The 111,737-nt window shown below is 73.7% G+C and carries 104 protein-coding genes and 1 pseudogene (2 of these 105 only partly in view); 52 read left to right on the top strand and 53 right to left on the bottom strand.

The features are described 5' to 3' along the window. Both DDJ31_RS02125 and DDJ31_RS02130 read right to left on the bottom strand, forming a co-directional pair. On the bottom strand, positions 1-27 hold the 5' portion of the coding sequence (locus DDJ31_RS02125) for a cobalamin B12-binding domain-containing protein (protein ID WP_127182009.1). It extends 1,110 nt beyond the left edge of the window; only the first 27 of its 1,137 coding nucleotides appear in the window; it begins with the start codon at positions 25-27; its stop codon lies off the left edge, out of view. Then, positions 24-1,685: a PP2C family protein-serine/threonine phosphatase gene (locus tag DDJ31_RS02130; RefSeq protein ID WP_276319324.1), complete on the bottom strand. Its 1,662-nt coding sequence runs from the start codon at positions 1,683-1,685 to the stop codon at positions 24-26. The genes DDJ31_RS02125 and DDJ31_RS02130 overlap by 4 nt, the downstream gene beginning before the upstream one ends. Before the next feature lie 315 nt (positions 1,686-2,000). Between DDJ31_RS02130 and DDJ31_RS02135 the strand changes: the two genes are divergently transcribed. Further along, positions 2,001-2,372: an STAS domain-containing protein gene (locus DDJ31_RS02135; protein WP_127182008.1), complete on the top strand. Its 372-nt coding sequence runs from the start codon at positions 2,001-2,003 to the stop codon at positions 2,370-2,372. 121 nt (positions 2,373-2,493) lie between these two features. Here DDJ31_RS02135 and DDJ31_RS02140 read toward each other — a convergent pair whose 3' ends face one another. Next, positions 2,494-2,979, bottom strand: coding sequence for a MarR family winged helix-turn-helix transcriptional regulator (locus DDJ31_RS02140; protein WP_171480759.1), 486 nt, complete (start codon positions 2,977-2,979; stop codon positions 2,494-2,496). Between the two features lie 150 nt (positions 2,980-3,129). Here DDJ31_RS02140 and DDJ31_RS02145 point away from each other — a divergent pair, with 150 nt between their 5' ends. The 8 genes from DDJ31_RS02145 (at position 3,130) to DDJ31_RS02180 (ending at position 12,003) form a co-directional block, all read left to right on the top strand. Further along, positions 3,130-4,293 carry a PP2C family protein-serine/threonine phosphatase gene (locus DDJ31_RS02145; protein WP_127182007.1) on the top strand — a complete coding sequence of 388 codons (1,164 nt, stop codon included), beginning with the start codon at positions 3,130-3,132 and terminating at the stop codon, positions 4,291-4,293. A 219-nt stretch (positions 4,294-4,512) separates the two neighbouring features. Then, the gene (locus tag DDJ31_RS02150) at positions 4,513-5,412 is read left to right on the top strand and encodes an STAS domain-containing protein (RefSeq protein ID WP_127182006.1); all 900 of its coding nucleotides are present in this window, start codon (positions 4,513-4,515) and stop codon (positions 5,410-5,412) included. Then, entirely contained in the window at positions 5,409-5,813 is a 405-nt protein-coding gene (locus DDJ31_RS02155; protein WP_127182005.1) for an STAS domain-containing protein, read from the top strand. The genes DDJ31_RS02150 and DDJ31_RS02155 overlap by 4 nt, the downstream gene beginning before the upstream one ends. 47 nt (positions 5,814-5,860) lie before the next feature. Next, positions 5,861-6,253, top strand: coding sequence for an anti-sigma regulatory factor (locus DDJ31_RS02160; RefSeq protein WP_127182997.1), 393 nt, complete (start codon positions 5,861-5,863; stop codon positions 6,251-6,253). Next, the gene (locus DDJ31_RS02165) at positions 6,253-6,456 is read left to right on the top strand and encodes a hypothetical protein (protein WP_127182004.1); all 204 of its coding nucleotides are present in this window, start codon (positions 6,253-6,255) and stop codon (positions 6,454-6,456) included. The genes DDJ31_RS02160 and DDJ31_RS02165 overlap by 1 nt, the downstream gene beginning before the upstream one ends. After that, positions 6,453-8,159, top strand: a complete 1,707-nt coding sequence (locus DDJ31_RS02170) for a PP2C family protein-serine/threonine phosphatase (protein ID WP_127182003.1) — start codon at positions 6,453-6,455, stop codon at positions 8,157-8,159. The genes DDJ31_RS02165 and DDJ31_RS02170 overlap by 4 nt, the downstream gene beginning before the upstream one ends. A gap of 157 nt (positions 8,160-8,316) precedes the next feature. Beyond that, positions 8,317-9,681 (top strand): NAD(P)/FAD-dependent oxidoreductase, encoded by a 1,365-nt coding sequence (locus tag DDJ31_RS02175; RefSeq protein ID WP_240678314.1) that lies wholly within the window; start codon positions 8,317-8,319, stop codon positions 9,679-9,681. A gap of 78 nt (positions 9,682-9,759) precedes the next feature. Further along, positions 9,760-12,003 (top strand): FUSC family protein, encoded by a 2,244-nt coding sequence (locus tag DDJ31_RS02180; protein ID WP_127182001.1) that lies wholly within the window; start codon positions 9,760-9,762, stop codon positions 12,001-12,003. Here DDJ31_RS02180 and DDJ31_RS02185 read toward each other — a convergent pair. Further along, complete coding sequence (locus DDJ31_RS02185) at positions 11,972-12,502, bottom strand: GNAT family N-acetyltransferase (RefSeq protein ID WP_127182000.1); 531 nt, start codon at positions 12,500-12,502, stop codon at positions 11,972-11,974. The genes DDJ31_RS02180 and DDJ31_RS02185 overlap by 32 nt on opposite strands. A 43-nt stretch (positions 12,503-12,545) precedes the next feature. Further along, complete coding sequence (locus DDJ31_RS02190) at positions 12,546-12,980, bottom strand: ATP-binding protein (RefSeq protein WP_127181999.1); 435 nt, start codon at positions 12,978-12,980, stop codon at positions 12,546-12,548. Positions 12,981-13,416: 436 nt separating this feature from the next. On the opposite strand from DDJ31_RS02190, the gene DDJ31_RS02195 reads away from it, so the two are divergent. Further along, positions 13,417-13,866, top strand: a complete 450-nt coding sequence (locus DDJ31_RS02195; protein WP_127181998.1) for a Crp/Fnr family transcriptional regulator — start codon at positions 13,417-13,419, stop codon at positions 13,864-13,866. A gap of 4 nt (positions 13,867-13,870) precedes the next feature. Here DDJ31_RS02195 and DDJ31_RS02200 read toward each other — a convergent pair whose 3' ends face one another. Together DDJ31_RS02200 and DDJ31_RS02205 are read right to left on the bottom strand one after the other, a co-directional pair. Further along, on the bottom strand, positions 13,871-15,268 hold the full coding sequence (locus DDJ31_RS02200) for an MFS transporter (protein WP_431028939.1): 1,398 nt from the start codon (positions 15,266-15,268) through the stop codon (positions 13,871-13,873). 94 nt (positions 15,269-15,362) lie between these two features. Beyond that, entirely contained in the window at positions 15,363-15,977 is a 615-nt protein-coding gene (locus DDJ31_RS02205; protein WP_127181996.1) for a LysE/ArgO family amino acid transporter, read from the bottom strand. 66 nt (positions 15,978-16,043) lie between these two features. Here DDJ31_RS02205 and DDJ31_RS02210 point away from each other — a divergent pair, with 66 nt between their 5' ends. Next, entirely contained in the window at positions 16,044-16,955 is a 912-nt protein-coding gene (locus DDJ31_RS02210) for a LysR family transcriptional regulator ArgP (RefSeq protein ID WP_240678313.1), read from the top strand. Positions 16,956-16,959: 4 nt separating this feature from the next. Here the strand turns inward: DDJ31_RS02210 and DDJ31_RS02215 are convergent, their stop codons facing one another. Continuing rightward, positions 16,960-17,664, bottom strand: a complete 705-nt coding sequence (locus tag DDJ31_RS02215) for a TetR/AcrR family transcriptional regulator (protein ID WP_127181995.1) — start codon at positions 17,662-17,664, stop codon at positions 16,960-16,962. Between the two features lie 128 nt (positions 17,665-17,792). Here DDJ31_RS02215 and DDJ31_RS02220 point away from each other — a divergent pair, with 128 nt between their 5' ends. After that, positions 17,793-19,013, top strand: coding sequence for a saccharopine dehydrogenase family protein (locus tag DDJ31_RS02220; RefSeq protein ID WP_127181994.1), 1,221 nt, complete (start codon positions 17,793-17,795; stop codon positions 19,011-19,013). A 110-nt stretch (positions 19,014-19,123) separates the two neighbouring features. Further along, the gene (locus DDJ31_RS02225) at positions 19,124-19,384 is read left to right on the top strand and encodes a WhiB family transcriptional regulator (RefSeq protein WP_127181993.1); all 261 of its coding nucleotides are present in this window, start codon (positions 19,124-19,126) and stop codon (positions 19,382-19,384) included. On the opposite strand, the gene DDJ31_RS02230 is transcribed toward DDJ31_RS02225, so the two are convergent. Beyond that, positions 19,381-21,198, bottom strand: coding sequence for a sensor histidine kinase (locus DDJ31_RS02230; protein ID WP_127181992.1), 1,818 nt, complete (start codon positions 21,196-21,198; stop codon positions 19,381-19,383). The two genes, DDJ31_RS02225 and DDJ31_RS02230, sit on opposite strands and share 4 nt — an antisense overlap. Continuing rightward, on the bottom strand, positions 21,195-21,893 hold the full coding sequence (locus DDJ31_RS02235) for a response regulator transcription factor (RefSeq protein ID WP_127181991.1): 699 nt from the start codon (positions 21,891-21,893) through the stop codon (positions 21,195-21,197). Before DDJ31_RS02235 ends, DDJ31_RS02230 begins: the two co-directional genes overlap by 4 nt. A 177-nt stretch (positions 21,894-22,070) precedes the next feature. Here DDJ31_RS02235 and DDJ31_RS02240 point away from each other — a divergent pair, with 177 nt between their 5' ends. Beyond that, entirely contained in the window at positions 22,071-22,475 is a 405-nt protein-coding gene (locus tag DDJ31_RS02240) for a thiol-disulfide oxidoreductase DCC family protein (RefSeq protein WP_127181990.1), read from the top strand. On the opposite strand, the gene DDJ31_RS02245 is transcribed toward DDJ31_RS02240, so the two are convergent. The 7 genes from DDJ31_RS02245 to DDJ31_RS02275 form a co-directional block, all read right to left on the bottom strand. Next, on the bottom strand, positions 22,444-23,580 hold the full coding sequence (locus DDJ31_RS02245; RefSeq protein ID WP_127181989.1) for an HTTM domain-containing protein: 1,137 nt from the start codon (positions 23,578-23,580) through the stop codon (positions 22,444-22,446). The two genes, DDJ31_RS02240 and DDJ31_RS02245, sit on opposite strands and share 32 nt — an antisense overlap. After that, a complete protein-coding gene (locus tag DDJ31_RS02250) occupies positions 23,570-24,172 on the bottom strand; it encodes a DUF5819 family protein (RefSeq protein ID WP_240678312.1) in 603 nt (200 codons plus the stop codon). Before DDJ31_RS02250 ends, DDJ31_RS02245 begins: the two co-directional genes overlap by 11 nt. Before the next feature lie 242 nt (positions 24,173-24,414). Beyond that, positions 24,415-25,812 carry an ice-binding family protein gene (locus DDJ31_RS02255; RefSeq protein WP_431028933.1) on the bottom strand — a complete coding sequence of 466 codons (1,398 nt, stop codon included), beginning with the start codon at positions 25,810-25,812 and terminating at the stop codon, positions 24,415-24,417. A gap of 457 nt (positions 25,813-26,269) precedes the next feature. After that, the gene (locus DDJ31_RS02260) at positions 26,270-27,013 is read right to left on the bottom strand and encodes a L,D-transpeptidase family protein (RefSeq protein ID WP_127181987.1); all 744 of its coding nucleotides are present in this window, start codon (positions 27,011-27,013) and stop codon (positions 26,270-26,272) included. A gap of 41 nt (positions 27,014-27,054) precedes the next feature. After that, a complete protein-coding gene (locus tag DDJ31_RS02265) occupies positions 27,055-28,500 on the bottom strand; it encodes a M1 family metallopeptidase (protein ID WP_127181986.1) in 1,446 nt (481 codons plus the stop codon). A 130-nt stretch (positions 28,501-28,630) separates the two neighbouring features. After that, positions 28,631-30,304 (bottom strand): FAD-binding dehydrogenase, encoded by a 1,674-nt coding sequence (locus DDJ31_RS02270; protein WP_127181985.1) that lies wholly within the window; start codon positions 30,302-30,304, stop codon positions 28,631-28,633. A 16-nt stretch (positions 30,305-30,320) separates the two neighbouring features. Continuing rightward, positions 30,321-30,950 carry a TetR/AcrR family transcriptional regulator gene (locus tag DDJ31_RS02275; protein WP_127181984.1) on the bottom strand — a complete coding sequence of 210 codons (630 nt, stop codon included), beginning with the start codon at positions 30,948-30,950 and terminating at the stop codon, positions 30,321-30,323. 140 nt (positions 30,951-31,090) lie between these two features. Between DDJ31_RS02275 and DDJ31_RS02280 the strand changes: the two genes are divergently transcribed. Continuing rightward, positions 31,091-31,717 (top strand): alpha-ketoglutarate-dependent dioxygenase AlkB, encoded by a 627-nt coding sequence (locus DDJ31_RS02280; protein WP_127181983.1) that lies wholly within the window; start codon positions 31,091-31,093, stop codon positions 31,715-31,717. Positions 31,718-31,864: 147 nt separating this feature from the next. Next, the gene (locus DDJ31_RS02285; RefSeq protein WP_127181982.1) at positions 31,865-33,100 is read left to right on the top strand and encodes a DUF4032 domain-containing protein; all 1,236 of its coding nucleotides are present in this window, start codon (positions 31,865-31,867) and stop codon (positions 33,098-33,100) included. 1 nt (position 33,101) lies between these two features. Here the strand turns inward: DDJ31_RS02285 and DDJ31_RS02290 are convergent, their stop codons facing one another. After that, positions 33,102-33,974: a universal stress protein gene (locus DDJ31_RS02290; protein ID WP_127181981.1), complete on the bottom strand. Its 873-nt coding sequence runs from the start codon at positions 33,972-33,974 to the stop codon at positions 33,102-33,104. A 295-nt stretch (positions 33,975-34,269) separates the two neighbouring features. Here DDJ31_RS02290 and DDJ31_RS02295 point away from each other — a divergent pair, with 295 nt between their 5' ends. From DDJ31_RS02295 to DDJ31_RS02315, 5 genes are all read left to right on the top strand, one after another. After that, positions 34,270-35,946 (top strand): FAD-dependent oxidoreductase, encoded by a 1,677-nt coding sequence (locus DDJ31_RS02295; RefSeq protein WP_127181980.1) that lies wholly within the window; start codon positions 34,270-34,272, stop codon positions 35,944-35,946. Next, positions 35,943-37,397, top strand: coding sequence for an ATP-binding protein (locus tag DDJ31_RS02300; protein WP_127181979.1), 1,455 nt, complete (start codon positions 35,943-35,945; stop codon positions 37,395-37,397). The genes DDJ31_RS02295 and DDJ31_RS02300 overlap by 4 nt, the downstream gene beginning before the upstream one ends. Continuing rightward, the gene (locus tag DDJ31_RS02305; protein ID WP_127181978.1) at positions 37,394-37,789 is read left to right on the top strand and encodes a UBP-type zinc finger domain-containing protein; all 396 of its coding nucleotides are present in this window, start codon (positions 37,394-37,396) and stop codon (positions 37,787-37,789) included. Before DDJ31_RS02300 ends, DDJ31_RS02305 begins: the two co-directional genes overlap by 4 nt. A gap of 141 nt (positions 37,790-37,930) precedes the next feature. Further along, complete coding sequence (locus DDJ31_RS02310; RefSeq protein ID WP_127181977.1) at positions 37,931-40,855, top strand: helix-turn-helix transcriptional regulator; 2,925 nt, start codon at positions 37,931-37,933, stop codon at positions 40,853-40,855. Positions 40,856-40,935: 80 nt separating this feature from the next. Then, positions 40,936-41,676, top strand: a complete 741-nt coding sequence (locus DDJ31_RS02315) for a hypothetical protein (protein WP_127181976.1) — start codon at positions 40,936-40,938, stop codon at positions 41,674-41,676. Positions 41,677-41,769: 93 nt separating this feature from the next. On the opposite strand, the gene DDJ31_RS02320 is transcribed toward DDJ31_RS02315, so the two are convergent. Further along, positions 41,770-43,563: a M4 family metallopeptidase gene (locus DDJ31_RS02320; protein WP_127181975.1), complete on the bottom strand. Its 1,794-nt coding sequence runs from the start codon at positions 43,561-43,563 to the stop codon at positions 41,770-41,772. Positions 43,564-43,829: 266 nt separating this feature from the next. Between DDJ31_RS02320 and DDJ31_RS02325 the strand changes: the two genes are divergently transcribed. From DDJ31_RS02325 to DDJ31_RS02345, 5 genes are all read left to right on the top strand, one after another. Further along, positions 43,830-45,254 (top strand): serine hydrolase domain-containing protein, encoded by a 1,425-nt coding sequence (locus tag DDJ31_RS02325; RefSeq protein WP_127181974.1) that lies wholly within the window; start codon positions 43,830-43,832, stop codon positions 45,252-45,254. Positions 45,255-45,300: 46 nt separating this feature from the next. Beyond that, positions 45,301-46,650 (top strand): CAP domain-containing protein, encoded by a 1,350-nt coding sequence (locus DDJ31_RS02330; RefSeq protein ID WP_127181973.1) that lies wholly within the window; start codon positions 45,301-45,303, stop codon positions 46,648-46,650. A gap of 92 nt (positions 46,651-46,742) precedes the next feature. Further along, a complete protein-coding gene (locus DDJ31_RS02335; RefSeq protein WP_127181972.1) occupies positions 46,743-47,420 on the top strand; it encodes an AIM24 family protein in 678 nt (225 codons plus the stop codon). Between the two features lie 124 nt (positions 47,421-47,544). Then, on the top strand, positions 47,545-48,495 hold the full coding sequence (locus DDJ31_RS02340; RefSeq protein WP_431028925.1) for a threonine/serine dehydratase: 951 nt from the start codon (positions 47,545-47,547) through the stop codon (positions 48,493-48,495). Between the two features lie 90 nt (positions 48,496-48,585). Further along, positions 48,586-50,241, top strand: coding sequence for a serine/threonine-protein kinase (locus DDJ31_RS02345; protein WP_127181970.1), 1,656 nt, complete (start codon positions 48,586-48,588; stop codon positions 50,239-50,241). Here the strand turns inward: DDJ31_RS02345 and DDJ31_RS02350 are convergent. Next, a complete protein-coding gene (locus DDJ31_RS02350; protein ID WP_127181969.1) occupies positions 50,233-51,678 on the bottom strand; it encodes a serine hydrolase domain-containing protein in 1,446 nt (481 codons plus the stop codon). The two genes, DDJ31_RS02345 and DDJ31_RS02350, sit on opposite strands and share 9 nt — an antisense overlap. A 109-nt stretch (positions 51,679-51,787) precedes the next feature. Here DDJ31_RS02350 and DDJ31_RS02355 point away from each other — a divergent pair, with 109 nt between their 5' ends. Together DDJ31_RS02355 and DDJ31_RS02360 are read left to right on the top strand one after the other, a co-directional pair. Further along, a complete protein-coding gene (locus DDJ31_RS02355) occupies positions 51,788-52,819 on the top strand; it encodes a hypothetical protein (protein ID WP_171480760.1) in 1,032 nt (343 codons plus the stop codon). Between the two features lie 90 nt (positions 52,820-52,909). Then, a complete protein-coding gene (locus DDJ31_RS02360; RefSeq protein ID WP_127181968.1) occupies positions 52,910-53,566 on the top strand; it encodes a DUF2238 domain-containing protein in 657 nt (218 codons plus the stop codon). 97 nt (positions 53,567-53,663) lie between these two features. On the opposite strand, the gene DDJ31_RS02365 is transcribed toward DDJ31_RS02360, so the two are convergent. The 6 genes from DDJ31_RS02365 to DDJ31_RS02390 all read right to left on the bottom strand — a co-directional run bounded on the left by DDJ31_RS02365 (position 53,664) and on the right by DDJ31_RS02390 (position 59,752). Next, positions 53,664-54,647: an aldo/keto reductase gene (locus DDJ31_RS02365; protein ID WP_127181967.1), complete on the bottom strand. Its 984-nt coding sequence runs from the start codon at positions 54,645-54,647 to the stop codon at positions 53,664-53,666. A 78-nt stretch (positions 54,648-54,725) separates the two neighbouring features. Continuing rightward, entirely contained in the window at positions 54,726-55,316 is a 591-nt protein-coding gene (locus DDJ31_RS02370) for a TetR/AcrR family transcriptional regulator (RefSeq protein ID WP_127181966.1), read from the bottom strand. Continuing rightward, positions 55,313-56,794 (bottom strand): MFS transporter, encoded by a 1,482-nt coding sequence (locus DDJ31_RS02375; protein WP_127181965.1) that lies wholly within the window; start codon positions 56,792-56,794, stop codon positions 55,313-55,315. Before DDJ31_RS02375 ends, DDJ31_RS02370 begins: the two co-directional genes overlap by 4 nt. Before the next feature lie 91 nt (positions 56,795-56,885). Beyond that, positions 56,886-58,097, bottom strand: a complete 1,212-nt coding sequence (locus DDJ31_RS02380) for an FAD-dependent monooxygenase (protein WP_171480761.1) — start codon at positions 58,095-58,097, stop codon at positions 56,886-56,888. A gap of 136 nt (positions 58,098-58,233) precedes the next feature. Further along, positions 58,234-58,935 carry a ribonuclease H family protein gene (locus DDJ31_RS02385; protein WP_127181963.1) on the bottom strand — a complete coding sequence of 234 codons (702 nt, stop codon included), beginning with the start codon at positions 58,933-58,935 and terminating at the stop codon, positions 58,234-58,236. 19 nt (positions 58,936-58,954) lie between these two features. Beyond that, positions 58,955-59,752 (bottom strand): VOC family protein, encoded by a 798-nt coding sequence (locus DDJ31_RS02390; RefSeq protein ID WP_127181962.1) that lies wholly within the window; start codon positions 59,750-59,752, stop codon positions 58,955-58,957. Between the two features lie 129 nt (positions 59,753-59,881). Between DDJ31_RS02390 and DDJ31_RS02395 the strand changes: the two genes are divergently transcribed. Then, positions 59,882-60,889, top strand: coding sequence for a zinc-binding alcohol dehydrogenase family protein (locus DDJ31_RS02395; RefSeq protein WP_127182993.1), 1,008 nt, complete (start codon positions 59,882-59,884; stop codon positions 60,887-60,889). 32 nt (positions 60,890-60,921) lie between these two features. Here DDJ31_RS02395 and DDJ31_RS02400 read toward each other — a convergent pair whose 3' ends face one another. Next, positions 60,922-61,503 carry a TetR/AcrR family transcriptional regulator gene (locus tag DDJ31_RS02400; protein ID WP_127181961.1) on the bottom strand — a complete coding sequence of 194 codons (582 nt, stop codon included), beginning with the start codon at positions 61,501-61,503 and terminating at the stop codon, positions 60,922-60,924. A gap of 70 nt (positions 61,504-61,573) precedes the next feature. Between DDJ31_RS02400 and DDJ31_RS02405 the strand changes: the two genes are divergently transcribed. Next, positions 61,574-62,467: an NADP-dependent oxidoreductase gene (locus DDJ31_RS02405; protein ID WP_127181960.1), complete on the top strand. Its 894-nt coding sequence runs from the start codon at positions 61,574-61,576 to the stop codon at positions 62,465-62,467. Positions 62,468-62,708: 241 nt separating this feature from the next. Here DDJ31_RS02405 and DDJ31_RS02410 read toward each other — a convergent pair whose 3' ends face one another. Then, on the bottom strand, positions 62,709-63,191 hold the full coding sequence (locus tag DDJ31_RS02410) for a VOC family protein (protein WP_127181959.1): 483 nt from the start codon (positions 63,189-63,191) through the stop codon (positions 62,709-62,711). A gap of 294 nt (positions 63,192-63,485) precedes the next feature. Here DDJ31_RS02410 and DDJ31_RS02415 point away from each other — a divergent pair, with 294 nt between their 5' ends. After that, positions 63,486-64,139, top strand: a complete 654-nt coding sequence (locus tag DDJ31_RS02415; protein ID WP_127181958.1) for an ATP-dependent Clp protease proteolytic subunit — start codon at positions 63,486-63,488, stop codon at positions 64,137-64,139. 2 nt (positions 64,140-64,141) lie between these two features. After that, positions 64,142-64,744 carry a ClpP family protease gene (locus tag DDJ31_RS02420; protein ID WP_127181957.1) on the top strand — a complete coding sequence of 201 codons (603 nt, stop codon included), beginning with the start codon at positions 64,142-64,144 and terminating at the stop codon, positions 64,742-64,744. Positions 64,745-64,765: 21 nt separating this feature from the next. On the opposite strand, the gene DDJ31_RS02425 is transcribed toward DDJ31_RS02420, so the two are convergent. Continuing rightward, on the bottom strand, positions 64,766-65,239 hold the full coding sequence (locus DDJ31_RS02425) for a helix-turn-helix domain-containing protein (RefSeq protein WP_127181956.1): 474 nt from the start codon (positions 65,237-65,239) through the stop codon (positions 64,766-64,768). Between the two features lie 163 nt (positions 65,240-65,402). On the opposite strand from DDJ31_RS02425, the gene DDJ31_RS02430 reads away from it, so the two are divergent. Beyond that, a complete protein-coding gene (locus tag DDJ31_RS02430) occupies positions 65,403-66,188 on the top strand; it encodes a class I SAM-dependent methyltransferase (protein ID WP_127181955.1) in 786 nt (261 codons plus the stop codon). 133 nt (positions 66,189-66,321) lie between these two features. Further along, entirely contained in the window at positions 66,322-67,209 is an 888-nt protein-coding gene (locus DDJ31_RS02435; RefSeq protein ID WP_127181954.1) for an RNA polymerase sigma factor SigF, read from the top strand. Positions 67,210-67,475: 266 nt separating this feature from the next. Here DDJ31_RS02435 and DDJ31_RS02440 read toward each other — a convergent pair whose 3' ends face one another. Further along, entirely contained in the window at positions 67,476-67,931 is a 456-nt protein-coding gene (locus DDJ31_RS02440; protein WP_127181953.1) for an ATP-binding protein, read from the bottom strand. Positions 67,932-68,229: 298 nt separating this feature from the next. Between DDJ31_RS02440 and DDJ31_RS02445 the strand changes: the two genes are divergently transcribed. Then, positions 68,230-69,501, top strand: a complete 1,272-nt coding sequence (locus DDJ31_RS02445) for a streptophobe family protein (protein ID WP_127181952.1) — start codon at positions 68,230-68,232, stop codon at positions 69,499-69,501. A gap of 11 nt (positions 69,502-69,512) precedes the next feature. On the opposite strand, the gene DDJ31_RS02450 is transcribed toward DDJ31_RS02445, so the two are convergent. Continuing rightward, positions 69,513-69,923 (bottom strand): hypothetical protein, encoded by a 411-nt coding sequence (locus tag DDJ31_RS02450; RefSeq protein WP_127181951.1) that lies wholly within the window; start codon positions 69,921-69,923, stop codon positions 69,513-69,515. Between the two features lie 289 nt (positions 69,924-70,212). Further along, positions 70,213-71,205, bottom strand: coding sequence for an L-glyceraldehyde 3-phosphate reductase (mgrA, locus tag DDJ31_RS02455; protein ID WP_127181950.1), 993 nt, complete (start codon positions 71,203-71,205; stop codon positions 70,213-70,215). A 152-nt stretch (positions 71,206-71,357) separates the two neighbouring features. On the opposite strand from mgrA, the gene DDJ31_RS02460 reads away from it, so the two are divergent. Genes DDJ31_RS02460 through DDJ31_RS02470 form a run of 3 tightly spaced genes read left to right on the top strand, consistent with a single transcriptional unit; the run spans position 71,358 to position 73,285 of the window. Beyond that, a complete protein-coding gene (locus DDJ31_RS02460) occupies positions 71,358-72,278 on the top strand; it encodes a LysR substrate-binding domain-containing protein (RefSeq protein ID WP_127181949.1) in 921 nt (306 codons plus the stop codon). A 43-nt stretch (positions 72,279-72,321) separates the two neighbouring features. After that, on the top strand, positions 72,322-72,741 hold the full coding sequence (locus DDJ31_RS02465) for a carotenoid oxygenase family protein (protein ID WP_346656298.1): 420 nt from the start codon (positions 72,322-72,324) through the stop codon (positions 72,739-72,741). Positions 72,742-72,769: 28 nt separating this feature from the next. Further along, a complete protein-coding gene (locus DDJ31_RS02470; RefSeq protein ID WP_127181948.1) occupies positions 72,770-73,285 on the top strand; it encodes a mycothiol transferase in 516 nt (171 codons plus the stop codon). On the opposite strand, the gene DDJ31_RS02475 is transcribed toward DDJ31_RS02470, so the two are convergent. The 4 genes from DDJ31_RS02475 to DDJ31_RS02490 all read right to left on the bottom strand — a co-directional run bounded on the left by DDJ31_RS02475 (position 73,267) and on the right by DDJ31_RS02490 (position 77,298). Next, complete coding sequence (locus tag DDJ31_RS02475; RefSeq protein ID WP_127181947.1) at positions 73,267-74,334, bottom strand: adenosine deaminase; 1,068 nt, start codon at positions 74,332-74,334, stop codon at positions 73,267-73,269. The two genes, DDJ31_RS02470 and DDJ31_RS02475, sit on opposite strands and share 19 nt — an antisense overlap. A gap of 37 nt (positions 74,335-74,371) precedes the next feature. Beyond that, positions 74,372-74,767: a VOC family protein gene (locus tag DDJ31_RS02480; RefSeq protein ID WP_127181946.1), complete on the bottom strand. Its 396-nt coding sequence runs from the start codon at positions 74,765-74,767 to the stop codon at positions 74,372-74,374. A gap of 171 nt (positions 74,768-74,938) precedes the next feature. Further along, positions 74,939-75,877, bottom strand: coding sequence for an aldo/keto reductase (locus DDJ31_RS02485; RefSeq protein ID WP_164785061.1), 939 nt, complete (start codon positions 75,875-75,877; stop codon positions 74,939-74,941). A 41-nt stretch (positions 75,878-75,918) separates the two neighbouring features. Next, the gene (locus tag DDJ31_RS02490; protein ID WP_127181944.1) at positions 75,919-77,298 is read right to left on the bottom strand and encodes a PI-PLC domain-containing protein; all 1,380 of its coding nucleotides are present in this window, start codon (positions 77,296-77,298) and stop codon (positions 75,919-75,921) included. Positions 77,299-78,197: 899 nt separating this feature from the next. Between DDJ31_RS02490 and DDJ31_RS02495 the strand changes: the two genes are divergently transcribed. Further along, on the top strand, positions 78,198-79,250 hold the full coding sequence (locus tag DDJ31_RS02495) for an SGNH/GDSL hydrolase family protein (protein WP_127181943.1): 1,053 nt from the start codon (positions 78,198-78,200) through the stop codon (positions 79,248-79,250). 290 nt (positions 79,251-79,540) lie between these two features. On the opposite strand, the gene DDJ31_RS02500 is transcribed toward DDJ31_RS02495, so the two are convergent. From DDJ31_RS02500 to DDJ31_RS02510, 3 genes are all read right to left on the bottom strand, one after another. Then, entirely contained in the window at positions 79,541-80,899 is a 1,359-nt protein-coding gene (locus DDJ31_RS02500) for an aldehyde dehydrogenase family protein (RefSeq protein WP_127181942.1), read from the bottom strand. A gap of 173 nt (positions 80,900-81,072) precedes the next feature. Beyond that, positions 81,073-82,284 carry an RNA polymerase sigma factor gene (locus tag DDJ31_RS02505; RefSeq protein ID WP_127181941.1) on the bottom strand — a complete coding sequence of 404 codons (1,212 nt, stop codon included), beginning with the start codon at positions 82,282-82,284 and terminating at the stop codon, positions 81,073-81,075. A gap of 2 nt (positions 82,285-82,286) precedes the next feature. Continuing rightward, positions 82,287-82,637 (bottom strand): YciI family protein, encoded by a 351-nt coding sequence (locus DDJ31_RS02510; protein ID WP_127181940.1) that lies wholly within the window; start codon positions 82,635-82,637, stop codon positions 82,287-82,289. A 98-nt stretch (positions 82,638-82,735) separates the two neighbouring features. On the opposite strand from DDJ31_RS02510, the gene DDJ31_RS02515 reads away from it, so the two are divergent. Then, complete coding sequence (locus DDJ31_RS02515) at positions 82,736-83,794, top strand: acyl-CoA dehydrogenase family protein (protein WP_127181939.1); 1,059 nt, start codon at positions 82,736-82,738, stop codon at positions 83,792-83,794. A gap of 68 nt (positions 83,795-83,862) precedes the next feature. Here DDJ31_RS02515 and DDJ31_RS02520 read toward each other — a convergent pair whose 3' ends face one another. From DDJ31_RS02520 to DDJ31_RS39815, 4 genes are all read right to left on the bottom strand, one after another. Then, positions 83,863-85,005: an LLM class flavin-dependent oxidoreductase gene (locus tag DDJ31_RS02520; protein WP_127181938.1), complete on the bottom strand. Its 1,143-nt coding sequence runs from the start codon at positions 85,003-85,005 to the stop codon at positions 83,863-83,865. Between the two features lie 55 nt (positions 85,006-85,060). After that, a complete protein-coding gene (locus DDJ31_RS02525; RefSeq protein ID WP_127181937.1) occupies positions 85,061-86,245 on the bottom strand; it encodes an SfnB family sulfur acquisition oxidoreductase in 1,185 nt (394 codons plus the stop codon). A 5-nt stretch (positions 86,246-86,250) separates the two neighbouring features. Continuing rightward, the gene (gene ssuE / locus DDJ31_RS02530) at positions 86,251-86,805 is read right to left on the bottom strand and encodes an NADPH-dependent FMN reductase (RefSeq protein ID WP_127181936.1); all 555 of its coding nucleotides are present in this window, start codon (positions 86,803-86,805) and stop codon (positions 86,251-86,253) included. A 334-nt stretch (positions 86,806-87,139) separates the two neighbouring features. Next, complete coding sequence (locus DDJ31_RS39815; protein WP_350284076.1) at positions 87,140-87,223, bottom strand: putative leader peptide; 84 nt, start codon at positions 87,221-87,223, stop codon at positions 87,140-87,142. 137 nt (positions 87,224-87,360) lie between these two features. Here DDJ31_RS39815 and DDJ31_RS02535 point away from each other — a divergent pair, with 137 nt between their 5' ends. Together DDJ31_RS02535 and DDJ31_RS02540 are read left to right on the top strand one after the other, a co-directional pair. After that, the gene (locus tag DDJ31_RS02535) at positions 87,361-88,308 is read left to right on the top strand and encodes a LysR family transcriptional regulator (protein WP_171480762.1); all 948 of its coding nucleotides are present in this window, start codon (positions 87,361-87,363) and stop codon (positions 88,306-88,308) included. 74 nt (positions 88,309-88,382) lie between these two features. Continuing rightward, positions 88,383-90,401 (top strand): hypothetical protein, encoded by a 2,019-nt coding sequence (locus DDJ31_RS02540; protein WP_127181934.1) that lies wholly within the window; start codon positions 88,383-88,385, stop codon positions 90,399-90,401. Between the two features lie 247 nt (positions 90,402-90,648). On the opposite strand, the gene DDJ31_RS02545 is transcribed toward DDJ31_RS02540, so the two are convergent. The 4 genes from DDJ31_RS02545 to DDJ31_RS02560 form a co-directional block, all read right to left on the bottom strand. Continuing rightward, positions 90,649-90,807, bottom strand: coding sequence for a hypothetical protein (locus tag DDJ31_RS02545; RefSeq protein ID WP_164785059.1), 159 nt, complete (start codon positions 90,805-90,807; stop codon positions 90,649-90,651). Positions 90,808-90,911: 104 nt separating this feature from the next. Then, on the bottom strand, positions 90,912-91,700 hold the full coding sequence (locus DDJ31_RS02550) for a SigB/SigF/SigG family RNA polymerase sigma factor (protein ID WP_127181933.1): 789 nt from the start codon (positions 91,698-91,700) through the stop codon (positions 90,912-90,914). A 3-nt stretch (positions 91,701-91,703) separates the two neighbouring features. Further along, on the bottom strand, positions 91,704-93,866 hold the full coding sequence (locus tag DDJ31_RS02555; protein ID WP_127181932.1) for an MMPL family transporter: 2,163 nt from the start codon (positions 93,864-93,866) through the stop codon (positions 91,704-91,706). Between the two features lie 156 nt (positions 93,867-94,022). Further along, complete coding sequence (locus tag DDJ31_RS02560; protein WP_127181931.1) at positions 94,023-94,553, bottom strand: MarR family winged helix-turn-helix transcriptional regulator; 531 nt, start codon at positions 94,551-94,553, stop codon at positions 94,023-94,025. A gap of 92 nt (positions 94,554-94,645) precedes the next feature. Here DDJ31_RS02560 and DDJ31_RS02565 point away from each other — a divergent pair, with 92 nt between their 5' ends. After that, on the top strand, positions 94,646-96,175 hold the full coding sequence (locus tag DDJ31_RS02565; protein ID WP_127181930.1) for an SDR family oxidoreductase: 1,530 nt from the start codon (positions 94,646-94,648) through the stop codon (positions 96,173-96,175). Positions 96,176-96,293: 118 nt separating this feature from the next. Further along, positions 96,294-97,667, top strand: a complete 1,374-nt coding sequence (locus DDJ31_RS02570; RefSeq protein ID WP_127181929.1) for a cryptochrome/photolyase family protein — start codon at positions 96,294-96,296, stop codon at positions 97,665-97,667. 21 nt (positions 97,668-97,688) lie between these two features. On the opposite strand, the gene DDJ31_RS02575 is transcribed toward DDJ31_RS02570, so the two are convergent. Then, positions 97,689-98,927, bottom strand: a complete 1,239-nt coding sequence (locus tag DDJ31_RS02575) for an NAD(P)/FAD-dependent oxidoreductase (protein ID WP_127181928.1) — start codon at positions 98,925-98,927, stop codon at positions 97,689-97,691. Between the two features lie 174 nt (positions 98,928-99,101). Then, positions 99,102-100,130 (bottom strand): MerR family transcriptional regulator, encoded by a 1,029-nt coding sequence (locus DDJ31_RS02580; protein WP_127181927.1) that lies wholly within the window; start codon positions 100,128-100,130, stop codon positions 99,102-99,104. Positions 100,131-100,254: 124 nt separating this feature from the next. Between DDJ31_RS02580 and DDJ31_RS02585 the strand changes: the two are divergent. The 3 genes and pseudogenes from DDJ31_RS02585 to DDJ31_RS02595 all read left to right on the top strand — a co-directional run. Beyond that, positions 100,255-100,830: pseudogene (locus DDJ31_RS02585) on the top strand (sigma-70 family RNA polymerase sigma factor); the annotation flags it as partial. Positions 100,831-101,101: 271 nt separating this feature from the next. Next, complete coding sequence (sigK, locus tag DDJ31_RS02590; protein ID WP_240678474.1) at positions 101,102-101,662, top strand: ECF RNA polymerase sigma factor SigK; 561 nt, start codon at positions 101,102-101,104, stop codon at positions 101,660-101,662. A gap of 142 nt (positions 101,663-101,804) precedes the next feature. Next, positions 101,805-102,248: an SPW repeat protein gene (locus tag DDJ31_RS02595; protein WP_127181925.1), complete on the top strand. Its 444-nt coding sequence runs from the start codon at positions 101,805-101,807 to the stop codon at positions 102,246-102,248. A gap of 74 nt (positions 102,249-102,322) precedes the next feature. On the opposite strand, the gene DDJ31_RS02600 is transcribed toward DDJ31_RS02595, so the two are convergent. Beyond that, complete coding sequence (locus tag DDJ31_RS02600) at positions 102,323-103,765, bottom strand: hydrolase (protein WP_127181924.1); 1,443 nt, start codon at positions 103,763-103,765, stop codon at positions 102,323-102,325. A gap of 329 nt (positions 103,766-104,094) precedes the next feature. Here DDJ31_RS02600 and DDJ31_RS02605 point away from each other — a divergent pair, with 329 nt between their 5' ends. Next, entirely contained in the window at positions 104,095-104,358 is a 264-nt protein-coding gene (locus DDJ31_RS02605) for a GlsB/YeaQ/YmgE family stress response membrane protein (protein WP_127181923.1), read from the top strand. A 581-nt stretch (positions 104,359-104,939) separates the two neighbouring features. Here DDJ31_RS02605 and DDJ31_RS02610 read toward each other — a convergent pair. Continuing rightward, positions 104,940-105,716 carry a GNAT family N-acetyltransferase gene (locus DDJ31_RS02610; protein ID WP_127181922.1) on the bottom strand — a complete coding sequence of 259 codons (777 nt, stop codon included), beginning with the start codon at positions 105,714-105,716 and terminating at the stop codon, positions 104,940-104,942. Between the two features lie 185 nt (positions 105,717-105,901). Between DDJ31_RS02610 and DDJ31_RS02615 the strand changes: the two genes are divergently transcribed. Continuing rightward, positions 105,902-106,387, top strand: a complete 486-nt coding sequence (locus DDJ31_RS02615; protein ID WP_127181921.1) for a nucleoside deaminase — start codon at positions 105,902-105,904, stop codon at positions 106,385-106,387. A 4-nt stretch (positions 106,388-106,391) separates the two neighbouring features. Here DDJ31_RS02615 and DDJ31_RS02620 read toward each other — a convergent pair whose 3' ends face one another. Both DDJ31_RS02620 and DDJ31_RS02625 read right to left on the bottom strand, forming a co-directional pair. Beyond that, complete coding sequence (locus DDJ31_RS02620; protein WP_127181920.1) at positions 106,392-107,255, bottom strand: GNAT family N-acetyltransferase; 864 nt, start codon at positions 107,253-107,255, stop codon at positions 106,392-106,394. A 394-nt stretch (positions 107,256-107,649) separates the two neighbouring features. Further along, positions 107,650-108,363, bottom strand: a complete 714-nt coding sequence (locus tag DDJ31_RS02625) for a chaplin (RefSeq protein WP_127181918.1) — start codon at positions 108,361-108,363, stop codon at positions 107,650-107,652. A 299-nt stretch (positions 108,364-108,662) separates the two neighbouring features. Here DDJ31_RS02625 and DDJ31_RS02630 point away from each other — a divergent pair, with 299 nt between their 5' ends. The 3 genes from DDJ31_RS02630 to DDJ31_RS02640 form a co-directional block, all read left to right on the top strand. Further along, the gene (locus DDJ31_RS02630; RefSeq protein WP_127181917.1) at positions 108,663-110,246 is read left to right on the top strand and encodes an alpha/beta hydrolase; all 1,584 of its coding nucleotides are present in this window, start codon (positions 108,663-108,665) and stop codon (positions 110,244-110,246) included. A gap of 53 nt (positions 110,247-110,299) precedes the next feature. Further along, positions 110,300-111,397: a baeRF3 domain-containing protein gene (locus DDJ31_RS02635; protein ID WP_127181916.1), complete on the top strand. Its 1,098-nt coding sequence runs from the start codon at positions 110,300-110,302 to the stop codon at positions 111,395-111,397. Between the two features lie 113 nt (positions 111,398-111,510). After that, a protein-coding gene (locus DDJ31_RS02640) for a Gfo/Idh/MocA family protein (RefSeq protein ID WP_127181915.1) crosses the window boundary here: on the top strand, positions 111,511-111,737 show its start. It continues 787 nt past the right edge of the window; the window shows 227 of its 1,014 coding nt (coding positions 1-227); it begins with the start codon at positions 111,511-111,513; its stop codon lies off the right edge, out of view.

Genomic DNA, 111,737 nt, shown 5'->3' on the forward strand with positions numbered 1-111,737 from the left:
GGTGGGGGTGCTGCTGGCGGCCGTCACGCCGTGTACCTGCCGCGGGTGTGGCCGTCGACGGCGCTGAGGTGGGCGTGGCGCGGCGCGGTGACGGCCACCAGCGCCATGTCGTCGTGGCGGTTGCGGCCGACCCACTGCTCGGCGAGCATCCGCACGTGCGCGACGACGGCCTCGGCGGGCATGCCCGCGCAGTGTGCCAGGGCCTCCTCGACGCGCTGCTGGCCGAACATCTCGTCGCCGAGGGGTCCGCCGCGGGCCTCGGTGATGCCGTCGGTGAAGAGCAGGCAGGTCTCGCCCGGAAAGAGTTCGACGTGGGCGGTGGTGGAGGAGATGTTGCGGAAGACGCCGACCAGTGTGCCGCGGGTGGGGGTGGCCTCGACCCGGCCGTCGGCCCGCACGATGAGCGGGGGCGGGTGTCCGGCGCTGGTGACCCTGAGCTTCACGGTGCGGCCGCGGCGGGCCACCGAGGTGAGCAGGAGCGTGGCGAACCGGGTGTGGTGGGAGCCGATCAGGGCGCTGTTCAGTAAGCCGAGGAGGCGTTGGTGGTCGCCTGCGAGCGGCAGCAGCGCGTGCAGCGTGTTGCGGATCTTGCCGGTCATGACGGCGGCTTCCAGGCCCTTGCCGCAGACGTCGCCGAGGACCACCAGGGTCTCCTGGCCCGCGTCGGTGCCGGGGTGGACGTCGTAGAAGTCGCCGCCGACGTGTTCGCCCTCGCCGGAGGGCCGGTAGGCGCCCGCGAACTCCACGCCGTGCACCTCGTGCAGGGTCGGCGGGAGCAGCTCGCGCATCAGGGTGGAGGTGATGGCGGCCTGTTCGGCGTACATGCGGGCCGCGGAGAGGGCGGCTCCGGCGCGGGCGGCGAAGAGCCGGGCGAAGATCTCGTCGCTCTCCGAGAACGCCTGCCGGGTGCCGGGGCGCAGCAGCACCAGGGCGCCTGCCGGGACGCCCTGTCCCGGCAGCGGGGTGACGACGGCGGAGCCGACGGGTCCCTCGAAGTTGTCGGGGACGAGCCAGTCGGGGATGCCGGCCGGGTCGATCCAGCGCGAGGGCACCGGCGGGAAGCCGCTCAGGGCCTCGCTGAGGCCGGGGACGGTCGTCGGGTCGGCGCGGACCGTGCGGTGGACGGGGCTGCCTCCGGCGAGGCAGGAGGTGACGGGGAAGCGCCGGCCCCGGGGCGGGGCGACGACCACGGCGGCCTCGGCGAGCTGTCCCGCGGCGAGGGTGGCGGTGACGTCCATGCAGCGTTCGAGGTTGAGGGAGGCGAGCAGGGCGCTGGAGGCACGCGCGAGGAAGGCGGTGCGCCGGCGTTCGCCGTCGAGGGCGGCCTCGGCGAGGCGCCGCTCGGTGTCGTCGACCAGCCACCACATGACGTCTCCGTCGGGGGTGCGGCTGGAGTGGGCTTCGAAGGTGCGGTCGCCGAGGCTGCCGTGTTCGGCGTGGCCGGCGTTCTGCCGGGGGACGGCCGGCACCAGCCGGTCGTGCGCGTCGGCGATCCAGGCGGGGGCGACGTCGCGGAGCCGGGTGCCGCTCACCGCGTCGGGGAGCAGGGCGGCCGCGGCCGGGTTCAGATCGATCACGTCGCCCTGGGGATCCGCGAGCAGCACCGGGTAGGGCGCGGTGTTCCAGGCCGCGCCCGAGGGCGCGCCGCCACGCGGATCGGGAGGGGAGTGCTGGTGTGTCGTCACTGTGAGGCACGCTGCCGCGCGCCCACCACCTTTCGGTCGACTGCGAATGTTTCCGTACGGCAACTCTCTCTCGCGGACCGGAACGGAGCAAGGGCCCTCAGGAGCCCCGGGGGCCCTCGGGGACGGGCACACCCCTCGCGAACTGGGGCGCAGCAGCTGAATGTTCACCCGAACGGGCGTTTTGGGAGAGTCGGGTTCTCGCCGGGCCACACCCCCTCCGAGCAGGGCGTACGGAGGCATGGTGTGCATGGCGTGTGGGTTCGGGGGTAATCGCGTTGGCGCCCTGCAAGACAGCCGTCAACGAATGAGGTACCCGTGTCCATCGCCCAGAACCCCCTGTCCGTCGAGGTCACCCTGCCGCGTGAGGATGTCGCCCTGATCGTGGTGGAGGGGTACCTGGACATCGACACCGCGACGGAGTTCAGGCACCACCTGGCCAACCAGCTGCACCACGGCCGCAAGCACTTCGTGATCGACCTGTCCGGCGTGCCGTTCATGGACTCGTCCGGGATGAACATCGTGCTGCGGATCTATCAGGAGGTCCGGGAGATCTCCGGCAGCGTGCAGATCGTGTCGCCGACGCCCGCGGTGCGCAGGGTGCTGGATCTGACCGGGGTCAGCATCACGGTTCCGGTGTCGGAGAGCCTCGACGCGGCGCTCGAACGCGTGGACGCCTCCCCGCAATAGTTGTCGTTTGACAACTGTGCGGGCGAGGCCACAAAGTAACCTCGCACAGCGCGCGGGAGGGGCCGAGGATGCACCGGTGGGAGTCCACCGCCGAGCACGCCGGACCTCCCGCGTCCGCCGCTCAGGCGGTGCGCGCGGACGGCGCCTTCTCGTCGGCCTCGCCGTGGATCTGTGCCGCGGCGGCCAGGCAGAACGCCTCGAGCCCGCTCAGCAGCGCGGACCGCTGGGCGGCCGGCATCTGTTCGAGGACCGACGTGAGAGCGGTCTCCCTGCGGGCCCGCAGATCGGCCAGGAAGGACCGGCCGTGGCGGCTCAGATACAGCCGCAGCTCGCGCCTGCTGGTGCTGCCCGCCCTGCGTTCCATGAACCCGACGGCCTGCAGCCGGTCGCAGAGCCGGCTGGTCGAGGGCGGGGTGGAACCCAGCGCGTCGGCGAGCGTGCGCAGGTTGATTCCTTCGTTGTGTTCCAGGATGAAGAGGACACGCAGCTGGGAGGCGGAGACCGGCGCCGTCGAGGCGCGACCCCACAAGACTTCGAGAAGTTCCGCCGCCTCCGAGGTCACACGCGCCACCTCCTCGGGCTGCGGGCGCTGGTACGAGGACGTCACGCTGCCACTTTGGCAGGCTTCCGGACCGATGTCAGGTCGCCGGCCCCGCGTCCCGTCCCGGCGGGCGCCTCACACAACGGACGGGCAGGGCCGCCGCGAGCCGATCCACGCGGCGCTTCTGCCCCCGAACGGAATGGTGTAACCGAGAACGTGAACAGATTCGTGGCCGTCGAAAGAGCTCTGCGAGCTGCGGCTCCGCACCTGCTGCCGGCGGCCGTACGAGAGGCCCTGCGCGCCGGGTACGGCGTGCGGGACGCCGAGCTGCTGATGGCCGACTACGGCCTCGCCGTGCTCCAGTCGGTACCGGGCGCGCCGGGCCCCGTCGACCCGGTGTCGCTGCACGGCAGTACCGAGGGCCGCGCCTTCGGCTCGCAGGAACCCGTCCTGGAGCAGTCGCCCGACGGGCGGGTGCGCGCCCACCTCCCGGTCACCGTGCGCGGCGACCGGCTCGGTGTGCTCACCGTCACCCTGGCCTCCGCCGAGGAGGCCCAGGAGGGTCTCGACGAACTCGCCGAGCTGGCCCGGGTCCTCGGGCACGAGATGACCGTCGCCCAGCGCGACACCGACGTCTACCACCAGGCGCGGCGCAGGGACCGGCTCACGCTCGCCGCCGAGATGCAGTGGCAGCTGCTGCCCGCCCGCTCCTGCACCCGCCCCGAGTACGCGCTCGGCGCCCAGCTGGAGCCCGCGTACGCCATCTTCGGCGACAACTTCGACTGGTCCACCTCGGCCGACCGGCTGCTGCTGTACATCACCAACGGCATGGGCGAGGGCATCGACGCCTCGCTCCTGACCAACCTGGGCATCAACGCGCTGCGCAACGCCCGGCGCGCGGGCATCCCGATCGCCGACCAGGCCGCCCTCGCCGACCAGGCGATCTACGCCCATTACCGGGGCCGGGAGTACCTGTCGGTCCTGATGATCGACCTGGAGCTGTCCACCGGTCTGATGCGGGTGGTGGACGCGGGGTCGCCGCAGATGCTGCGGCTGCGCGACCGGACGGTGACGGCCGTCGACTTCGAGGCGCAGCTTCCGCTGGGCATGTTCGAGGAGACCGACTACACCGCGCAGGAGTTCCAGCTGGAGCCGGGCGACCGGCTGGTGTTCGTCAGCGACGGCGTGCACGGGGTGCCGGCGCCCGGTGGCGAGCGGTACGGGGAGCGGGCGCTGGCCCGCGCCATCACCTCGACGCGGCTGCTGCCCGCGGCGGACATGCCGGGCGCGGTGCTGCGCGAGCTGTCAGGGCACCGGGGCAGCCGCGAGCCTGACGACGACGCGCTGGTGGCGTGCCTCGACTGGTTCGGCACCTCGTAGGCCCAGAGGTCCCTCGTCGCGACGACTCGAACACCGTTTCCCCGCCCGGACGCGCGTCGACCCGCGGGGCCGCTCGATGGGATCACCTCGGCGGACCTGGTGCCGCCCGACGGCCGGTCATGGCTACAGTTGTCGCCCGGCAAAGGCCGCGTGCACCGCTCCTGACCGGCGGCGGGACCGGCGCGATGGCACACGGACGACCCGAGTGAGGAGTGAGCAGTGCCGGAGCAGGAAACGGCGAAGCGGTACGGGGCACCGGCCCGGGAGGTCGGGGAGTTCCTGCGGCGGCGGCGTGAGCGGATCGCCCAGCGGTGGGCCGACGAGCCCCTGTTCCGCACGGTGTTCACCGTCTCCCGCGACGAGGCCGTGGAGGCGGGGCGGGCCGTGGTGGAGGCGCTGGCCGCGGTGGCCGACGGCGGCCGGGTCCAGAACGCGGACGCGCCGGGCTTCGACGCGGTGCGCGACCGGCTCGCCCGGATGGGCGCCGCCAGGTCCCGTGCGGGCCTGTCCGCCGCGGATGTCTCGACGGAGGTGGACGCGCTGCGCCCGCCCGCCGCGAGCCTGCTGACCGCCGACCTCGCCGACGCCCCCGCGGAGTCCGTGCTCGCCTGCGTCACGTCGCTGACCGTGCTGATGGGCACCCTGCGGCTGGTCGTCCTCGAAACGGTGCTCTCGGAGGGCGGGGAGCTGATCGAGCGGCAGCGGCCGCACACCCCCGACGTGGCCACGCCGGTCGTCGAGCTGTGGGACGGCGTGGTGGCCGTGCCGCTGATCGGGACGCTGGACAGCGCCCGCAGCCAGGTCGTGATGGAGTCGCTGCTCGATGCGATCGTCGAGCGGCGGGCCCGGTTCGCGATCCTCGACATCACCGGGGTGCCGACGGTGGACACGCAGGTGGCCCAGCATCTGATGAGGACGGTCGCCGCGGCCCGGCTGATGGGCGCGGAGTGCGTCGTCTCCGGGATCCGTCCCGCGATCGCCCGGACCATCGTGCACCTCGGTCTCGACCTCGGCACCGTGGTCACCCGGGCCGGCCTCGCCGACGCGCTGGCCTACGCGCTGCGGGAGTCGGGCACCGAGATCGTGAGCGCGGTGCCCGGCGGTTCGGGGCCCCGGTGAACGACGGCCCGTACCCGCACTCGGCGGGCCAGGTCCCGGTGCTGCGGCTGGGCGCCGTCCTGCTCGTCACCGTGCAGGGCGATCTCTACGACAGCACGGCGCGGCGGCTCCAGGAGGACATCGGCGCGGGTGTCGCGGCCGGCGGGGTGACCGGGGTGGTGATCGACATCTCCGGGGTGGAGGTCGTCGACTCCTACCTCGGCCGGGTCCTCGCCGAGATCGCCGCGGGCACGGCGCTGCTGGCCGCGCGGACCGTGGTGTGCGGCATGCGGCCCGCGGTCGCCATCACCCTCGTCGAACTGGGTCTGACGCTGCCGGGTCTGCACACCGCGCTCGACACCGAGGCGGCCATGGCGGTGCTGGCGCGCGAGGCCGCCGGGACCCTCGGGGAGCCGTGGTGACGGGGACATCGACAGGCGTCGAGGCCTCCCTGCCGATCCGCTCCGACATGGATCTGATGTGGGTGCGCCAGCACGTCAGGCAGGCCGCCGCGCAGCTCGGATTCGGTCTGGTCGCGCAGACGAAGCTGGTCACCGCGGCGAGCGAACTGGCCCGCAACACGCTGGTGCACGGCGGCGGCGGCCGGATGGAGTCCGCGCCGGCCGGACAGGGCAGGGCCCAGGGGCTCAGGCTCTCCTTCCACGACGAAGGACCCGGCATCCCCGACCTGGAGCGGGCGTTGACCGACGGCTACACCTCGGGGGACGGTCTCGGCATGGGCCTGGGCGGCGCCAGGCGGCTGGTGCACGAGTTCGACATCGACAGCGCGCCGGGCCGCGGCACCACCGTCACGGTGGTCTGCTGGGCGGCCGCTCCGCCGCGCCCGCGTGAGGAGATCTGATGCCCCGTCTGCGGGAGGTACCGGTGCACGACTCGACCCGGGTACGGGACACCGGGAAGGCCACCGACCGGGCCGCCACAGCGACCGGCCGCGACCCGGCGCGCACCGCGGACGCCGCGCCGCGCGGCACCCGGGGCGGCGCGTCCCGACCGGTACGCGACGACGACGCCGTCGCGGGCCTGGCACCCCGGGACCGCCGATGAAGCGCGTCCTGCACATCGCCTCGCCCACCGACGCGGCCCTGGCCCGGGTCACCACCGCGCGGCTGGCCGCCGCACACGGTGTGCCGGCCCTCGAACGCACCCGGCTCGCCACCGAGTTGAGCGCCCAGTTGCGCGAGTGCCTCACCAAGGGCGGCAGTTGGCGGCTGACGCTGGAGACGGACGGCACGGAGGAACGGGCGCTGCACGCCGTCGTCGTCCCGTCGGACCCGGAGCGTTCGGCGGTGAGGGCGTCCTGGCGCACGACCGTCACCTCCACGGAGGCGGCCGTCGCGGCGGACGGCGCGGACGGTCCCACCGGTCTCGCCGAGGCGCTGCTCGGCGCCGACGAGGACACCGCGCTGGTGCTGGAGAAGCTGCGCCAGCAGGAGGAGTTGACGGAGTTCCACCGGGAGGAGCTGCACCAGACCAACCAGGGCGTCCTGGCGCTGCACGCCGAACTGGACGCGGCGGGGCGGGCGCAGCGGGAGGCGTTCGCGGCGGAGCGGCACGCCCGGGAGGAGGCCGAGAGCGCGCGCAGGCGGCTGCGGTTCCTCGCCGACGCCAGCGCCGTCCTCACCTCCTCGCTCAACCTCGACGCGATCGTGCGCCGGCTGCCGGGACTGCTGGTGCCCGAGTACGCCCGCACCGTCGACGTCTGGCTGTCCGACGGGGAGGACCGGCGGCCGTCCGAGGCCCCGACGCCCGCCGCGGCCATCGCGGCCCGCACTGGCCGCCCGCAGTACTCGGGCGCCACCCCGGGCGGGCTGCCCGGGGTGGTGGACCAGCCGCCGTCGGGTTCCGGCCACGGGCGGCCGCTGCTGTGCATCCCGCTGCCCACCCCGCGGGCGCCGCTCGGCGTGCTGACCCTCACCCCGCCGGGCGACCGCTGGGACCCGGACGACGCCGTGATGCTGATCGAGCTGGCCCGCAGGGCGAGCACCGCGATCGACCACGCCCGCCGCTACGAGGTCAACCGGGACATCGCCGAGACCCTCCAGCGGGCGCTGATGACCGACCTGCCGACCACCCCGGGGCTGCGGATCGCGGCCCGCTATCTGCCCGCGACGCACGGCCTCAACGTCGGCGGCGACTGGTACGACGCGTTCCGGCAGCCCGACGGCAGTCTCATCGCGGTCATCGGGGACGTCACCGGGCACGGGCTGCGGGCCGCCGTCATGATGGGCCAGCTCCGCACCGCGCTGCGCGCCTACGCGGTGGACGGCGGCAGCCCCGGCCAGCTGCTGACCCGGCTGCACACGTTCCTGCACCACCTCCAGCCCGACCTGTACGCCACCGCCGTCATCGCCCGCTTCCGGCCCGGCGACCCCGAGCTGACCTGGGCGGCGGCCGGGCATCCGCCGCCCGTGCTGCGCACCCCCGACGGCCGGGTGCACACGCTGGCCGCGAAGCCGGGCGCCATGCTGGGCATCCCGCTCAAGCAGGACATCGGCGACCACACCGTGCGGATGCCGCCCGGCTCCACGCTGGCGCTCTACACGGACGGCCTGGTGGAGCGCAGGGCGCAGGGCATAGACCCCGGCATCGCGCGCCTCGGGGACGTCCTGGGCGGCCTGGACGCGGACCGGCTCGCCACCGACCTGGACGGCTGCGCCGAGGGGCTGCTGCATCCGCTGCTCAGCGACTCCGAGCGGGACGACGACGTCTGCCTGCTGCTCTGCCACATCGCCGCCGACGGCGACTGAGCGACCCGTCCCGGGGACGCGCGTTCGGCTGGCTGCCGCATCCGGCTGGCGCCCCGGCCGTCGGCGCGGTGGGATCGATGTGGTGCGAAGCGGTGATCCAGGGGCATCCGAGAGGTGTCCGATACAGACCGCCCGGAGCCGCAGAGAAGGAGACACCGTGACACGACCCAGGATCCTGGTGGTCGGCGCAGGCTTCGCCGGCGTGGAGTGCGTGCGCCGCCTGGAGCGCAAGCTCGCCGTCGACGAGGCCGACGTCACCCTGGTGACGCCGTTCGCCTACCAGCTCTACCTGCCGCTGCTCCCGCAGGTCGCCTCCGGGGTGCTGACCCCCCAGTCGATCGCCGTCTCCCTGCGCCGCAGCAGGAGGTACCGCACCCGCATCCTGCCGGGCGGCGCGATCGGTGTGGACCTCAAGGCCAAGGTCTGTGTGGTGCGCACCATCACCGACCAGCTCGTCAACGAGCCGTACGACTACATCGTGCTGGCCCCCGGCAGCGTCACCCGCACCTTCGACATCCCCGGTCTGACCGACCACGCCTACGGGATGAAGACGCTCGCCGAGGCCGCCTACATCCGCGACCACGTCATCGCGCAGCTCGACCTGGCCGACGCCAGCGACGACCCGGCGGAGCGCGCCTCCCGGCTTCAGTTCGTGGTGGTCGGCGGCGGCTACGCGGGCACCGAGACCGCCGCCTGCCTCCAGCGCCTCACTCACGCGGCCGTCAAGCGCTACCCGCGCATCGACCCGTCGCTGATCAAGTGGCATCTGATCGACATCGCCCCGAAGCTGATGCCCGAGCTGGGCGACAAGCTCGGCAGCAGCGCCCAGGAGATCCTGCGCAAGCGCGGGATCGACATCTCGCTGGGCGTGTCGATCGCGAAGGCGGGCCCGGAGGAGGTCACCTTCACCGACGGCCGGGTGGTGCCCACCCGCACCCTGATCTGGACCGCGGGTGTGGTGGCCAGCCCGCTGATCGCGACGCTCGGCGCGGAGACGGTCCGCGGCCGGCTCGCGGTGAACGCGGAGATGACGCTGCCCGGCAGCGACGGCGTCTTCGCGCTCGGCGACGCGGCGGCGGTGCCCGACGAGATCAAGGGCGGCGAGGGCGCCGTCTGCCCGCCGACCGCGCAGCACGCCATGCGCCAGGGCAGGCACGTCGCGGACAACGTCATCGCGGCGCTGCGCGGCGGGCCGATGTACCCGTACGCGCACCGGGACCTCGGTCTGGTCGTCGACCTCGGCGGCAGGGACGCCGTCTCCAAGCCGCTCGGCATCGAGCTGCGCGGGGTGCCCGCCCAGGCCGTCGCCCGCGGCTACCACTGGTCGGCGCTGCGCACCAACGTCGCCAAGACCCGGGTGATGACGAACTGGGTGCTCAACGCGCTCGCGGGGGACGATTTCGTGCGCACCGGCTTCCAGGCCCGCAAGGAGGCCAAGCTCAAGGACTTCGAGTTCACCGACGCGTACCTCTCGCCCGAGCAGGTGCGGGCGCGCGTCGAGGGGTCGGGGCGCGTCGACTGACGCGGTGGCGGGGCTCCGGGTCCGGCATGCGATGCTGGGAACCTGATCATGACGTGAACCGGGAGTGAGTACGGCACCGTGAGCACAGCGGGTGGGTCGGTCCGGGCCAGGCTGCGGGATCTCGTCGCGGCGTCCGATCCCGGACTGCTGCGGCTGGCCGCGGGGTTGCGGACGGTGGGCGCGATCGCCCTCACCCTCGCCGTGCTCGCCCTGCTCGGCTCCGACGTCAGGCATCTGGTCGGCGGCGCCATCGCGGCGATGGTCGCGACCTTCGCCATCCGGGAGAAGCAGCGCGGCAAGCAGGCCGTCACGCTCGCGCTCGGCCTGCCGGTGGCGTGCGTGTCGCTGACCCTCGCGGCGACCCTGCACTCGCTGGTGGTGACCGGTGACGTCTTCTTCGTGGTGCTCATCTTCTGCGCGGTGTACGGCCGCCGCTTCGGCGACCGGGGCACCGCGCTCGGTCTGATCGCCTTCCAGGTCTACTTCCTCTCGCTGTTCGTGGGCGCGACGGTCGCGACGCTGCCGCCGCTGTACGGGGTCGTCGCCGTCGCGTTCGGGTCGAGCGCGCTGATGCGTTTCGCGCTGGTTCCCGAGACGCCCGCCGGGATCCTCAAGCGGCTGCGGGACGCCTTCAGGGCCCGGCTCGCGCAGTTGGTGTCCGCCCAGCTCGACCTGTTGGACGCGGGCCCCGACGACATCGACAAGGCGGTGGCCGACGCGCGGGCCGGCACCGCCCGGCTGCACGAGACGGCCATGATGATCCAGGGCCGCCTGGAGGAGGGCACCGCCGACGAGTCGACGGCCCGGCTGGTGCAGCGGCGGATCGCGGACGCCGAGATCACCGCCGAGCGGCTCGGGCTGCTGCTGCTCACTGCGCGCAGCGCCGAACGCGCGGACACCCTGACGCTGCATCTGCCGGGCGCGTCCGTGCCCGCGGGCGGCCAGCACCCGCTCCAGGACGACGCGATCTGGACGCTGCGCCGGGATCTGGAGTCGCTGCGGCTGCTGGTGCTGCGGCCCGTCTCGGCGGGCACGGGGGCGGGGCTCGCGCAGCTCCGCAACCGGCTCCTCGGCTACCGCGACGAGGAGAACCTGCCGAAGGCGTCCCCGGCGATCCAGGACGTCTTCCGCGGCATCGGTGAGGCGGCGCGCGCGGTCCTTGGGCTGCGGATCGCCCTCGACGGACCGCAGGACGAGTCCGACGACTCCCCCTCGACGGCCCGTTCCCGTGAGGAGCTGGACGCCGAGGACGTCGCGATCGACGCGGGCGAGGAGCCGGTCGAGGAGGAGCTGACGGGGCTGCGGCGGCCCACCACCCGGGCGGCCGTGCAGGTCGCGGTGGGGTCGTCGCTCGCGATCGTCGGCGGTGAGTTCCTCTCCAGCCAGCGCTGGTACTGGGCGGTGCTGACCTGCTGGATCGTCTTCATCAACACGGCGTCCACGGGCGAGATCCTGGTGAAGGGCTACCGGCGGCTGCTGGGCACGGTGCTCGGTGTGGTCGCGGGTCTGCTGCTGGCGGGTCTGGTCGGCCACCACACCTGGACGGCGTTCGGGCTGGTCCTGCTGTTCGTGTTCGCGATGTTCTACACGGCGCCGCTGTCGTACACGCTGATGTCGTTCTTCGTGACCGCGGCCCTCGGGCTGCTGTACACGCTGCTGCACACCTACAGCCTGTCGGTGCTGGTGCTGCGGGTGGAGGAGACGGCGCTCGGCGCGGCCTGCGGGATCATCGCGGCGGCGTTCGTGCTGCCCGTGCACACCGCGCGGCGCACCGACGAGCTGCTGGTGACGGCCCTCGACCGGCTCGCCGACGTCACGGAAGCCGCGATCGACCAGCTCAGTGGCGGAGAGCCGACCGAACTCCTCGACAAGGCACGCGAGTTGGACCAGGCGCTGGCGGATCTGCGGGCGGGCGTGCAGCCGCTCACCCACCCGGTCACCCCGATGCGGACCCGGCGCAACACGGCCCGCTACGTGGTGGCGCTGCTGGAGACCTGCGCCTACCACGCGCGTTCCCTCGCGGCCACCGCCGAGCTGCTGCCCACCCATCCGTCGATCGCCGCCGACCCGCGGCTGCGGCGGGCCTGCCGGCGCATCCTGCGCAACATCGGGACCGTCGCCGCCCGGGTCGCCGACGCGGACGCGGACGTCGAGGTGGAGATCGGCCCGAGCATCGCCGCGCTCCTCGAACCGGAGATGTCGGGCCTGGCGCGCTACGGGCGGATCACCGACCGGGTGCTGCGCCATCTCCAGCGTCTCGACGAGGCCGTGGTGGGTCTGGCCCGGCCGCTCAAGGTCCCGGTGGAGGAGCCGAGGCGCTGACCCCGCCCGCGCGGCCCGGCCGCAGGTCGGGTCGCGGGGGCCCCGGCGGGCGGAGCATGTAGACGTCGACGGGGTCCTGCTGCGTCACCGTGAAGCCGTGGCGTTCGTAGAGGCGTCGGGCGGCGCTGCCGCGCAGCACGTTCAGCCGGACGGGCACGCCCTCGGTGTCGGTCCCGCGCAGCAGGGTGCGCAGCACGGCCGAGCCGAGTCCCCGGCCCTGGAGGCGCGGCGCGAGATAGAAGTGCTCGAGCCACCGCCCGTCCGGGGCCGGACGCAGGGCGACGCAGCCCGCGAAGGTGTGGTCGTGCTCGACGACCAGGGTGTGGCCGGGGACGAAGGCGTCCCGCAGCCGCTGTCTGACGCGCCGCTCGTCGAACCGTCCGAGCCGTTCCAGATCGGCGCGCAGCACGGTGGCGCGGAGCTCGGCGATCGGCTCGACGTCCTCGGGAGCGGCCGGACGCAGCGCCCACTCCCCCGCCGTCGCCGTACGCGTGTCCATGGCGGAAGTATGCCAAGGGCCCGGGTGAGCGGGTGCGCGGCGGTCAGGAGAGGGTCATCACGGCGGTGATGCACTTGCCGCCGGTCGGCAGTTCGCGCACCCGCACCTCGTGGGCGAGCCGGCAGACGATGGGCCAGCCTCGGCCGCCGACCTCGCCGCGGCGCTGCGGGTCGGCGGCGGGCGCCGTGGTGGCGGGCAGCCGGTCGCTGCGGTCGGACACGGAGACCCGGATGCCGGGTTCGACGACGTCGACCCGGAAGTCGGTGATGCCGCCGCCGTGCAGGATGGCGTTGGTGGTCAGTTCCGTGGCGACGAGCAGCGCGTCGGAGACGGCGATCGTGTCGGCGGTGCGGCTGCGTGCCGCCACCGCGCGCTCGACCTGCCGGCGCGCTTCGGACGGCAGACAGGCCGAACCCTGTCCGAACCGCCGCGCCGCCGGCTGGGCGGCGCGGGTCTTGACGGTGTCTTCCTTGTACATCGTTCGTCTCCCCGATCGGTGACGAACCGGCCCCCTGGTCGATGAGGGAAAGGGGCCGGACCCTGCCATGCCCACGTCCGCCGGGCGAACTCGGTGGGCTCTGCTGTTCGGCTGACCGCCGGACGGCCGGACAAACCTGCCGTGCGGGGATTATCGGGCAGACGGACGGCGCCGGAGTGAAACAGGTCACGTGACCGGCTTTTCTCTACACGAGACCCTCGCATCGGGTCTACGGTTCATCCATCACTGGTGACGGGCGCGGATCGCGGCCCCTGTCAGGTCCCCCGCTCACCACCCCGAACCGCCCTGGCTGGCTACCCCCGTCCAGCCAGGGCTTTTTTCTGCCCTCCGCCGAGGTGCCCGGCGCGGCGGCAGCGGCTCCAATGGGCTTGAGGGAACACACCGGATCGACCTCGTCGGCGAGGAGCCCCGTGCCATGACCGAAGCGACGAAACTGCTGACCGCCCTGCCCCCGGCCCAGCGCGCCCGTCTGATGACGCTCGCGCGGGAGGTCTCCTTCCCCGAGGACGTCGTGATCTTCGAGGCGGGCGGTCTGGCCGACCGGTTCTGGGTGATCCGCTCGGGGGCCGTCTCACTGACCCAGCGGGTCAACCAGTTGCAGCGCGTCACCGTGGCCGGCCTCGGCGCCGGGGATCTGCTCGGCTGGTCCTGGCTGTTCCCGCCGCACGCGTGGGACTTCGGCGCGGAGGCGTTCAGCCGGGTCAGGGCCTACGAGTTCGACGCGGCCGAGGTGCTGCGGCTCTGCGAGGAGGACCCGCGCCTCGGGCTGACGCTGGTGCGCGGGGTCGCGGAGATCCTCGCCCACCGGCTGGAGCTGACCCGGGGCAGGCTGATGGAGATCACCTCCCGCCACCGGGCCCTGTGAGCCCTCAGATCCGGTAACGGCGCAGCGCGGGCACCGCGGCGGCGAGGGCGAGCATCACGACGACGACCAGGATGCCGCCGCCCGCGACCGCCGCGCGTGGCCCGAAGGCCGAGCCCGCGGTGCCGTGCAGCACGTCGGCCAGGCGCGGCCCGCCCGCGACGACGACCGTGAAGACGCCCTGCATCCTCCCGCGCATCTCGTCGGTGGCCGCCGAGAGCAGGATCGCCCCGCGGAACACCATGGAGACCATGTCGGCGACCCCCGCGACGGCCAGGAAGACCACCGCCATCCAGAGGTTGCCGCTGAGCCCGAACCCGGCGATCGCGGCGCCCCAGGCGACGACCGCGCCGATCACCATCAGGCCGTGTCTGCGGGCCCGCGAGAAGGTCCCGGAGAACAGCCCGCCGAGCACCGCGCCGATGGGTATCGCGGCGAACAGCAGGCCGAGCGCGAAGCCCCCGCCCCAGGGGCTGTAGGTGGTGTCGGCGAGCTGCGGGAACAGGGCGCGGGGCATGCCGAGGACCATCGCGACGATGTCGGCGAGGAAGGAGAGCAGCAGCACCTTGTGGGCGGAGATGTAGCGGAACCCGGCGGCGATCTCCCTGACCCCGGCCCGCCGGGTCGCGGCGCCCGCGAGCGGCGGCAGCGAGGGCAGCCGGTAGACCGCCCAGACGGTGACGCAGAGCGCGAGGGCGTCCAGGAGGTACAGCTCGGGCAGCCCGATCACCGGGATCAGGACCCCGGCCAGGAGCGGCCCGACGACCTGCCCGGTCTGCATCACGGTGGAGCCGAGCGCGTTGGCGGCGGCCAGCTGCCCTGCGGGCACCAGGCGGGCGATGGAGGCGTTGCGGGCCGGGGCGTTCAGACCCCAGAACGCCTGCTGCACGGCGAGCAGCACCATCAGGACGGCCACCGAGCCGAGCCCGGTGGCGGCCTGGACCCAGAACAGCACCGAGGTGACGGCTATCCCGCTGTTGGTGATCAGCAGCAGCTTGCGCCGGTCCATGGTGTCGGCGACGGCGCCGCCCCACAGGGCGAACACGATCAGCGGCAGCAGTCCGGCGAGGCTGGCGGCGCCGACCCAGGCCGAGGAGCCGGTGATGTCGTAGATCTGCTTGGGCACGGCGACGGCGGTGAGCTGGCTGCCGACCGCCGTGACGATCGTCGACGTCCACAGCCGCCGGTAGGCCGGGACGCGCAGCGGCCTGGTGTCCATCGCCCAGCGGCGCCAGCCGGCCCGGTGCGGCGGGTCGGCGGGGCCGCTCGGATCGGCGGGGTCGGTCGGGTCGCACGCGGCAGCCGGGCCCGTGCGGTCCCCGGGGCCGGTCCGGTCGGCGGGCTCTGTCCGGTGGCTCGCCCCGGGTGTGCCGGGTTCGCTGCCGCTGGTCTCGCTGGTGTCCACGGGCTTCCTGGTTGCTCGATACATCTTTCTGGGCCGGGGTTCACTATCGCAGCCCCGCCCGGGAGTTCGGAGGGTGCGGTCCACGGCAGCGGACTCAGGCGTCGACGACGAGCAGCAGCCCCAGCCCGATCATGGTCATGGCGACCAGGCCGTCGAGCAGCCGCCAGGCCCGGGGCGTCGCCAGGAACCGGCCGAGCCTGCGGGCGCCGAACCCGAGCGCGGCGAACCAGCAGAGGCTGGCCAGCGTCGCGCCGAGCCCGAAGGTCCAGCGCAGCGGGCCACGGTCGGCGGCGAGCGAGCCGAGCAGGAACACCGTGTCGAGGTAGACGTGCGGGTTGAGCCAGGTCAGCGCGAGACAGGTGAGCACCGCCCGCCGCGTCGAGCCCGCCCTCCCGCCGTCCGCGCGCAGCGTCCCGCCCGGCCGCAGCACCCGGCGGACGGCGAGCGCGCCGTAGCAGAGCAGGAAGGCGCCGCCGATCCAGCCGACCGCCGTCAGCGCCCACGGCCAGGCCACCACCACCGCGCCGACCCCGCCGACGCCGAGCGCGATCAGCGCGGCGTCGGAGAGGGCGCAGATGCCGACGACGGCGAGGACCGCCTCCCGGCGGACGCCCTGGCGCAGGACGAAGGCGTTCTGGGCGCCGATGGCGACGATGAGCGAGAGGCCGGTGCCGAACCCCGCCGCGGCGGCGGACAGTGCGTGGGACATGGCCCCGACGCTACGAAACCGCCTGCCGCAAGTACAGCTAAAGATTCTTACGTATCCTTAGCGCTCGTGAAGACGGAGCTGACCGAACTCCCCGCCGACCAGGTGCGGACGCTGCTCGCGGTGGTCGACCAGGGGACGTTCGACGCCGCCGCCGCGGCCCTGCACGTGACGCCGTCGGCGGTGAGCCAGCGGGTGAAGGCCCTCGAACAGCGCACCGGGCGGGTGCTGCTCCAGCGCACCAAGCCGGTCAGGCCCACCGAGTCCGGCGAGGTCGTGGTGCGGTTCGCCCGGCAACTGGCCCGCCTCGAACGGGACGCGCGCGCCGAGCTGGGCATGACCGCGGCCGGTGAGCCGACCCGGGTGTCGATCGCCGTGAACGCGGACTCGCTGGCCACCTGGTTCCTGCCCGCGCTCGGCCGGGTCGGCGGGGCGTCCCCCCTCTCCTTCGAGCTGCGCCGCGAGGACGAGACCAGGACCGCGTCGCTGCTGCGCGAGGGGCTGGTGATGGCGGCGGTGACCTCGTCGCCCGAGCCCGTGGCGGGCTGCTCGGTGCGCCCGCTCGGCCGGATGCGGTACCTGGCGACGGCCAGCCCCGGCTTCGCCCGCGAGCATCTCGCGGGGCCGCTGCGGGATGCGCTCACCGTCGCGCCCACCCTGACCTTCGACCGGGACGACGACCTCCAGGACGCCTTCGTGCGCCGGCTGCGGCGCGGCCCGCGCGGGGCGAGCCTGCACCGGCACCACGTGCCGACCTCGGAGGGGTTCACGCAGTCCGTGGTGATGGGCCTCGGCTGGGGGCTGCTGCCGCTGATGCAGGCCGAACCGCTGCTGCGGGAAGGGCTGCTGGTGTCGCTCGCGCCCGAACGGCCCTTCGACGTGCCGCTGTACTGGCAGCAGTGGCGGCTCGACTCCCCCGCCCTCGCCGCCGTCGCGCGGGCGGTGGCCGCCGCTGCCGAGGAGGCCCTCGAAACCGGGTGACGCGTCAGCGCGACGCGTCGAGGCAGGCCGCCGCGCTGTCCAACAGCATCTCGAGGGCCGTCGGATAGGCGCTGGTGACCATGCGTCCGGCCAGCAGCCCGGCGGCCTCGGCGATCCGCGGATGGGTGTCCCGGGGCAGCCGGGCGTACGTCGAGCGCCACATCTCCTCGTCGGCGCGCAGGGCCGCGCTCGGCAGCGCGAGGGAGGCCGCGTCCAGGGCGGCGAAGGCCAGCGTCTGGTCGATGAACGCGTGGTAGATCCGCACGGTGTCGGCCAGCGGGAACCCGGCGGTGCGCAGCACGTCGAGGACCGCCTCGTCGGCGGCGAGTTCGTTGGCGCGTCCGGTGACCCGGCTCGTGGTCAGCAGGGCCGCCTGCGGGTGGGCGACGTAGGCGGCGTGGATGCGCAGTCCGACGGCGCGCAGGTCGGCCCGCCACCGACCGGTCGGCCGCCAGCCGTCGAGGGCCTGCCCGACGAGCGCGTCGCCGATGGCCAGCGTCAGGTCGTCCATCCCGCGGAAGTAGCGGTAGAGGGTGCTGGGGTCGGCGTCCAGGGCGAGCCCGAGGCGGCGGGCGGTCAGGCCCGCGCTGCCGTGCTCGCGCAGCATCCGCAGCGCCGTCTCCACGATCAGCCGCTCCGACAGGACCGTGCCGCTCCGGGTGGGCCGGCGCCTGCGGCGCCGCTCCTCGGGCACGACGGGCTTGGCCACGACGCGCCCTCCTCCCTGTGCTGTGCGCACCCGCGTTCTTATGCCAACGCCATTGACCTTAACTCCGGCGCGGGCGTTTGATCCGGTCGGGGCCCGCGCCCCGCACCGTCAGCGGAGGGAGACCAGTCATGCGTGTACTGCTCGTGGGGGCCGGCGGCGTCGGCACCGCCGTCACCCGGATCGCGGCCAGGCGGCCGTTCTTCGAGGCGATGGTGGTCGCCGACCACGACCCGGCCCGCGCCGAGGCCGCCGTCGCGGCCCTCGGCGACGGTGAGCGGCGCTTCTCGGCCGCCCGCGTCGACGCGAACGACGAGGCGGCGGTGGCCGCGCTGCTGCGCGCGCACTCCTGCGACGTCCTCCTCAACGCCACCGACCCGCGTTTCGTGATGCCGCTGTTCCGCGCGGCCCGCGCCGCGGGCGCCGACTACCTCGACATGGCGATGTCCCTGTCCCACCCGCATCCCGAACGCCCCTACGAGGAGTGCGGCGAGAAGCTGGGCGACGCGCAGTTCGCGGCGTCCGACGAGTGGGCCGGGGCGGGCGCGCTCGCCCTGGTGGGCATGGGCGTCGAGCCGGGACTCTCGGACGTCTTCGCCCGCCACGCCGCCGACGAACTCTTCGACGACATCGACGAGATCGGCGTCCGCGACGGCGCGAACCTCACCGTCGACGGCTACGACTTCGCGCCGTCCTTCAGCATCTGGACCACCATCGAGGAGTGCCTCAACCCGCCGGTGGTCTACGAGGCCGGGCGCGGCTGGTTCACCACCGAGCCGTTCAGCGAGCCCGAGGTGTTCGACTTCCCCGACGGCATCGGCCCGGTGGAGTGCGTGAACGTCGAGCACGAGGAGGTGCTGCTGATGCCGCGCTGGGTGGACGCCCGCCGGGTGACCTTCAAGTACGGCCTGGGCAGCGAGTTCATCGACACCCTCAGGACGCTGCACCTGCTCGGGCTCGACCGCACCGAGCCGGTGACCGTGCCGGGCCCGGCGGGAGCGGTGTCCGTCTCGCCCCGGGACGTCGTCGCGGCCTGTCTGCCCGACCCGGCGACGCTCGGCGACCGGATGCGCGGCAAGACCTGCGCGGGCACCTGGGTGCGCGGCACCAAGGACGGGGCGCCGCGCGAGGTGTACCTCTACCACGTCGTCGACAACGAGTGGTCGATGGCCGAGTACGGCAGCCAGGCCGTGGTCTGGCAGACGGCGATCAACCCGGTGATCGCCCTCGAACTCCTCGCCACCGGCGCCTGGTCGGGCGCGGGCGTCCTCGGCCCCGAGGCGTTCCCGGCCCGCCCGTTCCTCGATCTGCTGACCGCGTACGGCTCTCCGTGGGGGCTGCGCGAGCAGTGATCCGGGACTTCGGCCGGACTCGTTTGTTTCACCTGCGCCCTGACCGGTGACCCGTACTCCGACAGGCCGTTGTACGAGGCACGGACGACTTCGAGCACAGGTGACTTTTCATGGAGAACTGGCGAGACCACGCCGCGTGCCGCACCGAGGACCCCGAGCTCTTCTTCCCGATCGGCACGTCGGGACCCGCCGTGATGCAGGCCGAGCAGGCGAAGCGGGTGTGCGCGGGGTGCCCGGTGCGGGAGCAGTGTCTGCGCTGGGCCCTGGACGCCGGGGACTGCCTGGGCGTCTGGGGCGGCACGGACGAGAACGAACGACGGGCCCTACGCGCCCGCAAGCGCCGCCAGGCGGCCCGCGCCGCGCAAGGTTAGGGCTCCGTCCCGGACGGCAGGCTCAGTGTGAAACGCGCGCCCTCGCCCGGGGTGCTGTCGGCGTGGACCGTGCCGTCGTGGGCGGCGAGCAGATGGCGGACGATCGACAGGCCGAGGCCGCTGCCGCCGGTGCGGCGGCTGCGGGATTTCTCGGCCCGCCAGAACCGGTCGAAGACGTGCGGCAGATCGTCCGGGTCGATGCCGCTGCCGGTGTCGGCGACCGTGAGAGCGATCCGGTCGCCGTCCCGGCGGGCGGTCAGGGTGACCGTGCCGCCGGCCGGCGTGTGCCGCAGCGCGTTGGTGACGAGGTTGCCCAGCGCCTGCCGCATCCGCACCGGGTCGGCGTCCAGCCAGAGGGTGCCGTCGGTCGCGGTGCGCAGGGCGACCCCGGCCGTGTCGGCGGCCACCCCGTGGGCGGCGGCGACCTGACCGAGGAGTTCGTCGACCCGCACCGGCTCCCGGTGCAGACGCAGGGTGCCGGCGTCGGCCGCGGCCAGGTCCTGGAGGTCGTCGATGATCCGCTGGAGCACCAGCGCCTCGTCGTGCAGGGACGACAGCAGCGCGGGATCGGGGTCGACGACGCCGTCCCTCGCGACCTCCAGCCAGCCGCGGATGTTGGTGAGCGGGCTGCGCAGTTCGTGGGCGATGTCGCTGACCATCGCCTTGCGTTGGGCCTCAAGGCGCTCCCTGCGCTCGGTGAGGTCGTTGAAGGCCATGGCGAGGATGCCGGTCTCGTCGCGGGTCGTCACCGGCACCCGGACATGCAGGTCGGGTGGCTGCTGGGCGGCGGCGGTCAGCGCCCGCAGCGGGCGCACCAGCCGGGTGGCGACGACGGCGGTGACGGCGACCGTGAAGGCGAGGACGAGTCCGGCCGCGCCCGCCACCTTCGCCTTGTTGACCGGCGACATGTCGAACCGGGGCACGCTCTGGTCGCCGATGCCGAGGAAGAGTTCGGCCACCGGGGCGACAAAAGGGACGAGTTGGGCCCGGCGGGCGTCGGTGACGCAGCCCAGGACGGTGTCCACCGTGTCGGCGTCGGCCTCCTTCGGGTATCTGACCAGCAGGAAGGGATCGATGCCGGCCATGCCGCCCGGGTCCATCGACAGTTGGAGAGGGGCGCCGAGATCCACGCCCTCGCGGTCCAGGCAGGACGCGGCCGGGCCGCTCAGCGCCTTCAGCGCCCTGCTCTCCGTGGGGGTCGGTCTGGCCAGCAGGTAGCCGCACTTGGGCAGCAGGTAGTCCACCGCGTCGGAGCCGTCGGTGGCGGTGACGACGGGCCGCCCGCTCGGGGTCTGTGCGATCCGGCTGTGCACGCCGAACACTTCGAGGCACTTCTGCTGGTTCTCCGCCCCCGCGGCCAGCAGCGCGCGTTCCTTCTCGGGCAGCCGGTAGGGCCCCACCGCGCGCGGGTCGATGCCGCTGAGCTGCGCGCCGGACTCCGTGTAGGTGTCGGTGTGCAGCGGGTCGACGGCGGCCGCGGGGCTCGGCGGCAGGGAGGTGCCCCGGGGCGCGGAGTCGGCGACGAGGGTGCGGTCGGCGGTGGTCAGGGCGATGCGCCGGCCGGTCCGCGCGGCCAGCTCCCGTACCGTGCGCTGGACACCCGTCCAGTCGCGGTGGGTCGCCGCGTACCCGCTGAGGTCGGCGAGGATGCGGTTGTCGGCGGCGAGATCGCGGCCCTGCTCCTCCTTGAGGGCGCGGGTCGTCGTGGCGACCGCGATCCAGGCCGTCGCCGCGACCGAGCAGAGCGCGATCAGCGCGGAGGCGAGCAGCAGCCGCGCCGACAGCCGCTTGCGGACCGGTATCCGGGGGGTCATTCCCGTCTGCCGCTGAGCTTGTAGCCGACACCGAACACGGTCAGCAGCCGCACCGGGTGGCGCGGGTCGGCCTCGATCTTCTTGCGCAGGTTCATGATGTGGACGTCCACCGCCCGCTCGGTCGACGACCGGTCGAGGCCGCGGGTGCACTCCAGCAACTGCCGTCGGGAGAAGACCCGTTCGGGCTCCCCCGCCATCGCCAGCAGGATCTGGAACTCGGCCGGTGTGCACTCCACGGGCCGGTCGTCCAAGCGCACCTCGTGGCGCACCGGGTCGACCGTGATGCCGCCCGCCCGCGCGACGAGTTCCTCGCGCGGGCCCGCGGCGCGTCCGCTGCGCCGCAGCACGGTGCGGATGCGGGCCATCAGTTCGCGGGGGCTGTACGGCTTGGTCATGTAGTCGTCGGCGCCCAGTTCGAGGCCGCGCAGGACGTCGTCCTCGTCGGAGCGGGCGGTGAGCATCAGGACCGGGATGTCGGTGCCGCCGCCGCGCAGCGTCCGGCAGACGGCGAAGCCGTCGATGACCGGCAGCATCAGATCGAGGACGACGAGGTCGGGACGGAGTCCGCGGGCGGCGTCGAGCGCCGCGCGGCCGTCGTGGACGACGGTGGCGGTGTGTCCTTCGGCGAGCAGGGAGCGGCGGATCAACTCGGCCTGCATCGTGTCGTCCTCGGCGACCAGCACATGTGCGCACACGGTGGGGATCCTAGGCCCTGTCGCTCCGCGGCCGCCTGGTGAGGGGAGGCTGTGCGGGCGGGCGGCACCGAGCGAAAACGCACCGCGGTGGCGCGGAGGGAGGACGGGCCGGCGACACACCGGCAAGAAGGACGCCGGGACGTCGAGGCGAGGGGCGTGCGGGCGGATGATGAGCCCATGCTGACCCGACCCGTCCTCGTCTACGACGGCGACTGCGCCTTCTGCACCACAGCGGTGCACTTCCTGGAGCGGCGGCTGCGCCCTCGATGTTCTTTCACACCTTGGCAGTTCGCGGATCTGGAGGCACTCGGGACCACCCGGAGCCGCGCGGAGCACGAGGTGCTGTGGGTCACGCCGGCCGGCGCCGTGCAGGGCGGGGTGCAGGCGTTCGCCAGGCTGTTGCTGCGCGCGGGCAGGGGATGGGCGGTCCTCGGCGCCCTGCTCACCCTGCCGCCCTTCCGCTGGATCGCCCACGGTGTCTACCGTGTGGTCGCCCGCAACCGCGACCGGATGCCCGGCGGCACTCCGTCCTGCGCGCTGCCTGCGGACCTCAGACGGCCCGCCTCCCGCGAGGTTCCTTGACGAGCCGCTCGCCGCCCGGCCGTTCTGCCGCGCCGACCGCGCCGGGCCTGCCCTGCGGCGGCACGGTACCCGTCGTCCGCCGGGAGTCCTGCCGCTCCGTGCCGGTACGTCGCGTCGCACGCCGGCCCAGCCTCCCTAGCGCGGTGTAGAAGCGGTCGGGGAGGAAGACGGCGTCGGCGACGATCATCGCGCCGGAGAAGAGGGGGAGCCCCATGAGCAGGGCGATCCCGAGGTGCATGCCGAGGAGCATGGTCAGGACCGGGTACTTGAGCCGGCCGAACAGGACGAACGGGAAGGCGACCTGGAGGAGCACGGTCAGATAGCCCGCGATGGCGATCAGGACCGTGTGCTGGTCCGCGATGTGGGAGAGCGCGGGCCAGGGGCGGAAGAGTTCGAGGTTCAGCACGTAGTGGAGGGCCGTCCCGGCACCCCAGGTTCCGCCCTGCACCTTGTACAGGCCGGCCGAGCCGTAGAGGAAGCAGACCTGGGCCGCGATGACGACGAGGGCGCAGTTGTGCAGGACGGTGGTCAAGGCGCGGCGCGCGTCGCGGAGTTGGCCTGCGCTCCTGGGCACGTGTTCCGCAGCCCGGCCCTGTTCTGTCACGGGTGCCGGTGCCGCCGTCCCGCGGCGTGCCCGGCGCGCGTCCAGGGACCAGCGTCGGCCGCACGCGGTGAAGGCGAGGTAGACCGCCATCAGCAGGATGAGGTTGTCGCCGCCGTCCGTCATGAAGATCGCTCGGGCGTGGAACGACGCGACCACGACGGCGAAGAGGATCGAGACGACGCGGGTCCGCCAGCCCAGCAGGAACAGCGTGGCCGTGACGAGCGCCGACGCGTAGCAGAGTTCGAAGTAGACACGGCCGTCGGACAGGGTGAGGATGCTGGCCCAGCCCGTCTGGTCGAAGAGTTCCCTGGCCAGCGCGGGAGTCCACGGGGAACCGGGGCCCCAGATCTCGTCGCGGTGCGGGAACTCCCTGAGCAGGAAGCCCAGATAGAGCAGCCCGTAGCCGATCCGCAGCACCGACACGGCGTAGAGCGAGGCGGGCCGTTCCGTCAGAAGCGCGCGCAGCGCCCTGGCCCGGTCGACGATGTGCTCAGTTCCCATGGGGGGTCACCTTCCACCAGGGCAGCAGCCGGGTCTCGGCGGTCGCGGGCGAGGCCGGAGGGGACGGCCGGTCACCGTCCGCGGCGTCGGGGGCGGCCACCGGCCGTGTGATCACACGGAGTTGGATGGCCTCGAACGGGCCGCCGCGGTGGGCGGCCACGCGCTCGGCGGCGATGTTCCGCAGATAGGTGCGCATCATCACGGCGCGATCCGAACGCGGCTCGTCGTCGCCGCCGAGTGTTTCGACATAGGACGTCCAGGACCGGCGCAGCAGATTCTGCGCCGTGTGGCTGGGGAACGGATGGTGTTCGACCGCGGAGGTGTCGACGGCGGTCAGGTCGAACCAGGGACCGACCTTGACGGAGCCGTCCGGTGCGGTGTGCGCGGTCCGCGCGGAGATCTGCCGGTTCACCGAGTCGGGGTCGGGGGCGAAAAGCCGCCAATTCTGCTCGAACAGGGGGTAGACCCATGCGTTGACGGTTCTGCTGTACCGCTGTGAGACGACGTTGGCGGGGGCGACATGGAGAAATACGAGGAGGACATGGATCAGCGTGATCGCCACACACAGGACCACGGTGATGTCGACCGCCACTCGGAGTACCCGATTACCTCCCGATCTCGCACGGGGAGCGGCCGGCGATGTGTCTCCTTCGCGCGGGACCGGCCCGGAGTCGAGCCCGGAGCAGATCTCCTTCAATTCCCTCACGCCTGTCGATTCCCTTCGAATTCCCGCTGTCGGTGCCCGCGGCGCGCGGCGGATTCGCGGAGAATTCCGCCGCGCGCCGTCATCCGGTCAAAGGGCTCCCCGCTGCCCGAATTCCGGCCTCCCGCTGGTCAGCCCTGGTGGCCGTTCTGCCAGTCGGGCTGGTTGCCGTAGCCACCGTTTTCGTGGCCGGGCTTGCCGCCGTGCTCATGGCCGGGCTTGCCACCCTGCTCGTGACCAGGCTTACCGCCGTGCTCGTGACCGGGCTTGCCACCCTGCTCATGGCCGGGCTTGCCACCCTGCTCGTGACCGGGCTTGCCACCCTGCTCGTGACCGGGCTTGCCACCCTGCTCGTGACCGGGCTTGCCACCCTGCTCGTGACCGGGCTTGCCACCCTGCTCGTGACCAGGCTTACCGCCGTGCTCATGGCCGGGCTTGCCACCCTGCTCGTGACCAGGCTTCCCGCCGTGGCCGTGCCCGTGACCGTGGCCATGCCCGTGACCGGGCTTCGGCGGCTTCGGGGGCTTTCCGCCCGTACCGCCGCCGGTGATGCTGCCCGCCGTGTTCCCGGCGATGTTGCCGGAGGTGTTGCCGACGGTCATTCCGCCTGTCGCGCCTCCGACGGTGCCGCCGGTGGTGCCGCCGGTCAGGACACCGCCCAGCACGCCGCCCAGGACGCCACCGGTGGTGGTGCCGCCCGTCGTGACGCCACCCAGCACCCCGCCCAGCACCCCGCCGAGCACGCCCCCGGTGGTGGTTCCGGTGGTCGTGCCGGTCGTGGTTCCCGTGGTCGTGCCCGACGTGGTGCCACCGGCGCAGGTGGAGCGGGTGATCGTGTTGGTGTCCAACGTGACCGAGCCGTTACGGGCCAGCGCCCGGCCGTTGATGGTCGCGCCCGTGGTGGCGCTGATCGAGGTCAGGGCCAGAATGTTGCCCACGAACGTCGAGTTGGTGCCCAGGGTGGCCGAACTGCCGATCTCCCAGAACACGTTGCACGCCTGCGCGCCGTTGATGAGGTTGACCTGGCTGGCAGAGGCCGTGGTCAGCGACGAACCGACCTGGAAGACCCAGACGGCGTTGGGGTCGCCCTGCGCGTCGAGGGTGAGGGTGCCGGTGAGCCCGAGGGTCGAGGACGCGGTGTAGACGCCGGGTACCAGCGTCAGACCGCCGGCGTCCGGCGGAAGTGCCGCGTCGGTCGCCTGTCCGGCCGCGTTGTTGAAGGCCGTCGTCAGGTCCGACTTGGCCTGGAGCGCGACGGCGTCGGCGGAGTGCTGAGCCCCGTTCACGATACCGGGCGGGAACCCGCTGATCGCCGTTCCGGGGCTGACGCCGATGTCCCCGGTGATCACCGTGGGGCCGGTGTTGGTGATCGACTGACCGGCCAGCACCGCGAAGCTGCTCGCGGTACCCAGCGGCACGGGGGTCGCGATGGCCAGGGCGGGCGTGGACGTCACCGCGACCATGGCGGCGGCCACCGTCGTGGTGAGCGCCGCGGCGAACCAGGTGGAGAAGGTACGTCTGTGAGCCACATCAGGATCATGCAGATTCATCGAGAGCCGATTTCTGTGCGAGACGGTGGCATACCGGGCTACTGAGTCACCGCCCGGGGAGCCTTTTCTCTGTCGCGGGCACATTACGCACAGGGGCACGCCTTTTCCCTGCCGGAAAGGGGGCCATCGAGAAACGTCACGCATTGATGAGCGCGGAATACTTATGGTAAATAATTCCATCCGGAAATCGGCGGACGACAAGGAACGCGTGCCGTGCAGAACGGATTCTCCTGAGTGTCACACGCGGGATGTGACGGGAGGGAAAAATCAGACAGCCGCGCCGAATTGGATCCTTGATCTGCCGAACAGATGACAGCGGACGCGGCGCCCTGGCCCGTGTAGGGCGCAGCGGGCGCACCGCGAGAGCGACCCGTGGCCCTCTTTTGGGGGGCACCCGAGCGCGCCGGTCATCGAGCCAGGACGACGCTCAGCCGCCTCAGCGTGCGAGAGACGCGGCGTCCCCCATGACGACGACCGGGTGCAGCGCCGGGTCGAGGGTGCGCAGCAGCCGCTTCATGTGGGTCTCGGAGACGCTGACGCAGCCGTGGGTGGGGCCGCCGTGGTCGACGTGGATCCAGATGCCGCCGCCGCGGTCGGCGCCGAGCGGGCGGGTCCAGTCCAGGGGGGTGGTGCCGGGGCGGCGGTTGTAGTTGATGGCGACCACGTAGTCGAAGGAGCCGGCCAGCGGCTCGCCCTCGAAGCCGGTGCCGGGCGAGGTGAATCCGCTGCCGTGGTCGTAGGGGAGCTTCGTGCCGGGGTCGGGCCGCAGTCCGCCCGCGTCGGTGAGGCCGAACACCCCGATGGGCGAGCGCAGATCGCCGCCCCTGTGGTGGTCGGTCCAGCCCTTGAGGGCGTTGTGCGCGGGCCAGACCGCTCCGGGTTCCCAGCCCCGCTCCGTCCGCGCGTACAGGGTGACGCGGGAGTCCGGCGAGTTCCGGCCCTCGCCGGTGACGACGACGGCCTGTTCGCTGTCCTTCGGTATGCCGGCCCGCGTCCGGGGGCCGAGGCCCGGTATCCGCAGCGGGGCGGCCTGGACGGACGTCCGGGGCACGGGGGTGGCCGACGGCCCGGCCGGCGCGGTGGCGGCGGCCCGGTCGTCGGAGGCCGTCCCGGCGCCGCATCCGGTCAGGGCGACCAGGGACGCGGCGAGCAGGACGGCACGGGTTCTGCGCGTGATCATGAAGAGACCTTGGCCGAGACTTTTGAGGAACGTGTCAGTTTCTACGCTCGTTCGGGTTTCCCCTGCGCGGAGAGCCATGTGTGGAGGAGGGGGGCGAGTTCGCGTCCGGACTCGCGTTCCGCGAGGCGGACGAACTGGGCGGTGGTGCCGTGCCCTTGGCGGTGCTCGGTGGCCCAGGCGCGCAGGACCCGCAGGAAGACGCGGTCGCCGACGGCGGTGCGCAGGGCGTGCAGGGCCATGGCGCCGCGGTCGTAGACGGGGGTGCCGAAGATGCGGGCGCCGCTGCCGGGGTCGGCGGGCGGGTACGCCCACAGGCGGTCGCCGGCCGGCTTGGCGTAGAGCGCGTCGAAGGTCTGCTGGGCGGTGTCCCCGCCGTGCTGTTCGCTGTAGAGCCACTCGGCGTAGGTGGCGAAGCCCTCGTTGAGCCAGATGTCCTTCCAGGAGGTGAGGGAGACCGAGTCGCCGAACCACTGGTGGGCGCTCTCGTGGACGAGGGTGGCGAGGTCGGGCGCCGCGTCGTAGAGCGGCCGCGACTGGGTCTCCAGGGCGTAGCCGGCGTCGGGCGCGTGGTCGACGATCGCGCCGGCGGCGCGGAACGGGTAGGGCCCGAACAGCGTGCTCTCCCAGGCGAGGACGGACGGCAGCTTCTTGAGGACGGGCGCGGCGGCGGCCGCCTCGCGCGGGTCGACGGCGTTGTAGACGCGGATGCCGTCGCGGGTGGTGTACCTCTCGACGGCGAAGGTGCCGACGGTGGCGGTGGCGAGGTAGGCGGCCATAGGTTCGCGCTGGCGCCAGTGGAAGGTGCTGAGGCCGCGCGCGGTGCGCTGGTCGACGAGCACTCCGTTGGAGACGGCGGTGCGTCCCTCGGGGACGGTGACGGTGATGTCGTACGCCGACTTGTCCAGGGGGTGGTTGTTCGCCGGGAACCAGGTCATCGCGCCCTGGGGTTCGCCGGCCACGAAGGCGCCGTCGTCGGTGGGGAGCCAGCCGTCGTCCGAGCCGTCGGGGTCGGTGACCGGGCGCGGGGTGCCCCGGTAGGTCACGGTGACGGTGAACCGCTGTCCGGCGCGCAGGGGCCGGCCCGGGGTGACGACGAGTTCCTGTCCCGCGCGGGTGCGCGCGGCGCGGGCCCGGTCGACGGTGACGCCCGTGATCTTCAGGCCCTTGAGGTCGAGGTCGAAGCGGCCGAGCCGCTGGGTGGCGTGGGCGGTGAGGACGGCGGTGCCGTTGAGGTGGCGGGAGGCCGGGTCGTAACGGAGCGTCAGTCCGTAGTGCTCGACGTGGTATCCGCCGTTGCCGGCCAGCGGGAAGTAGGGGTCGCCCGCGCCGGCCGCGCCGTGCGCGGCGGGCGCGGCGGCGGCGGGGGCGGACACGGCGGGTGAGGCGGCGGCGAGCAGGGCCGCGACGGTGACAGGCACGGTCGCGGCGACGGCCCTGCGGCGCCGGGCGGCGGCGCCTACGGTGACCGGGCGGAGGGATCGTCTCACGTGCGCTCCTGGGGGTGGCGGGTGATCGATCCGGTCAGGCTAGGGCGGGGGCGGCGCCGATTTCCCCCTCGTTCAGGTCAAGTCACCGAGCGTCAGCGCCGCCGTGCCGGCCGTGGGGTCAGCCGTCGCGTCAGCCGGTCTCGCGGGCCGCCGCGCGTCCCGCGGCGCGCCCGGAGAAGAGGCAGCCGCCGAGGAAGGTGCCCTCCAGGGCGTTGTAGCCGTGCACGCCTCCGCCGCCGAAGCCGGCCACCTCGCCGGCCGCGTACAGGCCGTCGACAGGGGTGCCGTCGGCGCCGAGGGCGCGGGAGTCGAGGTCGGTCTGGATGCCGCCGAGGGTCTTGCGGGTGAGGATGTGCAGCTTGACGCCGATCAGCGGTCCGGCGTCCGGGTCGAGGAGGCGGTGCGGGGTGGCGACCCGGCCGAGGCGGTCGCCGATGTAGCGGCGGGCGTTGCGGATGCCCTGGACCTGGGAGTCCTTGCTGTAGGGGTTGGCCAGTTGGAGGTCGCGGGCCTCGATCTGGCGGCGCAGTCCCGCCGCGTCCAGGAGCGGCTCGTCGGTCAGGGCGTTCATCTTCCCGACGAGCTGTTCGAGGGTGGGCGCGGTCACGAAGTCGGCGCCCTTGCGCACGAAGGCGTCCACCGGGCCGGGGGCGCCCTTGCCGAGCAGCCGGTCGCGCAGCACCGCGCCCTTGTCCTTGGCGGTGATGTCCGGGTTCTGCTCGGAGCCGGAGAGCGCGAACTCCTTCTCGACGATGCGCCGGGTCAGGACGAACCAGGAGTGGTCGTGGCCGGCGAGGTCGGGGTCGGTGCGCAGGTGCCTGAGCGTGCCGAGGGTGTCGTAGCCGGGCAGGCAGGGGTCGGGCAGCCGGCGGCCGAGGGCGTCGAACCACATCGAGGACGGGCCGGGCAGGATGCGGATGCCGTGTCCCGGCCAGATCGGGTCCCAGTTCTGGATGCCCTCGGTGTAGTGCCACATGCGGTCGCGGTTGACGAGCCGGACGCCGGCCCGGGAGCTGATGTCGAGCATCCGGCCGTCGACGTAGGCGGGCACGCCGGTGACCATCCGGGCGGGCGGGGTGCCGAGCCGTTCGGGCCAGTACCTGCGGACGATGTCGTGGTCGGCGCCGATGCCGCCCGAGGTGACGATCACGGCCCGCGCGGTGAGTACGAAGTCGGCGACGCGGTCGCGGTTGGAGGGGACGCCGCGCGGGGAGCGGTCGTCGGCGAGGACGGTGCCGCGCACCCCGCTCGCGTGCCCGTCCTCGATGATCAGCTCGTCGACCCGGTGGCGGTGGTGGAACGTCAGCAGCCCGTCCCTGCGGGCCTGTTTGGCGTACTCGACGAAGGGTTCGACGACGCCGGTGCCGGTGCCCCAGGCGATGTGGAAGCGGGGCACGGAGTTGCCGTGGCCGTCGGCGCGCAGGTCGCCGCGTTCCGCCCAGCCGACGGTGGGCAGCAGTTTGATGCCGTGCCCCTCCAGCCAGGGCCGCTTCTCGCCGGCCGCGAACTCGACGTAGGCGCGGGCCCAGCGCACCGCCCAGGAGTCCTCGTCGTCGGTGCGGTCGAACTGCGCGCTGCCGCGCCAGTCGTTCCAGGCGAGGTCGAGGGAGTCCTTGATGCCGAGGCGGCGCTGTTCCGGTGAGTCGACGAGGAACAGGCCGCCGAAGGACCAGAAGGCCTGTCCGCCGAGGTTGGCCGCGTTCTCCTGGTCGACCAGGGCGACGCGCCTGCCCCGGCTGGTGAGTTCATGGGCCGCGACCAGGCCGGCGAGGCCCGCTCCGACGACGATGACGTCCGCATCCATGGCGACCGTTGCCTTTCTAGGGGAGGTCTCGTGTGCCGCTGCCGTCGGTCAGCAGGGCGGTGAGCAGCTGCTTGAGCCAGATCCGGGCGCCGTCGACGTCCTTGTCCAGCAGGAGCCTGGTGGTGACGCCGTCGTAGGCGGCGACCACGGCGTGCGCGGCGCTGTCGGGGTCGCCGAGCGGGGCGGTCGCCGGGGCGAGGCCGGGGGCGCGGGCGAGCCGGTCGGCGATGGCCCGGCGGAGCCTGGCCCGGTGTGCGAGGAGGGTGCCGGCGACGTCGGGCACCCGGGCCGCGTGCACCAGGAAGTCGGTCTTGACGAGGAGCCAGTCCAGGTCGAGGAGGAGGACCTCGGTGACTCGGTCGACGGCGCCGGCGACGTCGAGGTCGGGTCCTTCGCGGGCGAGGGCGCCCGCCACCTGGTCGGCGATGAGGTCGGCGCGCTGCCGGTAGAGGGCGAAGAACAGCTCGTCGAGGCTGGCGAAGTTGGAGTAGAAGGCGCCCCGGCTGTAGCCGGCGGCCTCGCAGACCTCCTCGATGGAGACGCGCCCGAACCCCTTGGCCGCGAACACCGCGAACGCGGCGTCCAGGAGGTTGGCGCGGGTGCGCACCCGGCGCCTGGTCACCCGTCCGGTGCTCGCTTCGCTCATGTCGTCCCGCCTCGGTTCGATACGTGAATGTATCCGATACACCGGTGTATCCGAAGGGGTCGGAAGAGGGCGCGGGAGCCCCAGGCGGACACCGACCCACGCAAGCGAACATATTTTCGATTAACGGTTACGCTGGTTCCATGACCACGCACCTCCAGGGCTCCCTCTTCGACCAGACCGACCGGCCGCGCCTCGGCCGCCTCGCCGGGATCCGCCGCACCGTGCTCGGCTCCGGCGCCTGGATCGACGTGCTGCCCGGCTGGCTGGCCGGCTCGGACCCGCTCTTCGAGCGGCTGGCCGCCGAGGTCCCCTGGCGCGCGGAGCGGCGCACCATGTACGACCAGGTCGTCGACGTCCCCCGGCTGCTCGCGTTCTACGGCGCGGGCGATCCGCTCCCGCACCCCGTCCTCACCGAGGCGCGCGACGCGCTCAGCGCGCACTACGCGCCGGAGCTGGGCGAGCCGTTCGCCACCGCGGGGCTCTGCCACTACCGCGACGGCCGGGACAGCGTGGCCTGGCACGGCGACCGGATCGGGCGCGGGGCGCGCGAGGACACCATGGTCGCGATCCTCTCCGTGGGCGCGCCCCGGGATCTGCTGCTGCGCCCCGCGGGCGGCGGCCGGACGGTCCGCAGGGCGCTCGGCCACGGCGACCTGATCGTGATGGGCGGCTCCTGCCAGCGGACCTGGGAGCACTGCGTCCCCAAGAGCGGCCGCGCGTCCGGGCCGCGGGTGAGCGTGCAGTTCCGCCCCCGGGGCGTGCGCTGACCCGCGCCCCGGCGAGACGGCGGGACAGCGGCCCTTCAGCCGCGCGGGACCGCCCCTTAGGGTGAGGTGACGATCACCCGCCCAGGACGTCCACCCGAGGACGTCCGCCCCCGGGCCGCCCGGCCGCGAGACGAGGACACCCGATCCATGGCACTCCAGATCAGCGCGACGAGACCGGAGCATCCCGCGCTCCTGCTGGAACTGCCCTGGCACCTGCCGCTGGAGGAGTGGCCGGAGGCGTACCTGGTGCCGCTGCCGCGCGGCATATCCCGGCACGTGGTGCGCTACGCGCGGGCCGGCGACGAGGTCATCGCCGTCAAGGAGCTGGCCGAGCGCCCGGCGCTGCGCGAGTACGAGCTGCTGCGCGACCTGGACCGGATCGGCATCCCCGCCGTCGACCCGCTGGCCGTCCTCACGGGCCGCACCGACGACGACGGCTCACCGCTGGAGTCCGTGCTGGTCACCCGGCATCTGCGCGGATCGCAGCCGTACCGCTCGATGTTCGAGACGACGATGCGCCCGGCCACCATGCACCGGCTGATGGACGCCCTCGCCGTGCTGCTCGTCCGGCTGCACCTGGCCGGGTTCGCGTGGGGCGACTGCTCGCTCTCCAACACCCTCTTCCGGCGGGACGCGGGCGCCTACGCGGCCTATCTCGTGGACGCCGAGACCGGCGACCTGCACCCGCGGCTCAGCGACGGGCAGCGGGAGTACGACCTCGACCTGGCGCGGGTGAACATCAGCGGCGAACTCCTCGACCTGGAGGCGTCGGGCGCGCTGCACCCGTCGGTCGACCCCATCGAGTTCGGCACCGAGATCTGCGCGCGCTACGGGCGGCTCTGGGAGGAGCTGACCCGCACCTCCGTCTACCCGGCGGGCAAGTACCACTACATCGAGCGCCGCATCCGCCGCCTCAACGACCTCGGCTTCGACGTCGCCGAGATGCAGATCAAGCACTCCGCCGACGGCGACTCGGTCACGTTCGTGCCGAAGGTCGTCGACGCCGGTCACCACCAGCGCCAACTGCTGCGGCTGACCGGCCTCGACACCGAGGAGAACCAGGCCAGGCGGCTGCTGAACGACCTGGAGAGCTGGATGGCCACCCAGGACGACTACGCCCCGGGCGACCCGCTCGCCGCCCGCCCCGAGGTGCTGGCCCACCGCTGGGTGCGGGACGTGTTCCGGCCCACCGTCAGGGCGGTGCCGCCCGAGCTGCGCGGCGCGATGGACGCGGCGGAGATCTACCACGAGCTGCTCGAACACCGCTGGTACCTGTCCGAGCAGGCGCAGGCCGACATCGGCCTCGACACGGCGGTCGCGGACTACATCGCGCACATCCTCCCGACCGCACGGGAGTCGCTGCGGCCCACGACCGCCGACTGACTCAGCCGTGCGGGACGACCGCCACCGGGCACTCCGCGTGGTGCAGCACCCCGTGCGCCACCGAACCGACCCGCGCGCCGACCGCCGTGCGCCTGGCCCTGCGTCCCACCACCATGAGCTGGGCGCGGGCGGCCACCGACAGCAGCACCTGTCCCGCGCTGCCCAGCTCGACGTGCTCCACCACGGGCACGTCGGGGAACTCCTCGCGGCACGGCCGCAGCGCGTCGGCCAGCGCCCGGCTCTCGTAGGGTTCGAGACCGCCGGCCTCGTCGAGGAGCTTCAGGGAGGCGGGGCTGTAGGCGAACACCGGCGGCAGGCTCCAGGCGCGCACGGCACGGACGGTGGCGCCGCGCGCGGCGGCGGCCCGGAACGCGAACCGCAGGGCGTCGACGCTGTCGTCCGGCTCGCCCTGCTGGCCGACGACGATCTCCCGCCCGGCCGCCTCCCCCGTCGCCCGGTCACCGGCCCGCACCAGGACCACCGGCCGCCCGGCCTCGGCGATCACCCGCTGTCCCACCGAGCCGAGCAGGAACCCGACGACCGGGCCGTGCCCGCGTGAGCCCAGCACCAGCAGCTCCGCCTCGGCCGCCGCCTCGATCAGCGTGTCGGCGCTCTCGCCCTCCCGCGCGTCGGCCCGGACGTCGAGCGCCGGGTACCGCGCCCTGACGCCCTCGGCGACCTCGGTGAGCGCGTCCCCCACCCAGCCGGCCTGGGTGGCCGCGTCCGCCGCCTCGAGCCGCTCGTGCGGCTGGAACCGCCAGGCCTGGAGGATCCGCAGCGGCAGGTCGCGCCTGAGCGCCTCCCTGGCCGCCCAGTCGAGTGCGGCGAGGCTCTCGTCGGTTCCGTCGACGCCTGCGGTGATCGGGCCCGCCATGCGGCTGCCTCCCTGTGTCGAGGTCATCCGTCCCGGGCCGGCCCGCTGTCGCGGGCCGGCCGTCCTGGACGTCTGTCGTGGGCTTCTTCCCTGGGCTTCCGTGGTGGGCATCCGCCCGGCCGGTCGCGAGGGCCAGTCTTCACCACTCGGCACACCCGGCACCCGCCCCCGCCCAGCGTCGCCCCTTCGGCGAACCACGGAGATCGAACATACGATGGACGGGAGCCGGCGCGGCGACCGCCTCCCCCGAGAGGGCCCGCCGTGCGGTCGGTCCGACCACTCGGGGTGGAGACACATGGCACAGCCGTCCGACGCAGCGCGGACCGTCATCATGACCGTCGACGACGATCCCGGGGTCTCCCGCGGCGTCGCCCGCGACCTGCGGCGGCGCTACGGCGAGTCCTACCGTGTCGTGCGCGCGGAGTCGGGCGAGTCGGCGCTGGAGGCGCTGCGTGAGCTGAAGCTCCGCGGCGACCTGGTGGCGGTGATCCTGGCCGACTACCGGATGCCCCAGATGAACGGCATCGAGTTCCTGGAACAGGCCCTCGACGTGTACCCGGGCGCCCGCCGGGTGCTGCTGACCGCCTACGCGGACACCAACGCGGCGATCGACGCCATCAACGTCGTCGACCTCGACCACTACCTCCTCAAGCCGTGGGACCCGCCCGAGGAGAAGCTCTACCCGGTCCTCGACGACCTGCTCGAGGCGTGGCGGTGCTCCGACTTCCGGCCGGTGCCCGCCACCAAGGTGGTCGGCCACCGCTGGTCGGCGCGCTCCTCGGAGGTGCGGGAGTTCCTGGCCCGCAACCAGGTGCCCTACCGCTGGTACTCGGCGGAGGAACCGGAGGGCGCGCGGCTGCTCGCGGCGGCCGGGCAGGACGGCAGGCGGCTGCCGCTGGTGATCACGCCCGACGGGGCGCCGCTCGTCGAGCCCGAGGCGCCCGAACTGGCCGCGCGGGTCGGACTCGCGACGACCCCGGCGGAGGACTTCTACGACCTGGTCGTCATCGGCGGCGGCCCGGCCGGGCTCGGCGCCGCCGTCTACGGGGCGTCCGAGGGGCTGCGCACGGTGCTCGTGGAGCGGTCGGCGACCGGCGGGCAGGCCGGGCAGAGCTCCCGTATCGAGAACTACCTCGGCTTCCCCGACGGCGTCTCCGGCGGCCAGCTCACCGACCGGGCCAGACGGCAGGCGGCGAAGTTCGGCGCCGAGATCCTCACCGCGCGCGAGGTGACGGGCCTGGAGGTCGACGGGGCGGCCCGCACGGTCCGTTTCTCGGACGGTTCCGCGGTCGCCGCGCACAGCGTGATCCTCGCGACCGGCGTCTCCTACCGGCAGTTGACCGCGCCCGGCACTGACGACCTGACCGGCTGCGGGGTGTACTACGGCTCGGCGCTGACCGAGGCGGCCTCCTGCCAGGGCCATGACGTGTACATCGTGGGCGGCGCCAACTCGGCCGGACAGGCGGCCATGTACCTGGCCAGGGGCGCCAAGTCGGTGACGCTGCTGGTGCGCGGCGACGACCTGGCCGCGTCCATGTCGTACTACCTGGTCCAGCAGATCACCGACGCGCCCAACATCTCGGTCCGCGCCAGGACCGTCGTCGAGTCGGCGCACGGCTCGGACCATCTGGAGGCGCTCACCCTGCGCGATGTGGAGAGCGGCGCGACCGAACGCGTCGACGCGCAGTGGATGTTCGTGTTCATCGGAGCGGCCCCGCTCACCCACTGGCTGGACGGGACGGTGCTCCGCGACGAGCACGGGTTCATCCTGGCCGGTCCCGACCTGACCGCCGACGGGCGCCCGCCGGCCGGCTGGGATCTCGACCGGCCTCCGTACCACCTGGAGACGAACGTCCCCGGGGTGTTCGTGGCGGGCGACGCGCGCGCCGAGTCGGCCAAGCGCGTCGCGTCCGCCGTCGGAGAGGGAGCCATGGCCGTCATGCTCGTCCACCGGTATCTGGAGCAGTCGTGAGCGGGCGGCCGATGCCGTGCAGCCCGCGGGAGATCGGCTCGCTGTTCCTGTTCGAGAAGCTCACCCCCGAGCAGTTGGGGCGGCTGTGCAGCGAGGGGCGGGTGGAGCTGTTCGAGCCCGGTCCCGTGTACACCGAGGGCGACCCCGCCACCTGCTTCTACGTGATGATCGAGGGCACCGTCGTGCTGTCCCGGCGGGTCGGCGGCGACGACGTCGAGGTGACCCGCTCCTCCCAGCCCGGGGTGTACTCAGGCGCCATGCAGGCGTACATCGGCGACCGCGTCCGGCAGGTCTACAACAACTCGATGCGCGTCACCGAGCCGACGCGGTTCTTCGTGCTGCCCGCGGACAGCTTCGCGGACTTCATGCGGGAGTCGTTCCCGATGGCCGTGCATCTGCTGGAGGGGCTGTTCTTCGGCTCCAAGAGCACCCAGCGGGCGATCGGCCAGCGCGAACGGCTGCTGGCGCTCGGCTCGTTGTCGGCCGGGCTCACCCATGAGCTGAACAACCCGGCCGCCGCGGCCGTCCGGGCCACCGCCACGCTGCGCGAGCGGGTCGCCAAGATGCGGCACAAGCTGGGCGTCATCTCCTCGGGCCCGTTCCCGCGCGAGGAGCTGGCCCATCTGATCGAGGTGCAGGAGCGCACCGCCGAACTGGTCGCCAAGGCAACGACGTTGAGCCCCCTCGAAGCGTCCGACCGGGAGGACGCGCTCGCCGACTGGTTCGACGCGCACGACATCGCGGACGGCTGGCGGCTCGCGCCCACCTTCGTGCAGGCCGGGCTCGACCTCGACTGGCTCGACCAGGTCGCGGCCGCCGTCGACCCGCAGATGCTGCCCAACGCCATCGGCTGGCTCAACTACACCGTCGAGACCGAGCTGTTGATGGACGAGATCGAGGACTCCACCACCCGGATCTCGCATCTCGTGGACGCCGCCAAGCAGTACTCGCAGCTCGACCGCGCCCCCTACCAGCACGCCGACGTCCATGAACTCCTCGACAGCACCCTGCTGATGCTCTCCGGGAAGATCGGCAAGCGGATCCAGGTCGTCAAGGAGTACGACCGCACCCTGCCGAGGATCCCCGCCTACCCGGCGGAGCTGAACCAGGTGTGGACGAACCTCGTCGACAACGCCGTCTCCGCCATGAACAGCGCGGGCGGCGAGGGCACGTTGACGGTCCGCACCGCGCTGGAGCGCGACCGGCTGCTGGTCGAGTTCCGGGACACGGGACCCGGGGTGCCGCAGGAGATCCGCGGCCGGATCTTCGACCCGTTCTTCACCACCAAACCGGTCGGCGAGGGCACCGGGCTCGGCCTGGACATCTCCTGGCGGATCGTGGTGAACAAGCACCACGGCACCCTCCAGGTGGAGTCCGTGCCGGGCGACACCCGCTTCCAGGTCCTGCTGCCGCTCACCGACGACGACCAGACCTCCGAGGAGCACTCATGACCAGCACTGACGGCACCGGCAACACTGACAACGCCGACAACACTGCCGGTGTCGACGGCATCGACCCGGACGTCCCGCCGAGCGGCACCGGGTGCGTCGAGTGCGACGCGAGCGGCGGTTGGTGGTTCCATCTGCGGCGCTGCGCCCTCTGCGGCCACATCGGGTGCTGCGACGACTCCCCCTCACGGCACGCCACCGCCCACCACGCCGAGACCGGGCATCCGCTGATCCGCAGCTTCGAGCCGGGCGAGGAGTGGTTCTGGGACTTCACCTCCGGTGAGCTGTACGAGTCGGGCCCGGCCCTCGCCCCGCCGGTCAGCCACCCCGCCGACCAGCCGACGCCGGGCCCCGCCGGCCGGGTACCGGCGAACTGGGCGGACACCCTGCGCTGAACCCCGCGGATGTGGGGACAGGCAGGCACGGACCGGTGCGTCCCCGCTGACCCCGGGTGCCCGCCGGTCCCGGGCTCCCGCTGCTCCCAGGTTCCCCCTGGTCCCGGGCCCGTTGTCGGTGGTGCGTGCCAGGATGGGCGGGTGCCGCAGACCGTACTCACCGCACCCCTGATCGGCCGGGACGACGAGATCGCCCGCCTCACCGCCGTACTGGAGCGCGCCCGCGCCGGGCGGGCGCACGCCGTGCTGCTCGCCGGGGACGCGGGCGTGGGCAAGACCCGGGTCCTCGACGAACTGGCGGCGCGGGCGTCGGCCGCCGGGACGACGGTGCTCACCGGGCACTGCGTGGACCTCGGTGACGTCGGGCTGCCGTATCTGCCGTTCACCGAGGTGCTCGGCGCGCTCGCCGGGGACGAGCGGTTCGCTCCGGTACTGGCCGCCCATCCGGTGGTCGAGAGGCTGCTGGGCGGCGGCGCGGAACAGGACGTCGGCGGACGGCTCCAGCTCTTCGAGGGCGTGGCCGGGCTGCTGGCCGGCCTGGCGGACGTGGCGCCGCTGCTGCTTGTCGTCGAGGACCTGCACTGGGCCGACCAGTCCTCCCGGGACCTGCTGCGGTTCCTGCTCAGCCGGGGCATCCTGCAGCGGCCCGCGGGCGGTGCCCCCGCCCACACGGTCGCCGTGTTCGCCTCCTACCGCGCCGACGACCTGCACCGCAGGCATCCGCTGCGCCCGCTCCTCGCCGAGCTGGTCAGGCTGCCCGCCGTGGAGCGTCTCGAGCTGCGGCCGATGGCCGACGCCGAGGTCGCCCGGCTGGTCCGCGCCCTGGAGGACCGGCCGCTGCCCGAGGCGACCGTGCGGGGCATCGTGGCGCGCGCCGAGGGCAACGCCTTCTACGCGGAGGAGCTGGTGGCGGCCACCGACACCGAGGCGGGGCCGGTGCCCAGCGGTCTGGCCGACGCGCTGCTGATCCGCTTCGAGCAGCTCTCCGACACCGCGCAGCAGGTCCTGCGCACGGCGGCCGTCGCGGGGCGGCGGGTGGAGCACGACCTGCTGCGGGACGCGGTCGGACTGCCCGAGGACGCCCTGGAGTCGGCGCTGCGCGAGGCGATCGGGCGGCAACTGCTCGTCGCGGGCGACGGCGACCGGTACGCCTTCCGGCACGCGCTGGCCCGGGAGGCGGTGTACGCGGATCTGCTGCCCGGGGAGCGGTCGCGGCTGCACGGCGCGTTCGCGCGGCTGCTCGCCGGGCGCGGCGGCCGGGCCGGGAGCGCCGCCGAGCGGGCCCACCACTACCGGGAGAGCCATGACCTCGCCGAGGCGCTGGCCGCCTCCGTCGAGGCGGCCGACCACGCCCACCGGATGGGCGCGCCGGCCGAGGAGCTGCGGCACCTGGAGACGGCCCTCGACCTGTGGGAGTCCGTGGAGGCGGCGGCCCGCACCGCCGGCCAGGGCAGGGACCCGGTGACGCTCACGCTGCGCGCCTCGGCGGCGGCCGCGCACGCGGGCGAGGCGCACCGCGCGGTCTCCCTCACTCGTGCCGCGCTGGCCGGCGCGGGCCGGGACACCGACTGCGAACTGGCCGCCCGCATCCGCTACACGCTCGCCGGGAACCTGCTGGGTGTGGACAGCCTGACGGCCGCGTTCGCGTACAGCAGCGAGGCGCTGGCGATGATCCCGGCCGAGCCGCCGACCCGCACCTGGGTGTGGGCGGCGGCCACCCATGTGCTGGCGGCCCGCCAGATCAGGGAGAACGGGACGGCCCGGCGCATCGCCCACCGGGCGCTGCGGGCCGCCAGGGAGCTGCGGATGCCTGACGCCCAGGCCGACCTGCTGATCTCCCTCGCCAACCTGGAGGACGGCGGCCGCACCGGCGCCGCGGGCCGGCGGCGGCTGACGGAGGCCAGGGAGCTGGCCAGGAGCGCGGGGAACGCGCCGGTCGAGATGCGCGCCCTGTTCAATCTGGCCGTCGGCGGTTTCGAGTCGGGTGATCTGGAGGGCTGTCTGCCCTGGGTGCGCGAGGGCCTCGACCGGGCCAGGTGCGCGGGGCTGCTGTCGTCGCCGCATCCGCTGGAGATGCGCTACCTCCATCTGGTGGTGCTGTACACGCTGGGCCGGTGGGACGAGTGTCTGCGGGTCGCGGCGGCCGACGCCGGGTCGCTGCCGCCGGCCGGCGGGTACACGGCGGGGCCCGCGCTGCACGTGGGGTTGGCGCGCGGCGATCTGACGGCCGCCGACCGGGCCGGGGCGCTGCTCGCGGGCCCGTTCGACTGGTGGGCGACGCTGGTCGCGGGGATCGCGCTGGCGGAGGCCGCGGTGCTGCGCGGCGATCCGCTCGCGGCGGTGGAAGGGGTGCGGACGACGGTCGACGCCCTCGGCGACGACGCGGGCACCCGCCCGAACGTGGCGGTCAGGCTCGCCGCCCTCGGTCTGACGGCAGTCTCGGACGCGGCCGTCGCCCTGCGGCGGGCCGGGGGTGACGCGGGGCGGTGGAGGGCAGCGGCGGACGAACTGGTCGCGCTGGCGCGGTCCACCGCCCTCAGCGGTGAGGAGGGCGCCCCGCAGGGACCCGAGGGTCTGGCGTGGCTGGCGCGGGCCGAGGCCGAGTGGAAGCGCGCGGTGTCCGGTCCCGACGTGGCGGCCTGGGAGGCGGCGGTGACCGCGTTCGGCTTCGGCGACGTGTACGAACGCGCGCGCTGCCGGGCCCGGTTCGCGGAGGCGCTGGCCGGGGCCGACCGGCGCGCCGAGGCGGTGGAGCAGGCCGGGCTCGCCCGTGAGGTGGCGGTGCGGCTCGGCGCCGTCCCGCTGCGGGACCAGGTGGACGCGCTGCTGAGGCGCGTCGGGCCGACGGACCCGGCGGCGCGGACGGCGTCGCCGCTGACCGCCCGTGAGCGGGATGTGCTGGGGCTGCTCGCCGAGGGCCGCAGCAACCGGCAGATCGGCGAGGAGCTGTTCATCACCGGGAAGACGGCCAGCGTCCATGTGTCGAACATCCTGGCCAAGTTGGGCGCGGCGAGCCGCACGGAGGCGGTGGCGTTCGCCCACCGGGAGGGTCTGCTCACCCGCTGAACGGCCGGCCGCGGCACGCGTCACGGGGCGTTTCCCGCGGTGAGGGGGCGTTGTCAGTGGGAGGCGCCATCATCGTCCCCATGACGACGATCGACTGGCACGAACTGACCCACGCCTACGGCTCCGCCGAGGACATACCCGGCCTGTTCCAGCGCCTCGGCGGGCCCGAGGACGACGAGGTGTGGCAGGAGCTGTGGTCCTCGCTCTGCCATCAGGGGTCGGTGTACGACGCGAGTTGGGCGGCGGTCCCCCGCCTCACGGACATCGCGCGGGGCACGGCGCCGGGCGACCGGCACCAGGCGGTGGTGCTGGCGGGGTCGATCGTCGTGGACACCGACGACCCGCGCCGCGAGGAGTACGCGTCCGAGATCGCCGAACTGCTGGGCGTGGCGCGCGCGTCGGTCGCGGAACCCGGCCTCTCGGCGGACCTCTTCGTGTACCTGCTGGCGGCGGTCCTGTCCTTCGAGGGCGAGGAGTTCTGGGCGGAGACCCTCGAAGGGGTGAACGGGGAGGAGTACGAGGTGGAGTGCCCCGAGTGCGAGGCTGGTCTGTTCGTGGCCTTCGGCCAGTTCGGCACGTTCGTGTCGGTGGGCGACTACGTGACCGGGCCCGCCAAGGAGAGCACCGCGCCGCGCGGCGAGCTGACCCCGGCGGCGCCGGGCGAGCTGACCGGGATCGGGGCGCGGCTGCACGGCGAGGCGGTCGCGCACGGCCAGGAAGCGGTGGCCCGCGCCCTGACCCATGTCTTCGGACGGGGGCGCTGCCCGGCCTGCGCCACCGAGTTCGAGGTCGCGCGGCAGATCGAGGAGCTGGGGTACTGAACCGCGCGTCCGCCCGGACCGCCGTCCGCGCCGGGCGTTCGTCGACGCGGAGGGCGGTGCGGCGGAGGGCGATGCGGCGTAGGCGATGCGCCGTCAGCGGTGTGCGGACGCCGGTGTGTTGGCCTGGGTGACGTTGACGGCCGCCCAGGACTGGTTCACCGTCCGGTACGCGGTGCTGCCGGAACCGTAGAGGTCCTTGGCCGCCTTCAGCGTCGCGGTGCGCGCGTCGTGGAAGTCGGTCGAGGAGACCATGTAGCGGGTCAGGGCGCGGTAGTAGATCGCCGTCGCCTTGGCCCGTCCGATGCCCTTGACCACGGACCCGTCGTAGGTGGGCGAGTCGTAGGTGGTGGCGCCGATCTTCTTGCGGCCGCTGCCCTCGGCGAGCAGGTAGTAGGCATGCGAGGAGACGCCTGAACCGGCGTGCACCTCGGTGGAGTACGTCTGCGGCGACCAGGAGTCGACGGCGCCTTCGAGCCGGTCGAGGGACGGGTGGTCGAGGCGGCGCAGGAACTTCTGGGCGAGCCCGAGCTTCTCGCCCACCAGGTAGTTCGGCGGGTTCTTCGCGTTGTCGGCGAAGAACTCGACGCCCGAGCCGAAGATGTCCGCGAGGGACTCGTTCAGGGCGCCGGGCTCGCCGTACTGGTTGCCGTCCGCGTCGACGTAGGTCGGCTCCAGCGCGGCGGTGGCGTCGACCACGCCGTGGGTGAGTTCGTGTCCCGTGACGTCGAGGACGACGAGCGGCTTCTTGAACAGGTCGCCGTCCCCGTCGCCGTACAGCATGCAGCCGCAGGTCGAGTCCCAGAACGCGTTGGGGACCTTCTTGCCCCAGTGCACCATGGCCCGCGCGGCCTTGCCTTCGCCCGCGATGCCCTTGCGCGCGAAGGTCCTGCGGTAGAAGTCGAGGGTCTCGGTGACGCCGTACTGGGCGTCGGCGGCGGCGCTGGCCCGGTTGCCGGTCGTTCCGTCGCCGAAGCCTCCGGTGGTGCTGGTGATCTTCTTTCCGGAGCCGAACTTCTCCGTGTAGGCGCCCTTGGCGTCCCGGGTCTCGGTGCCGTACCGGGTGGGGTCCTTGAGGACGAAGGTGGTGCGGGCGGTCTGGCTGACGGTCAGGGGGACCTTGCCGAGGAACAGCGACCTGCCGCTGCCCGCCGTCGTCCTGGGGTAGCGGACGGCGGCGCCGGCCGCCGGGGACGCGGTCAGTCCCGCCGGGTGCGCACCGGTGCCGGTGGCCTGGTCCGCCGGCACGCCGCGTTCGCGCAGGGTGTCGAGGAGCTTCGGCGACAGGAACCCGTCGTCGTCGGGCGTGTCGCTGCGCACCGCGCCGGTGCGGGCGTCCACGACGACGGTGTGGGAGCCGCCGCCCTCGGTGGTGGCGGCGGTCACGGTGACCCGGTAGGCCAGGGCGGCGGCGCCGGTCCGTGCGTCCACGACGAGTCGGGCGGTGGACGCCTCGCCCCCGGCCGCCGCGGCGGCGAGCCGCTCGGCCCGCGCGGGCGTGAGCCGGGCGGTGTCCTCGGCCGGGCGTACGGCGCGGTCGGCGGCGCGGGTGACGCCGGTCCAGGCGAACTGCCGGGAGAGATGGACGACGAGGTCGCCGCCGAGCACCGGGAGGCCCGCGCGGGTCCGGCTGAAGCGGACGTGCCGGGCGCCCTCCGGGTCGATCATGACGTCCCGCGCCTGGAGCCGGTCGCCCGGTGTCACGCCGGTCGCGGCGGGGTGGGCGAAGGCGGCGGCTCGGGCGGCCGGGACGACGGACGCGGCCGGGACGGGCGGCGCCGAGCGGGCCGCCCCGGTGGCGGGTCCGGCGAAGGCGGTGCCCGTGAGGCCCGTGGCGGCCGTCGTCGCGGCGACGGCGACCGCCACGTTGCGTATGTGCGCTCTACGCACTGAGGGGTGTTCCTTCCTGGCAAGGCGGCCGGGACGCGCCCGCCGCCTCGACGCGTGGCGCGCTGCGGCGCCACCGGGGCTGGTCGGGCCCCAGGACGGAACCCTTGCGCGTCTGTCATGCCCATGTAAAGCCGAAATGATCGATTCCGGAGCGATTCAGGGCAATACTTCGCAAAGCCACCTCGACCACTGATCACAGAGCGACCAACTGTGCGTCGTGAGGGGAGAGGTGACGAGACGGAAGAAGGTTCCCTGGCGTGCATGTGATGGATCTCGCACCGCGTACCCGTCCGGCCCCGAGACCCCCAGGACCGGCCGCGCGCCGGGCACCGGTCCGGACGACGGCGCTGCTGCTCACCCTGCTCACCCCGCTGACCCCGCCCGCGCTCACCCTGCTCGCCCCGCCCGCCCACGCGGCACCACCCGCCCTCACCGCGCCACCCGCGCACGCGGCATCCGCCGCCCCGGCCGCGCCACCCACGGCCGCGGCTCCCCCTGTTGCCTCCGCTCCTCCCGTTCCCTCCGCTCCCCCCGCTCCCCCGGTCGCCCCGGCGTCCGCCGGAACCCTTCCGAGCCCTGATCCGGCGGCTCTGCGCGCGGTGTTGGACGCGGCGGTCGGCCGGGGCGCGCCCGGCGCGACGGCCAGGATCGACGACCGCGGCACGGTCACCGAGGTGGCGGTGGGCCTCGCCGACCGGCGCACCGGACGGGTCCTCGACGGCCGTGACCGGTTCCGGATCGGGAGCGTCACCAAGACCTTCTCCGCGGTGGTGCTGATGCAGTTGGCGGACGAGGGGCGGCTCGACCTCGACGCCCCGGTGAACCGCTACCTCCCCGGGCTGCTGCCGGACGACGCCATCACGGTCCGTCATGTGCTCGGCCACCGCAGCGGCCTGTACGACTACGCGGACCGCCTCTTCGCCCGGACGGTCCCCGGCTTCGAGGCCGTCCGCACCCGGGTCTTCACCTACCGCGAGCTGGTGGACCTCTCGCTGCGGCACCCGCGGTTGAACCGGCCGGGCGCCGCCTACTCCTACGCGAACACCAACTTCGTGGTCGCCGGGATGCTCATCGAGAGGCTGACCGGACACCCCGTGGGCGCCGAGTTGCGCGAGCGGGTGTTCAGGCCGCTGCGGCTGCGCGACACCTTCTACGTCCACCCGGACACCGCGATCCCCGGCCGGCACGCCCGCGGCTACCTCACCCCGGACCGGCCGGGCGACGCCCTCGTCGACGCGACCGAGCAGACGGTGTCCTGGGCGCAGAGCGCGGGCGCGGTCGTCTCCAGCACCCGGGACGTCGGCACGTTCCTGTCGGCGCTGCTGTCCGGCCGGCTGACCTCGCCCGCGCGGCTGCGGGAGATGCGCCGCACGGTCCGGGTCAGCGACACCCAGGGGTACGGGCTCGGGCTGCGCCGCCGCGATCTGCCCTGCGGGGTGTCGGTGTACGGCCACACGGGCGCGGTCCAGGGCTACTACACCTACGCCTTCGCGACGAAGGACGGCCGCCGCAACCTCACGGCGTTCGCCACCACCTCCAACAACGGTCCGGTCCTCGACACCCTCGCGGGCACCCTGGACTCCGCGTTCTGTGGAAAGCCGCCGCCCCGCCGCACCGGCGGACCGGGAACCAGGCCCGCACCGCCGGACGTTGTCGCACCGCCGGACGTTGTCGGACCGACCGCGTCCTGACCGGGGCGCGGGGCGACGACGAGACAGCGGGGCGGCGGGCGGCACGATGGGCGAGTTGGTACCCGGGGGCAACATGCCCCTCCCGGAGGGAGCCCTGCGCGTCCGGGTGGCCGGCCCCTTCGACGTGTCGGCGCTCATCACGGACGACGGCGGCAAGGTCGGCGGCGACGGCGACTTCGTCTTCTACAACCAGCCGGCCGCCCCCGGCGCCCGCCTCGGCGGCGACACCCTCACCGTCGACCCGCCGCGGCTGCGCCCCGGGGCGACCCGGGTCACGGTGGTCGTCACCCCGGCCGAACCCGGCACCCCGCTGGGCGACCTCCCCTCCCCCACCCTCCAGGTCAGCGCGCCGGACGGCCGCCCGCTGGCCCTGTTCGCGCCACCGCGCCCCCGGCAGGAGACGGTGCTGCTGCTCGCCGAGATCTACCGGCGCGACGGCGCCTGGAGACTCCGCGCGCTCGGCCAGGGCTACGCCGAAGGACTCGCCGGAATCGCCCGCGACTTCGGCGTGGACGTGTCCGACGAACCGACCGCGCCCCCCGGCCCTCCCCCGCGCACCCGGACCTCTCCCCCGCCGGCCCTCGTCCCCCCTCCCGCGCGGTCCGTCCCGCCCCCGCCCGATCCGGACGGCTTCCTCACCCTGGTCAACCCCGCCCGCGCCGCGGCCGGTGCGCCGCCCGTCGCCCTCGACGCCCGGCTGACGGCCGCCGCCCGCGCGCACGCCGCCGCCATGGCCGCCGCGGGCCGCCTCGGCACCGAGGGCGCGGACGGGGTCTCGGTGCACCAGCGGGTCACCGCCGCCGGGTACGCGTACCTCGCCAGCGGCGAGCACCTGGTGTCCGGGCCGCGCACCCCCGCCGACTTCGTGGCGTACTGCCTCGGCGAGGAACGGCCCCGACGCACCTTGCGGGAGCGGGAGTTCACCCACGCGGGCATCGCGCACGTCCGCGACGGCCGCTCGGGCGACACCTTCTGGACCGCGCTGTGGGCGAGCCCCCTCACCCCCGAGGGCCTGTCGCGGACGACGGCCGAGGTCGTCGCCCTCACCAACGCGGAGCGGACGAGGGCCGGGCTGCGCCCGCTCGTCACCGACCCGCTCCTCGGTGTCGCCGCGCAGGCGCACAGCGCGGACATGGTGGCGCGGGCCTTCTACTCCCACACCTCACCCGAGGGCGGCCGGCCGTGGGACCGGGCGGCGGCCGCGGGCTCCCGGCGGCGCTCGATCGGCGAGAACATCGCGTGCGGGCAGCGCTGGGCCGCCGAGGTCGTCGAGGGCTGGATGAACAGCCCTGGCCACCGCGCCAACATCCTCAAGCCGGACTTCACCCACATCGGCGTCGGCTTCGAGGGCGGCGGCCCTGCGGGCACCTACTGGACCCAACTGTTCGGCGCCTGACGGGGGTTCCAGGGCTCCGCCGCGCACTGCCCGGCGAAGCCCGTCGTGCCCCGATCTTGGCGCGGGGGCCCGTCCCGGGTCAGGATGCCCGTATGAAGGGTGATCTGTTTTCCAGTGAGCACATGGTCCAGCCCGCCACCGCGCCGGGCATGACCGTCGAGAACGCGAAGTGCGTCAGGTACGCGGTGGACGGCGAGATGTACGCCCGGCAGGGCGCCATGATCGCCTTCCGCGGGAACCTCAAGTTCGAACGCAAGGGCCAGGGCGTGGGCGGCATGTTCAAGCGCGCGGTCACCGGGGAGGGGCTGCCGTTGATGGCGGCGCGCGGTCAGGGCGAGGCCTGGTTCGCGCACGAGGCGCAGAACTGCTTCATCGTCGAGATCGACCCCGGCGACGAGTTCACCGTCAACGGCCGCAACGTCCTGTGCTTCGACGCCACGCTGTCGTACCGGATAGGCACCGTGAAGGGCGCGGGCATGACCGGCGGCGGCCTGTTCAACAGCGTCTTCACCGGGCACGGCAAGCTCGGTCTGGTCTGCGAGGGCGATCCGCTGCTCATCCCGGTGTCGCCGCAGTACCCGGTGTACGTCGACACGGACGCGGTGGTCGGCTGGACGGCCGGGCTGGAGACCTCGCTGCACCGCTCGCAGTCCATCGGCTCGATGCTGCGCGGCGGTTCGGGTGAGGCGGTGCAGCTGATGCTCCAGGGCGAGGGGTTCGTGGTGGTGCGTCCGAGCGAGGCGACGCCGCAGAAGGCCGAACAGCACTGACCTGGGCCGCTTCCGCGGCGTTCGTCCGGGATGACCGAGTTGACCCGCGTCGGGTTGCCGACCAGGGTGAGCGTCGGTACGGATTCTCGCCCCCCGTGCCGGAAAGGTGCCTGCCGTGATCGACATGTCGCAGATCGAAGCCGCCGCCGAGCGGATCGCCGACCAGGTGGTGCGTACGCCGACGGTCCCGAGCCCCGGTCTGTCGACGCTGCTCGGCGTGCCCGTCACCGTCAAGCTCGAACTGCTCCAGCGCACCGGCTCGTTCAAGGCGCGCGGCGCCGCGGCGAAGCTGCTGTCGCTGAGCGAGCGGGAGCGGGCCGCCGGGGTCTTCGCGATCAGCGGCGGCAACCACGGCATCGCGGTCGCGGTGATGGCCGCCGCCCTCGATGTGAAGGCCACGGTCGTGATGCCGCGTTCCGCGTCCGCGTACGCCGTCGAGCAGGTGGAGGCGGCGGGCGCGTCGCTGCGGCTGACCGACGGCATGGACGAGGCGTTCGGGACGGTGGCCAGGCTCCAGGAGGAGGGGCTGACGCTGGTCCACCCCTTTGACGACCCGGTGGTGATCGCCGGGCAGGGCACGGTGGGGCTGGAGTTCGCCGAGGACGCGGGTGAGGTGACCGACTTCGTCGTCAGCGTCGGCGGCGGCGGGCTGATCGCGGGCGTGGCGACGGCGCTGCGGGAGCTGCGCCCCGGGGCGCGGATCTGGGGTGTGGAGACCGGGGGCGCGGAGGCGATGTCCGCGGCGCTCGCGGCGGGCGGCCCGGTCCCGGTGCCCCTGTCGTCGGTGGTGACGACGCTCAGCGCGCCCTCGGTGTCCCGGCTCACCTACGACCATGTGGCGGCGCTGGTCGACGAGGTCCTCGTGGTGCCCGACCGGGACGCGGTCCAGGGCACCCTCGATCTCGCGCGCCACGCGAAGGTGTGGACCGAGCCGGCCGCGGGGTGCGCGCTCGCCGCGGCCCGCCTGGTCGTCGAGCGGGTCGGCGCCGACGCCCGGATCGGGCTCGTGGTGTGCGGCGGCAACACGACCGTCGAGGACGTCATGGCGTGGGCCGAGCGGTTCGGACTCAGGTGAATTCCCGACTCCGTTCGGGATTCCTTTGAACACATCCCGTCACCCCTCGCGTACCTCTGGGAAAGGTGAGACCCAGGGGTTCGACGAGGGATGACCATGGTCAAGGCGCATGTCTTCACACACGAGTTGGTCGCCGGGAGGTATCGGCTCGTCGACGTGGTCCACCGCGAGACCAACCGCGTCTGCTGGTACGGGACCGCCGTCGAGGACCAACGCCCTTTCCTGCTCACGGAGATCGCGCTGCCGCCCGATCCGGAGGGGGAGGCCGATCCCCGGGTGGCCGCCCGCGCCCTGCGGATGTCCGGCACGATGGGCGCGGTGGCTCCCGGCCGGGTCGCGACGGTCGTGGACGCGGTGGCCGGCGACGGCCGGCTGTGGATCGTCGCCGAGTGGATCGACGGCGTGCCGCTCTCCGAACTCCTGGCGCGGCAGGGCACGTTCGAGCCCGCGCGGGTCGCGCGGCTCGGCCTCGACGTGCTCGCCGTGCTGGAGACCGCGCACCGGGAGGGCATCACCCACGGCGAGTTGAGCCCAGGCCAGGTGTACGTGCGAGGCGACGACTCGGTCCTGGTGACCGGTTTCGGGCTGGCCGGTGCCACCCTCGCGCCCCGGCTCACCGCCCCCTCGTACGCCTCCCCCGAGCAGGCCCGCGACGAGCGGATCGGGCCCGCCGCCGATCTGTGGGCGCTGGGCGCGATCCTCTACACGATGCTGGAGGGGCGGCCGCCGTACCGGGAGCGCGAGCGGCCCGAGGCCACGTTGCGGGGTGTGGACCGGCTGCCGTTGCGGACGCCGGTGCGCGCGGGTCCGCTGGGCCGGACCGTTCTGGGGCTGCTGCGCAAGGACTGCCGGGAGCGGCTGACCCGGGTCGTGGTGCGGGACGCCCTGCTGCGGGTCGCGGCCGAGGAGCCGGGGCCGGCCGATGAGCCAGGGGCGCGGGCGGGGGCGGGCGGGCGGTGCACCGGGGCGGGCCGGGGCAGACGGGCGATGATCGGCGGCACGGTCCTGGCCACGGCGACGGTCGCGGTGGCCGTCCTCGCCGCCGCCCACGGGCTGCCGGGCACCGACGAGGCGCCCGCGAGCGCGGCCACCCACCCGTCGGCCCGCGCCTCCGTGTCCGGCTCCCGCCCCGAGGGCTCAGGCGGCCGAGGTCCGGCCCCGGGCGCGTCGGCATCGGACCCGGCGCCGTCCCCGTCGCCGTCCCGGTCCTCGTCGACGGCCCCTGGGAGGCGGCCGAGCGCCTCCCCGAGCGCCCCGCCCTCACCCTCACCCACCGGGCCACCGGCCGGATTCCGCGTCCTCACCTCGCCCGAGGGCTTCTCGGTGGCGCTCCCCCAGGGCTGGAAGGCGCTGGAGACCGCCCGGTCGGGGGATCTCGCGTCCCGGGTGACGTTCGGGGCGCCCGGCGACCCGCGCACCCTCGCCGTGACGTACAGCGAGCGGGTCGGCGCGGACCCCGTCGCCGTCTGGCGGGACGACGTCGAACCGGATCTGGCGCGGTCCGAAGGGTTCCGGCGGCTCGGGGACATCGAGGCGACGACGTACCAGGGGCGCAGGGCCGCCGACATGGAGTGGCTGTCCGTCGTGGACGGCGCGCGGCTGCGCACCCTGGGCCGGGGTCTCCTGCTCGGCGGCGGCCGGGGCTTCTCGCTGCGCTGGACCACCCCGGCCGCCGACTGGGACGACACCGTCAACCGGCGGGCCCTCGCGACGTTCTTCCGGACGTTCCGGGTGACGTCAGGCTGACGGGCGTGGCGCCCGCAGCGCGCGCAGCGGGGCGCCGTCCAGCGGGGTGGTGTGCCAGTGCGCGGTGAAGGCGCGGTCGGGCAGTGAGCAGGTCACGGTCAGCCGGTGCGGGGTCTCGAGGAACACCAGGTCCGCGGTCAGCGTGTCCTGGTCGCTCCAGCCGCCGCTCACGGCGACCGGCGGCGGCCCGTCGGTGACGCTCCAGCCGGCCTGCGGCAGCCGGGCCGTCGTCCGGTGTCCGCCCTCGGTGAGGGCGAGCGACCAGCCGTCGGCGTCCGCCGTCACGGTGACGGCCGTCAGCCGGGGCTGTGCGGCGCAGCCGCCGTCGCGCGGGCCGAACTCGGCGCCCGACCAGTCCTGTGCGCGCTCCGGCGGGGCGGGCTTCCCGGTGGCGGGCGGCAGCGCGAGCGCGGCGAGGCGCCGGGCCAGCGCGGTGTCCTGCTCGTCCCGGCCGGTCAGCGGCTCGGGGCCGAAGGCGGGCACCAGGTGCTCCCAGACCAGGTCGAGGAGGAGTTGGCCGCTCTGCGCGGCCGTCGTCGTGGCGATCACGGCGTCCTGCTCGGGCAGCACCAGGCAGAACTGCCCGTAGGCGCCGTCGCCCCGGTAGCCGTGCCGGGAGCGCCAGAACTGGTAGCCGTAGCCGCGCTCGCCGTCCGGGGCGAGCGGGTCGGGCGGGGTGGCGCCGGTGGCGATGTGCGCGCGGGTGGCGTCGGCCACCCATCCCTCGGGCAGCAGCCGCCTGCCCCGCAGGACGCCGTCGCGCAGATACAGCTCGCCGAGCCTGGCGAGGGCGTCGGTGGCGGCGTACAGGCCGCTGAAGCCGATCTCGCGCCCTGAGCGGTCGCGCACCCAGGCCGTTGCGCCGATCCCGAGCGGGTCGAGGAGCCGGGGGCGCAGGTAGTCGGTGAGGGACTGCCCGGTGACCCGCTGGACGATCGCGCCGAGGGCGTACGTCGCGGGCTGGTTGTAGGCGAACACGGTGCCCGGGTCGTGCTCGGGCGGCACTCGCAGGAATCCGCGCACCAGGTCGTCGCGGTCCTCGGCGCGGGCCCGGTCCCAGGTCTCGTCCTCGTGGCCGCTGGCCATGGCCGCGACGTGCCGGACGAGCATCGCGCGGCTGCGCGGGTCGGTGACGTCGGCGTCCAGCTCGGGGAAGTACGAGAGGACGGTGTCGTCGAAGTCCAGCAGTCCCTCACCGGCGGCGATCCCGGCGGCCGTCGCGGTGAAGCTCTTGCTGAGCGAGTACAGCAGGTGGGGGCGGCGCTCCGTGTAGGGCGCCCACCAGCCGGACGCGACGAGGTGTCCGTGGCGCAGGATCATGAGGCTGTGCGGTTCGAGCCCGGGGGTCGCTTCGACGGCGTCGAGGAAGGCGTGGACGCGGGTGGCGTCGACGCCTTGGGCGGCGGGGGCTGCGGCGGGCAGCGGGCGAACACTCATACGAGCATCCTGCCGGACGGGCGGGGCGCGGCCCAGCCCTGCCGGGACCGGCCGGCGCCTGCCGTTAGGCTTCCGGCCGTACCGTTCCCCCCGTACAGGAGAGTCATCCGTGACCCTAGCGATCGCTCCGTCCGAGGCGTCCCAGGCGCCGTTGTCCGATCTCGTCGCGCGCGACGCGCGGGAGTTCGGGGTCTACGCCAGGACCGGGGGGTGGGCCTTCGCGCTGATGGTGGCGCGCAGCGTCCGGCCCGGCGGGCAGGGTCCGGACGAGACGCCCAAGGTGTCCGCGAAGGAGTTCGCCGAGCTGGCGCAGTGCTCCCCCGACCGGGTCATGCGCTACTACAAGGCGTGGGACCGGGCCGCCGACGACGGCGTGGTCCCGCACTTCGAGGCCCTCGCGCCCGGTCAGGAGACCGAACTCCCGGACGGCGACCTCTGGTCGACGTACTACGTCTCCCGCAACAGCGCCGCCTCGGAGCGGGGCACCGCCATCACGGAGGCCGCCGAGGCCGAGGGCATCCGCCCGACCAAGGCGCTGGAGGTCGCGGAGAACCCGACCGCGCTGCGCGCCGCGATCCTCGCCGACCCGTCGACGGCCCGCGCCGCCCGGCAGGCGCTGCTCGACCGGGTGCGTGAGGACCCGTCGTTGCAGGCGGAGCTGGCGCGGGACGTGGTGCGCACGGACGATCTGAAGAAGGCCGTCGCCAGCGAGAGCAGGACGGTCGACCGGATCGGGTACGTGCGGCAGATCGCCGAGTCGGGGCAGATGAAGACGCCCGCCGGGCAGACCGTCGACGCACCCGTGGACCTGCGTCAGGAGGCCGAGCGGCATCTGTCGCTCCTCGACGAGCTGGAGGGCGACGGCGAGGACGTCAGCGGCGAGTGGGTCAGCGAGGCGTACGACACCGTGAAGTCGATGGTCGTCGAGATGGTGGAGACCGACCCCGAACTCCGGGTCCAGGAGCGGCGGACGAAGTTCCACAACAGTCTCCAGAAGGCGACGAAGGCGTTCGAGGAGCTGACCTTCGACGACGCGCGGGACTTCCTCGACGAGGGCGACGACGACATCGTGCGGCGTCTCGAAGAACTCCAGGAGGCCATCGGCACCGCGCTGAGCGCGCTGCGCGGCCCCCGCGACTGAGGGCCTTTCCGCCCGTCCGCTGAGTAGCCGTACTCATGCCGTCGCCCGGTGCGCCCAGCAGCATGGGGGCTCTCACGAGGAGGAGCTCCCATGACCGTGCTCGCACACCCCGCACCCCCGGCCCGGCGGTTGCTGCCCGCCCTGTCCGCCGCCCTGGTGGTGGTGGCTCTCGCCGTGTCGGCGTGGGGGCCGAAGGACCGTACGACGTGGTTCCTGGAGACGGTGTGGGTGCTGGTGGGGCTGCCGCTGGTGGTGCTGGCCCGGCGGCGGTTCCCGCTGACGAACCTGCTGTGCGTCCTGCTGGCCGCGCACGCGCTGGTGCTGATGGTGGGCGGTCACTGGACGTACGCGGAGGTCCCGGCCGGTGACTGGGTGCGGGACGCGTTCGGTCTCGACCGCAATCCCTACGACCGGTTCGGGCACCTGATGCAGGGCTTCGTTCCCGCGGTCCTGGTGCGGGAGCTGCTCAGCCGTACCTCGCCGCTGCGGGGCAGCCGCTGGCTCGCGCCGCTGACGGTGTGCGCGTGCCTCGCCTTCAGCGCCGTCTTCGAGATGCTGGAGTGGCTGGCCGCGGTGGTCGGCGGGCAGGCGGCGGACGCCTTCCTCGCCACCCAGGGCGATGTGTGGGACACCCAGTGGGACATGTTCTGCGCGCTGATCGGCGCCACCGTGTCGGTGCTGGTCCTCAGCCGGGTGCACGACCGGCAGCTGGCGGCGCTCGAAGAGGCGGGCCGACGGGCGGTGTGACGGCGCCGCGTGCGGACGGCGGCGGTGGGCGGGGGTTCCGCTCACCGCCGCCGTCGCGTGCGTGGCCGGCGGGCGCTCACCGCCGCCGTCGTGTCCGCTACCAGCGGCCCTCGACCTGCTGCTTGATCCGCCGCTCGTACAGGTCGCCGATCGCGGCGAGGGTCCGCGCGTCCAGCGCCGGGAGGCCGGCCGCCGCCGCGTTGGCGCGGGCCTGCTCGGGGGTGCGGGCGCCGGGGATCACGGTGGTGACGCCGGGCTGCTCGACGATCCAGCGCAGCGCGAGCTGGGCCGGGGTGTACCCCTCGGGGGCGAGGGCGGCGAACTCGGCGGCGGCCTCGACGCCCGTCGCGTAGTCGACACCGGAGAAGGTCTCGCCGACGTCGAAGGCCTCGCCGTGCCGGTTGTAGGTGCGGTGGTCGTCGGCACCGAAGACGGTGTCCTTGGTGTACTTGCCGGAGAGCAGGCCGGAGGCGAGGGGCACCCGGGCGATGACGCCGACGCCCGCCTCGGCCGCCGCCGGGAGCACCTCGGCGAGGGGCTTCATCCGGAACGGGTTGAGGATGATCTGCACGCTGGCCAGGTTCGGGCGGGCGATCGCGGTGAGCGCCTCGGCGCAGGTCTCCACGCTGACGCCGTAGTGGGCGACGCGCTCCTCGGCGACCAGGGTGTCGAGGGCGTCGTACACCTCGTCCGAGGAGTAGACGGGGGTCGGCGGGCAGTGCAGCTGGACCAGGTCGATGCGGTCGACGCCGAGGTTGCGGCGCGAACGGTCGTTCCAGGCGCGGAAGTTGTCGAGGACGTAGTTCTCGGGGAGCTGGTCGGCGCGGCGGCCCATCTTGGTGGCGACCATGATGTCGAGGTCGGGCCGGCCGCGCAGGAAGGTGGCGATGGTCTGCTCGCTGCGGCCGTCGCCGTAGACGTCGGCGGTGTCGAAGAAGGTGACCCCCGACTCGGCCGCCGCGTCCAGCACCGCGAGGGCGTCCTTCTCCTCGACGTCTCCCCAGTCGGCGCCCAGCTGCCACGTACCGAGTCCGACGACGGATGCCCGCTGGCCCGTCCTACCGAAAGTGCGCTCGTCCATGGCGCCAGTCTGCCACCTGCCGGAACGCGGCCCGGCACCGCATGGCGCCGGGCGCGTGCCGACCGCGCGCGGGGCCGGTCAGGACGGGGTGAGGTGGCTCTGCACGGCGGGCGCGTAGCGGTCGACGAGGTCGTCGAGGTCGGCGGTGCGGATCTCGGTGCCCCGCGCGATGCCGTACATGACGCCGAGGCCGAGCAGGGCGCCCACCGCGAACTCGGCGCGCAGGCCCGCGTCGGGCCCGGTCAGTCTGGCGGTGAGGCGGTCGGTGACCTGGGTGCGGAAGTTGGCGCGCAGGGTGTCGCCCTCCTCGCGGTGCAGCGGCGCGAACACGATCCGCAGCAGCGGGTCGCTGCCGGCGGCCTGGCTGACCAGGACGTGTCTGACCATGTGGCGGCCGAGGTCGTCGAGGGGCGCGTCGAGCAGCAGGTCGGCGTCCGTCTCGAAGGACATCACGCGGGCGAACAGGCTGTCCTTGTTGCCGAAGTACTTCACGACGAGGGGCGCGCTGACGCCGGCCCGTTCGGCGACCGCCTTCAGCGTGATGTCGGCGTGCGCGTGCCGGGCCAGCAGATGGCGGGCCGCGCGGAGGATGGCGGCCTTGGTGGCTTCGGCGTCGCGTCGTGCGGGGGCCGGGGCGGTCGGGTGGGGAGGAGTGCTCACGGCACTCATGCTCCCTCCAACGCGCTGTCCCGGCTGCCGCGGGCCGGCGTCCCGCGGGGCCGGTCGCGGTCGGTGGGGCGCTCGCCCGGGATGGACAGGGCGGCGGCGCAGGCCAGCAGCGCGACCGCGCCGGCGATCCCGAAGGCGAGCAGGTAGCCGTGCAGGGTGGGCACGGTGGCGCCGCCGACCTGGCTGGTGTGGTGGACCAGGACGGCGGCGACGGCCGCGCTGGACGCGGCCTGTCCGATGGTGCGCATCAGGACGTTGACGCCGTTGGCCGACGCGGTCTGCTCGGCCGGGACGGCCCGCAGGATGAGGGTGGGCAGGGCGGAGTAGGCCAGGGTGGTGCCGGTCGCGACGACCGTCGCGCCCAGGATGATCATCCAGAGGTCGCGGCTGTCGGCGATGCGGAGCGCGTAGCCGGAGGCGATGACGAGGGCGCCGAGGGCGAGGGTGACGCGTGGGCCGCGGGTGGCCGAGATCCGGGCCGACAGCGGGGAGAAGAGGAGCATGGTGACGCCACCGGGCAGCAGGCACAGGCCGGTGGCCACGATCGACAGGCCGAGCCCGTAGCCGGTGGCCTTCGGCGCCTGCACGAGCTGCGCGGTGACGAGGGAGTTGGCGTAGAAGGCGAATCCGGTGAGCAGGGCCGCCACATGGGAGAGCCCGACCCGCGGCCTGGCCACCAGGCGCAGGTCGACGAGGGGGCGGGCGGCGCGCAGCTGCTGGGCGCGCCACACGGCGAGGACGACGACGGCGGCGGCGAACAGGCCGAGCACCGCCGGGCTCGTCCACCCCCACTGGCCGCCCTGGGAGACGCCGAGCAGCAGGCAGACGAGACCGGCGGCGAGTCCGAGGGTGCCGGCGATGTCGAACCGGCCGGGCTCGCGGACCGGTGACTCCTTGACGGCCCAGCAGACCGCGGTGACGCCGATCGCGCCGAGCAGGCTGGTCAGCCAGAACATGGTGTGCCAGTCGGCGTACTGGACGACCAGCGCGGCCAGCGGCAGGCCGAGGGCGGCGCCGATGCCGACGGTGGAGCTCATCAGGGCGACCGCGGAGCCGCGCCGGTCGGGCGGGAGTTCGTCGCGCAGGATGCTGATCGACAGCGGTACGACGGCGGCCGCGGCGCCCTGGAGGGCGCGGGCGGCGATGAGGACGACGATGTCGGAGGAGAGCGCGCACAGCACCGAGCCGACGGTCATCAGGACCAGGGCCGAGGCCAGTACCCGGCGTTTGCCGTACATGTCGCCCGCCCGGCCGAGGACCGGGGTGAGGACGGCGCCCGCGAGCAGGGTCGCGGTGACCATCCAGGAGACGGCGGCCGGGGAGGAGCCGGTGAGCCGGGGGAGGTCGGGCAGCAGGGGCACGACGACGGTCTGCATGACGGCCATGAGGATGCCGCCGAACGCCAGCACGGGGACGGTGAGCCGGTCGCGCGTGGCCCGCTTCCCGGTGGGTGGGGATATCGGGCCCGGCTGCTCCATCGGCACTCCATTCGCGACGTTCCGTAACAGGTGAATGGGTATTCACATTAGCTGGTGAATACCCATTCACCCAATCGGGGCGCGGAGGCGTTCAGTCGCGGGAGGACAGCTCCCGCGCGTGGGCGGCGCGCGCGAGCCGCGGGCCGAGCCACCGCTTGAACCGGCGCAGGCTCTCCAGCCGTCCCGCGGCTTGGTCGAGCCGGTAGTAGAGCTGGGGCGGGATGTACGGCAGCAGCGGGGAGTGGCGCTGGCCGAGGAGCGCGAACATCCGCTCCGGGGGCAGGTCGATGTACCGGGTGAGGTTCTCGTACCACTGGGCGCTGTGCCGGGCGGCGCTCTGCGCGGTCAGCAGCGCGGCCTTGCGTTCGCGTTCGTAGCGGTCGAGGGCGTGCGGCAGCGCGGCGTGCGTGCCGAGGGCGCCGGCCAGCGCGACGGCGTCCTCCAGGGCGAGGGTGGTGCCCGCGCCGATCGAGTAGTGGGTGGTGTGGGCGGCGTCGCCGAGCAGGACGAGGTTGCCGCGGTGCCAGGTGCGGTTGGTGACCGTGCGGAAGGTGAGCCACTGGGCGCCGGCCGCGCCGTCGGAGCGGCCGATCAGGGGGTGCCCTTCGAGGACGTCGGCGAAGAGTCCCTCCAGGACGGCGAGGCCGGCCGCCTCGGACATCCGGTCGAGGCCGAGCCCGGCCCTCGTCTCGGGCGGGCACTCGACGACGACGGTGCTGCGCCCGGCGTCGAACGGGTAGCCGTAGCACCAGATCCAGCCGTGCCCGGTCTCCACGAAGGCGAAGGTGAAGGAGTCGAAGACCTGGGTGGTGCCGAGCCAGATGTACGGGTTGCGGCCGTCGGTGACCTCGGTGCCGAAGTGCTCCGCGTACCGGCCGCGCAGCGCGCTGCGCACCCCGTCGCCCGCCACCACGAGGTCGGCGTCGGGGAGGTCGTCGGCGCTGATCGCGCTCTCGAACTCCAGCCGGACGCCGAGTGCGCGGGCCCGGTCGGCGAGGATCTCCAGGAGCCGGTGGCGGCCGATGCCGAAGCCCTCGTCGCCCGGTCTGCGGGTGACCTGGTCGCGGACCCGGGCGGTGCCCTCGTTCCAGCGCACCGAGTGGGCGTCGAGGGCGCGGGCCGAGGCGGGATCGTGCTCGTGGAGCCTGTCGAGCAGCGCGCGCCAGTAGGTGACGCCCCAGCCGTAGGTCGATCCCTCGGGACCGCGTTCATGGACGGTGATCTCGTGGGACGGGTCCCGCGACTTCAGCAGGATCGAGAGATACAGGCCGGCGGGCCCGCCGCCGACACAGGCGACCTTCACGCGCACCCCTAGGGATGACTCAGAGCGTTCGATGGGCAACGCAGAGTAGCAGCGTGTGGGCATGGCGAAGGGCGCGGCACACCTCCGCGGGACCGCACGGCTCACCCGCCGCGCGGTGCCCGGTCAGGCGTGCCGGTCAGACGGTGGCCGTGCGGCACTCCGGGTGGCCCCAGCCCTGGTCGTTCTTGGCGATGGTCTCGCCCGCCGCGTAGGAGCGTCCGCACAGGCAGCGGCCGGGGAACTTGGCCTTGAGGGTGCGGGAGCCCGAGCCGGCGCCGCGCGGCTTGGCCGCGGCGGACTTGCGGCGCGCTCCGCCGCCCGGCTTCGGGGTGTCGGGCGAGGGCGGCGGCACGGGCGAGCCGAGCGCGCTGCCGGCCGGCTCCTGGACGACGGCGGCCTGGCTCGCGGCGCGGTCGGCGAAGTCGTTCAGCGGGTCGCCGTCGACCTGGTGGGCGGGCACGTAGCGGAAGTCGACCGAGCGTCCGGTGAGCAGTTCGTCGATGCGGACGACGAGTTCCTGGTTGGCGACGGGCTTGCCGCCCGAGGTCTTCCAGCCGTTGCGCTTCCAGCCGGGCAGCCAGGTGGTGACGGCCTTCATCGCGTACTGCGAGTCCATCCGGACCTCGAGCGGCACCTCGGGCTCGATCGCCGTCAACAGCCGCTCAAGGGCGGTGAGTTCGGCGACGTTGTTGGTGGCCCGGCCGAGCGGCCCGGCCTCCCAGCGATCCGGACTCTCCGACTCGTCGGCGATGACCCAGGCCCACGCGGCGGGTCCAGGGTTTCCCTTCGAAGCGCCGTCGCACGCGGCCACCACACGTTCACGCATGCGCTCGATCATGCCATGGCCGCGCGGGGGTTCAGTCCACGACCGTGGCCCGGGGCCGCTCGCCCGTGGTCGTGGTGATGTCGATCACGGAGAAGTGGGCGCCCTGCGGGTCGCTGATCGCGGCGACCCGGCCGAACGGGCTGTCCGTCGGCCCGAACCGCACCACCCCGCCCAGCGCACCGGCCTTGGCGACGGCCGCGTCGCAATCCCCCACCGCGAAATAGACGTTGAGGTGGGAGGGGACCTCGGGCGGGAACTCGCCGGTCATCCGCATCCGGCCGAGGACCGGCTCCCGGCCGAGGTCGAACACGCGGAAGTCGACTGCGTCGTCCTGGAGTTGGCTCGACCCGTACGGGAAGACGGCGCTGAGGAAGGCGTCCGCCCGCTCGGGCTCGCGGGTGAGGAGTTCGGCCCAGCAGTAGGCGCCGGGCACCGCCGTCGCCTCGAACCCCTCCTGCGCACCGGCCTGCCAGACGCCGAAGACGGCGCCGCTCGGCTCACGCGCCATGCACATCGTGCCGAGGCCACCGAGCCGCATCGGCTCCATCAGGACGGTGCCGCCGTGCTCCGCGATCCTGGCGGCGGTGGCCTCCGCGTCCGGTGAGGCGAGATAGAGGCACCACTGCGACGGGGCCTCCTGTCCGGGCATCGGCGGGACGACGGCGGCGACCGCCCGGCCGTCCGCGTAGGCCTGGGTGTAGCTGCCGAACTCCGCCCGCTCCTCGCCGAACGTCCAGCCGAGAACGTCGTGGTAGAAGCGTTTCGCCCCCTCCAGGTCGGTGAACATCGCGTCGGCCCAGCAGGGCGTTCCCTCAGGTTGAACGGCCATGACCGCGGCCCTTCCCGAATCGTGCGCGGACGGTTCACCCCCTCTCCTCACGCTAGCCACGGGCCCGCCCGAGCGCGCGCCGAACCTCCCGTTCCGCCCCAGACTGGAGGGGTGGAGACGACAGCGACGATGCGCGCGTGGTCGATCCCGTCCCCCGGTCCCGTCGAGGCGGGCTCGCTGCGCTGGGGCGGCAAGCCGGTGCCGGTGCCGGGGGCCGGCGAACTGCTGGTGCGGGTGAGGACCTGCGGGGTGTGCAGGACCGACCTGCATGTCACGGAGGGCGACCTGCCGGTGCACCGGGCCGGGGTGACCCCGGGGCACGAGGTGGTCGGCGAGGTCGTCGGGGCGGGCCCCGCCGCCGACGGGTTCACGGTGGGCGACCGGGTCGGTGTGGCCTGGCTGCGGAGCACCGACGGGACGTGCCGGTACTGCGCGCGCGGCGCCGAGAACCTCTGCCCGGCCTCGCGGTACACCGGCTGGGACGCCGACGGCGGCTACGCCGAGTACACGACCGTGCCCGCCGCGTTCGCCCACCGGCTGCCGCCGGGACTCGACGACGTGGCGGCGGCGCCGCTGCTCTGCGCCGGGATCATCGGCTACCGCGCGCTGCGCCGGGCGTCCCTGCCGCCGGGCGGGCGCCTCGGCCTGTACGGGTTCGGCGGCAGCGCCCATCTGTGCGCCCAGGTCGCGCTCGCGCAGGGCGCCACGGTGCATGTGCTCACCCGGGGGGCGGCGGCCAGGCGGCTGGCGCGCGACCTGGGGGCCGCCTCGGCGCGGGACGCGTACGCGATGCCGCCCGAGCCGCTGGACAGCGCGATCCTCTTCGCACCGGTCGGCGATCTGGTGCCGGTCGCCCTGCGCGCGCTCGACCGCGGCGGGGTGCTGGCCATCGCCGGCATCCATCTGAGCGACATCCCCGGACTGCGGTACGAGAGCGAGCTGTTCTACGAGCGGGAGATCCGCAGCGTCACGTCCAACACCCGTGCGGACGCACGGGAGTTCCTCGAACTGGCGGTCAGGCACGGGGTGCGGGCCACCACCCACGCCTACCCGCTGTCACGGGCCGACCGGGCGCTCGGGGACCTCAAGGCCGGGCGCTTCGACGGCGCGGCGGTCCTGGTGAACGACGTCTCCTGACCGGACCCCGGAGCGCCGACTGTTCCCGCGGGTCAGCGGGACGGGCGGGTGACGGCCCAGGCGGCGTCGATCATCTCGAAGATCTCGTCGACGGCGGCCGGCGGATCGGCCGCCTCACGACCGATCGCGTAGGCGTCGATCACGAACCGGGCGATCGTCCGGCAGGCCGTGGGGGTCCTCGCCAGGTCGGGGTCGGCGGCGATGGCCGCCGCGAGCGACTCCGCGTGGCGCAGCCGCATCGACTCCTCGTACTCCCGCAGGGCGGGCGATCCCTCGATCATGCGCCAGATCGGCGCCGCACCGTCCGCCGTGCAGTGGCTGACCAGGTCGTGGACCGCGAGGCGCAGCGCCGGCAGGAGCGGCTCGCCCGGCGCGCGTCCGGTGACCGCCAGGCCGAGCCGCCGCTCGAAGTCCGCGTCCCGCTCGAAGACGAGGGCCTCTTTGGCGGCGAAGTGGGAGAAGACCGTGGTGACGGCGACGTCGGCCTCGGCGGCGACCTCGCGGATGCCCACCTCGTCGTAGCCGCGTTCGAGAAAGAGCCGCAGGGCGGTGTCGGCGATCTTCTCTCGGGTCGCGGCCTTCTTGCGCTCACGGCGTCCGGTCGGCACGGTCATGGGCGCACACTACCAGCTACGAACAAGCAACCGTTGTGAAAAGCTAACCGTTAGGGTTATGTTCGGCGGCATGAGAAAAGTGAGCTTCGCCGAGTACGGCGGTCCCGACGTCCTGCGCTGCGCCGACGCCGAGGAACCCCACGCGGGACCTGGCCAGGTGCGGGTCGCCGTGCGGGCGGCGGGCGTGAACCCCGTCGACTGGCGCATCCGCGAGGGCCAGTTCCGCGCGACCCGTCCGCTCGCGCTGCCCGCCGGGGTCGGGATCGACGCCGCCGGGGTGGTGGACGAGGTCGGCGAGGGGGTCGAAGGCGTCGAGGCCGGCGACCGGGTGTTCGGCGAGGGCTTGAGCACCTATGCCGAGTTCGCCGTGCTGACGGCCTGGGCCAGGATGCCCGAGGGGCTGACCTTCGAGGAGGCGGCCGGGTACCCCTCCGTGGTGGAGACCGCGCTGCGCGTCCTCCGCGAGGTCGGCGTGCGGGCCGGGCAGACACTGCTGGTCAGCGGCGCCTCGGGGGGTGTCGGGTCGTCGGTGCTGCAGATCGCCCGGGACCGCGGCGTCACCGTCATCGGCACCGGCTCGGCCGCGAACCAGGAGTATCTGCGCGGCCTCGGCGCCCTCGCCACGACCTACGGCGAAGGGTGGGTGGAGCGGGTGCGGCGGCTCGGCGAGGTCGACGCGGCACTCGATCTGGCCGGCTCGGGCGTGATCCGCGAGCTGGTCGCGCTGACCGGCGATCCGCGGCGGGTGATCTCGATCGCCGATCTCACCGCGCCGGAGTTCGGCGTCCACTTCTCCGGGACGGCCGGGAGCGTGCCGGACGCGCTCGCGGAGGCGGCCGACCTGATCGCGCGCGGCCGGCTCCACATCCCGGTCGAGAAGGCGTACCCGCTCGCCGAGGCCGCGGCGGCACACATCGACAGCCGGGCGGGGCACACCCGCGGCCGCCGGGTCCTGATCGTCTGAGGACGGCGGTCCGGACCGCCGTCCTGGTCCCGGACGTCTCAGGACGGTGTCTGCCGATCGTGGCCGCCCCGATCTGCCCGACCTCCGGGATCGGTCGTCACCCGGGAACGGTCGTCAGCCGGGACAGGTCGTCCTCTGCCCGCCCAGCGCCCGCCCTCGGGTGCCCGCCCTCCGGCGCCCGCGCGCGTCGGAGGGCGGGCGCCGTTCCAGAGCCCCGGCCGGAGCGCCGGGGTCGGCGGGGTCACTCCCCCGCGTACGCCCGTTCCACCTCCACGATGTCGATCTTGCTCATGGCGAACATCGCGCGCATGGCGCGGGCCGCCTTCTGCGGGTCGGGGTCGGTCGTCATGGCCAGCAGCCGGTCGGGGACGACCTGCCAGGACAGGCCGTAGCGGTCCTTGAGCCAGCCGCACGGGCCGGGCTCGCCGCCGTCGGCCGTGAGCTTCTCCCAGTAGTGATCGACCTCGGCCTGGTCGGCGCAGTGGATCTGGAAGGAGACCGCCTCGGTGAACGTGAACTGCGGGCCGCCGTTGAGCCCGACGAACCGCTGTCCCCGGAGGGTGAACTCCACGGTGATCACCGAGCCCTCGGGCCCGGGTCCGGCCTCCGTGTAATGGTTGATCCGGCCGAGGCGCGCGTCCTCGAAGACCGAGACGTAGAACCGGGCCGCCTCCTCGGCCTGGCCGTCGAACCAGAGGCAGGTGGTGAATCCGTCGGTGGCCATGGGCACCTCCTGATCGGGAGACCCGGAGACCGGGGAGCCTGGGAACCGGCAGCCAGGAACCGGGAATCCGGGAATCCGGGAATCCGGGAATCCGGCGAAACGTGGTCAGGAGTGTGGACCGGTCCCGCTCCCCGAAATCATCGCCGCGGGCGCCCCGCCCCGCACGCGGTGGCCGACCGCTCTGCCGTCGGCGAATCTGCCACCGGCCGAGAAAGCGGCGCTCCGGGTGGTCACCGGCCGAGAGTGAGGAGTGCGACGACGTCCGTCGCGACGCCACTCGACAAGGGAGCGCCCATGTACCCGTCCACCGCAGGTCCCGCGCGGGACCCGCTGCCCAGGGCCGAGGACCGCGAGCCGGCCACGAGCCGGTTCGACGACCAGTTGGCCGCCCAACTCCTCGGCCGACGCATCGTGTTCCTCGGCACGGAGGTCAACGAGACGTCAGCCAACCGGGTCTGCGCGCAGTTGCTCCTGCTGTCCGAGGAGGACCCGCGCACCGACATCGGCCTGTACATCAACAGCCCCGGCGGCTCGGTGCACGCGGGGCTCGCCGTCTACGACACGATGCGGCTGATACCGAACGACGTGTCGACGCTCGCGATGGGGTTCGCGGCGAGCATGGGGCAGTTCCTGCTGAGCGTGGGCGCGGCCGGGAAGCGGTACGCGCTGCCGAACGCGCGGATCATGATGCACCAGCCGTCGGCGGGCATCGGAGGCACCACCGCCGACATCGAGATCCAGGCGCAGAACCTGGACTTCACCAAGCGGACCATCGAGCGGATCACCGCCGAGCACACCGGCCAGAGCGCCGAGACCATCTCAAGCGACGGCGACCGCGACCGCTGGTTCACGGCCGAGGAGGCCAAGGAGTACGGCATGGTCGACGCGGTCGTGGAGTCGCTCGCCGACCTGCGGCCCGCCACCGCGCGGCGACGGGTGGGGCTGTGACCATGGGGAGCTACACGATTCCGAACGTCGTCGAGCGGAGCCCGCAGGGCGAGCGGTCCTACGACGTGTTCAGCAGGCTCCTCTCGGAGCGGATCATCTTCATCGGCACCGAGATCGACGACGGTGTCGCCAACGTCGTCATCGCGCAGCTGCTGCATCTGGAGTCGGCGTCCCCGGAGACGGAGATCGCGATCTACCTCAACTCCCCGGGCGGCTCGTACACCTCGCTGATGGCGATCTACGACACGATGACGTTCGTGCGGGCGCCGATCTCCACGTTCTGCGTCGGCCAGGCGGCGAGCACGGCGGCCGTGCTGCTGGCCGGCGGGGACCGGGGGCGGCGGTTCGTGCTGGAGCACGCGCGGGTGCTGCTCGGGCAGCCGGCCAGCGGCGGGCGCCAGGGAACGGTGTCCGATCTGGCGTTGCAGGCCCAGGAGATGGTGCGGATCAGGGGGCAGGTGGAGGAGGTGCTGTCCCGGCACACCGGCCACGAGCCCGCCCTGCTGCGCGCGGACATGGACCGCGACAAGGTGTTCAGCGCGTCGGAGGCGGTGGCGTACGGGCTGGCCGACGAGGTGTTGAGCCGGCGCCTGGTGACGGTCTGAGGCGCCGGCTCGGGGGTGCCGTCAGGCGGCCACGCACAGGCCGCCGTACGGCGGGACGGCCGGGGCCGCGCCGGGGCGGCGGGCGAGGCTCCGGTCCCGCCCGACCGGGGAGGCGTCCCGGCCCGGCTCGGCCGGCGGGACGCTCCGGCTCCGCTCGCTCCGCGACACGCTTCGGGTCAGCTCGCCCCGGGCGAGGGTGAGCAGGTCGGCGAGGGTGAGACCGAGGGCGCGCGCGGCGGCCGCGAGGACCTCCGAAGAGGCTTCCTTGCGGCCGCGCTCCACCTCGGAGAGGTAGGGCATGGAGATCCGGGCCGCGTCCGCGACGTCCTTGAGGGTCCGTTCCTGCGTCAGCCGCTCCCGCCGCAGCACGTCACCCACCACGTCCCGCCAGAGCGGTTCGGTGCGTGGGGCCGACCGGGGCTGCGACGGCAGCCGGTCGGTGCGCGGACCGCGCAGGGGGATGACCCGGGCTTCGTTCGGCGCGTGGCTGCTCACCCTCCCAGCCTAGATTCCCTGGCCGTCAGGGGAAGGGGGCGGCATTCTGCCCTGGGTGGAATCGTCGGCCGGAGGGCCAGGAGAGCCGGAGCCCAGAGGGACGACAGGCCGGAAAGCCCGGAAGGTCCGGAAGGTCCGGAGCGTGGGGCGGCGGGAGGTCAGGGTGACGGAGTTGCGGCGGCGCTTCGACGAGGTGGCCGAGCTGTACGACCGGGCGCGGCCTCGCTATCCCCCGGCCCTGGTCGAGGAGCTGGCCCGGGTGGCGGGGCTCGGGCCGGGCAGCCGGGTCCTGGAGATCGGGCCGGGCACAGGGCAACTCACGGTCCCGCTGGCCGGGTACGGCTGCCTGATCACCTGTGTGGAACTGGGCGCCTCGATGGCGGCGGTGGCCCGCCGCCGGCTGAGCGGGTTCCCCCGGGTCGACGTGGTGGTCTCGGACTTCGAGGGCTGGGAGCCGCCCGCCGAGCCGTACGACCTGGTGGTGAGCGCCACCGCGTTCCACTGGATCGACCCGGCCGTGCGGACGGCGAAGGCGGCGCGGGCGCTGCGTCCCGGCGGGCGGCTCGCGGTCGTCGCCACCGAGCATGTGGCGGGCGGCAGCACGGAGTTCTTCGCGCGCGCCCAGCGCTGCTACGAGCGGTGGGACCCCGCGGCCCCGCCGGGGCTGCGGCTGCTCCCGTCGTCGCGGACGGCCACCGACACGGCCGAGTTCGAGGAGTCCCCGTGGTACGGGCCGGTCACGGTGGGCCGGTTCGAGCAGGACATCGACTACACGACGGACGGCTACCTCGACGTCCTGCTCACCTACTCCAACCACCGTGCCCTCGAACCCGCCGCCCGCGAGGGCCTGTTCGGGTGCCTCCGGGAGCTGATCGACGGCTCGTACGGCGGCCGGGTGACCAAACGCTATCTGCACGGACTGATCGTCGCGGTGCGCGCCGAGACGTGAGAGAACGCACGGATCCGATCAATTTCCTTCACCACGCCATGAAGTGGGCATGGGATCGCGAAGTGGGGGTACGCGAGACCCCGAAGGACCCGAGGAAGACAACATGTCTCACCGTGACTTCGTGGGAGAAGGAATGAACACCGCCGTGAGCCGGTCGGAAGCAGGAGTCATGACGAAGGCTGCCGGGACCATGACGGACGACGGGCCGCTGCCGGGTATCGAGCAGCCGCGGGCCGTCGCCCCGCGCGACGCGCGGGAGCTGTCCCGCCAGTTCTTCAACCGCCTCTCCACGCTGGAGGAGGGCACCCACGAGTACCAGTACGCGCGCAACACCCTCATCGAGATGAACATCTCGCTGGTGCGGTTCGCCGCGGGCCGGTTCCGCAATCGCGGTGACGACATGGAGGACATCGTCCAGACCGGCATGATCGGTCTGATCAAGGCGATCGACCGGTTCGACCTGTCGCGTGAGGTCGAGTTCACGTCGTTCGCGCTGCCGTACATCGTCGGTGAGATCAAGCGGTTCTTCCGTGACACCACCTGGGCCGTGCATGTGCCGCGCCGGCTCCAGGAGCTGCGCGTCGAGCTGGCCAAGGCCCGTGAGGAGCTGGCCAGCAGGCTGGACCGCGAGCCGTCGGTCGCCGAGCTGGCCACGCTGATGAACATCTCCCACAGCGAGGTGGTCGAGGCGCAGATAGCCGCCAACGGCTACAACTCGTCGTCGCTTGACGCGGCGCTGACCGGTGACGGCCCGGAGGGCGGCGAGGCGGTCCTCGCGGACTTCATCGGCGTGGAGGAGGAGGGGCTGCGGCTCGTCGAGGACTTCCACGCGCTGGCACCGCTGATGGCGGAGCTGGGCGAGCGGGACCGGCAGATCATCCACATGCGGTTCGTGGAGGAGGCCACCCAGGCGGAGATCGGCGAGCGGCTCGGGTGCTCCCAGATGCATGTGTCGCGGCTGATCAAGCGGATCATCGCGCGACTGCGCGAGGGCATGCTCGGCGAGCTGGGCTGCGCCTGAGCGACCGGACAACTCCCACACAGGAGACACATGACGGTGGGGCCGCCTCCGGGCGGCCCCACCGTCATGTCCGGCGACAGCAAAGCCGTTCCCTGCCGTCGTGTCCGGCAACAGTCGTGCTCTGCCGTCGTGTCCTGCCGTCATGTCCGGCGACAGCCGGTGTCCTGGCCGCCCGTGCTCTCCGGGCCGACACGTGCGGCCCGTCCGGTGGTCTCCGGGCGGGCTGTGGGATGCGGGGAGCGCGCACCCGCGGCGGGCGGGTGCGCTCAGACGGCGTCGAGGCGCACCACGGCGACCACGCGCTTGCCCACGGGGATGCGTTCGACGGTGACCCGGCCGGCCAGCGCGTGCACGATCTCGAGACCGTGCCGCCCGATCCGCTCCGGGTCCTTCGGGAAGCGGCGGGGCAGCGCCTCGCTGCTGTCGTAGACACTCACGACGACGGCCGCGTCGGTGCCCTCCAGCTCCAGGATGTACGGACCGTTGCTGTGCCGGTCCGCGTTGGTGACCAGCTCGCTGACGACGAGGAGCACCTCGCCCTGGACGCGGGGGTCGATGGTGGCGCACCACTCGGTCCTGAGCTGCTCCACGAAGTGCGAAGCGAAGGAGCGTGCCTCGGCGATGCATCCCGGCTCGCCGGTGTAGTGCGCCGCTCGCCGCAGCGGTTGCACGGGCACGTCGAAACCAGCGGTTATCACTGCCCCGTCCACGTGATCGGTCATGCGTTTCTCTCTCGGAAGCCGGACTGGCCGGACGCTGTTGCACCCGTGCTCGTACCCCGAGTCGGGGCGCGCACTCCCCTGGGGCCCGATGTGTCCCGTTCGACTCGGAGCGCCGGTGTTGCGTCGGCCGACTCGGGAGCACTGTACGACGCGTCGGACGGCGCCGTCCCGGCAGTCGGCTTCGTGTCCGAAAGCAGCGGTCCGCCCGGCGCCGGGGGCGGGGTGCCTCCGGGTGGAGGGCGACGCGGACGGGTCTGCCGGCGGGCGGTGGGCGCGGGTGCTGCCTACCGTGGCCGGGGTGAGCACCGGAACCCCTTCAGGTCAGGCCGCCGTCCGGCACGGCTGGCTCCAGGCGCTGGTCACCGTGGTGGCCGCGGCGCTCACGATGCTGGTGGTCGCCTCGCTCGGGCTCTGGGCCGCGGGTGCGGCGGGGCTTCCGCGGGGCGCGTTCCCTCCGGTCGTCGCGGCGACGGTGGTGACGGCGGTCGGCGGCTCGGTCGAGCTGTCCGGAAACGCCGGGTCGCTCGCCGGTACCGACGCCGGTCTGACGGTGGTCCCGCTCTCCGTGTCGCTGGCCGGGGCGCTCGTCGTCGCCGCCGGTTTCCTGCGCCCGCTGCGGCGCGGGGCGTTCCGGGGCGCCGGGGGGCTCATCCTGTGGGCGGCACGGATCGCGGTGCTGTGGCTGCTCGCGCTGGCCGCGCTGGGCGTCGCCGCCCGTCACACGTTCACGCTCTCCCTGGGCGACAGTGTGCTGGGCGGCCTCGGTGACGTCTTCGGCCTGTCGCCGCGGGTCGGGTTCACGGCCGAGGTGCCGCGGACCCTGCTGTTCGGTCTGCTGTGGCTGGCCGGGGTGCTGGTGGTGGCTCTGCTGGTGACGCGGTCGGCCCCGCTCGCCGGGCGCCTCGGACGTCTGCGGGAGGCGGCGCGGCCCCTCGCGTACGCCATGGTGGCGCTGCTCCTCGCGTGCGTGGTACTGGCGGGCGGTGTCGCGCTGGTCGTCGCGGCGACGCGCGGCCGGCCCGCCGAGACGTTCGGCGTGATCCTGCTGGGCCTGCCGAACCTGGCCTGGCTCGCGTTCACCCTCGGGCTCGGCGCCACCTGGGACGGCAGGTTGACGGGCCCGTTCGGGCTGCCGCTGCCGCCCGTCCTGGAGGAGGTGCTGCGCGCCCCTGACCTGTCGACGCTCGACGTGCGCACGCTCGCCGCGCACGACGGCCGGGTGTGGTGGCTGGTGGTCGTGGACGCGATGCTGGTGCTGGCCGCCGCGGTCCTCGCGGCTCCGCGTCCACCGGCCGGGACGGCCGCCTGGCGGCACGCGCTGCGGACGGCGGTCGCGCTGGCGCTCACCGTCCTGGCGGTCTGTCTGCTGGGCCGGGTCCGCGCGCACTGGGGTCTGTCCGTGCTCGGCGTCGGCGACCTCGGCGGGAACCTCGCGGGCGAGCTGCTGCTGAGGCCACGGCTGTGGGGCGCGCTGGGTTGGGCCGCGCTGTGGGGTCTGGTGGCGGGTTTTCTCGGCGCGCTGCTCGCACGGGGGGCGCGGGCGGCACGAGGGCGGAGCGGCGGGACCTAGGAATATTGAGGTCAGCCGACGGAGACGACCAGGGCCGGGACGGTGCGCTGCATGCGCAGGGCGTCGACGGACTCGGCGAGCAGCTCGTACTCGGTGGTGTCGTCCCTGGTGGCGATCCGCACCAGGCGTCCGGCGGCCAACTCCTCGGCGACCAGTTCCTGTTGGGTGTCGTCGCCGCACCAGAAGCGTAGGACGGCGGGTACGTCGGCGACGGTCGTCGCGACCGGGACGAGGGCGCTGGGCGGGAAGTGGTCGGCCTCGGGCTGCGGGTCGAGGCGGTCGGCCATCCAGTTGGCGCGGTCGCGCAGCCACCACAGGGCGAGGGCGAGGGTGGGGGCCCGGTACGTTCCGAGGGGTACGCCGATGCGTTGTCCCGCGCAGGTGCCGTACGCGGTGACGTGGCACAGGAATTCGTCGTGCACGTTCGCTCCCCCGTTGCGTCCTCCGCCTCGCGGCAGGCCTCGCTTTCGGTGCGGCTCATGTGCTGTGCGTGATCGTGGCTTCGCTCGATGTGAAGACCCTGAGTGTCGAGTATGTTCACAGCCGAAACAGTGTCACCACGACTTTCCGGCCAGTCTGTTGGCATATTCGGCGTATCTGTTGGCCGAAACCTGATGGACGGGGCGGACGGATCGGGCGGTGGGGACATGCCGACGGCCCGGAGGCGGTGGTGCGCCTCCGGGCCGTCGGCATGTCCCGGTCCGGGTGCCGCTACTGCTTGACGATGGCGTCGATGCGCGCCAGTTCCTCGTCGTCGAAGTCCAGGTTGCGGGTGGCCGCGACGCTGTCCTCGATCTGCCGCGCGCTGCTCGCGCCGACCAGGGCGGAGGTGACCCGGCCGCCGCGCAGCACCCAGGCGAGCGCCAGCTGCGCCAGGGACTGGCCGCGCGCCGTGGCGATCTCGTCGAGGGCGCGCAGCCGGCCGACCAGGTCCTCGGTGACCGCGTCCGAGTTCAGGAACGGGCTGTCGCTCGCCGCCCGCGAGCCCTCCGGGATGCCGTCGAGGTAGCGGGAGCTGAGCAGGCCCTGCTCCAGCGGGGAGAAGACGATGGAGCCGACCCGCAGCTCGTCCAGGGCGTCGAGCAGGCCCTCGTCCTCGGGGCGGCGGTCGAGCATCGAGTAGCGCGGCTGGTGGATCAGCAGCGGGGTGCCCAGCTCGCCGAGGATGCGGGCGGCCTCGCGGGTCTGCTCGGCGCTGTAGTTGGAGATGCCGACGTAGAGCGCCTTGCCCTGCTGGACCGCAGAGTGCAGGGCGCCCATCGTCTCCTCGAGGGGAGTCTCCGGGTCGGGGCGGTGCGAGTAGAAGATGTCGACGTACTCCAGGCCCATGCGGGTCAGGCTCTGGTCGAGCGAGGACAGCAGGTACTTGCGGGAGCCCCACTCGCCGTACGGCCCCGGCCACATCAGGTAGCCGGCCTTGGTGGAGATGACCAGTTCGTCGCGGTAGCCGGCGAAGTCGGCCTTGAGGGCCTCGCCGAGCGCGGACTCGGCGGCGCCGGGCGGCGGGCCGTAGTTGTTGGCGAGGTCGAAGTGGGTGACGCCGAGGTCGAAGGCGCGGCGCAGGATGGCCCGCTGGGTGTCGACGGGGCGGTCGGGTCCGAAGTTGTGCCACAGGCCGAGCGAGAGCGCGGGGAGCTTGAGCCCGCTGCGGCCGGCGCGCCGGTAGGGCATGTCCGCGTAGCGGTCGGGGTGTGCGGTGTACAACGCGACTCCAGAGGGGTTGGCGCAGGCGGGACGGTCGGGGGAACCGTATCCACTCGTGCGTTTCTTCTCGTGCGTGGCCAACTCTGTCGTGACCTCGGTGCAGTGGTCCAACAGGAGAATCCGATGGAACTCAGCGGTTAGGCTTCTCAATCATGGAACTGCGCCATCTCCACCACTTCGTCGCGGTCGCCGAGGACCAGCACTTCACCCGGGCCGCGGAGCGGTTGATGGTGTCCCAGTCGGGTCTCTCGGCCTCGATCCGGGCCCTGGAGCGTGAGCTGCGGGCGCCGCTGTTCGTGCGGACCACCCGCCGGGTGACGCTGACCGAGGCGGGGCGGGCGCTGCTGGGCGAGGCCGAGCGGATCCTCGCGCAGGTGCGGTCGGCGCAGGAGGCGGTGGCGGCGGTGCAGGGCGTGCTGCGCGGGACGCTGGCGCTGGGCACCGAGCAGTGCATCGCGGGGGTGGACGTGGCGGGCCTGCTCGCGACGTTCAGACGGCGCCACCCCGACGTGGAGATCAGGCTGCGGCAGGCGGGTTCGGGGGCGCTGGCGGAGGAGGTCGCGGCCGGGCGCCTCGACCTGGCGTTCGCCTACCGGACGCAGGACGACACGGACCAGCTGCGGTCGGTGTCGCTGACGGGTGAGCCGATGACCGTCCTGTGTCATCCCCGGCACCGGCTCGCCGGGGCGGGTTCGCCACTGGCGCCCGGTGAGCTGGGCGGCGAGGTGTTCGTGGACTTCCACCCGGACTGGGGTCCGCGCCGCACCACCGACGCGGCGTTCGCCGCCGCGGGGGTGCCGCGCACGGTGGCCCTCGAGGTGAACGACGTGCACAGTCTCCTCGACCTGGTCGACGAGAACCTCGGCATAGCGGTCGTGCCGAGCCACTTCCGCGAGAAGCGGCCCGCGCTCACCGCGCTCGACCTGGAGGACACCGACGACGTCGTGTACGAGACGGTCGCCCTGCTGCCCCCGGAGACGGCCACCAGCCCCGCGGCCCGCGCGCTGATGACGCTCCTCGACAGACCCGAAGAAGGCGACCTGGCACCACCGCGGGAGGGGTCCCGCTCCTAGCAACGGACCGTCACCATCGGTTCTGGAGGGGGCGTTCGCGCCGGTGACGGCGGAACTGACCGCCTGCGGCCTGCCGGTCACCGGGCGGATTCCGGTGCGGGGCGCGCCGATGACGCACGACTTCGCAACGGATGACGGTGATCCGCGCCACGGCCGGGTGCGGCAGCGGACGCTGGACGACAGGCCCCAAGAGTTCCCGCAGGCGAACGGGTCGCTGGTGGCCAGGCGGCACCGGTACGGCTACGCGGTGGGCGAGGCGGTGTTCGTGCCGCGCGACCCGGGCGCCCGCGCGGCGGCCGAGGACGACGGGTACGCGCCTGCGTACGCCCATGATCCGGACCGGGGCGCCGCCGACCCGCTGATCCTGGCCGACCAGGACTTCACCGGCGAGCCGGTGGCCCGGGTGCACCTGCCGGGACGGAGGCCGCTCGGCCTCCGCAGGAACCGGATTCCGGACGCGTGAACGGCCGCCATGAGCGATGGTGGACGGTATGCACGCACGGGACATTCTCATCGACGGCTTCGACCGGATCCGCGACGAGGTGCACGCGACCGTCGAGAGCCTCGGCACGGACGCCCTCAACGCCCGGCCCGACCACGACGCCAACTCCGTCGCATGGCTGGTCTGGCATCTGACCCGGGTCCAGGACGACCATGTGGCCGACGCCTTCGGCCTCGACCAGGTGTGGCCGACGGGGGGCTGGCAGAAGCGGTTCGGCCTCGACCTGCCCCCCTTGGACACCGGGTACGGGCACAGCGCGGCCCGGGTCGCCAAGGTGCGCGTCGACTCGGGGAAGCTGCTGACCGGCTACTACGACGCCGTCCACGAGCAGACCCTCGGGGCGCTGCGGGGGATGACGGCGAAGGACCTCGACCGGGTCGTGGACGAGCGCTGGGACCCTCCGGTCACCGTGGGGGTGCGGCTGGTGAGCGTCCTGTCCGACGACCTCCAGCACGTCGGACAGGCCGCCTACCTGCGCGGGCTCCTTCAGACCAGCTCGGCGTAGCCGGGCAGGACGACGTCCTCGATGAGGGCCGTGCGCTCGTCGTAGGGCAGGAAGGCGCTCTTGAGGGCGTTCACCGTGACCGTGCGCAGGTCCCGCGCCGTCCATCCGGCGTGCTCGACCAGCAGGGCCATCTCGCGGGTCATCGTGGTGCCGGACACCAGCCGGTTGTCGGTGTTGAGGGTGACCCGGAAGCCGAGGTCCTTGAGCGCGGTGATGGGGTGCTCGGCGATGGAGGTGGCGGCGCCGGTCTGGAGGTTGGAGGTGGGGCACATCTCCAGGGCGATCCGGCGGTCGCGGACCCAGCCGGCGAGCCGGCCGAGCTTGCCGTCGACGATGTCCTCGGTGATCCGCACGCCGTGGCCGATCCGCTGGGCGCCGCACACCTGGAGCGCCTGGTGGATGCTGGGCAGGCCGTGCGCCTCACCCGCGTGGATGGTGAACGGCACGCTCTCGGCGCGCAGGTGCCGGAAGGCGTCGAGGTGGTCGGCGGGCGGGAAGCCGTCCTCGGCGCCCGCGATGTCGAAGCCGACGACCCCGGCGTCCCGGAACGCCACGGCGAGGTCGGCGGCCTCCCGCACCCGGTCGAACATGCGCATGCCGCAGAGCAGGGTGCCGACCCGCACCGGGGTGCCGGCCGCCGCGGCCTTGGCCATGCCCGCCGCCAGCCCCTCCTGGACGGTCTCGACGACCTCCGCGAGGCCCAGTCCGCCGCTCAGCATCAGCTCGGGGGCGTAGCGGACCTCGGCGTAGACGACACCGTCGGCGGCCAGGTCGAGGACGTACTCCTCGGCGGTGCGCAGCAGGCCCTCGCGGGTCTGCATCACGGCCAGGGTGTGCTCGAAGGTGGCTATGTAGCGGACCAGGTCGCCGGAGTCGGCGGCCGCGACGTACCAGGCGGCCAGCTCGTCGGGGTCGGTGGTGGGCAACTGGTGGCCGATCTGGGCCGAGAGTTCGACGACGGTGGCGGGGCGCAGTCCGCCGTCGAGGTGGTCGTGCAGGACGGCCTTGGGCAGGCGGCGCAGGGCGGTGTCGGTGAGCGGCGCGGTCATGTGCGTTCTTTCTCTGTCCTGTGGAGTGGCGCGGGGGTCACGGTCGGGCGGGCTCGAGCAGGTCCCAGCGGTTTCCGTACAGGTCCTGGAAGACGGCGACGGAACCGTAGGGCTCGTGCCTGGGCTCCTCGAGGAATCTCACGCCCGCGGCGAGCATGCGGGCGTGGTCGCGGGCGAAGTCCTCGGTGTGCAGGAAGAAGCCGACCCGCCCGCCGGTCTGGTCACCGATCCGGCCGCGCTGCGCCTCGTTCTTCGTGCGGGCCAGCAGCATTCCGGTGCCGGTGCCGTCCGGTCCTGGCGCGACGACGACCCAGCGGGTGCCGTCCGGGCGCGGGGCGTCCTCGACGAGCCGGAACCCGAGGGCGTCGACGTAGAAGCGGATCGCCTCGTCGTAGTCGTCGACGACGAGGGTGACCAGGGCGATACGGCTCATCTCGGCCTCTCGATCGGAGTGATTGACGGGTGAGGTTATACGTAAAACTTCACGGACGCCAGTCAGCGGCCCCGACTGGTCGAGCAGCTGGGGCGGGACCGGTCGGGGCCTGTGCTCACTCCTCGGGATTCACCCCGCGGGACCCGCTCCTCGGAATTCACTCGTCGGAATTCACCCCTCGGGGTTCACCGGAGCCGGGCCCGCGCGCAGCGCGTCGAGGCGCTTCAGGTCGTCGTCCGTCAGGCGCAGCGCGCCCGCCGCCACGTTCTCCGCGAGGTGGTCGGGGTTGCCGGTGCCGGGGATGGCCAGGACGTGCGGGCCCCGGCTCAGGACCCAGGCGATGCGGACCTGGGCGGGCGTGGCGCCGTGGGCGCGGGCGACGGCCAGGACCTCGTCGTGGTCGGGGCCGGTGACGGCCCTTTCGCCGTGCCGGCCGGCGACCGCGTAGTACGGGACGAACGCGATGCCCTGTTCACCGCAGAGCCGCAGGATCGCGTCCGCGTCGGACGCGGCCTGGTCGGAGCCCGCGGGGTCGAGGCCGTAGCGGTTCTGCACCGCGACGACCGGCGCGATGGCCTGCGCCTCGGCGAGGTGCCTGGGCTCGATCTGGGAGACGCCGAGGTGCCGGATCAGGCCCGCGTCGCGGAGTGCGGCGAGGGCGCCGAAGTGCTCGGCGATCGAGTCCTGGCGCATCCGGCGCAGATAGACCAGGTCGAGATGGTCCCGGCCGAGCTGGCGCAGGTTCTCCTCGACATGGCCGCGCAGTTCGTCGGGCCGGGCCGCCGTGCCCCACTCGCCCCGCTGGTCGCGGTAGGGGCCGACCTTGGTGGCGATGAGGAGGTCGTCTCGGTAGGGGGCGAGGGCGCGGTTGATGAGTTCGTTGGCGGAGCGCAGCCGGGAGAAGTAGAAGGCGGCCGTGTCGATGTGGTCGACGCCCCGCGCGACGGCCTCGCGCAGCACGGCGAGGGAGCGGTCCCGGTCGCTCGGGGTGCCGAGATGGAAGGCGGCGCTGCCCGTCAGCCGCATCGCGCCGAAGCCCATGCGGTTGACGGTCAGGCCGGCCAGTTCCCACCTGCCGGCGGCGTCCGCGGTGATGGTCCGTGAGGTCATCGGCGGAGTCTCGCACACGCCCGGGTCAGGTCAGGGGCGGTTCACGGGTAGACGTAGGAGTTGAGGGAGGCGACGGCGGACGCGATGTCGCCGAGGTCGTAGCGGTCGACGGCGAGGAAGGTGGGCTTCGCGCGGGCGGCCGGCTGGCAGAACCGCCGGGCCCGGTCGGCGAGTTTGGTGTTGTCCGTGGTGGCCGTGGCGGTGACGGTGGTGTCGCGGAAGTGGTTCATCACGAACAGCGGGCGGAAGGCGCCCTCGGTGCGGGTCAGCGGAATGTTGCTGTTGGCGTCGTACCAGCGGCTGTAGCAGGACCAGTCGGACGAGGAGGCGCCCGAGCCCATGGACCAGTAGTTCTCCACGGTCCACTCGCGCTGGTACATCACGCCGAAGCTGTCCCGGGTGAGTCCGGCGGACTCGTCGGCGGAGCGGCTGTGGTCGGTGAAGATCAGCAGCCGCTGTCCCGCGGCGACCATGTCGGCGGTCCTGGGCCAGCCGTTCTGGCGGACGCCGGTCCTGTCGGGGCGGTAGAGGACGTCGGACAGACCGGCCACGCGGGCGAGTTCGCCGCGCAGTACCCCGGGGTCGACGTAGTCCTCCAGGAAGACGGTGGCGATCTGGTCGGGGTGCGCCTTGAGGAAGTCGACGATGCGCTGGAGGTCGACCCAGAGCGCGACGGGCCTGCTGACCAGCGTGCAGCTGTTGTGGCAGAGGATGGCGCCGTCCGGGGTCTGGTGGATGTCCAGCATGAACCCGCGTACCCCGTCGGCGAGTTGGCGGTCGATGCCGCGCGCCTGGTTGGGGAAGAGGTTCACGAAGGGGGGTGCGAAGCCGCCGTCGACGCCGTTGGCGTAGGCGTTGTGGGCGGTGAGGAAGGTGACCTGGTCGAGGGTGCGCTGGTCGGCGGGCGGCATCGGGCGGGTCGCGGGTGCGACGGGGGTGAGGTACCAGGTGGCGAGGGTTCCGGCGGGGCCGACGGCGAGCTGGTCGGGGTAGTTGGCACCGGCCGGCTTGGCGGCGACGGTCAAGTACCCTTCCGCGCCCGGGGTCTTGAGGGTGTACTGGTCGGCGCCGGAGGGTGCGATGTCCCAGAGGGCGTCGGGGCTCGCGCAGCCGACGGTCCTGGCGGCGGTCCCGGAGCGGCCGAGACAGTTGCCCACCGCGTCCGCGCTCTCCAGGACGTAGGAGGCCCCGCTCGCCCTCAGCGTCCACTGCTGGCGGTCCTCGTTGCCCTTGGGTCTGTGCTGCTCGACCGCTCCCGCGTCGTCGGCCGCGTTGAGGCCGGTCGTCGCGCTCTGGACGTAGTAGGCGCCGGGTGCGGGTACCGCGGCGGCGGCGTGCGCCGTGGGCGCCGTGCCGGTGGGGGCCATGACGGTGGCCGCGAGCGCGGCGGCCGTCGCGAGCAGGGCGTGGGGGGTGCGCATGGGTCTGCCTTCCTTCCGGACGGGCGCCGTGACGGCACCCGCGACTGAAAGTCAGGGGCATGACACCACGACTCCCCCACGGCCGTCACCGGTTCGGCCGGGCACATGAAGAACTCCGATGAATCGCACGCCAGGCGAGCAGGTCGCACGCGCGATTCCCGTCAACGGCAGCCGTTCTAGGGGATGTTGTGCGCACCTGGGGGGTGAATGCCGCGACGGCGTCGCGCACCGGATAGGGGCGGTTCGCCTCGAAGGCCGCGCCGGGCAGGGGCGGTTGTCGGGCGGGGGCGGTTGGCTGCGCGCGGCTGTTGACAGGGAGCGGCGGTTGGCCGCGCGGGGTGGGCGCGACGCTGGTCGGTGGGTGCCCCGCGTCCGCCGCCGCGGGGTGGGCGCGACGCTTGTCGGTCGGTCCGCCGCGTCCGCCGCCGCGGAGTGGGCGCGACGCTGGTCGGTCGGTCCGCCGCGCCCGCCGCCGCGGAGTGGGCGCGACGCCCGTCCGTAGCCTCCCTCGCTCGCCACCGCGCCTGCCCATGACTTCCCCCGTTCACCGCTGCACCCGTCCGCCCCCGCCCCCCGCGTTCACCGCCGCACCCGTCCGCCCGTCCCCCGTTCTCACCGCCACGCCTGCCCGCGCGTCCCCCGCCTCCACCGCCGCACCCGTCCGCCCGCCCCCGGCTCCCACCGCCACACCTGCCCGCGCGCCCCCGCCCCCATCACCGCGCAGGCCCGTGCCCGTACGAACAGCCTTTAATCGCAAAGCCGTTCACCTACCTGGGGGTGGCGCGCACACGTTGGGGGTGATCGACCCGGAGGATCTTCCACGCGGTGTCATCGCGTGAATACCTTTGGTGACCGTGCCGAATGGGACGTTCCCCGGTACGGAGCCGAAGGGCGATCGCATGTCCAGATCCCGTCTGCCAGCCGCTGTCCGCGCGGTGTTCGCCACCGCCACGGCACTCGCCGCCGTGCTGTCGGTGTTCACCCCGGTCTCGGCGGCGCCGTCCGCCGCGGCCGGGCCGCCGAGGTATGTCGCTCTGGGCGACTCGTACAGCGCCAATGTCTTTGTCCGCCCGTGGAATCCCACCGACGGCTGCGGCCGCTCCTACCGGAACTACCCGCACCAGGTCGCCGAGGAGCTGGGGCTGCGCCTGGTGGACGTCACCTGTGGCGCGGCCGAGGTGCAGGACGGTGTGCTGGGCCCGCAGCCGTCCTCGAAGGTCCTCGGTCCGCCCTCCGCGCCGACCGCGGGCGGCTGGCCGGCCAGGCCCGCGCAGATCGAGCGCCTGCGCGCCGACACCGACTACGTGAGCGTCGGCATCGGCGGCAACTCCCTCGGCTTCGGCGAGATCGTGACCCAGTGCCTCAAACGCGGTCTGACCACCCTCGGCCTCGGCACCCCCTGCACCAAGCACTACACCAGCGGCGAGGGCCGCGACTGGCTGGCCGGAAGGTTCGCGCAACTGGACGGCGAGTTCGGGCGGATGATGACCCGGATCCGCGAGCGCGCCCCGCACGCCCGGGTCGCACTGGTCGGCTACCCGGCGATCGTCCCCACCAACTCCGGTTGCCACTGGGGCGTCTGGCGCCAGCTGGGCACCGTCGCCAAGGGCGACATGCCCTGGCTCGACGGGCTGGAGCGGCGGCTCAACAGCCTGATCGCCGAGCAGGCCGCCGCCCACGGCGCGACCTACGTCGACACCTACGGGCCCAGCAGGGCTCACGGACTGTGCGCGGGCGCGGGGCAGAAGTGGATGTACGGGGTCCGCGACGACCTCACCGGCGACGGCGACCAGACGGACCCGCCCGCGCGCCTGTGCGCCCTGCTCCCCGGCACCGGCGCGACGTGCACCTTCGTCCACCCGAACGCCCTCGGCGCGGACAACCAGGCCCGTCAGCTGCGGGCCGCCTTCGAACGGTTCCGTGCCCCGGTCCCGGCAGCCCAGCGTTCCTGACGGTGGGCACCGCCCGCCCGTGCGGGCGCGTCCCGCGCGGCACGTGAGCGCGGGCGCACACGGCGTGCGCGGCGCCGAGCCCGCGGCGCGCGGCCCGCGCAGGTGAGCGCGGGCGGTGCGGGCGCCCCGCTGATCCGCTTCCAGCCCGCGCCCTGGCCCCCAACTCCCTTACGGAAAACGGCCGCACCTCACCGAGGTGCGGCCGCGGTGCCGGGCCGTGAGGGGCCCTGACCGGCGTCGTCCGCACCGGTCACGGTCGCTGACCGGCAGTCAGCTCCCGGCCAGCCCGGTCAGCTCAGCGGCTTGCGCAGGACCGCCTTGCGGTGGCTGAACGTCTCCAAGGAGTACCGGCCGTGGTAGTTGCCCATGCCGCTCTCCCCCACCCCGCCGAACGGCAGGTCGGAGACGGTGAGATGGGCGAGCGGCAGACCGTGTCCGAGGCCGCCCGACGACGTCTCGGCGGCGATCCGGTCCCGCGTCCCCTCGGACTCCGTGAACACGTACAGGGCGAGCGGCTTGTCCCGGTCGTTGATGAAGTCGATCGCGTCGTCGAGGCCGGGCACCGTGACGATCGGCAGGATCGGACCGAAGATCTCCTCCCCCATGACGGGCGACGACGGCTCGACGTCGGCGAGCACGGTCGGCGCGATGTACTTCACGGCCCGGTCGGTGTCGCCACCGACGACCACCCGGCCGGAGTCGAGCAGCCCCGAGAGCCGGTCGAAATGGCGCTCGTTGATGATCCGCCCGTACTCGCCTGACGCCTTCGGGTCGGCGCCGAACAGCGTCTCGACGGAGCGGGCGAGGGCCGGTTCGAGCGCGGCGGCGGTCGCCGGGTCGGTCAGCACGTAGTCGGGGGCCACACAGGTCTGTCCCGCGTTCAGGAACTTGCCGCGCGCCAACCGGTCGGCGACCAGCTGGACATCGGCGTCGCCGTCGACGAACGCCGGTGACTTGCCGCCGAGTTCGAGGGTGACCGGGGTGAGGTGTTCGGCCGCGGCCCGCAGCACGATCCGGCCGACGGCGCCGTTGCCGGTGTAGAAGATGTGGTCGAACCGCTCGGCCAGCAGCGCGGTCGTCTCCGGGACGCCGCCCTCGACGACGGCGAACGCGTCGGTGTCGAGGTAGGCGGGCAGCAGCCGGGCCAGCGCCGCCGAGGTGGCGGGTGCCAGCTCGCTCGGCTTGACGACCACGGCGTTCCCGGCGGCGAGCGCGCCGACCAGCGGGGCGAGCAGCAGTTGCACGGGGTAGTTCCAGGGGGCGATGACGAGGACGACGCCCAGCGGGTCGTACTGCGTCCAGGCGGTGGCGTCGGAGCCGAGGTGGGCCGGGACGGGCGCGGGCTCGGGGCGCAGCCAGTCGGCGAGGTGGTCGAGGGTGTGGTCGATCTCGCGGACGGTGAAGTCGATCTCGGTGCGCCGGGCCTCGGTGGTGCTCTTGCCGAGGTCGGCGTGGAGGGCGGCGGCCAGGTCGTCGCCGTCCTCGGTGAGCATCTCGCGCAGCCTGCGCAGCTGGTCCGTGCGCCACTCGACGGGCTTGGTGCGGCCGGTGCGGAAGGTGGCGCGCAGCCGGGCCACGATGTCGGCGGGCTGCTCGGGGGTGGTGGGGTTCACGGTGCCTCGCTGCTGCTGTGCGGCCTTGCGGCTCATGGACGGTGGGTCGGTGTCCCGATGGTCGGCGGGCGTGCGGCGGTCCCGCACCCCACCCCATCAGGTGTATATGCCAACCTTTCATACACCAAAATAAATTCCCCCGCCGGACGGCGTCTCCCCGTGACGCGTCCCTCCCACCGGCCCCCTGCGTGACGCCCCGCCCTCTCCTGTCACGACTCACCCTCCCCCTCCCCCGCCAGCTCCGCCCGCCTGCGTTCCAGCAGGGCCCGCTCCGCCGTGCTCTCGGTGCGGGCGAGGGCCGCCGTGTACGCCCGTACCGCCTCCCCGGTGCGGCCCAGCCTGCGCAGCAGGTCGGCGCGGACCGCGTGCAGGACGTGGTAGCGGTCCAGGTCCAGCGCGTCGACCAGGGCGAGGGCCGCCTCCGGGCCCCGCGTCTCCGCCACGGCGACCGCCTGGTTCAGGGCCACCACCGGGCTGGGCGCGACGGCCATGAGGTGGTCGTACAGCCGCAGGATCTGCCCCCAGTCGGTGTCCTCGGCGCGTCGCGCGTCGCTGTGGACGGCCTGGACGGCGGCCTGGATCTGGTACGGGCCCGGCCGGTCGCGGCGCAGGCAGCGGCGGACCAGGTCCTGGCCCTCGGCGATCAGCGCGCGGTCCCAGAGGGCGCGGTCCTGCTCGGGCAGCGGCACCAGCGCGCCGTCCGCGCCCCGGCGTGCGCTCGCGCGCGCGTCGATCAGGAGCAGCAGCGCGAGCAGACCGGTGGCCTCGGGTTCGTCGGGCATCAGTTCGATGACCAGTCGGGCCAGGCGGACGGCCTCGGCGCACAGCTCGGGGCTGCCCGTGTACCCCTCGTTGAAGATCAGGTAGATCACGGCGAGGACGACCCGGAGCCGGTCGGGGAGGTCGGCGTCGCGCGGGACGCGGTAGGGGATGCGGGCGGCGCGGATCTTCGCCTTGGCGCGGACCAGCCGTTGGGCCATGGTCGGTTCGGGGACCAGGAAGGCGCGGGCGATCTGCTCGGTGGTGAGCCCGCCGAGCAGCCGCAGCGTCAGGGCGACCTGGGCGCGCGGGGCGAGCGCGGGGTGGCAGCAGGTGAAGATCAGGCGGAGCCGCTCGTCGCGCACGGGACCCTCCTCGGCCGGTGGGCCGGGGGTGTCGAGCAGGGCGGCCTGGGCGTGCCTGGCGTCCCGGACGGCCTCCCGGCGCAGTCCGTCGATCGCCCGGTTGCGGGCGGTGGTGATGATCCAGCCGGCCGGGCTCGGTGGCACGCCGGTCTGCGGCCAGCGTCGGACGGCGGTGGTGAAGGCGTCCTGGACGGCTTCCTCGGCGAGGTCGATGTCACCGAGGAAGCGGACCAGGACGGCGACCGCGCGGCCGTACTCCGCCCGGAACACGGCCTCGACGTCGATGGGGTCCGGCATGGTCAGTGCTGGTCCACGAACGGCCTGACCTCGATCGGCAGCGTGGTGGCGAGGGCCGCCTTCCTGCCCCACTCCAGGGCCTCGTCCAGGTCGCCAGCCTTGATCAGGCTGAGTCCGCCCAGGTACTCCTTGCCCTCGGCGTACGGGCCGTCGCTGATCAGGACGTCGCCGTCGGCGGGACGCAGCAGGGTGGCGGTCTCCGGGCCGTGCAGGCCGCCGGCGAACACCCAGGCGCCCGCCGCGCGGAGTTCCTCGTCGAAGGCGCGGACGTCGCGCATGATCTGCGCGAGCGCCTCCGGCGCGGGCGGTTCGCCGTCGGCGGGCTGGACCACGCTGAGCAGGTAGTACGTCATGACGGCCTCCTCGGGCCTCGGTGTGTTCTCCCCTCCTACACGAACGGCGCGGCCCCGGATCGACACCTCGCGCGCGCCGACCGGGAGAATCCTTCCCCATGACCTTCGAAGACCATCCGCTCGTCGTCGCCGCCCGTTCCCTGGCCGCCGGGCTGCTCGCCCCTGACGCGGCCCGTGTCGACGTGGAGGGGGTGCCGGCCGGTCACCTCGACGCGATCCGGGACGCGGGGCTGCTCGGGGTGAGCGCGCCGGTGGAGTACGGCGGCGCGGGGGCGCCCGACGCGGTGGCGCGGGAGGTCGCGGAGATCCTCGCCGGCGCGTGCTGTTCGACGTGGTTCGTGCAGACCCAGCACCACACGCCGGTGCGGATGCTCGCGCGGTCGGCGGCGCCGGTGCGGGAGCGGCTGCTGCGCCGGCTGGCGACCGGTGAGGCGCTCGCGGGGATCGCGTACGCGCATGTCCGTGCCTTCCCCCGGCGGCCGGTGCGGGCGGCGCGGGAGGGGGACGGGTGGCGGTTCGACGGCACCGTGCCGTGGTTCACCGGCTGGGGGCTGAACGATCTGATGCTGCTCGCGGGGGTGACCGACACCGGCGAGCTGGTGTTCGCGTTCGCCGACGCGCGCGAGCAGCCGGGGCTGCGTGCTTCGCCGCCGATGCGGCTGGCGGCGCTCACCGCCGCGCGGACCGTGTCGCTCGGCCTGGACGGGCTGTGGCTGCCCGACGAGGTGGTGCTGCTGCGCACCCCGCACGAGGTGTTCGCGGCGACCGACCGGGCCCGTGCCGCGAACGCCTCGCCCGCCGTGTTCGGGGTGGCGCGGGCCGCCGTCGAGCTGGTCGCGGAGTCCCGGGAGCCGGACACGGCCCGCGCGCTGCGTGAACGGCTCGACGCGGTACGGGAGTCGGCGTACGCGCTCGCCGAACACCCCGAGCCGCTGGAGCGGGTGGCCGAACGGCTGGCGTGCCGGACGCGGGCCTACGACGTGCTGCGGACGGCCACCACGGCGGCGGTCGTGGCCCGTGGCGGCCGTGCGATGGATCTGCGCGAGCCGGCCCAACGGCTGTCCCGGGAGGGGATGTTCCTGCTGATCCAGGGCCAGACGTCGGACGCCCGCCGAGCCCACCTCGACGCCCTGGCCGGACTCGGCCAACTCGGCTGACTCGGCTGACTCGGCTGACTCGGCTGACTCGGCTGACTCGGCTGACTCGGCTGACTCGGCTAACTCGGCTAACTCGCGAACGGCACCTGCGCCTCGGGGGTTTCGGCCAGGTTCGCCGGGTGGCGCCACAGGCCCTGGGCGGCGAGCCGGGGCAGGACGCCCTCGCCGAACCAGTACGCCTCCTCCAGGTGCGGGTAGCCGGAGAGCACGAACTCGTCGATGCCCAGGGCGTGGTACTCCTTGATCCGTTCGACGACCTCGTCGTGGCTGCCGACCAGGGCGGTGCCCGCGCCGCCGCGCACCAGGCCGATGCCGGCCCAGAGGTTCGGGTGGATCTCCAGTCCGTCCCGGCCGCCGCCGTGCAGGGCGAGCATCCGGCGCTGCCCCTCGGACTCGCTGCGGGCGAGCCCGGCCTGCACGGAGCGGACGGTCTCCGGGTCGAAGCCGTCCAGGAGCCGGCCCGCCTCGGCCCACGCCTGTTCCGAGGTGTCGCGGGTGATGACGTGCAGCCGGATGCCGAACCGCAGGGTGCGGCCCTGTGCGGCGGCCAGCTCCCTGATCCTGGCGATCTTCTCGGCGACCTGCGCGGGCGGTTCGCCCCAGGTGAGGTAGACGTCGCAGTGGCGGGCGGCGATCTCCCCGGCGATGGGCGAGGACCCGCCGAAGTACACCTCGGGCACCGGGTCGGGCACCCGGGCCAGCTTCGCGTCCGCCACCTGGAGGTGCCGGCCGTGCAGATCCACCGTCTTGCCCTCCCACAACCCCTTGACGACTTCGAGGAACTCGCCGGTGCGGCGGTAGCGGTCGTCCTTGTCGAGGAAGTCGCCGTACGCCCGCTGCTCGTGGCTCTCGCCGCCGGTGACGACGTTGAGGAGCAGCCGTCCGCCGGACTGCCGTTGGAAGGTGGAGGCCATCTGCGCGGCGAGCGTCGGGGAGACGAAGCCGGGGCGGAACGCGACCAGGAACTTGAGGCGTTCGCTGTTCTGGCTGACCATGGCGGTGGTCAGCCAGGCGTCCTCGCACCAGGCGCCGGTCGGGGTGAGCGCGCCCAGGAAGCCCAGGTCCTCGGCGGCGCGGGCGATCTGGCTCAGATAGGCGACCGTCGGCGGCCGGTCCCGTCCCGAGGCGGTGGCCGGGGTGCCGTGGCCGCCGCCGACGACGTGCCGGCTGTCGCCGTTGGTGGGCAGGAACCAGTGGAAGGTGAGGGACACGTGGGGTCTCCGATCGGGTGGGGAACCGGGCCGCGGCGCTCGGGGTCGCGTGCGGCTAGAGGAGGCCGTGGCGGGGTGGCCTGGTGCCGCTGAGGACGTAGCGGCCGATGTGCTGGATCTTCCAGCGGGCCGGGTCGTGCAGGGTGTGGGTGCGGGCGTCGCGCCAGTGCCGGTGCAGGTTCAGGGAGTTGAGGGCGGAGCGGGTGCCGGCCAGTTCGAAGAGGGCGTCCGCGACCTCGACGGCGGTACGGGCCGCGTGCGCCTTGGCGGCGGCGACCGCGATGGACGCCTCGGCGGCCGAGTCGTCGGTGAGGTCGGCGCGTGCCTCCTCCACGGTCCGTGCCGCCTCCCGCAGCAGGGCCCTCGACGCCCATGTGCCGACGGCGAGTTCACCGAACCGCTGGATCACCAGCGGGTCCTCGGCGGCGGTGTCGACGCCGCTCTCGAACCAGGGCCTGCTTTTCGTCCTGACGAACTCGGCGGCCTCCGCGAGCGCGCCGTCGGCGATCCCTACGTCGATGGCCGCGTGCAGCAACTGGGCCACCGCGCCGTGGAGTTGCGGGCCGCGGAAGGTGAGGTGGTGGGGCAGGACCCGGTCGGCGGGCACCGGCACGTCGGTGAGGTGGACGGTGCCGCTCGCGGTGGTGCGCTGGCCCATGCCGTCCCAGTCGTCGACGACGGTGACGCCTGGGGCGTCCCGGGGCACGTAGGCGACGTGCAGGTCGTCGTGGTCGGCGCGGGCGAGCACCGGGATCCAGTCGGCGAAGAGGGCGCCGGTGGAGTAGTGCTTCACCCCGGTGAGCAGGAAGGAGCCGTCGGGGCGTGGGGTGAGCCGGGTGCGGATGTCCTGGACGTGCCGGGTGCCCGCCTCGGACTGGGCGTTGCCGAAGCGGCGCCCGGCGAGCAGTTCGGCGAAGAAGAACTTCCGCTGTTCCGCGGTGCCCTGACGGCGGATCACGTTGACGTAGACGAAGTGGCTCTGCGGGATCTGGGCGAGGCTGCCGTCGGCGGAGGCCAGCAGCCGGAAGATCTCCGCGAGGGTCGTCGCGTCGACGTCGGCGCCGCCGTGCTCGGCGGGCACCGTGACGGCGAGCAGTCCGGACGCCGAGAGCCGCTCCAACTCGGCTCGTGGCAGCCGTCGTTCGCTGTCGCGGGCGCCTGCCCCGGCCCGGAACCCGTCGGCGAGGGACCGGGCGACGGCGAGCGCCTCGGCGTCGTCGGCGATGACGTGGGCGGACACGGCGGTCAGCTCGCCGCGGCCAGCAGCGGGGTGCGGCCGAGGGCGGTGGAGAACTGGTCGACGACCTGGGTGAGGGCCTCGGTCGCGAGGGGCGCGACGGAGAGGGTGCCGTCCTCGTGCACGGTGATGTCCTTGTCGAGGGTGAACCAGCCCTGCACGATGTGCGCGGCGCCCATGGAGTTGAGGACCGGGCGCAGCGCGTAGTCGATGGCGAGGACGTGGGCGGTGGTGCCGCCGGTGGCGAGCGGCAGCACGGTCTTGCCGGTGAGGGCGTACTGCGGGAGCAGGTCGAGGAGCGCCTTGAGGACGCCGGAGTAGGCGGCCTTGTAGACGGGCGTGCCGACGACGACGCCGTCGGCGCGGGCGAACAGTTCGGTGGCCTCGACGATCGCGGGGTGCGCGAAGTCGGCGCCGAGCAGGGCCTCGGCGGGGATGGTGCGGACGTCGAGGGGTATCACCTCGTGGCCCTGGGCGGCGAGCCGCTGGTCGAGGTGGCGCAGCAGCCGGTTGGTGCGGGAGGAGGCGGAGGGGCTGCCGGAGACGGACAGGACGGTGGCCATGAGCCCTCTTTCGGGGAGGTGGGGCGTCCGCGTCCGGCGGGCGCCCCGGGTGGGAACGGTCGGAAGTATCGGCGGGGCCGCGGCAGTTGAGCGCCGAGGACCCGGCGGCCGGCCGCGCGCCGTGCGGGGGCGACGGGGTCGTGCGGAGTGCGGGTGGGACGTCGCGCCGGAACCGGTCGGGGCCCTCGGCGGTGCCGGCGGGCCGCGGCTCGGTGGTGCGCGGGCCGCACCGCATCAGGCGGGCGTGAACGCGCGGCGCATCACGGGCGGGCGCGGAAAAGGGGTGACCGGTGCGGTCGGAGGTGGGAGGCGGTGCGGCGGATCGAGGCGGGGATCAGGCCGCGGCGCGACAGGAGGCGCTGGAGACGCGCGCGAGGTCGACATGGCGTCGCCGCGTGAGGTCCAGTCGCATCTTCATGCCGTCGATCGTGGCAGCCGTCGGCGAGAGCCGTCAAGGAGAACCCGACCGGTCTCGTATCCCGGACCATTGGATTTCACGAAGGCGTGACAGGGAAACCCTTGAACCCGCTCGTGAAAGGGCCGCACTCTGCGGGGGTGCGCACCGAACAGCTGGAATACATAGCGGCCGTGACCCGGCTCGGCTCGCTGCGCCGGGCGGCCGAGGAACTGCGGCTCTCGCAGCCCGCGTTGAGCGAGACGGTACGGAATCTGGAGCGGGAACTGGGGGTGGATCTGCTGGAGCGCAAGCGCTCGGGGGCGACGATGAGCGCGGAGGGCAGGGAGCTGCTGCCCTACATCTCCCAGGTGCTGGAGGCGGTGGACCGGCTGCGGGCGGCGGCGGGCGAGCAGCACCGCATCAGCCGCATGGTGCGCGTCGGCACGGTGAACGCGGCGACCGTGCCGCTGCTGATCCCGGTGCTGCGGGAGTTCCGCGCCACGCATCCGGTCACCCAGGTCGAGGTGGTGGCGGCGCGGCAGGCGGAGATCGACCGGGCGCTGGCGGAGGGCGGCTTCGATCTGGGCCTGGTCAACCAGTTGGACGGCGACGACCCGCCCGCGGGGCTCGACTCCACGGAGCTGCTGCGGGGGCGCCCCGTGGTGTGTCTGCGGCCCGACAGCCCGCTGGCCGCGCTCGACGCCGTCTCGGTGGACGATCTGCTCACCCAGCCGCTGATCGCGATGCGCTCCGGCTATGTCATGCACCGTTTCGTGCACCGGCTCCTCGCCGGGCGCCTGCCGTCGTTCTCCTACTCCACGGACGGCGCCGAGATGGGCAAGCTGATGGTCGCCGAGGGGCTCGGGGTGACGGTGCTGCCGGACTTCAGCGTCGTCGGCGATCCCCTGGAGCGGCAGGGCACGATCACCCACAGGACGCTCGCGGGCGACACGACCGGGGTGCGGCTGACACTGCGGCGGCGCCGGGCCGAGTCGGTGCCGCTCGCGGCCGGGGAGTTGCACGAGGCGTTCGTGCGCCGGGGGTGTGAGCTGGGCGGAAGCGTGCGGGGCGCGACCGGGCCAGGCGCGCGCCCCGCCGGGCGGTGACCTGTTCATGATTCACTCGTTTGACGGAGTGGAAGGCGCAGCGCGCGTCCCTCGTCCGGAAGGCATCACGCTCCATGCACCTTCGCTCGCTCCGACGCTCCGGCGGGAGTGTCAGGACACCGGTTCTGGAGGCAGAGACCGTTCTCGTCGAGCAGTACGGGGAGTTGGTCAGGCTGGCCCACCTCGTGCTGCCCGCGACGCTCGGCCGGCACCGACGGGTGCTGGTGGCGCACTCCCTGGTCCAGCGGACGCTGCCGCGGTTCCGCTCGACGCACCAGATGCCCGCCGTGCCCGCGCCGCGCGCGGGAGGCCCGGCGCGGCACTCCGCCGCGTGGGCGCTCACCGCGGAGGTGCTGCGCGGGGCGCTCGCCCACGACCGCGGCTCCCGTCGGTGGCCGGCGCGTCGGCTGCCCAGGCTGCCGCTTGTGATCGGGCTGCGGCTGTTCCCGCGGTCCGGCGGTGCCGCCGAACTCGCTTTGGCACAGAAGCTGTCGGGGGTGTCGGCGGCGGCGCGGGCCGCGTTCCTGCTGAGCGTGGTGCACGGTCTCGCGCCGGACGCCGTGCGCGCGCTGCTGACGGCGGCGGGCGCCACCGAGCCGGACGCGGCGCTGCGGGCCGCCGCGCTGCTGGGCGCGGGTGAGGACGAGCACGCGGCGACGGCGGCGCTGCTGGCGTCGCAGGAGTTCGACGCGTGCGCGCTCCAGGCCAGCCCGACCGATCTGCTGCGGCGCAGACGGCGGGTCCGGGTGGCGGTCGCCGCCTGCGCGGTCGCGGCGATCTCGGCGGTGACGCTGGTGACGACCACGTCGGGACGGCCCGCGGCCCCGGCCTCCGTACCGGCGCCCGAGTCGGCGGCGGCGCTGCGTCCGGCGGCGCTGCTGCGGACCCCGGCCGGGGTGTGGGGCAGCACCGCGCGGATGGATTTCACGGCGTGGCCGGCGCGCGGTGACCGTACGGGCGACGAGGCCCTCCTCGGCCGGGCCCTCGCCGCGTGGGCGCACCCGTCGTCCGGCACCCGCGTCACGCTGGCCGCCGCGACGTCCGCCGCGGCCCCGACGTCGGCGCCGCGGCTGCTGTTCGCGGGCGGTGTCGGCGCGCACGCGGTGGTGGTGCTCTACGACGGCCAGCGCGTCGCCCGCTACAGCGAGCCCAAGTGGGTGCGCGCGGAGGGCGAGTTGAGGGTGTCCCGGGTCGACGACTCGGATGTGACGACGGCCGCGGCGCTCGCCGTCGACGACGGTGGCGGCTCAGGCGGTCGCACCGGCGGGGTCCGTTACCTGCTGGCGCCGTGGGTCGCCGAGGCGGGCACCCGTGATCTGCTGAGGCCCGACGTACCGGCCCGTCCGCTCACCGTGACGGAGGACGGCGTCACCGACCGGGTCCCGTCGGTGCCGACCGGGGCGACCGGGCGCACGGGGTCATCGGGCGGCGGGTGCGGGAGCGCGCCGGTGCTGCAACTGCGGTCCTCCGAGCGGATCGCCGAGCGTCACGCGTTCCTGCTGGCCGGGGTGGGCGCCCTGTCCCCCGTCCATCTGACGTACACCCCGCTGCCGGGAGGCGGGGCGCCGGCCCGGCAGCCCCGGGAGGCGACCGGGCCCGCGGCACTGCTCGCCTGGGCCCATCAGGCGTGCGCGCTGGGGACGTCGGGCGCCCTGGGCGTACGGGCGGTCAACGCCTGGGACTTCGCGCGGCAGCGGCTGCCCGGCACGGGCGGCGACGCGGTGTGGAGCTGCGCCCGCGCGGACACCTGGCGGGGTCCCGGTGCGGTGACGGTGACGTTGCGCACCAGCCGGGACGGCGTGGACGCGCCGGGCCGGACGGTCGCCCGGGTGCCGTCGACCGCGCTGTGCAGCCGGTTCGGCCAACACGTGGTGGCGTCGACGGAGTGGCGGGCGCCGGACGGCCGGGACTATCTGCTGGCGGCGGGCAGTCGGGGCGTCACCCGGATCGACGTCACCGGTGACGTCCGGGCGTCGGGGCGGGGCAACACCCTCGCGCTCCCCGCGTCCGGACGCCCGCGCGTCACCGTACGGGCCCATCTGACGACCGGCGGGGAACTCGACGGGGTGGGCGGGCCACGGAGCGGCGGCTGAGCGCCACCCCGGGTCGATCCAACGTCACACGGCCGACCCGCATCCCGTCACACGGGCGGCCCGCATCCCGTCACACGGGCGCCCGATCCGCGTCACAGGGTCGGTCCGATCCCCGTCACGCGAAAGCCCTGTCCCGTGTCGTGCGAAGGCCCCGTAGCCTGCCGCGCCAAGGACCCGTCCCGTCCCGCGCCGCGCGGAGAACCCGGCGCATGTCGCGCGAGGACCCCGTCCGTGCCGTCGGCCCGGCTCAGTCCTCGTCGCGCACGACGAGGAAGGCGTCCGACTTCAGGTCCATCACCACGGTCGCCGGTTCGCCGGCCGCGCGGCGCTGGGCCGCGTACTCCTCGGCCGGCCACGACCCGCGAGGAGATCCCGCAGGGAACCGCTCCAACACCTCTGCGCCCATAGCGGCACACCTCCTGCATCGGCCTTCTGGTCGCCCCGATGGGGGTCGTGTCCTGCGTATGCCCCCGTTGTACGGGGACATGTCAGGCCGATGGGCGGGGTGCGTCAGGCCCGGTCCGCGAGCGCGGAGCGGAGGGTGGCGAGGGTGCGGGTCAGCAGCCGGGAGACATGCATCTGGGAGATGCCGAGTTCGACGCCGATCTGACTCTGCGTCATGTCCTGGAGGTAGCGCATCGCGAGGAGGGTGCGTTCGCGCTCGGGCAGGGCGGCGACCAGCGGCGCGACGGTCACCAGGTCGTCGGTCCTGCCCAGCGCGGGGTCGTCGCCGCCGAGCCGGTCGGCGAGGGTCAGGCCGTCGGCCCCCGCCTCGGCCGGCGCGTCGAGCGAGACGGTGCCGTACCCCTCGGCCGCCCGCAGCCCGTCGACCACCTCGTCCTCGGCGAGGCCGGTGCGCTCGACGAGTTCGGCGACGGTGGGGGCGCGGCCCTCCCGCTGCTCGAACGCGACCGCCTGCTCGCGCAGCAGCGCACGGCAGTCCTTGAGCCGCCTCGGCACCCGCACCGCCCAGGTGGTGTCACGGAAGAACCGTTTGATCTCCCCCGCCACCGTGGGCACCGCGAACGCCTCGAACTCGAACCCCCGGGTCGGGTCGAACCGGTTGATGGCCTTGATGAGCCCGACCGTGCCGACCTGGAGGACGTCGTCGTGGATCTCCGCGCTGGGCCTGAAGCGGCGGGCGGCCTGCCGCACCACCCACATGTTCAGCTCGACGAGCGTGTTGCGCACGTACGAGTACTCGGCCGTGCCCTCCTCCAGCTCGCGCAGCCGCGCGAACAGCGGCTCGGAGAGGGCATGGGCGTCGGCCGGGCCGACAACTACGGTCTGCGGGGGCACGGTTCACTCCTCGTCGGGGGCCCCGGCTGCGCGGGGCTGCGCCTTCGTCTCGGTGTGACCGGTCGCCCCGGACGAACCTCCGGCTCGCGCGGACGTGCCGCGCCACAGCCGTCCCGGCCACCAGGTCACCGCACCAAGATCTCGCACCAGGGCGGGAACGAGCAGGGACCGGACCACCAGCGTGTCGAGCAGGACGCCGAACGCGACGATGAACGCGATCTGCGCGAGGAACGCCAGCGGGATCACGCCGAGGGCGGCGAAGGTCGCCGCGAGGACCACACCGGCCGAGGTGATGACGCCGCCGGTGCCGACAAGACCGCGCAGCATCCCCTCCCGGACGCCGTGGCGCAGCGACTCCTCACGGACCCGGGACATCAGGAAGATGTTGTAGTCGACGCCGAGAGCGACCAGGAACACGAACCCGTACAGCGGAACGGACGGGTCGGTGCCGGTGAAGCCGAGGACGTGCCGGAAGACCAGCGCCGAGACGCCCAGGGTGGCCAGCAGGTTGAGGCCGACGGTCGCGACCAGGAGCACCGGCAGCAGCAGTGAGCGCAGCAGCACGGTGAGGATCGTCAGGATGATGGCGAGGACCACCGGGACGATGAGGACCCGGTCGCGTTCGGCGGTGCGCAGGGTGTCGTAGCGCTGCGCGGTGTAGCCGCCGACCAGGGCGTCCGCGCCGGGGACGGCGTGCAGGGCGGTGCGCAGCCGGGCGACGGTGTCGGTGGCGGCGTCGCTGTCGGGGGCGGCGGTGAGGGTGACGTCGACGCGGACCCGTCCGTCGACGATCAGCGGGTCGCCGCCGGGGCGCCCCGAGGCGGTGACGCCCGAAGCGGAGGCGACGCCCTCGGTGGCGCGGGCGGCGGCCAGGACGCGGTCGAGGCGGCCGGCGTCGGCGATGACGACGGCGGGGTTGCCCGAGCCGCCGGGGAAGTGCCGGGCGAGGGTGGACTGCGCGGCGACGGAGGGCGCGTCGTCGACGAAGGTCTCGTCGAGCGGGACGCCCCGCGACACCAGGGTCGGGGCGAACGCGGCGCAGGCGAGGAGTCCGGCGAGGGAGACCGCCCAGACCGCGCGGGGCGCCCGGTCCACCAGGGCGGCCACCCGCCGCCATCCGCCCGCGGCCTGCTCGGTGGCGGGGCGCGGGGTGGCCGGCCAGTAGGCGGCGCGGCCCAGCAGGACGAGGACGGCGGGCAGGAAGGTGAGCGAGCTGAGGACCGCGCAGACGATGCCGACAGCGCCGACGGGGCCGAGCGCCCGGTTGTTGGTGAGGTCGCTCAGCAGCAGCGCGAGCAGGCCGAGCGCAACGGTCGCGGCGCTGGCCACGACGGCGCCCCAGGACTGGCGCAGCGCGGCCCGCGCGGCGGCGAACCGGTCGGCGTGGACGGCGAGTTCCTCGCGGAAGCGGGCGGTGATCAGCAGGGCGTAGTCGGTGGCGGCGCCGATGACGAGGATGGAGAGGATGCCCTGCACCTGTCCGTCGACGCGGACGAGGTCGTGGTCGGCGAGCGCGTACACGATCGCGCAGGCGAGGCCGAGCGCGAAGACGGCCCCGAGGATGATCACCAGCGGCAGCAGGACGCTGCGGTAGACGAGGAGCAGGATCACCAGGACGGCCACCAGGGCGACGGCGAGCAGCAGTCCGTCGATCCCGGCGAAGGCGTCGGAGAGGTCGGCCTTGGTGGCCGCGGGTCCTGACAGCTGGACCGTGCTGCCGGGGACATGGGCGGCGGCCGCCCTGATCCGGTCGAGGGTGGGGGCGAGCCGGTCGCCGAGGTCGGGGCGGAGCGGGACGACGGCTTCGAGCGCGGCGCCGTCCTTGGAGAGCAGCGCGGGCGACACGGTGCCGGCGACGCCCGGGGTGCCGGTGAGCGGGGCGAGGGCGCGGGTGGCGGCGGCCTGCCGGTCCCGCATCGAGCCGCCGGCGTCGCCGTCGTCGGTCCAGACGACGATGGCGGGGAGGGTCTCGTCCTGCCGGAAGGCCCGTTGCGCGGTGATGACCTCGGTGGACTCGGCGCTGCGCGGCAGGAAGGCGGCCTGGTCGTTGGTGGCGACCTCGCCGAGCCGTCCGGCGAACGGCCCGAGCGCGCCGCCGATGCCGAGCCAGACGACGAGCAGGAGCAGCGGGACGAGGACGCGGCCCCGGCGCGGGGTGAGGGACATGGCTCTCCAGTGCTTCGGGACGGTGGATCCGCGGACGGCGCGGGACGGCGGATCCGGAAACAATCTCGATGGAAAACAATCTTAATCATCGAGATATCTGGCCCGATGGTAGGGCACACCCCGTGGTGCGCCGCGCGCGCCTCCCCTGATTCGGGGTCAGTCGCCGGGCGAGCGGGGAATCCTCAGCTCCTCGTTCATGGCCTGGAGGAAGCGCACCACCACGGCCAGCTCGTCCTCCGTGAAGCGGGCGCGCGCGCCCTGGGCCGCCTGGGCGAGCGGCCGGAAGTAGGCGCGGGCCAGCGCCTTCGCGTCGGCCGCGTAGTGCAGATGGACCACCCTGCGGTCGGCGCTCTCCCGGACCCGGCGGATGTGCCCGGCCCGCTCCAGCCGGTCCACGCAGGCGGTCACCGCGCCCGAGGTGAGCCCCAGGTGCTCGCGCAGCCGGCCCGGTGTCATCGGCTCGTCGGCGTCGAGGATCGCGGCGAGCGCCTGGACGTCGGTGGCGTGCAGGCCCTGGTCACCGGCGAAACCGTGCACCGCCCGGTTGATGCCGCCGTTCATCCGGCGCAGTTGGACGGCGAACGACTGGAGGTCGGTGCCCGCGGGCGCCGGGGGTGCCGTACCCGCGGGGGCCCGGGGTGTCCGCGGCGCGGTCGCGCGCTGGTCCCGGTCGTCTGCTGTGGCCACGCGGTCACCCTATAGAAGCGTCCGCATCCGGTTCGGCCGCGCCCGGGGAAGGGATCACGAGGGGGCACGCCGACACGGAGGACCGAGAGCCCATGAACGCTGACGACGACCGCGCCGGAACGCTCTGCCTGGTGACCGGCGCCACCGGATACATCGGCGGCAGGCTGGTCCCCGAGCTGCTGGACGCGGGACACCGGGTCCGCTGCCTGGCCCGCTCCCCCGGCAAGCTGCGCGACCACCCGTGGGCGGGCCGGGTGGAGACCGTGCGCGGGGACGTCACGGACGCCGCCTCGGTCGCCGACGCCATGCGCGGGGTCGACGTCGCGTACTACCTGGTGCACGCGCTGGGCTCGGGCGACGACTTCGAGCGGACGGACCGGGAGGCGGCGCGGATCTTCGGCGAGGCGGCGCGGGCCGCGGGCGTCCGCCGGATCGTCTACCTCGGCGGTCTGACCCCCTCGGACGTGCCCGAACGCGCGCTCTCCCCGCATCTGCGCTCCCGGTCCGAGGTCGGCCGGATCCTGCTCGACTCCGGGGTGCCCACCACGGTGCTGCGGGCGGCCGTCGTCATCGGCTCCGGCTCGGTCTCCTTCGAGATGCTGCGCTACCTCACCGAACGGCTGCCGGTGATGGTCACCCCGAGCTGGGTGCACACCCGCATCCAGCCGGTGGCGGTACGGGACGTGCTGCGGATGCTGGTCGGCAGCGCGGGCATGCCCGCCGACGTCAACCGCGCCTTCGACATCGGCGGCCCCGACGTGCTCACCTACCGGGAGATGATGACGCGGTACGCGCGCGTCGCCGACCTGCGGAAGCGGTACGTGGTGTCGGTGCCGATGCTCACCCCGCGGCTGTCGAGCCACTGGGTCGGCCTGGTCACGCCGGTGCCCGCGGCCCTCGCCCGCCCGCTCACCGAGTCGCTGCGCCACGAGGTCGTCTGCCACGAGAACGACATCGCCCGCTACGTGCCCGCGCCGCCCGGCTCCCCGATCGGCTTCGACGAGGCGGTCCGGCTCGCCCTGCGCCGCATCCGGCAGGCCGACGTCTCCACCCGCTGGTCGTCGGCCTCGCTGCCGGGAGCGCCGAGCGACCCGCTGCCCACCGACCCGGACTGGGCGGGCGGCAGCCTCTACACGGACCGGCGCGAACGGCCCGTGGACGCCTCCCGTGAGGCGCTGTGGCGAGTGATCGAGGGCATCGGCGGCGACCACGGCTGGTACTCCTTCCCGCTGGCGTGGGCGGTGCGCGGCCGGCTCGACCGGCTGGTCGGCGGGGTCGGTCTGCGCAGGGGGCGGCGGGACGCGGAACGGCTGCGGGTCGGCGAGTCGCTGGACTTCTGGCGGGTCGAGGAGATCGAGCCCGGACGGCTGCTGCGGCTGCGCGCCGAGATGCGGCTGCCCGGCCTGGCCTGGCTCGAACTGCGCGCGGACACCGACGACGACGGGCGGACCTGGTACCGGCAGCGGGCCCTGTTCCATCCGCAGGGGCTGCTCGGGCACGCCTACTGGTGGAGCATCTCGCCCTTCCACTCCGTGGTGTTCGGCGGCATGGCCCGCAACATCGCGCTGGCCGCGACCCGGGAGCCCACCAGGACCGCGGACGAACACGCGTCCGTGGGATGAACCCCGCATCCGTCCCGCCGCCCCGGCCGGAACCACTCGGATACGGCGTCCGGCACGCGTCCTGCCGCCGTACGCCCTGCCGTCGGCAGCTCCCTCCCCAGACCCCGGAGTCCGCACCATGAACGTCTCGGTCGTCCTGTTCACCTCCGACCTGCGTCTGCACGACCATCCGCCGCTGCGGGCCGCGAACGACGCCCGTGAGGTGGTCCCGCTGTTCGTGCGGGACACCGCGGTGGACGCCGCCGGGTTCGCCGCGCCCAACCGGCTCGCGTTCCTCGCCGACTGCCTGCGCGACCTCGACGCGGGGCTGCGCGAGCGCGGCGGCCGGCTGGTGCTGCGCTCGGGGGACCTCGTCGACGAGGTGTGCAAGGTGGTCGCCGAGGCGGACGCCGACGAGGTGCACATGGCGGCCGACGTCAGCGCCTTCGCGCACCGGCGCGAACACCGGCTGCGGCAGGCCCTGGAGGCCGACGGACGGCGGCTGCACCTCCACGACACGGTGACGACGGCCGTCGCCCCCGGCGCGGTGACCCCGGCGGGCTCGGACCACTTCGCGGTCTTCACGCCGTACTTCAGGCAGTGGTCGGCGCAGCCGCTGCGGGAGGCGTTCGGCGCACCGCGCTCGGTGCGGGTCCCGGACGGCGTCGGCTCCGAGCGGCTGCCGTCGAGGGACGCCCTGTCGGGCCTCTCGGAGGGGCTGGCGGAGGGCGGGGAGACCGTGGCCCGCAAGAGGGTCACGGCGTGGCTGCGCGCGGGCGTCCAGGCGTACGAGGACCGGCACGACGACCTGCCGGGCGACGCCACCTCGCGGTTCTCGCCGCATCTGCACTTCGGCACCCTCTCCCCGGTCGAACTCGTCCACCGGGCCCGGAAGGTGGGCGGTCCCGGGGCCGACGCGTTCGTCAGGCAGCTGGCCTGGCGCGACTTCCACCGCCAGGTCCTGGCGGCCCGGCAGGACGCCGCCACCGCCGACTACCGCACCAAGCACGACCGTTGGCGTTCCGAGCGGACGGCGAGCGCGGACATCGAGGCGTGGAAGGAGGGCCGCACCGGCTATCCGGTGGTCGACGCGGCGATGCGCCAACTCCGGTACGAGGGCTGGATGCACAACCGCGGCCGGCTGCTCACGGCGAGCTTCCTCACGAAGACCCTGTACGTCGACTGGCGGGTCGGCGCCCGGCACTTCCTCGACCTGCTGGTCGACGGGGACGTCGCCAACAACCAGCTCAACTGGCAGTGGATGGCCGGGACCGGCACCGACAGCCGCCCCAACCGGGTCCTCAACCCCGTGACCCAGGCGAAGCGTTACGACCCCGACGGCGTCTACGTCCGCCGCTGGATCCCCGAACTGGCCGGGCTCTCGGGGCCGTCGGTGCACGAGCCGTGGAAGCTGCGCGGCCTCGACCGGGCGGCGATCGACGCCTACCCGGACCCGATCGTCGACCTTCCCGAGGGCCTCGCCCGCTTCAAGCGGGCCAGGGGACGCGACTGACGCGCGGGGGCCGGGCGGCGGTCAGCGCCTGTCGGCGAGGACGTCGCGGGCGGCGCGGGCACCGGAGGCCAGCGCGCCCTGGACCGAGCCGGTCGCCCGGTGGTCGCCGCAGACATGGCGACCCGGGGTCACCCGGGTGGTGCGGCTGAGGGGCTGCGGCGGGGCCATCGCGGGCAGCGCGTCCGGCACCGTGCGGACCGTCAGCAGCTCCCATCCGGCGGTGTCGGCGCCGTACGCCTCCGCGAGGGCGTCCAGGACCACCCGCTCCCGGCCTTCGGTGTCCGGCCCGAGGACGGAGGTGGCGACCAGCGCGTGCCCGGTGGGCGCGAAGGTCGACGCGACCTCGCTGAGCACGCAGGTGTTGAGGAAGCGGCGACGCTCGTCGACGAGGAGGGTCGGCTCGCCGAGCGGGGAGCGGGGCGCCACGTGGTAGTACGTCGTGACGGTGCGTCCCTCGGGGACCGGCAGGCCGGGCAGCAGCCGGGCGGCGGCACCCCACCCGGTGGCCACCACCACCGTCCGCGCGGCCACCTCGCCGCCGTCCCCGGTGACGACGCCGTCCTCGGTCAGCCGGGCCACCGGTGTGTCCAGCCGGACGGTGCCGGGCGGCAGCGCGTCGGCGAGGGCCGCGGGGACCGCGCCGATGCCGTCGGCGGGCAGGCACAGGGTGCCGCGCAGCATGCTGCGCCAGACCAGGTGGAAGAAGCGGCTTGACGTCTCCAGGCCGTCCTCGAGGAACACCCCCGACAGGAACGGCCGGAAGAAGCGCTCCACGAACGCCTCGGAGAAACCGGCGTCCGCGAGGGCGGTGCGGGTGGTGCGCTCCGGTGCCCGTTTCAGCGCCCCGACGGGGCCGAGCGCGGTCCGCGCCGACAGCACGCCGAGCGCGGCGAGGTCGCGCGGCCCGGCGAGCCGGCCACGGAGCAGCTCGGGCAGCGTGCCGGGGCGCCGGGTGGGGTCGCCGAAGCGGAGCGTGCCCCGCCCGGACCTCACCAGCACCCCGGGCGTGAAGGGCGCGAGCCGCAGTCCGCGCAGCGGGAGCCTGCGCCTGACCTGCGGGTAGGAGGTGTTGAAGACCTGGAACCCCCGGTCGACGACGAACCCGTCGATCCGGTCGGTCCGCATCCGCCCGCCGACCCCGTCGGAGGCTTCCAGGACGCGGACGTCGAGCCCGGCCGTGAGCAGGTCCCTCGCGCAGGCGAGACCTGCGGCCCCCGCGCCGATCACCAGGACGTCGGGGGTGCGGGCGGACTTCGACACGGTGGGCCCCTGACGGGTCGGGCCGGCCGGCGGCACCGGCGCGGCGACGTCCGTACGCGAACGCGCACGTCTGCCGATGGCTTCCCGCGAGCGCGGCCCGCTGGATGCGGCGCGCTACCCGTTCACCCGCCCGGGGCACGGCGAACGGCCGTCGCCGCCCCACCGGGGCCGCCGTCAGCCGCGTTCCGTCCCGGTCCCGCGGTGGTGGGCGCCGCTCAGTATGTCGACCGCGCTCGACAGCGACGGCGGCCTCGGCATCTCCCTCGGGGCGCCGGCCCAGCCCGGTCCCGCGAGCACGACGAGGGGCCGGCTGCGGGCGCCCTTCACACCCCACTGGGCGTCCGCGATGTGCCGGGCCAGGGCGAGGCTCGCGGTGGTGCGGACCTGCGCCCACAGCACCACGGCCGCGGGACCGAGCCGGCGCACCGACGCCACCAGCGCCTCGGCGGGCACGGCCGCCCCCAACATCCGGGTGGGCGTGAGCCGTTCGCTCAGTCCCGCGTTGAGCGCCTCCATCGCCAGGGTGTGCTGCTCGTCAGGGACGCAGGCGAGCACCACGGGCCCAGGCGAACCGTCGCCCGCGCCCTCGGGCGCCGGGGTGTGGCGGCGCAGCGTGGTGGAGACGTGCCAGGACAGCAGGTGCTCGACCTCGACGTAACGGTCCCCCGACGACTCCCACTTGCGGCCCACCGCGTGCAGCGTCGGCATCATGACCTCCTCCCAGGCGGTGACGACGCCGTACCTCGACACCGCGTCGGCGAGCTGCCGATCGACGGCCGGGGCGTCCAGCCTGACGGCGGCGCGGGCCAGCCCGCGGCACTCCTGGCGGACGTCGCCGAGCGGCAGCGCGCCGGCCGCCCGTGAGCGGCCCGCGGGCGCGCCCGGCCGCTCCCGGCCGGCACGCGGGCCGGGCAGGGCGTCGCCCCGCTCCGGCTGCTGTTCCCTGGCCATGGTGGCCGCCTCGGCGGGCGGCACGCCCGACGACGTCAGCCGGCACATCGTCTCCAGGACGGCGACGTCGCGGGGGGCCCAGCGGCGGTGGCGTCCGTCGTCGCGGACGGCGGGGCCGATGCCGTAGCGGCGGTCCCAGGACCGCAGCGTGGTCGGTGACACCCCGAGCCGCCGCGCCAGGGCGCCGGTCGTCAGGGGCGCCTCGACGCCCGGTCCGCGCGGGGCCGCCTCCGAGGCCGTTCCTTCGATCATGCCTCGACTATACGACGCAGAATCGATGCGAGTTGCCCGCTTGATCGCTCCGCTCGCACGATGGCCAGCATCGGCACCCGAGAGGACCGGCCCCGCGCGGTCGCCGTCCGGCAGGAGGAGCGTCATGAGCCCACAGCCCGGCGCGGCGCTGATGGACCGGCGGTCGGCGCCCGCGGACGAGGAGGTCGCCCGGGGCCTGGTCGCGGGCGACGAGGAGTGCCTCGCGGCGGCCTACGCGCGCTGGTCGACCCTGGTGCACACGCTGGCGTGGCGTTCGCTCGGCGACCCCAAGGAGGCCGAGGACGTGACCCAGCAGGTGTTCCTCGGGGTCTGGCGCGGGCGGGGCGGTTTCCGGCCCGAGCGCGGCTCGATCGGCGGCTGGATCGTCGGCATCACCCGGCGCAAGATCGCCGACGCGCTCTCCGCCCGCACCCGCCGCCTGGATCTGGCGGCCTCGGCGGCGGCGTCGCTCGCCGTGGCCGACCGGCAGTCCGCCGAGCCGGAGACGGTCCTCGACCGCGTCCTGATCAGCCAGGAACTCTCCCGGCTGCCGGCCGCCCAACAGCGGGTGCTGCGGCTGGCCTTCTACGAGAACCTCACCCAGACCGAGATCGCCGAACGCACCGGATGGCCCCTGGGCACGGTCAAGAGCCACGCGCGCCGCGGCCTGCACCGGCTGCGCGGCCGACTGGCGGAGGAGAGGCTCCCGGCGGGGACCGGCACGAGAGGCGCGGACGGCGCGGACGGCACGGGAGACGCGGTCAGCGCGGGAGGCACGGGAGACGCGGTAGGCGCGGGCGGCACGGGAGACGGACGAGGAAAAGGAACCGCGCGAGACGCGGGAGTTGTGGGAGCCGCGGCAGACGCGGTAGTCGCGGCCGACGCGAAGTCTCGGCAGACGTGGGAGACGTCGGGTGACTGAACCATTCATCCCGGCCCCCCGCACCGCCGTCGGCGGGGACACGGACCCGGTGCGGGACCCCTCCTCCCGTGATCTCGGGCGGCTGCTGGCGCGGGTGGCGCAGGGCGATCATGACGCGTTCGCCGGGCTCTACGACGCCGTCGCGGGTCCTGTGTACGGGGTGGTGCGGGCAGTGCTGCTCGACCACGCTCAGTCCGAGGAGGTCGCCCAGGACGTGCTGGTCGAGGTGTGGCGGACGGCGCCCCGCTACCGGGCCGACCGGGGCACGCCGGTCAACTGGATCCTCACCCTGGCGCACCGCAGGGCGATCGACCGGGTCCGCTCGGCGGAGGCGTGCGCGGCGCGCGAGCGGCGGGCCGCGCTGCTGGACCGTACGCCCGCGTACGACCAGGTGACCGAGCAGGTCGAGGCCGTGCTCGAACGGGAGCGACTGCGCGTCGCCCTCGCCTCGCTGACGGACGTCCAGCGCCAGGCCGTCACCCTCGCCTACTACCGCGGGCTGACCTGCCGGCAGGTCGCGGAGTCCCTGGCGATTCCGCTCGGCACGGTCAAGACCCGGCTGCGGGACGCGTTGATCCGGCTGCGCGCACACCTGACCGCAACGCTCTGACCAGCGGCGTCCGACCGTCGTGACGATCTCTTTCCGTCATATATACACATATGGCGGAAAGAGACGCAGAATGGACATACGCGGTTATTCCGCATGCCGCTCCAGAGGCGGTCAGATCTGTGAGTCACGAAGGAGACGAATCATGGCCAACGTCTCGCACACCAGAGGTGACATGACGAGTCACCCTGATGTCCCCGAAATGCGGGCACGCTACGCCCGCATGCTCGGTGGTCGCGATGTGGCGCTCGTGGACGGCCCGGTGTTCCTGCTCGGCCTCTACTGCGCCGTATCCCCGTGGATACTCCACTACACGACCAGTCAGCCGGCCCTGGTGCCCCACAACCTCATCATGGGGGTCGCGATCGGTCTGCTGGCACTCGGATTCACCCGGGCGCCCGCCCGCATGTACGGCCTGAGCTGGGCGATGTGCGCACTGGGCGTGTGGATGATCGTCTCGCCCTGGATCGTCGGCGCGAGCCCCGACCGCGGCGTCGTCCTGAACAACGTGATCATCGGTGCCCTCGCCGTGATCCTGGGTCTGATCTGCGCCGTCACCTCGGCGAGGAGCAGGACCACGACGACGTAGGCCCCCCGCCTGAGAGAGACGACAGGACATCGGCCGGTCCGCACCCGTGAGCGGACCGGCCGAACCCGTGACCGTCAACTGACGTTCAGGGCCGTGTCGTCGACGACGAACGACGTCTGGAGCGTCGAGCCCTCCGTGCCGGTGAACTTCAGCGTCACCGTCTGGCCCGCGTAGCTCGCGAGGCTGAAGGTGCGCTGGGTGTACCCGCTGGCGGCGTTGAGGTTGGAGTAGGTGGCCAGGGTGGCGAGGACCGTCCCCGAGCTGTTCAGGACCTGGACCTTGAGGGTGTCGTACGCGGTGCTCGTGGTGGTCTCCGCCGTGTCGATGTGCAGGAAGAAGCTGAGCGCGGCGGTGGTGCAGCCGGACGGCACGGTCACCGACTGGGAGAGGGTGTCGGTGGTGGCGGTGCCGTAGCCGTCGAGCCACGCGTAGTAGGAGCCGGTGCGGGCGGACTTGCTGCTGGAGTTCGTGATGACGCCACTGCTCGCGCTCCAGGTGGTGTTGCCCGACTCGAAGCCGTTGTTGCCGAGGAGTTGGGCGGCCGTGCAGCTGCCACCGCCTCCGCCACCCCCGCTGCTTCCCGCGCCCGCGAGCCAGGCGGTGGCGTTGAGGGCGAGGGGCGCGTTGGTGGCGCCCGAGTCGTTCCAGCCGTCGTACAGGGTGTTGCCGGACTGTCCCGTGCCGTCGTCGACGGGTGAGCTGTCGCCCCAGAAGGCGACCCGGCCGCTGCCGAAGGTGCTCGTCACGAAGAAGGCGCCGGTGTTGCCCGAGTAACCGCCGCGGTAGACAAGGCCCTTGACCGCCGCGTTGTCGGCGGGCTTGAGGGTGGCGGTGGTGCCGTCGGCGATCAGGCTCTTGGTGACGGTGCCGAAGTCGCCGTGCAGGACGGGGTCGGCGCTGTCGCTGATCGCGGCGGGGTAGCCGGAGCCGACGTCGAGGGAGTCGATCGTGAAGCCGAACGGGTCGGTGGAGTCGACACTGTTGTTCGTCATCAGGTCGTTGAGGATCTCGACGGCGTCCTCGCCGTCGTTGTTGCGGTCGGCGCCGGTGTGGTCGGAGATCATGAACAGCCCGCCGCCGTTCTTGACGAAGTTCATGATCGCCGCCTTCTCGGCGGTGGTGAAGAGGGTGTTGGGCTCGGGAAGCACCAGGGTGTCGAAGTTCGACAGGTCGGTGGTGGCCGAACCGCCGTAGGTGAGCGCGCTGGTGGCGGTCTTGAGGCTGTAGCCGCCCGACTTCTGCAGAGCGACACCCCAGGAGGAGAGCGCGCCGGTCCAGTCGGTCTCGGCGGACGGCGAGGAGTCCTCGGCGAGCGGGTCCGGCTTGCTCGTGGAGATGATCCAGTCGGCGTTGCCCGCCTCCTCGGCGTGGCCGTCGTCGAACAGGACCCGGTGGGTGGTGGCCGCGTGGGCTGGGGTGGCCGCGCCGGCGGTCTGGACGGCGACGCCCGCGGCGAGCAGGCCGAGGGCGGCGAGAGCCGTGGCGAGTCGGTGGCGGGACCCGGTCGGTGCGAGCATCCGGCTTACCTCCATGGGGAGTTGGGGGAGGGGGAGGGTGGTGCGGAAGCGTGGGGGGTTGGCGCGGAGCGGGTGTGTTCGACGCGCGTAGACAACGCACATCTGCGCGCGTAGATGTTCGACCGGACGAACCCTGCACGGCCGAGCGCTTGAACCGTACATGGCAAAGCGGGGCGCGCACAGGCGGTGTCCGGCGCTCCCGGCCCGGATTGACCCGCCGTTGACCAGTGGTTGGGGAGAAACGGAAACGGTGCGGCGAACGGAGCGGACTGTCCCCTCACGGAACGGGAATCCGCACCCTGCGGGGTTCCTGACGAAGAGGGGCGGAGATGGAGATAACGGGCATCCTCAGCGCTGTCGTGATCGGCATCGTGGTCGGCGTGTTGGGCCGGCTGGTCGTGCCGGGCCGTCAGCGCATCGGCGTGCTGCTGACGATCGTCGTCGGCATCGTCGCCGCGCTGATCGGTTCCGCCATCGCGGCGGCCGCCGGCGTGGCGGACACCAACGGGGTCGACTGGATCGAGTGGCTCATCCAGATCGCCCTCGCCGCACTGGGCGTCGCCGCGCTGGACCGGACGGTGGGACGCCGCTGACCCGGAGCCGACGGGGCACCGGGCGCGGAACCGAGTACGAGTACGAGCACGGACTCGGAAACGACAGGTACGGGTGCGGGCAAGGCTGTGGGCACGGATACGGGCGAGGCTCAACGGAGCCTCGCCCGACCGGTGTTCGGGGTGCCGCCGGTGTTCGGGTGCCGCCGGTGTTCGGGCCAGCCCGGCAGCCGTGCGAGCGGCACGGACGGCTCCCCCGCGACTGCCGGAGGGACGGCACGAACGGCTCGCCCGCGGCTGCCGGAGGAACGGCACGGTCTGCTCTCGCGCGCGACTGCCGCGTCATGGTGCGGTCGGCCCGCCGCACCGCCGTTGCGCAGGCGCGGTCAGCCCGCCCTGACTACCGGATGGCTGCGCGGTCAGCCCACCGCGGCTGCCGGGAGGCGGGCGAAGCCTGCCCACCGCAGCTGCCGGGAGGCGGGCGAAGCCTGCCCACCACGCCTGCCGGGAGGCGGGCGAAGCCAGCCCCCCCACGCTTGCCGGGAGGCGGGCGAAGTCAGGCCGCCGCGACATCCGGAAGGGCAGGCGAGTTCAGCCCGCTGCCACTACCGGAGTGCGGCGCGTCACGGCTGCCGCACGTACGGGGTGGTCGTCGTCAGCGGGGCGAAGCCGAGGCGTTCCAGAACGGGGCGGCTCTGGGACGACGCGTCGACCTGGAGGTAGCGGTAGCCGCGCGCGACGGCGGCGCGGGCGCGGTGCGCGACCAGCGCCCGGTAGATGCCCCGGCCGCGCCACTCCGCCACCGTGCCGCCGCCCCAGAGACCGGCGAACCGGGTGCCGGGCACCAGCTCCATGCGGGCCGCGCTCACCGGTTCGTCGCCCGCCATGGCCACGACCGCGACGACGCCGTCCGGGTCGTCGGTGAGCCGGGCCAGGAGCTGGCGGCGCAGCCGGGAGGCGTCGGTGCCGAACGCTTTCTCGTGGACGTCCGCCACCAGATCCACCCCGGCCGCGTCCGTGACCGGCAGCAGCCGGACGCCCTCGGGCGCCGGGGCGTCGAGATCGAGGGCGGCCACCTCGGCGATCATCAGCGTCTCCTCGGGCGCGGGGGTGAACCCGGCCGCCCGCAGCCGCCGTCCGAGGTCCGTCGGCAGGTCGTGCCCGTAGAGCTTCCACTCGAACTCGCGGCCGAGCCCGCCGAAGTGGGCGATCTGTTCGGCGATCGCCGCGTCGGCGCCCGCCGCGTCCAGGTCGGACCAGACGACGCCGTCCCAGCCGTGCCCGTCCGAGACCTGCCGGACCACCCTCCCGACCCGCTCGATCCGCGCGCCGGGACCGTCCGGCTGGGCGCCCTTGCGCATGTCCCGGTCGTAGAGGGCGAGTACCCCGACATGATCCATGGGTTCACTCCAGCACCGGACAGCGGTGGCGGCAACGGTTTTGACGAGGCCCGGGTGGTGGAGAGGTACGGATCACGTGCCCGCGGCGGGCCAGGCGGCACGTTCCGGCCAGTTGCTCGTAGGCTGGCCGCCGATGTCCACGGGCCGGGCATCGGGGACCGTCGTCGCGAGGAGGACCGTAGGTCATGGCTGTTCAGGCGGGCGAGCTGCGGTATCTGCGGCGGTGCGTGGAGTTGGCGGCCGAGGCGCTGGCCGACGGGGACGAGCCGTTCGGGTCCGTCCTGGTGGGCGGGGACGGCACGGTGCTCGCCGAGGACCGCAACCGGGTGGCGGGCGGCGACCGCACCCGGCACCCCGAGTTCGAGCTGGCCCGCTGGTCGGCCGCCCGGCTTGCCCCCGAGGAGCGGGCGGCGGCCACGGTGTACACGTCGGGCGAGCACTGCCCGATGTGTGCCGCCGCGCACGCCTGGGTGGGACTCGGCCGGATCGTGTACGTCGCGTCGTCGGAGCAACTGGGCACCTGGCTGGCCGAGTTGGGCGTTCCTGCCGCGCCGGTGCGGGCGCTGCCCGTGGGTGAGGTCGCGCCCGGGGTGGCGGTGGACGGCCCGGTGCCCGAACTGGTGCCCAAGGTGAGGGCGTTGCACTACCGGGCCCACGGCCGCGAGGTCTGACCCGTCAGCCGAGTTCCAGGGTCGTGACGCCGAAGACGCGTTCCTGCGCGAACGGTCGCACCGGTCCCGTGTACATGCGGGCCGCCTCGAAGGACGGCGTGAATCCCGCCTCCTCGGCCAGCGCCACGCCCGCCGCGCTGGTCTCCGGCACGTCGATGGAGACCGGTTGGCCGGCCGCGTCCGCGACGAGCCCCGCGAAGAGCGCCCGCGCGTCCTCGGCCGTGTCGGCGAACAGCGGTCCGACGCGCAGCGCGTCCCGTCCCGGGCGGACCACCCCGTAGCCGGTGAGCCGGTCGCCGCTGTCCCGGCGCAGGACGGCACGGTGGCCGGGTCCGGTGAGCCACGCCTCCAGGAAGCGCGGCCGGTCGGCGGGGCCGCAGGCGCTGTCGTAGGCGAGGAGGTCGGCGAAGTCGTTGGGCCGGGCGGGGCCGACGCCCGCCGGGACCTCGGCCGTGGGCGCCGGTCCGGTGAACCGGGCGGTGCGGTGCGCGAGTTCGAAGCCGGACCGGCGGTAGTTGTCCTGCTGGGCGACGACTCCCTCCAGGCCGACGGTGCGGGATCCGGCGTGGGCGAGGGCGGTCTTCCAGGTGGTCAGGCCGAGGCCGCGACCGCGCAGGTCGGGGCGGACCAGGTAGAAACCGAGGAAGGCGTAGTCGGCCGAGTAGTTGACGACGGAGATCGCCGACACGGGTTCGCCGTCGAGCCGGCCGATGAAGAACCCGTCCGGGTCCTGGGTGAAGAAGGCGGGCGCGTCGGTGAGCCCCGGGTTCCACCCTTCGTCAGCCGCCCAGTCCGCGACCACCCGCCAGTCGTCGAGGACGGCCCGGGTGACGACGAGGTCTTCGGGGGCGGGGGTGGGAGCGGTCATGCGGCGGACTCCATTCCGTGGGATGAGCGGGGCACCCGGCCGCCTGCGAGACCTGAGCGGCCGGTGTGGCTGGTGTGGCTGGTGTGGCTGGTGTGGCTGGTGTGGCTGGTGTGGCTGGTGTGGCTGGTGGGACCTGTAGGGCCGGTGGGACTGACGCGACCAGTGCGGTACGGCGGGTGTCTGGACACGGCGACCAGCGCGGTCCGGACGGCCGGTGCGGTGGAGGCGACCAGCACGATGGGCGGACCCGGCGTGGTGGGCGTAGACGCTGCCGGGCACGCACCCGGCGTGGTGGGCGTAGACGCTGCGGTCCGCGCACCCCGTGCGTGGGCGCGGACGCACAGCCAAGGCCCCACCGGGTGGGTTCCGGTGAGGCCTTTCGTGTGGGTGCCCGTCAGCGCGTGACGCGGCGGCGGGTGCGCCGGTAGACGGCGGCGCCCGCGGCGATCAGCGCCAGGCTCGCCGCCGCGGCGGGCAGCGTCGCGTCGGCACCGGTGTGGGCGAGGGACGCGACCTGCCGTCCCTCGGTGTGCACCGGAGCCGCGGGGTGGGGCTGCGGGTTGGGCGGGATGTTGCGGTTCTCCGACGGACGGGCCGGGGGCTTGGGCGCCGTGGGGTGCGTCGGCTTCGGGTCGGGACGGTGCGGCCGTCCGCCGGGGCCGTTGGTGGACTCGTTGCCGAAGGCCGGGTTGAGGAGACCGACCACGTTCACCGAGTTGCCGCTCACGTTCACCGGGAGGTGGACGGGGAGCTGGAGGCCGTTGCCTGAGATCACTCCGGGCGAGCCCACGGCCGCGCCGTGCGCCTCGCTGCCGCCCTCGGTCGCCGAACCGGCCCGACCGCCCTCGCCCTTGCCGCCGCTCTTGCCACCGACGTTGGCGCAGGTGTTGCCCATGGCCGGGTTGAGGAGCCCCACCACGTTGACGGTGTCACCGCACACGTTGACCGGGACGTTGACCGGGAGTTGGAGGGTGTTGCCTGAGACGGCCCCGGGCGAGCCGACCGCGGCGCCGTGCGCTCCCGAGTCGGCGTACGCGGCCCCCGAGACTGCCATCGCCCCCGAGACGGCGGCGACAGCGATCACTCCGTTGCGGGTGACCCTTCGCATAGGTTCACTGCCTTCCAGTACCTGGGCGCGGGCCGATGTCCCGCGCCGGAGAAACGGGCAAACACCCGCACGGGATAAAACGCGGGCGAACCATCAGAGTTATGGCTGATCGAACTTTCACCCCATCGAGCGTCAACTTTCGTGAATCGCCTGAAAAAGCGCTCGATCTCTGCAGGCGGCGCACAGAGTAGGGCAATTCCGTGCACCCCGCTCGCCCGGAGGCGGGCCCCGCGGTGGCCGCATATCGTGATCGAGGGCGCCGCTCCCCCGGACCGCGACGGGTGCCCTGGGAGGCATGGATGCTGGCCAAGCTGACGACGCGGCCCGCGCTCCGGCGCACCGCGCTCACCTCGGCCGTCGGCCTGGCACTGCTGGCCGCGGGACTCCCCGCGGCGGCGGCAGGCGACGGACCCGACCTGACCCGCTTCTACCGGCAGAAGGTCGCCTGGTCCCGGTGCGTGGGCCCTGACCTGCCGAGAGACCTGGAGTGCGGCAAGGTCACCGTGCCGCTGGACTACGCGCGCCCCGGCGCCGGCACCCTCGATCTGGCCCTGGCCCGCTACCGGGCCACCGGGAGCAGGCGCGGTTCGGTGCTGCTGAACTTCGGCGGTCCCGGCGGTCCCGGGGTGGCCGGACTCGCCGCGAGCGGCAAGCAGTTCATGGGGCTGACCAACGCCTACGACGTGGTGTCCTTCGACCCCCGCGGGGTCGGCAGGTCCTCCCCGGTCAGCTGCGGCACCGGTTCCGGCGGGGCCGCCCCCAGCGTCGGCGCCGACCAGGATCTGAACGACCCCGCGGCCGTGCTGCGGCGGCTGCGGGCCTCGGCGGAGCACTGCGCCCGCCGCTCCGGCCCGGTCCTGGCCCACATAGGCACCGTGAACGCCTCCCGTGACCTGGACGTGACGCGCCAGGCGCTGGGCGACCGGAAGCTCAACTATCTGGGCTTCTCCTACGGGACCCGGCTCGGTTCGGTGTACGCGGCCCAGTTCCCCGGCAGGGTCGGGCGGCTGGTCCTCGACGGGGTCGACACCCTGACCGAGCCGATGGCCGAGCAGGGCATCGCCGGCGCCCAGGGGCAGCAGCGGGCGCTGGACGACTTCGTCGACTGGTGCGTACGGGACGTCGGGTGCCCGCTCGGCGGCGACGCCCGTGCCGCCCGCGCCCAGGTCACCCGGCTCGTCGGGTCGCTCGACAGGAACCCGGTGCCGACGTCCCTCGGCAGCGGGCTCACCGGACAGGATCTGGTGGCCGCGATCGGCCAGGCCCTCTACAGCGAACAGCTGTGGCCCTCCCTTGAGCGGGCGCTCGCCTCACTGGTGCAGGACGGCGACACCGGCGGCGTCCTGGGCTTCGCGCCCGGCCGCGCGCCCTCCCCCGGGCACCCGAAGCGCCCCGGCGGGCTGGTCGACGAGGACGACGTGCCGCTCGACAACCTCCCGGCCGCGCTGACGGCGATCAACTGCGCGGACGACCCCGACCGTCCCGACGCCGCCCGGCTCACCGCCGAACTCCCGCGGCTGCGTGCCGCGTTCGAGCAGGCGTCACCGGTCTTCGGCCGCTCCCGGCTCGCCGAGGTGCTGATGTGCTACGGCCGCGCCAAGGGCACCGACTACATCCGCGAGGACGTCCATGACGTCGACACCCCGAAGATGCTGCTCGTCGGCACCCGGGGCGATCCGGCGACGCCGTACCGCTGGACCACGGAGACGGCGCGGCGGCTGGGGTCCTCGGCCGTGGTGCTGGACAACAAGGGTGAGGGGCACACCGGTTACTCGTCCTCGAAGTGCGTGCACTCCGCGGTGGACGGCTTCCTGCTGTACGGCACGCTGCCGCCGAGCGGCAGTTCGTGCGGGCCCGAGGACCCCGAGGCGCCCACCGGCTGAGCCGTGGGCCGTCCCCGAATGCCCGACCGGCGAAACGGACTTATCGTGCTGGTATGGAGCACGCCCTCAGTCCCGCCGCCCTGTCCGAGCTGCGGCACCCGCGCCCTTACCCGGCCGTGTCCGTGCTGACGCCGACCCACCGACGCGAGCCCGACAACGCCCAGGACCCGGTCAGGCTGCGCAATGTGGTGGCCGAGGCCAAGAGACAGCTGGAGGCCGATCCCGCGGTGACCAGGGAGCGGCGCACCGACGTGGTCAGGCACCTGGACCGGGCCCTCGCCGAGGTGGACCTGACGCACGCCGAGGACGGTCTGGTGATCTTCGCGGCGCCGGGTGAGCACCAGGTGTGGTCGCTGGCCCGGTCCGTCCCCGAGCGGGTGGTGCTCTCGGACACCTTCCTGACCCGCAACCTGGTCTCGGCGCGGGCCGCCGAGCGGCCGTTCTGGGTGCTGTCGCTCGCCGTGCACCGGGTCACCCTGTGGAGCGGTGGCACCGACCGGGTCACCGAGGCCACCGACGGCGCTTTTCCGCTGGTCAGGAGCGCCGAGAACTTCGACGCCGAGCGCCAGGAACGGATCGGCGACCTGCCGAGCGCCTTCCGCGACGAGGACACCAAGCACTTCCTGCGCGAGGCCGACACCGCGATGGCCGCCGTCCTGCGGGCCCGCCCCCGTCCGCTGTACGTGACCGGGGAGCAGGCGGCGCTCTCGCTGCTGACGGAGTTCGGCGGGGCCGGCGCGCACGCGGTGCACGTCCCGCACGGCGGGCTCGCGGACGGCACGCCGGACGCCGTGTGGCAGGCGGTGCGTCCGGTGGTCGCCGCCGAGGCGCGGCGGGCCGCTGCGGACGCCGTCCGGGAGCTGGAGTCGGCGCGTGGCCGCAAGGCGTACGCGGCCGGGGTCGACGAGCTGTGGCGCGGCGCCCGGGAGGGCCGGGTGCGGCTGCTGGTCGTCGAGGAGAACTACCGGGTGACGGTGCGCGACGACGCGGGCGAGCACCTGATCCCGGCCGAGAGCGGTGATCTGGACGCGCGCGAGGACATCGTGGACGAGATCGTCGAGCAGTGCCTCGACACCGGCGCCGAGGTCCGCTTCGTCCCGGACGGCACGCTGGGCGACGCCTCGGGGGTGGCCGGGGTGCTGCGCTACTGACCCTGCCGCTGACGGCCCCCGGGCGTCCGCGCCTTGACGACCGTGCAACGCTGGTCCGACGACCTTGAAGCGCAGGTCGCCCTGGAGTCGCCGTGGGAAGGGGCCGCGAGATCGTGTCCGAGTTGCTGGGTGTGGCCGTGCTGGGCGCGGGTCACATGGGGGCCGACCACATACGCCGACTGGACCGGGTGGTGAGCGGTGCGCGGGTCGTCGCCGTGGCCGATCCGGATCCGGAGCGGGCGCGGCGGGCGGTGGCCGGGATCGACGGCGTCGCCGTCCGCGCCGAGGTGCGGGACGCGCTGGCGGCGCCCGGTGTCGAGGCCGTCCTGATCGCCTCCCC

The sequence above is a fragment of the Streptomyces griseoviridis genome (genome assembly GCF_005222485.1).
In the GTDB taxonomy this organism is placed as follows: Bacteria; Actinomycetota; Actinomycetes; order Streptomycetales; family Streptomycetaceae; genus Streptomyces; species Streptomyces hintoniae.

Bases quoted from the DNA above. Each gene is read 5' to 3' on its own strand.
- DDJ31_RS02160 (WP_127182997.1), top strand. From the start codon at position 5,861: ATGGATCTGATGTGGGTGCGCCAGCACGTCAGGCAGGCCGCCGCGCAG.
- DDJ31_RS02165 (WP_127182004.1), top strand. From the start codon at position 6,253: ATGCCCCGTCTGCGGGAGGTACCGGTGCACGACTCGACCCGGGTACGG.
- DDJ31_RS02170 (WP_127182003.1), top strand. From the start codon at position 6,453: ATGAAGCGCGTCCTGCACATCGCCTCGCCCACCGACGCGGCCCTGGCC.
- DDJ31_RS02185 (WP_127182000.1), bottom strand. From the start codon at position 12,502: ATGGACACGCGTACGGCGACGGCGGGGGAGTGGGCGCTGCGTCCGGCC.
- DDJ31_RS02190 (WP_127181999.1), bottom strand. From the start codon at position 12,980: ATGTACAAGGAAGACACCGTCAAGACCCGCGCCGCCCAGCCGGCGGCG.
- DDJ31_RS02195 (WP_127181998.1), top strand. From the start codon at position 13,417: ATGACCGAAGCGACGAAACTGCTGACCGCCCTGCCCCCGGCCCAGCGC.
- DDJ31_RS02205 (WP_127181996.1), bottom strand. From the start codon at position 15,977: ATGTCCCACGCACTGTCCGCCGCCGCGGCGGGGTTCGGCACCGGCCTC.
- DDJ31_RS02220 (WP_127181994.1), top strand. From the start codon at position 17,793: ATGCGTGTACTGCTCGTGGGGGCCGGCGGCGTCGGCACCGCCGTCACC.
- DDJ31_RS02225 (WP_127181993.1), top strand. From the start codon at position 19,124: ATGGAGAACTGGCGAGACCACGCCGCGTGCCGCACCGAGGACCCCGAG.
- DDJ31_RS02230 (WP_127181992.1), bottom strand. From the start codon at position 21,198: ATGACCCCCCGGATACCGGTCCGCAAGCGGCTGTCGGCGCGGCTGCTG.
- DDJ31_RS02240 (WP_127181990.1), top strand. From the start codon at position 22,071: ATGCTGACCCGACCCGTCCTCGTCTACGACGGCGACTGCGCCTTCTGC.
- DDJ31_RS02245 (WP_127181989.1), bottom strand. From the start codon at position 23,580: ATGGGAACTGAGCACATCGTCGACCGGGCCAGGGCGCTGCGCGCGCTT.
- DDJ31_RS02260 (WP_127181987.1), bottom strand. From the start codon at position 27,013: ATGATCACGCGCAGAACCCGTGCCGTCCTGCTCGCCGCGTCCCTGGTC.
- DDJ31_RS02270 (WP_127181985.1), bottom strand. From the start codon at position 30,304: ATGGATGCGGACGTCATCGTCGTCGGAGCGGGCCTCGCCGGCCTGGTC.
- DDJ31_RS02275 (WP_127181984.1), bottom strand. From the start codon at position 30,950: ATGAGCGAAGCGAGCACCGGACGGGTGACCAGGCGCCGGGTGCGCACC.
- DDJ31_RS02280 (WP_127181983.1), top strand. From the start codon at position 31,091: ATGACCACGCACCTCCAGGGCTCCCTCTTCGACCAGACCGACCGGCCG.
- DDJ31_RS02285 (WP_127181982.1), top strand. From the start codon at position 31,865: ATGGCACTCCAGATCAGCGCGACGAGACCGGAGCATCCCGCGCTCCTG.
- DDJ31_RS02290 (WP_127181981.1), bottom strand. From the start codon at position 33,974: ATGGCGGGCCCGATCACCGCAGGCGTCGACGGAACCGACGAGAGCCTC.
- DDJ31_RS02295 (WP_127181980.1), top strand. From the start codon at position 34,270: ATGGCACAGCCGTCCGACGCAGCGCGGACCGTCATCATGACCGTCGAC.
- DDJ31_RS02305 (WP_127181978.1), top strand. From the start codon at position 37,394: ATGACCAGCACTGACGGCACCGGCAACACTGACAACGCCGACAACACT.
- DDJ31_RS02315 (WP_127181976.1), top strand. From the start codon at position 40,936: ATGACGACGATCGACTGGCACGAACTGACCCACGCCTACGGCTCCGCC.
- DDJ31_RS02325 (WP_127181974.1), top strand. From the start codon at position 43,830: ATGGATCTCGCACCGCGTACCCGTCCGGCCCCGAGACCCCCAGGACCG.
- DDJ31_RS02330 (WP_127181973.1), top strand. From the start codon at position 45,301: ATGGGCGAGTTGGTACCCGGGGGCAACATGCCCCTCCCGGAGGGAGCC.
- DDJ31_RS02335 (WP_127181972.1), top strand. From the start codon at position 46,743: ATGAAGGGTGATCTGTTTTCCAGTGAGCACATGGTCCAGCCCGCCACC.
- DDJ31_RS02340 (WP_431028925.1), top strand. From the start codon at position 47,545: ATGTCGCAGATCGAAGCCGCCGCCGAGCGGATCGCCGACCAGGTGGTG.
- DDJ31_RS02345 (WP_127181970.1), top strand. From the start codon at position 48,586: ATGACCATGGTCAAGGCGCATGTCTTCACACACGAGTTGGTCGCCGGG.
- DDJ31_RS02350 (WP_127181969.1), bottom strand. From the start codon at position 51,678: ATGAGTGTTCGCCCGCTGCCCGCCGCAGCCCCCGCCGCCCAAGGCGTC.
- DDJ31_RS02360 (WP_127181968.1), top strand. From the start codon at position 52,910: ATGACCGTGCTCGCACACCCCGCACCCCCGGCCCGGCGGTTGCTGCCC.
- DDJ31_RS02365 (WP_127181967.1), bottom strand. From the start codon at position 54,647: ATGGACGAGCGCACTTTCGGTAGGACGGGCCAGCGGGCATCCGTCGTC.
- DDJ31_RS02370 (WP_127181966.1), bottom strand. From the start codon at position 55,316: ATGAGTGCCGTGAGCACTCCTCCCCACCCGACCGCCCCGGCCCCCGCA.
- DDJ31_RS02375 (WP_127181965.1), bottom strand. From the start codon at position 56,794: ATGGAGCAGCCGGGCCCGATATCCCCACCCACCGGGAAGCGGGCCACG.
- DDJ31_RS02385 (WP_127181963.1), bottom strand. From the start codon at position 58,935: ATGATCGAGCGCATGCGTGAACGTGTGGTGGCCGCGTGCGACGGCGCT.
- DDJ31_RS02390 (WP_127181962.1), bottom strand. From the start codon at position 59,752: ATGGCCGTTCAACCTGAGGGAACGCCCTGCTGGGCCGACGCGATGTTC.
- DDJ31_RS02395 (WP_127182993.1), top strand. From the start codon at position 59,882: ATGCGCGCGTGGTCGATCCCGTCCCCCGGTCCCGTCGAGGCGGGCTCG.
- DDJ31_RS02400 (WP_127181961.1), bottom strand. From the start codon at position 61,503: ATGACCGTGCCGACCGGACGCCGTGAGCGCAAGAAGGCCGCGACCCGA.
- DDJ31_RS02405 (WP_127181960.1), top strand. From the start codon at position 61,574: ATGAGAAAAGTGAGCTTCGCCGAGTACGGCGGTCCCGACGTCCTGCGC.
- DDJ31_RS02410 (WP_127181959.1), bottom strand. From the start codon at position 63,191: ATGGCCACCGACGGATTCACCACCTGCCTCTGGTTCGACGGCCAGGCC.
- DDJ31_RS02415 (WP_127181958.1), top strand. From the start codon at position 63,486: ATGTACCCGTCCACCGCAGGTCCCGCGCGGGACCCGCTGCCCAGGGCC.
- DDJ31_RS02420 (WP_127181957.1), top strand. From the start codon at position 64,142: ATGGGGAGCTACACGATTCCGAACGTCGTCGAGCGGAGCCCGCAGGGC.
- DDJ31_RS02435 (WP_127181954.1), top strand. From the start codon at position 66,322: ATGAACACCGCCGTGAGCCGGTCGGAAGCAGGAGTCATGACGAAGGCT.
- DDJ31_RS02440 (WP_127181953.1), bottom strand. From the start codon at position 67,931: ATGACCGATCACGTGGACGGGGCAGTGATAACCGCTGGTTTCGACGTG.
- DDJ31_RS02460 (WP_127181949.1), top strand. From the start codon at position 71,358: ATGGAACTGCGCCATCTCCACCACTTCGTCGCGGTCGCCGAGGACCAG.
- DDJ31_RS02470 (WP_127181948.1), top strand. From the start codon at position 72,770: ATGCACGCACGGGACATTCTCATCGACGGCTTCGACCGGATCCGCGAC.
- DDJ31_RS02475 (WP_127181947.1), bottom strand. From the start codon at position 74,334: ATGACCGCGCCGCTCACCGACACCGCCCTGCGCCGCCTGCCCAAGGCC.
- DDJ31_RS02480 (WP_127181946.1), bottom strand. From the start codon at position 74,767: ATGAGCCGTATCGCCCTGGTCACCCTCGTCGTCGACGACTACGACGAG.
- DDJ31_RS02485 (WP_164785061.1), bottom strand. From the start codon at position 75,877: ATGACCTCACGGACCATCACCGCGGACGCCGCCGGCAGGTGGGAACTG.
- DDJ31_RS02490 (WP_127181944.1), bottom strand. From the start codon at position 77,298: ATGCGCACCCCCCACGCCCTGCTCGCGACGGCCGCCGCGCTCGCGGCC.
- DDJ31_RS02495 (WP_127181943.1), top strand. From the start codon at position 78,198: ATGTCCAGATCCCGTCTGCCAGCCGCTGTCCGCGCGGTGTTCGCCACC.
- DDJ31_RS02500 (WP_127181942.1), bottom strand. From the start codon at position 80,899: ATGAGCCGCAAGGCCGCACAGCAGCAGCGAGGCACCGTGAACCCCACC.
- DDJ31_RS02505 (WP_127181941.1), bottom strand. From the start codon at position 82,284: ATGCCGGACCCCATCGACGTCGAGGCCGTGTTCCGGGCGGAGTACGGC.
- DDJ31_RS02510 (WP_127181940.1), bottom strand. From the start codon at position 82,637: ATGACGTACTACCTGCTCAGCGTGGTCCAGCCCGCCGACGGCGAACCG.
- DDJ31_RS02515 (WP_127181939.1), top strand. From the start codon at position 82,736: ATGACCTTCGAAGACCATCCGCTCGTCGTCGCCGCCCGTTCCCTGGCC.
- ssuE (WP_127181936.1), bottom strand. From the start codon at position 86,805: ATGGCCACCGTCCTGTCCGTCTCCGGCAGCCCCTCCGCCTCCTCCCGC.
- DDJ31_RS39815 (WP_350284076.1), bottom strand. From the start codon at position 87,223: ATGAAGATGCGACTGGACCTCACGCGGCGACGCCATGTCGACCTCGCG.
- DDJ31_RS02540 (WP_127181934.1), top strand. From the start codon at position 88,383: ATGCACCTTCGCTCGCTCCGACGCTCCGGCGGGAGTGTCAGGACACCG.
- DDJ31_RS02545 (WP_164785059.1), bottom strand. From the start codon at position 90,807: ATGGGCGCAGAGGTGTTGGAGCGGTTCCCTGCGGGATCTCCTCGCGGG.
- DDJ31_RS02555 (WP_127181932.1), bottom strand. From the start codon at position 93,866: ATGTCCCTCACCCCGCGCCGGGGCCGCGTCCTCGTCCCGCTGCTCCTG.
- DDJ31_RS02565 (WP_127181930.1), top strand. From the start codon at position 94,646: ATGAACGCTGACGACGACCGCGCCGGAACGCTCTGCCTGGTGACCGGC.
- DDJ31_RS02570 (WP_127181929.1), top strand. From the start codon at position 96,294: ATGAACGTCTCGGTCGTCCTGTTCACCTCCGACCTGCGTCTGCACGAC.
- DDJ31_RS02580 (WP_127181927.1), bottom strand. From the start codon at position 100,130: ATGATCGAAGGAACGGCCTCGGAGGCGGCCCCGCGCGGACCGGGCGTC.
- DDJ31_RS02595 (WP_127181925.1), top strand. From the start codon at position 101,805: ATGGCCAACGTCTCGCACACCAGAGGTGACATGACGAGTCACCCTGAT.
- DDJ31_RS02600 (WP_127181924.1), bottom strand. From the start codon at position 103,765: ATGCTCGCACCGACCGGGTCCCGCCACCGACTCGCCACGGCTCTCGCC.
- DDJ31_RS02605 (WP_127181923.1), top strand. From the start codon at position 104,095: ATGGAGATAACGGGCATCCTCAGCGCTGTCGTGATCGGCATCGTGGTC.
- DDJ31_RS02610 (WP_127181922.1), bottom strand. From the start codon at position 105,716: ATGGATCATGTCGGGGTACTCGCCCTCTACGACCGGGACATGCGCAAG.
- DDJ31_RS02615 (WP_127181921.1), top strand. From the start codon at position 105,902: ATGGCTGTTCAGGCGGGCGAGCTGCGGTATCTGCGGCGGTGCGTGGAG.
- DDJ31_RS02620 (WP_127181920.1), bottom strand. From the start codon at position 107,255: ATGACCGCTCCCACCCCCGCCCCCGAAGACCTCGTCGTCACCCGGGCC.
- DDJ31_RS02625 (WP_127181918.1), bottom strand. From the start codon at position 108,363: ATGCGAAGGGTCACCCGCAACGGAGTGATCGCTGTCGCCGCCGTCTCG.
- DDJ31_RS02630 (WP_127181917.1), top strand. From the start codon at position 108,663: ATGCTGGCCAAGCTGACGACGCGGCCCGCGCTCCGGCGCACCGCGCTC.
- DDJ31_RS02635 (WP_127181916.1), top strand. From the start codon at position 110,300: ATGGAGCACGCCCTCAGTCCCGCCGCCCTGTCCGAGCTGCGGCACCCG.